107 protein-coding genes, 1 tRNA gene, 1 pseudogene and 1 riboswitch (2 of these 110 running past the window's edge) are annotated in these 111,550 nt (G+C 66.2%); of the genes and pseudogenes, 37 read left to right on the forward strand and 72 right to left on the reverse strand.

The window, feature by feature from the left end:
- Positions 1-423, forward strand: the 3' portion of a protein-coding gene (gene efp, locus AvAM_RS18560; RefSeq protein ID WP_108616691.1) for an elongation factor P. 132 nt of this gene lie to the left of the window's left edge; only the last 423 of its 555 coding nucleotides appear in the window; its start codon lies beyond the left edge, outside the window; its stop codon occupies positions 421-423.
- A 132-nt stretch (positions 424-555) separates the two neighbouring features.
- Here efp and rimO read toward each other — a convergent pair whose 3' ends face one another.
- The 5 genes from rimO to AvAM_RS18585 form a co-directional block, all read right to left on the reverse strand.
- On the reverse strand, positions 556-1,947 hold the full coding sequence (rimO, locus tag AvAM_RS18565; RefSeq protein WP_137748437.1) for a 30S ribosomal protein S12 methylthiotransferase RimO: 1,392 nt from the start codon (positions 1,945-1,947) through the stop codon (positions 556-558).
- Positions 1,948-2,142: 195 nt separating this feature from the next.
- Positions 2,143-2,703, reverse strand: coding sequence for a polyhydroxyalkanoate synthesis repressor PhaR (phaR, locus tag AvAM_RS18570; protein ID WP_063459464.1), 561 nt, complete (start codon positions 2,701-2,703; stop codon positions 2,143-2,145).
- 545 nt (positions 2,704-3,248) lie between these two features.
- Positions 3,249-3,325, reverse strand: a tRNA-Val gene (locus AvAM_RS18575).
- 120 nt (positions 3,326-3,445) lie between these two features.
- A complete protein-coding gene (locus AvAM_RS18580) occupies positions 3,446-5,659 on the reverse strand; it encodes a bifunctional (p)ppGpp synthetase/guanosine-3',5'-bis(diphosphate) 3'-pyrophosphohydrolase (protein ID WP_137748438.1) in 2,214 nt (737 codons plus the stop codon).
- On the reverse strand, positions 5,656-6,624 hold the full coding sequence (locus AvAM_RS18585) for an alpha/beta fold hydrolase (RefSeq protein ID WP_137748439.1): 969 nt from the start codon (positions 6,622-6,624) through the stop codon (positions 5,656-5,658). Before AvAM_RS18585 ends, AvAM_RS18580 begins: the two co-directional genes overlap by 4 nt.
- A 117-nt stretch (positions 6,625-6,741) precedes the next feature.
- Here AvAM_RS18585 and AvAM_RS18590 point away from each other — a divergent pair, with 117 nt between their 5' ends.
- Both AvAM_RS18590 and AvAM_RS18595 read left to right on the forward strand, forming a co-directional pair.
- Positions 6,742-7,524, forward strand: a complete 783-nt coding sequence (locus tag AvAM_RS18590; protein ID WP_137748440.1) for a 3-hydroxybutyrate dehydrogenase — start codon at positions 6,742-6,744, stop codon at positions 7,522-7,524.
- Between the two features lie 209 nt (positions 7,525-7,733).
- Positions 7,734-8,156: a hypothetical protein gene (locus AvAM_RS18595; protein ID WP_137748441.1), complete on the forward strand. Its 423-nt coding sequence runs from the start codon at positions 7,734-7,736 to the stop codon at positions 8,154-8,156.
- 34 nt (positions 8,157-8,190) lie between these two features.
- Here the strand turns inward: AvAM_RS18595 and AvAM_RS18600 are convergent, their stop codons facing one another.
- The gene (locus tag AvAM_RS18600; protein WP_137748442.1) at positions 8,191-9,084 is read right to left on the reverse strand and encodes an AraC family transcriptional regulator; all 894 of its coding nucleotides are present in this window, start codon (positions 9,082-9,084) and stop codon (positions 8,191-8,193) included.
- Positions 9,085-9,215: 131 nt separating this feature from the next.
- Here AvAM_RS18600 and AvAM_RS18605 point away from each other — a divergent pair, with 131 nt between their 5' ends.
- Positions 9,216-9,995 (forward strand): SDR family NAD(P)-dependent oxidoreductase, encoded by a 780-nt coding sequence (locus AvAM_RS18605; RefSeq protein ID WP_137748443.1) that lies wholly within the window; start codon positions 9,216-9,218, stop codon positions 9,993-9,995.
- Positions 9,996-10,081: 86 nt separating this feature from the next.
- On the opposite strand, the gene AvAM_RS18610 is transcribed toward AvAM_RS18605, so the two are convergent.
- On the reverse strand, positions 10,082-10,795 hold the full coding sequence (locus AvAM_RS18610) for an SIMPL domain-containing protein (RefSeq protein WP_137748444.1): 714 nt from the start codon (positions 10,793-10,795) through the stop codon (positions 10,082-10,084).
- A 216-nt stretch (positions 10,796-11,011) separates the two neighbouring features.
- Here AvAM_RS18610 and ompR point away from each other — a divergent pair, with 216 nt between their 5' ends.
- Both ompR and AvAM_RS18620 read left to right on the forward strand, forming a co-directional pair.
- A complete protein-coding gene (gene ompR / locus AvAM_RS18615; RefSeq protein ID WP_010460834.1) occupies positions 11,012-11,743 on the forward strand; it encodes a two-component system response regulator OmpR in 732 nt (243 codons plus the stop codon).
- Between the two features lie 7 nt (positions 11,744-11,750).
- The gene (locus tag AvAM_RS18620) at positions 11,751-13,274 is read left to right on the forward strand and encodes a sensor histidine kinase (RefSeq protein WP_137748445.1); all 1,524 of its coding nucleotides are present in this window, start codon (positions 11,751-11,753) and stop codon (positions 13,272-13,274) included.
- Positions 13,275-13,364: 90 nt separating this feature from the next.
- On the opposite strand, the gene AvAM_RS18625 is transcribed toward AvAM_RS18620, so the two are convergent.
- Both AvAM_RS18625 and AvAM_RS18630 read right to left on the reverse strand, forming a co-directional pair.
- Entirely contained in the window at positions 13,365-13,805 is a 441-nt protein-coding gene (locus tag AvAM_RS18625; RefSeq protein WP_137748446.1) for a nuclear transport factor 2 family protein, read from the reverse strand.
- Positions 13,806-13,838: 33 nt separating this feature from the next.
- Entirely contained in the window at positions 13,839-15,863 is a 2,025-nt protein-coding gene (locus tag AvAM_RS18630; protein WP_137748652.1) for an NADPH-dependent 2,4-dienoyl-CoA reductase, read from the reverse strand.
- Positions 15,864-16,052: 189 nt separating this feature from the next.
- Here AvAM_RS18630 and AvAM_RS18635 point away from each other — a divergent pair, with 189 nt between their 5' ends.
- Complete coding sequence (locus tag AvAM_RS18635; RefSeq protein WP_137748447.1) at positions 16,053-16,586, forward strand: PadR family transcriptional regulator; 534 nt, start codon at positions 16,053-16,055, stop codon at positions 16,584-16,586.
- 93 nt (positions 16,587-16,679) lie between these two features.
- Here AvAM_RS18635 and gudD read toward each other — a convergent pair whose 3' ends face one another.
- The 3 genes from gudD to kdgD all read right to left on the reverse strand — a co-directional run bounded on the left by gudD (position 16,680) and on the right by kdgD (position 20,064).
- The gene (gene gudD / locus AvAM_RS18640) at positions 16,680-18,032 is read right to left on the reverse strand and encodes a glucarate dehydratase (RefSeq protein ID WP_137748448.1); all 1,353 of its coding nucleotides are present in this window, start codon (positions 18,030-18,032) and stop codon (positions 16,680-16,682) included.
- 50 nt (positions 18,033-18,082) lie between these two features.
- Complete coding sequence (locus AvAM_RS18645; protein WP_375708163.1) at positions 18,083-19,063, reverse strand: tripartite tricarboxylate transporter substrate binding protein; 981 nt, start codon at positions 19,061-19,063, stop codon at positions 18,083-18,085.
- Between the two features lie 89 nt (positions 19,064-19,152).
- Positions 19,153-20,064 (reverse strand): 5-dehydro-4-deoxyglucarate dehydratase, encoded by a 912-nt coding sequence (gene kdgD / locus AvAM_RS18650; RefSeq protein WP_137748449.1) that lies wholly within the window; start codon positions 20,062-20,064, stop codon positions 19,153-19,155.
- A gap of 225 nt (positions 20,065-20,289) precedes the next feature.
- Between kdgD and AvAM_RS18655 the strand changes: the two genes are divergently transcribed.
- Positions 20,290-21,327 (forward strand): LacI family DNA-binding transcriptional regulator, encoded by a 1,038-nt coding sequence (locus tag AvAM_RS18655; protein WP_137748450.1) that lies wholly within the window; start codon positions 20,290-20,292, stop codon positions 21,325-21,327.
- On the opposite strand, the gene AvAM_RS18660 is transcribed toward AvAM_RS18655, so the two are convergent.
- Positions 21,324-22,793 (reverse strand): PLP-dependent aminotransferase family protein, encoded by a 1,470-nt coding sequence (locus AvAM_RS18660; RefSeq protein WP_137748451.1) that lies wholly within the window; start codon positions 22,791-22,793, stop codon positions 21,324-21,326. The two genes, AvAM_RS18655 and AvAM_RS18660, sit on opposite strands and share 4 nt — an antisense overlap.
- Positions 22,794-22,898: 105 nt before the next feature.
- Between AvAM_RS18660 and AvAM_RS18665 the strand changes: the two genes are divergently transcribed.
- Positions 22,899-23,555, forward strand: a complete 657-nt coding sequence (locus AvAM_RS18665) for a pyridoxamine 5'-phosphate oxidase family protein (protein WP_137748452.1) — start codon at positions 22,899-22,901, stop codon at positions 23,553-23,555.
- 4 nt (positions 23,556-23,559) lie between these two features.
- On the opposite strand, the gene ispF is transcribed toward AvAM_RS18665, so the two are convergent.
- Both ispF and AvAM_RS18675 read right to left on the reverse strand, forming a co-directional pair.
- Positions 23,560-24,039: a 2-C-methyl-D-erythritol 2,4-cyclodiphosphate synthase gene (gene ispF / locus AvAM_RS18670; protein WP_137748453.1), complete on the reverse strand. Its 480-nt coding sequence runs from the start codon at positions 24,037-24,039 to the stop codon at positions 23,560-23,562.
- A 152-nt stretch (positions 24,040-24,191) separates the two neighbouring features.
- Positions 24,192-25,097: a 2-C-methyl-D-erythritol 4-phosphate cytidylyltransferase gene (locus AvAM_RS18675; RefSeq protein ID WP_137748454.1), complete on the reverse strand. Its 906-nt coding sequence runs from the start codon at positions 25,095-25,097 to the stop codon at positions 24,192-24,194.
- A gap of 192 nt (positions 25,098-25,289) precedes the next feature.
- On the opposite strand from AvAM_RS18675, the gene mfd reads away from it, so the two are divergent.
- The 9 genes and pseudogenes from mfd to AvAM_RS18720 all read left to right on the forward strand — a co-directional run bounded on the left by mfd (position 25,290) and on the right by AvAM_RS18720 (position 36,049).
- Positions 25,290-28,766, forward strand: a complete 3,477-nt coding sequence (gene mfd / locus AvAM_RS18680; RefSeq protein ID WP_137748455.1) for a transcription-repair coupling factor — start codon at positions 25,290-25,292, stop codon at positions 28,764-28,766.
- Between the two features lie 82 nt (positions 28,767-28,848).
- Positions 28,849-29,529 carry a hypothetical protein gene (locus AvAM_RS18685; protein WP_137748456.1) on the forward strand — a complete coding sequence of 227 codons (681 nt, stop codon included), beginning with the start codon at positions 28,849-28,851 and terminating at the stop codon, positions 29,527-29,529.
- 28 nt (positions 29,530-29,557) lie between these two features.
- The gene (locus tag AvAM_RS18690; protein ID WP_249368226.1) at positions 29,558-30,283 is read left to right on the forward strand and encodes an alpha/beta hydrolase; all 726 of its coding nucleotides are present in this window, start codon (positions 29,558-29,560) and stop codon (positions 30,281-30,283) included.
- 278 nt (positions 30,284-30,561) lie between these two features.
- Positions 30,562-30,675: pseudogene (locus tag AvAM_RS26170) on the forward strand (DUF3149 domain-containing protein); the annotation flags it as partial.
- 225 nt (positions 30,676-30,900) lie between these two features.
- Entirely contained in the window at positions 30,901-31,614 is a 714-nt protein-coding gene (serB, locus tag AvAM_RS18700) for a phosphoserine phosphatase SerB (RefSeq protein ID WP_137748458.1), read from the forward strand.
- 22 nt (positions 31,615-31,636) lie between these two features.
- Positions 31,637-32,224 carry a redoxin domain-containing protein gene (locus tag AvAM_RS18705; RefSeq protein WP_137748459.1) on the forward strand — a complete coding sequence of 196 codons (588 nt, stop codon included), beginning with the start codon at positions 31,637-31,639 and terminating at the stop codon, positions 32,222-32,224.
- Positions 32,225-32,390: 166 nt separating this feature from the next.
- Positions 32,391-32,870 carry a (2Fe-2S)-binding protein gene (locus AvAM_RS18710; RefSeq protein ID WP_137748460.1) on the forward strand — a complete coding sequence of 160 codons (480 nt, stop codon included), beginning with the start codon at positions 32,391-32,393 and terminating at the stop codon, positions 32,868-32,870.
- Positions 32,867-34,978, forward strand: a complete 2,112-nt coding sequence (locus AvAM_RS18715) for a xanthine dehydrogenase family protein molybdopterin-binding subunit (RefSeq protein WP_137748461.1) — start codon at positions 32,867-32,869, stop codon at positions 34,976-34,978. The genes AvAM_RS18710 and AvAM_RS18715 overlap by 4 nt, the downstream gene beginning before the upstream one ends.
- 42 nt (positions 34,979-35,020) lie before the next feature.
- Positions 35,021-36,049 carry a helix-turn-helix transcriptional regulator gene (locus AvAM_RS18720; protein WP_171012326.1) on the forward strand — a complete coding sequence of 343 codons (1,029 nt, stop codon included), beginning with the start codon at positions 35,021-35,023 and terminating at the stop codon, positions 36,047-36,049.
- 55 nt (positions 36,050-36,104) lie between these two features.
- On the opposite strand, the gene AvAM_RS18725 is transcribed toward AvAM_RS18720, so the two are convergent.
- Positions 36,105-36,635 carry an Rrf2 family transcriptional regulator gene (locus AvAM_RS18725; protein ID WP_137748462.1) on the reverse strand — a complete coding sequence of 177 codons (531 nt, stop codon included), beginning with the start codon at positions 36,633-36,635 and terminating at the stop codon, positions 36,105-36,107.
- A 92-nt stretch (positions 36,636-36,727) separates the two neighbouring features.
- Between AvAM_RS18725 and ytfE the strand changes: the two genes are divergently transcribed.
- Entirely contained in the window at positions 36,728-37,498 is a 771-nt protein-coding gene (ytfE, locus tag AvAM_RS18730) for an iron-sulfur cluster repair protein YtfE (protein ID WP_171012328.1), read from the forward strand.
- Positions 37,495-37,944 (forward strand): group III truncated hemoglobin, encoded by a 450-nt coding sequence (locus tag AvAM_RS18735; protein WP_137748463.1) that lies wholly within the window; start codon positions 37,495-37,497, stop codon positions 37,942-37,944. The genes ytfE and AvAM_RS18735 overlap by 4 nt, the downstream gene beginning before the upstream one ends.
- A gap of 37 nt (positions 37,945-37,981) precedes the next feature.
- On the opposite strand, the gene AvAM_RS25745 is transcribed toward AvAM_RS18735, so the two are convergent.
- Positions 37,982-38,155 (reverse strand): LiaI-LiaF-like domain-containing protein, encoded by a 174-nt coding sequence (locus AvAM_RS25745; RefSeq protein WP_171012331.1) that lies wholly within the window; start codon positions 38,153-38,155, stop codon positions 37,982-37,984.
- Positions 38,156-38,407: 252 nt separating this feature from the next.
- On the opposite strand from AvAM_RS25745, the gene AvAM_RS18740 reads away from it, so the two are divergent.
- Positions 38,408-38,614, forward strand: a complete 207-nt coding sequence (locus AvAM_RS18740) for a hypothetical protein (protein ID WP_137748464.1) — start codon at positions 38,408-38,410, stop codon at positions 38,612-38,614.
- 85 nt (positions 38,615-38,699) lie between these two features.
- Here the strand turns inward: AvAM_RS18740 and AvAM_RS18745 are convergent, their stop codons facing one another.
- From AvAM_RS18745 to AvAM_RS18755, 3 genes are read right to left on the reverse strand one after another with little or no spacing between them, the layout of a single operon-like run.
- Positions 38,700-38,927 carry a DUF3820 family protein gene (locus tag AvAM_RS18745; protein ID WP_137748465.1) on the reverse strand — a complete coding sequence of 76 codons (228 nt, stop codon included), beginning with the start codon at positions 38,925-38,927 and terminating at the stop codon, positions 38,700-38,702.
- Between the two features lie 10 nt (positions 38,928-38,937).
- Positions 38,938-39,300, reverse strand: a complete 363-nt coding sequence (locus tag AvAM_RS18750; RefSeq protein WP_137748466.1) for a translation initiation factor Sui1 — start codon at positions 39,298-39,300, stop codon at positions 38,938-38,940.
- A complete protein-coding gene (locus tag AvAM_RS18755) occupies positions 39,297-39,758 on the reverse strand; it encodes a DUF2721 domain-containing protein (RefSeq protein WP_137748467.1) in 462 nt (153 codons plus the stop codon). Before AvAM_RS18755 ends, AvAM_RS18750 begins: the two co-directional genes overlap by 4 nt.
- A gap of 211 nt (positions 39,759-39,969) precedes the next feature.
- Between AvAM_RS18755 and AvAM_RS18760 the strand changes: the two genes are divergently transcribed.
- Positions 39,970-41,256: a DEAD/DEAH box helicase gene (locus tag AvAM_RS18760; RefSeq protein ID WP_137748468.1), complete on the forward strand. Its 1,287-nt coding sequence runs from the start codon at positions 39,970-39,972 to the stop codon at positions 41,254-41,256.
- Positions 41,257-41,288: 32 nt separating this feature from the next.
- On the opposite strand, the gene AvAM_RS18765 is transcribed toward AvAM_RS18760, so the two are convergent.
- On the reverse strand, positions 41,289-41,624 hold the full coding sequence (locus tag AvAM_RS18765; protein ID WP_137748469.1) for a DUF6172 family protein: 336 nt from the start codon (positions 41,622-41,624) through the stop codon (positions 41,289-41,291).
- Positions 41,625-41,715: 91 nt separating this feature from the next.
- On the opposite strand from AvAM_RS18765, the gene AvAM_RS18770 reads away from it, so the two are divergent.
- Entirely contained in the window at positions 41,716-42,978 is a 1,263-nt protein-coding gene (locus AvAM_RS18770) for a sensor domain-containing diguanylate cyclase (protein ID WP_137748470.1), read from the forward strand.
- Between the two features lie 55 nt (positions 42,979-43,033).
- Here AvAM_RS18770 and AvAM_RS18775 read toward each other — a convergent pair whose 3' ends face one another.
- Both AvAM_RS18775 and AvAM_RS18780 read right to left on the reverse strand, forming a co-directional pair.
- On the reverse strand, positions 43,034-43,237 hold the full coding sequence (locus AvAM_RS18775; RefSeq protein ID WP_137748471.1) for a hypothetical protein: 204 nt from the start codon (positions 43,235-43,237) through the stop codon (positions 43,034-43,036).
- Between the two features lie 68 nt (positions 43,238-43,305).
- Positions 43,306-44,961 carry a methyl-accepting chemotaxis protein gene (locus AvAM_RS18780; protein WP_137748472.1) on the reverse strand — a complete coding sequence of 552 codons (1,656 nt, stop codon included), beginning with the start codon at positions 44,959-44,961 and terminating at the stop codon, positions 43,306-43,308.
- Positions 44,962-45,267: 306 nt separating this feature from the next.
- Here AvAM_RS18780 and pstS point away from each other — a divergent pair, with 306 nt between their 5' ends.
- The 3 genes from pstS (at position 45,268) to AvAM_RS18795 (ending at position 48,706) form a co-directional block, all read left to right on the forward strand.
- Positions 45,268-46,338 carry a phosphate ABC transporter substrate-binding protein PstS gene (pstS, locus tag AvAM_RS18785; RefSeq protein ID WP_137748473.1) on the forward strand — a complete coding sequence of 357 codons (1,071 nt, stop codon included), beginning with the start codon at positions 45,268-45,270 and terminating at the stop codon, positions 46,336-46,338.
- An 89-nt stretch (positions 46,339-46,427) separates the two neighbouring features.
- On the forward strand, positions 46,428-47,981 hold the full coding sequence (locus AvAM_RS18790; protein ID WP_137748474.1) for a CYTH and CHAD domain-containing protein: 1,554 nt from the start codon (positions 46,428-46,430) through the stop codon (positions 47,979-47,981).
- 56 nt (positions 47,982-48,037) lie between these two features.
- Positions 48,038-48,706 carry a 3'-5' exonuclease gene (locus AvAM_RS18795; protein WP_137748475.1) on the forward strand — a complete coding sequence of 223 codons (669 nt, stop codon included), beginning with the start codon at positions 48,038-48,040 and terminating at the stop codon, positions 48,704-48,706.
- Positions 48,707-48,791: 85 nt separating this feature from the next.
- On the opposite strand, the gene AvAM_RS18800 is transcribed toward AvAM_RS18795, so the two are convergent.
- Positions 48,792-50,888: an NADPH-dependent 2,4-dienoyl-CoA reductase gene (locus AvAM_RS18800; RefSeq protein WP_171012332.1), complete on the reverse strand. Its 2,097-nt coding sequence runs from the start codon at positions 50,886-50,888 to the stop codon at positions 48,792-48,794.
- Positions 50,889-50,943: 55 nt separating this feature from the next.
- Here AvAM_RS18800 and AvAM_RS18805 point away from each other — a divergent pair, with 55 nt between their 5' ends.
- Entirely contained in the window at positions 50,944-51,576 is a 633-nt protein-coding gene (locus AvAM_RS18805) for a TetR/AcrR family transcriptional regulator (protein ID WP_137748476.1), read from the forward strand.
- 9 nt (positions 51,577-51,585) lie between these two features.
- Here AvAM_RS18805 and AvAM_RS18810 read toward each other — a convergent pair whose 3' ends face one another.
- Both AvAM_RS18810 and AvAM_RS18815 read right to left on the reverse strand, forming a co-directional pair.
- On the reverse strand, positions 51,586-51,807 hold the full coding sequence (locus AvAM_RS18810) for a SlyX family protein (RefSeq protein WP_137748477.1): 222 nt from the start codon (positions 51,805-51,807) through the stop codon (positions 51,586-51,588).
- Positions 51,807-52,997: a PLP-dependent aminotransferase family protein gene (locus tag AvAM_RS18815; RefSeq protein WP_137748478.1), complete on the reverse strand. Its 1,191-nt coding sequence runs from the start codon at positions 52,995-52,997 to the stop codon at positions 51,807-51,809. Before AvAM_RS18815 ends, AvAM_RS18810 begins: the two co-directional genes overlap by 1 nt.
- A gap of 127 nt (positions 52,998-53,124) precedes the next feature.
- Between AvAM_RS18815 and AvAM_RS18820 the strand changes: the two genes are divergently transcribed.
- Positions 53,125-53,604: a GyrI-like domain-containing protein gene (locus AvAM_RS18820; RefSeq protein ID WP_137748479.1), complete on the forward strand. Its 480-nt coding sequence runs from the start codon at positions 53,125-53,127 to the stop codon at positions 53,602-53,604.
- 52 nt (positions 53,605-53,656) lie between these two features.
- Here the strand turns inward: AvAM_RS18820 and AvAM_RS18825 are convergent, their stop codons facing one another.
- Both AvAM_RS18825 and AvAM_RS18830 read right to left on the reverse strand, forming a co-directional pair.
- A complete protein-coding gene (locus AvAM_RS18825) occupies positions 53,657-54,634 on the reverse strand; it encodes a tripartite tricarboxylate transporter substrate binding protein (RefSeq protein WP_137748480.1) in 978 nt (325 codons plus the stop codon).
- An 80-nt stretch (positions 54,635-54,714) separates the two neighbouring features.
- Positions 54,715-56,187: an amidase gene (locus AvAM_RS18830; RefSeq protein WP_137748481.1), complete on the reverse strand. Its 1,473-nt coding sequence runs from the start codon at positions 56,185-56,187 to the stop codon at positions 54,715-54,717.
- Between the two features lie 123 nt (positions 56,188-56,310).
- Between AvAM_RS18830 and AvAM_RS18835 the strand changes: the two genes are divergently transcribed.
- Positions 56,311-57,276: a LysR family transcriptional regulator gene (locus tag AvAM_RS18835; protein WP_137748482.1), complete on the forward strand. Its 966-nt coding sequence runs from the start codon at positions 56,311-56,313 to the stop codon at positions 57,274-57,276.
- 2 nt (positions 57,277-57,278) lie between these two features.
- Positions 57,279-57,926 (forward strand): endonuclease III, encoded by a 648-nt coding sequence (nth, locus tag AvAM_RS18840; RefSeq protein WP_137748658.1) that lies wholly within the window; start codon positions 57,279-57,281, stop codon positions 57,924-57,926.
- Between the two features lie 89 nt (positions 57,927-58,015).
- On the opposite strand, the gene AvAM_RS18845 is transcribed toward nth, so the two are convergent.
- From AvAM_RS18845 to AvAM_RS18880, 8 genes are all read right to left on the reverse strand, one after another.
- Complete coding sequence (locus AvAM_RS18845) at positions 58,016-58,408, reverse strand: type II toxin-antitoxin system death-on-curing family toxin (protein WP_137748483.1); 393 nt, start codon at positions 58,406-58,408, stop codon at positions 58,016-58,018.
- Positions 58,405-58,629, reverse strand: coding sequence for an AbrB/MazE/SpoVT family DNA-binding domain-containing protein (locus AvAM_RS18850; protein WP_056169497.1), 225 nt, complete (start codon positions 58,627-58,629; stop codon positions 58,405-58,407). Before AvAM_RS18850 ends, AvAM_RS18845 begins: the two co-directional genes overlap by 4 nt.
- A gap of 53 nt (positions 58,630-58,682) precedes the next feature.
- Positions 58,683-59,429, reverse strand: coding sequence for an aspartate/glutamate racemase family protein (locus AvAM_RS18855; protein WP_137748484.1), 747 nt, complete (start codon positions 59,427-59,429; stop codon positions 58,683-58,685).
- 23 nt (positions 59,430-59,452) lie between these two features.
- Positions 59,453-60,235 (reverse strand): GntR family transcriptional regulator, encoded by a 783-nt coding sequence (locus AvAM_RS18860; RefSeq protein WP_137748485.1) that lies wholly within the window; start codon positions 60,233-60,235, stop codon positions 59,453-59,455.
- 13 nt (positions 60,236-60,248) lie between these two features.
- Positions 60,249-61,142 carry an ABC transporter permease gene (locus AvAM_RS18865; RefSeq protein ID WP_137748486.1) on the reverse strand — a complete coding sequence of 298 codons (894 nt, stop codon included), beginning with the start codon at positions 61,140-61,142 and terminating at the stop codon, positions 60,249-60,251.
- A gap of 1 nt (position 61,143) precedes the next feature.
- A complete protein-coding gene (locus AvAM_RS18870) occupies positions 61,144-62,058 on the reverse strand; it encodes an ABC transporter permease (protein WP_137748487.1) in 915 nt (304 codons plus the stop codon).
- A 174-nt stretch (positions 62,059-62,232) separates the two neighbouring features.
- Positions 62,233-63,525, reverse strand: coding sequence for a PotD/PotF family extracellular solute-binding protein (locus AvAM_RS18875; RefSeq protein WP_137748488.1), 1,293 nt, complete (start codon positions 63,523-63,525; stop codon positions 62,233-62,235).
- 60 nt (positions 63,526-63,585) lie between these two features.
- The gene (locus AvAM_RS18880; protein WP_137748489.1) at positions 63,586-64,656 is read right to left on the reverse strand and encodes an ABC transporter ATP-binding protein; all 1,071 of its coding nucleotides are present in this window, start codon (positions 64,654-64,656) and stop codon (positions 63,586-63,588) included.
- A 249-nt stretch (positions 64,657-64,905) separates the two neighbouring features.
- On the opposite strand from AvAM_RS18880, the gene AvAM_RS18885 reads away from it, so the two are divergent.
- Complete coding sequence (locus tag AvAM_RS18885; RefSeq protein ID WP_249368229.1) at positions 64,906-66,048, forward strand: GGDEF domain-containing protein; 1,143 nt, start codon at positions 64,906-64,908, stop codon at positions 66,046-66,048.
- 17 nt (positions 66,049-66,065) lie between these two features.
- Here AvAM_RS18885 and cobT read toward each other — a convergent pair whose 3' ends face one another.
- A complete protein-coding gene (gene cobT, locus AvAM_RS18890; protein ID WP_137748490.1) occupies positions 66,066-67,130 on the reverse strand; it encodes a nicotinate-nucleotide--dimethylbenzimidazole phosphoribosyltransferase in 1,065 nt (354 codons plus the stop codon).
- Between cobT and AvAM_RS18895 the strand changes: the two genes are divergently transcribed.
- The gene (locus tag AvAM_RS18895; RefSeq protein WP_137748491.1) at positions 67,129-67,917 is read left to right on the forward strand and encodes a class I SAM-dependent methyltransferase; all 789 of its coding nucleotides are present in this window, start codon (positions 67,129-67,131) and stop codon (positions 67,915-67,917) included. The genes cobT and AvAM_RS18895 overlap by 2 nt on opposite strands.
- Positions 67,918-67,945: 28 nt before the next feature.
- Here the strand turns inward: AvAM_RS18895 and AvAM_RS18900 are convergent, their stop codons facing one another.
- The 17 genes from AvAM_RS18900 to AvAM_RS18980 form a co-directional block, all read right to left on the reverse strand.
- Complete coding sequence (locus tag AvAM_RS18900; RefSeq protein ID WP_137748660.1) at positions 67,946-69,400, reverse strand: cobyric acid synthase; 1,455 nt, start codon at positions 69,398-69,400, stop codon at positions 67,946-67,948.
- Positions 69,401-69,435: 35 nt separating this feature from the next.
- On the reverse strand, positions 69,436-69,828 hold the full coding sequence (locus AvAM_RS18905) for a DUF3037 domain-containing protein (protein ID WP_137748492.1): 393 nt from the start codon (positions 69,826-69,828) through the stop codon (positions 69,436-69,438).
- A complete protein-coding gene (locus tag AvAM_RS18910) occupies positions 69,815-70,609 on the reverse strand; it encodes a HipA family kinase (protein ID WP_137748493.1) in 795 nt (264 codons plus the stop codon). The genes AvAM_RS18905 and AvAM_RS18910 overlap by 14 nt, the downstream gene beginning before the upstream one ends.
- Positions 70,606-71,706: an aminotransferase class I/II-fold pyridoxal phosphate-dependent enzyme gene (locus tag AvAM_RS18915; RefSeq protein ID WP_171012333.1), complete on the reverse strand. Its 1,101-nt coding sequence runs from the start codon at positions 71,704-71,706 to the stop codon at positions 70,606-70,608. The genes AvAM_RS18910 and AvAM_RS18915 overlap by 4 nt, the downstream gene beginning before the upstream one ends.
- Entirely contained in the window at positions 71,703-72,707 is a 1,005-nt protein-coding gene (gene cbiB / locus AvAM_RS18920) for an adenosylcobinamide-phosphate synthase CbiB (protein WP_137748494.1), read from the reverse strand. Before cbiB ends, AvAM_RS18915 begins: the two co-directional genes overlap by 4 nt.
- The gene (locus tag AvAM_RS18925; protein WP_137748495.1) at positions 72,695-74,251 is read right to left on the reverse strand and encodes a PepSY domain-containing protein; all 1,557 of its coding nucleotides are present in this window, start codon (positions 74,249-74,251) and stop codon (positions 72,695-72,697) included. The genes cbiB and AvAM_RS18925 overlap by 13 nt, the downstream gene beginning before the upstream one ends.
- Positions 74,252-74,282: 31 nt before the next feature.
- Positions 74,283-76,400, reverse strand: coding sequence for a TonB-dependent siderophore receptor (locus AvAM_RS18930; RefSeq protein ID WP_137748496.1), 2,118 nt, complete (start codon positions 76,398-76,400; stop codon positions 74,283-74,285).
- A 72-nt stretch (positions 76,401-76,472) separates the two neighbouring features.
- Positions 76,473-77,042, reverse strand: coding sequence for a cob(I)yrinic acid a,c-diamide adenosyltransferase (gene cobO, locus AvAM_RS18935; RefSeq protein ID WP_137748497.1), 570 nt, complete (start codon positions 77,040-77,042; stop codon positions 76,473-76,475).
- A 30-nt stretch (positions 77,043-77,072) separates the two neighbouring features.
- The gene (gene cobN / locus AvAM_RS18940) at positions 77,073-81,260 is read right to left on the reverse strand and encodes a cobaltochelatase subunit CobN (RefSeq protein ID WP_137748498.1); all 4,188 of its coding nucleotides are present in this window, start codon (positions 81,258-81,260) and stop codon (positions 77,073-77,075) included.
- Entirely contained in the window at positions 81,257-81,619 is a 363-nt protein-coding gene (locus tag AvAM_RS18945; RefSeq protein WP_137748499.1) for a DUF2149 domain-containing protein, read from the reverse strand. The genes cobN and AvAM_RS18945 overlap by 4 nt, the downstream gene beginning before the upstream one ends.
- Positions 81,616-82,083 (reverse strand): hypothetical protein, encoded by a 468-nt coding sequence (locus AvAM_RS18950; protein ID WP_054256728.1) that lies wholly within the window; start codon positions 82,081-82,083, stop codon positions 81,616-81,618. The genes AvAM_RS18945 and AvAM_RS18950 overlap by 4 nt, the downstream gene beginning before the upstream one ends.
- Before the next feature lie 41 nt (positions 82,084-82,124).
- A complete protein-coding gene (locus tag AvAM_RS18955) occupies positions 82,125-82,919 on the reverse strand; it encodes an ABC transporter ATP-binding protein (protein ID WP_137748500.1) in 795 nt (264 codons plus the stop codon).
- Positions 82,916-83,935, reverse strand: a complete 1,020-nt coding sequence (locus AvAM_RS18960; RefSeq protein WP_137748662.1) for an iron ABC transporter permease — start codon at positions 83,933-83,935, stop codon at positions 82,916-82,918. The genes AvAM_RS18955 and AvAM_RS18960 overlap by 4 nt, the downstream gene beginning before the upstream one ends.
- An 11-nt stretch (positions 83,936-83,946) precedes the next feature.
- Entirely contained in the window at positions 83,947-84,849 is a 903-nt protein-coding gene (locus AvAM_RS18965; protein WP_137748501.1) for an ABC transporter substrate-binding protein, read from the reverse strand.
- Entirely contained in the window at positions 84,849-85,454 is a 606-nt protein-coding gene (locus tag AvAM_RS18970) for a bifunctional adenosylcobinamide kinase/adenosylcobinamide-phosphate guanylyltransferase (protein WP_137748502.1), read from the reverse strand. The genes AvAM_RS18965 and AvAM_RS18970 overlap by 1 nt, the downstream gene beginning before the upstream one ends.
- Positions 85,451-86,845 (reverse strand): cobyrinate a,c-diamide synthase, encoded by a 1,395-nt coding sequence (locus AvAM_RS18975; RefSeq protein WP_137748503.1) that lies wholly within the window; start codon positions 86,843-86,845, stop codon positions 85,451-85,453. Before AvAM_RS18975 ends, AvAM_RS18970 begins: the two co-directional genes overlap by 4 nt.
- A complete protein-coding gene (locus AvAM_RS18980) occupies positions 86,830-88,713 on the reverse strand; it encodes a TonB-dependent receptor domain-containing protein (protein ID WP_137748504.1) in 1,884 nt (627 codons plus the stop codon). Before AvAM_RS18980 ends, AvAM_RS18975 begins: the two co-directional genes overlap by 16 nt.
- An 82-nt stretch (positions 88,714-88,795) precedes the next feature.
- Positions 88,796-89,033: riboswitch (cobalamin riboswitch) on the reverse strand.
- Positions 89,034-89,069: 36 nt separating this feature from the next.
- On the opposite strand from AvAM_RS18980, the gene AvAM_RS18985 reads away from it, so the two are divergent.
- The 3 genes from AvAM_RS18985 (at position 89,070) to AvAM_RS18995 (ending at position 90,909) form a co-directional block, all read left to right on the forward strand.
- Positions 89,070-89,294 carry a DUF904 domain-containing protein gene (locus AvAM_RS18985; protein WP_137748505.1) on the forward strand — a complete coding sequence of 75 codons (225 nt, stop codon included), beginning with the start codon at positions 89,070-89,072 and terminating at the stop codon, positions 89,292-89,294.
- Positions 89,291-89,659, forward strand: coding sequence for a cell division protein ZapA (locus tag AvAM_RS18990; protein ID WP_137748506.1), 369 nt, complete (start codon positions 89,291-89,293; stop codon positions 89,657-89,659). The genes AvAM_RS18985 and AvAM_RS18990 overlap by 4 nt, the downstream gene beginning before the upstream one ends.
- Before the next feature lie 434 nt (positions 89,660-90,093).
- On the forward strand, positions 90,094-90,909 hold the full coding sequence (locus AvAM_RS18995) for a sulfite exporter TauE/SafE family protein (protein WP_137748507.1): 816 nt from the start codon (positions 90,094-90,096) through the stop codon (positions 90,907-90,909).
- 80 nt (positions 90,910-90,989) lie between these two features.
- Here AvAM_RS18995 and AvAM_RS19000 read toward each other — a convergent pair whose 3' ends face one another.
- The 4 genes from AvAM_RS19000 to hemN form a co-directional block, all read right to left on the reverse strand.
- Positions 90,990-93,434 (reverse strand): bifunctional diguanylate cyclase/phosphodiesterase, encoded by a 2,445-nt coding sequence (locus tag AvAM_RS19000; RefSeq protein ID WP_137748508.1) that lies wholly within the window; start codon positions 93,432-93,434, stop codon positions 90,990-90,992.
- Positions 93,431-94,732 carry an HD-GYP domain-containing protein gene (locus AvAM_RS19005; protein WP_137748509.1) on the reverse strand — a complete coding sequence of 434 codons (1,302 nt, stop codon included), beginning with the start codon at positions 94,730-94,732 and terminating at the stop codon, positions 93,431-93,433. Before AvAM_RS19005 ends, AvAM_RS19000 begins: the two co-directional genes overlap by 4 nt.
- Before the next feature lie 260 nt (positions 94,733-94,992).
- Entirely contained in the window at positions 94,993-95,748 is a 756-nt protein-coding gene (locus tag AvAM_RS19010) for a sulfite exporter TauE/SafE family protein (protein WP_137748510.1), read from the reverse strand.
- A gap of 5 nt (positions 95,749-95,753) precedes the next feature.
- A complete protein-coding gene (hemN, locus tag AvAM_RS19015) occupies positions 95,754-97,136 on the reverse strand; it encodes an oxygen-independent coproporphyrinogen III oxidase (protein WP_137748511.1) in 1,383 nt (460 codons plus the stop codon).
- Between the two features lie 193 nt (positions 97,137-97,329).
- Here hemN and fnr point away from each other — a divergent pair, with 193 nt between their 5' ends.
- A complete protein-coding gene (gene fnr, locus AvAM_RS19020) occupies positions 97,330-98,052 on the forward strand; it encodes a fumarate/nitrate reduction transcriptional regulator Fnr (RefSeq protein ID WP_063461830.1) in 723 nt (240 codons plus the stop codon).
- Between the two features lie 113 nt (positions 98,053-98,165).
- Here the strand turns inward: fnr and AvAM_RS19025 are convergent, their stop codons facing one another.
- The 9 genes from AvAM_RS19025 to AvAM_RS19065 all read right to left on the reverse strand — a co-directional run bounded on the left by AvAM_RS19025 (position 98,166) and on the right by AvAM_RS19065 (position 106,243).
- Positions 98,166-98,459 (reverse strand): hypothetical protein, encoded by a 294-nt coding sequence (locus tag AvAM_RS19025; protein WP_137748512.1) that lies wholly within the window; start codon positions 98,457-98,459, stop codon positions 98,166-98,168.
- Between the two features lie 78 nt (positions 98,460-98,537).
- Entirely contained in the window at positions 98,538-98,813 is a 276-nt protein-coding gene (locus AvAM_RS19030; RefSeq protein ID WP_137748513.1) for a FixH family protein, read from the reverse strand.
- A gap of 69 nt (positions 98,814-98,882) precedes the next feature.
- Positions 98,883-100,328: a cytochrome c oxidase accessory protein CcoG gene (gene ccoG, locus AvAM_RS19035; RefSeq protein WP_137748514.1), complete on the reverse strand. Its 1,446-nt coding sequence runs from the start codon at positions 100,326-100,328 to the stop codon at positions 98,883-98,885.
- 87 nt (positions 100,329-100,415) lie between these two features.
- On the reverse strand, positions 100,416-101,336 hold the full coding sequence (gene ccoP, locus AvAM_RS19040; RefSeq protein WP_137748515.1) for a cytochrome-c oxidase, cbb3-type subunit III: 921 nt from the start codon (positions 101,334-101,336) through the stop codon (positions 100,416-100,418).
- A gap of 24 nt (positions 101,337-101,360) precedes the next feature.
- Positions 101,361-101,498, reverse strand: coding sequence for a cbb3-type cytochrome c oxidase subunit 3 (locus AvAM_RS19045; RefSeq protein WP_063461825.1), 138 nt, complete (start codon positions 101,496-101,498; stop codon positions 101,361-101,363).
- Positions 101,499-101,510: 12 nt separating this feature from the next.
- Positions 101,511-102,143 (reverse strand): cytochrome-c oxidase, cbb3-type subunit II, encoded by a 633-nt coding sequence (ccoO, locus tag AvAM_RS19050; protein WP_137748516.1) that lies wholly within the window; start codon positions 102,141-102,143, stop codon positions 101,511-101,513.
- Between the two features lie 17 nt (positions 102,144-102,160).
- On the reverse strand, positions 102,161-103,600 hold the full coding sequence (gene ccoN, locus AvAM_RS19055; protein ID WP_137748517.1) for a cytochrome-c oxidase, cbb3-type subunit I: 1,440 nt from the start codon (positions 103,598-103,600) through the stop codon (positions 102,161-102,163).
- A gap of 64 nt (positions 103,601-103,664) precedes the next feature.
- Positions 103,665-103,802 (reverse strand): cbb3-type cytochrome oxidase assembly protein CcoS, encoded by a 138-nt coding sequence (gene ccoS / locus AvAM_RS19060; RefSeq protein ID WP_094287546.1) that lies wholly within the window; start codon positions 103,800-103,802, stop codon positions 103,665-103,667.
- Positions 103,802-106,243: a cation-translocating P-type ATPase gene (locus AvAM_RS19065; protein WP_137748663.1), complete on the reverse strand. Its 2,442-nt coding sequence runs from the start codon at positions 106,241-106,243 to the stop codon at positions 103,802-103,804. Before AvAM_RS19065 ends, ccoS begins: the two co-directional genes overlap by 1 nt.
- 158 nt (positions 106,244-106,401) lie before the next feature.
- Here AvAM_RS19065 and AvAM_RS19070 point away from each other — a divergent pair, with 158 nt between their 5' ends.
- Complete coding sequence (locus tag AvAM_RS19070) at positions 106,402-106,845, forward strand: universal stress protein (protein WP_137748518.1); 444 nt, start codon at positions 106,402-106,404, stop codon at positions 106,843-106,845.
- A 134-nt stretch (positions 106,846-106,979) separates the two neighbouring features.
- On the opposite strand, the gene AvAM_RS19075 is transcribed toward AvAM_RS19070, so the two are convergent.
- From AvAM_RS19075 to AvAM_RS19095, 5 genes are all read right to left on the reverse strand, one after another.
- On the reverse strand, positions 106,980-107,693 hold the full coding sequence (locus AvAM_RS19075; RefSeq protein WP_056064401.1) for an ABC transporter ATP-binding protein: 714 nt from the start codon (positions 107,691-107,693) through the stop codon (positions 106,980-106,982).
- On the reverse strand, positions 107,690-108,460 hold the full coding sequence (locus tag AvAM_RS19080; protein ID WP_137748519.1) for an ABC transporter ATP-binding protein: 771 nt from the start codon (positions 108,458-108,460) through the stop codon (positions 107,690-107,692). The genes AvAM_RS19075 and AvAM_RS19080 overlap by 4 nt, the downstream gene beginning before the upstream one ends.
- The gene (locus AvAM_RS19085; RefSeq protein ID WP_137748520.1) at positions 108,457-109,338 is read right to left on the reverse strand and encodes a branched-chain amino acid ABC transporter permease; all 882 of its coding nucleotides are present in this window, start codon (positions 109,336-109,338) and stop codon (positions 108,457-108,459) included. Before AvAM_RS19085 ends, AvAM_RS19080 begins: the two co-directional genes overlap by 4 nt.
- A 12-nt stretch (positions 109,339-109,350) precedes the next feature.
- Positions 109,351-110,226: a branched-chain amino acid ABC transporter permease gene (locus tag AvAM_RS19090; protein WP_137748521.1), complete on the reverse strand. Its 876-nt coding sequence runs from the start codon at positions 110,224-110,226 to the stop codon at positions 109,351-109,353.
- 213 nt (positions 110,227-110,439) lie between these two features.
- Positions 110,440-111,550 carry the 3' portion of an ABC transporter substrate-binding protein gene (locus tag AvAM_RS19095; protein ID WP_137748522.1) on the reverse strand. The gene runs 110 nt beyond the window's last position, so 1,111 of the gene's 1,221 nt are visible here — the last part of the coding sequence; the start codon falls outside the window, past its right edge — the gene reads right to left on this strand; the stop codon is at positions 110,440-110,442.

The raw sequence follows: 111,550 nt of genomic DNA on the forward strand, positions 1-111,550 counted from the left end.
ATCGGCAACTTCGGCACCGAAGTCGTGTTCAAAGCCGACGACAAGATCGACAACGTGATCCTGGACAAGAAGGAGTGCACCTACTCCTACTTCGCCGATCCCATGTATGTGTGCATGGACACCGAGTACAACCAGTACGAAGTCGAAGCCGAAAACATGGGCGACTCGCTGAACTACCTGGAAGACGGCATGGCCGTTGAAGTGGTGTTCTACGACGGCAAGGCCATCTCGGTCGAACTGCCCACCAGCGTCGAGCGCGAAATCACCTGGACGGAACCCGCTGTCAAGGGCGACACCTCCGGCAAGGTCATGAAGCCCGCCAAGATCGCCACCGGCTTCGAAGTGCCCGTGCCCCTGTTCGTGTCGCAAGGCGACAAGATCGAAATCGACACCCGCACCGGCGAATACCGCAAGCGCGTCTGAGGCAGCTTCTGCCCCGGTCCACAAAAAAGGCTTCCCTCGGGAAGCCTTTTTTATTGGTTTTTTTGGGGCTTGGCGCCTGATAGACAAGCGCTTAAAGCTATAAAAACAATAGCACCCGCCCCTCAGGCCTCATCACACCGGCACAGCCACCAGATCGTGTCCCTGCGTGCCCACGATGCGCGCCTTGGTGAACTCGCCCACCTTGAGCTGCTTGCTGATCTTCTCGGGCGGCAGCAGGTGCACCACGCCATCAATCTCGGGCGCATCGGCATAGCTGCGGCCCCGGCCACCCTTCTTACCCAAAGCGGGCGCATGGTCCACCAGCACCTGCATGGTCGCGCCCACGCGGCGCTGCAGCTTGGTGATGGAGACTTCCTCGGCCACCGCCATGAAGCGGGCGCGGCGCTCTTCGCGCACTTCCATGGGCAGCATGCCGGGCAGCTCGTTGGCGGCGGCGCCGTTCACGTCGCTGTAGGCAAAGCAGCCTGCACGGTCTATCTGCGCCTCACGCACAAAGTCGAGCAGGTGCTGGAACTCTTCCTCTGTCTCGCCCGGAAAGCCCGCTATGAAGGTGCTGCGGATGACCAGCTCGGGGCAGGCCTCGCGCCAGCGCTGGATGCGCTCCAGATTGCGCTCGCCGCTGGCGGGGCGCTTCATGCGCTTGAGCACGTCCGGGTGGCTGTGCTGGAAGGGCACATCCAGGTAAGGCAGTACCTTGCCTGTGGCCATGAGCGGGATCACTTCGTCCACGCTCGGGTAGGGGTACACATAGTGCAGGCGCACCCAGGCGCCGTAGGGTTCGGCAATCTCGCCCAGGGTCTGCACCAGCTCCAGCATGCGGGTCTTGACGGGCTTGCCGTCCCAGAAGCCTGTGCGGTACTTCACGTCCACGCCGTAGGCCGAAGTGTCCTGGCTGATGACCAGCAGCTCTTTCACGCCGCCTTCGAACAAGGCCTTGGCCTCGCTCAGCACATCGCCAATGGGCCGCGACACCAGGTCGCCGCGCATCGACGGGATGATACAGAAGGTGCAACGGTGGTTGCAGCCCTCGCTGATCTTGAGGTAGGCGTAGTGCTTGGGCGTGAGCTTGATGCCCGCGATGCCAAAACCGCCGGGCACCAGGTCGATGAACGGGTCGTGCGGCTTGGGCAGGTTCAGGTGAACGGCGTCCATCACCTCTTGCGTGGCATGCGGCCCGGTCACGGCCAGCACGCTGGGGTGCATCTCGCGCACCATGTTGCCGCCACCTTCGGACGCGCGTGCGCCCAGGCAGCCGGTAACGATGACCTTGCCGTTTTCGGCCAGGGCCTCACCAATGGTGTCCAGGCTTTCCTTGACGGCGTCATCAATGAAACCGCAGGTGTTGACGATGACCAGATCGGCGCCGTGGAAGGTCTTGGAGGTTTCGTAGCCCTCGGCGCTCAGTTGCGTGAGGATGAGTTCGGAATCCGTCAGCGCCTTGGGGCAACCCAGGCTGACAAATCCGACTTTGGGAGTTTTCGTGGGGGAGAGTGCTTCGCTCATAACCCCGTATTGTCCCAGTTCCGGCGCCTGGCCGGTGAGGGAGCCCCTCCAGTGCGGCCGGACCGGCGTTTTGCGGTGGCTGAACAGGGGTGGAGCAAAGCCCCCCGGTGCGCCGTGAATCCGGCTGCGCCAGGCTGCCGATAGCGCCCTCCCCCAGGCACCAAACGAACCGCAGCCCGGGCAGCCTCGCGAGCCTTACCGCTTCAAACCGAACGCTCCCAGCATCTGCTCGGTCTGTTTCTGCATCTGTTCCTGCATCTGCGTGAGCATAGATTGCGACTGCTCCACGTAGTTGCCCATCATGCCCTTGAGCATGGGCGACTGCAGGTTCATGAACTGCGCCCACATCTCCGGCGTCACACTCTGCGATTGTTCGGCCAGCTTGGTCTGCACATCCGTGAAGGCCTGCACGTTCTTTTCGAGGTAGGCCCCCATGAAGCCCTGCATGGCATGGCCATAGAACCGGATGATGTTGGCGAGCACTGCCTCGGTGAACATGGGCGCGCCACCGGCCTCTTCTTCCAGAATGATCTGCAGCAGGATGCTGCGCGTGAGGTCTTCGCCCGTCTTGGCATCGCGCACCACCACCTGCTGGTGGTCCATGACCAGTTGGCGCACTTCGGCCAGGGTGATGTAGGTGGAGGTGTCTGTGTCGTACAGACGGCGGTTGGGATACTTCTTGATGACACGCTGGGCCGACTTGGACGCGGCACTTTTCTGTTCGGACACGACGAACTCCTCGGGCTCGAAACCCATGTATTGCAGTGCAGCACATTCTAGGGAGAGTGCACCACCGCAGCGGCAAAGGAATACCCTGATGGGGTGCTGGCACCACCTGTCACGGCTGCGACACCCGGGATTCGCCCGGTCTGGCTGTGCTGTGGATCACGGGCGCATCACCCGTTCAGTTCGCTCCACTCTTCACGATATCGCCGCAGAAAAAAAGCAGCCCGCACGGGGCGGGCCGAACTCTTGCCAAAAGCAAGAGGGAGGGAGGTCGTCAACAACAAGAGCATGGCAGAAGTGCCTTATGAGCCCCTTAAGACGCACACCGAGCAAGAGGCGCGCGGCAGGCAATCCGAGGAAACTCGCGTCAGAAGCAAGGACGCAAGAGACACGAAGTGGAGAGGGAAGAAACGGGTGGCGCGGAGCCCCGTTGATGCAAGCACGCGTCGTGGAAACCTGCCTCGGCTGCAGCATTACGAGGCGGGCAAACAAACAAAAAAGCCGACCATGAGAGGTCGGCTTGATTTTCCAAGTTTTAAAATGTGCTGAAAGCTGGTTTCTTTCAGAAAAAAACTTGGTAGGCGCGATTGGACTCGAACCAACGACCCCCACCATGTCAAGGTGGTGCTCTAACCAGCTGAGCTACGCGCCTGTCGTTGTTAAGACTACGATTATAGCCATAAAAATCAACCGATCCAGAAAACCTGCGGAACAAATCGCGAAGGTCACCGCCAAGCCACCGCTTTGACCCAAGCGCTCCCGGGAGTCAGTCTCACCGTCTGCGTGCTGAACGGACGCCTTGCACGCTGGCCACAATGCCCAGCACCTTGTTCAGGCGCCCCGAATCGGCCACCTCCACCGTGAACGTCATCCAGGCAGTGCCTTTGACCGACTGGGTCTGCACGCCGATCACATTGGTTTTCTCGCGAGCAAAGACCTCCGAGATGTCGCGCAGCAGGCCTTGGCGGTCGGCCGCTTCCACAGCCACATCCACCGGGTACACGGCGGCAGTTGCAGCCTGCTTGGGAGCCCCCCACTCCACATCGATCACACGCTCGGCACTGCGGGCGGCCATCTCGCGGAAGTTGCTGCAGTCGGCGCGGTGCACGCTCACCCCCTTGCCCCGTGTGACAAAACCACGGATCGTGTCGGGCGGTGCGGGTTTGCAGCATTTGGCCAGCTGGGTCATGAGCGAATCGATGCCCACCACGAGCACCCCTCCCTTGGGGGCGGCGTCGTTGGTGCGCGTCTTCTTGAGCAGCAGGAAGTCATCAGGCTGCAGCACCGGCTCGGGCGGGCGCAGCACCGTTTCGATGTTGCGCAGCGAGAACTCGTCCTTGCCCACCACTTCAAACAAAGCATCGGCCGACTTGAAACCCAGCTGCACAGCCAGGTCGTCGAGCTTGACGGCGGTCTTGCCTTCGCGCTGCAAGAGTTTTTCGACCGATTCGCGGCCACGGGCCACGGTTTCGTGAGTCGCCTGGGCGTTGAACCAGGCACGCACCTTGGCTTTGGCGCGGTGGCTGGTGAGGTAGCCCAGTTCGGCGTTGAGCCAGTCGCGCGAAGGGCGCCCTTCCTTGACGGTGGAGATCTCCACCGTCTGTCCGTTCTGTAACTGCGTGTTCAGCGGCACCATGGCGCCATCGACCTTGGCCCCTCGGCACCGGTGGCCCAGGCTGGTGTGCACGGCATAGGCAAAGTCCACCGGCGTGGCGCCTTGCGGCAGCTCGACCACGGCCGCATCGGGCGTCAGCACATAGATGCGATCCTCGAACAGGCCCCGGTTGGGCAAGGCTCCGGCCAGATCGCGCTCCCAGGCCAGCAACTGGCGCAGCACCGCGATCTTGGCGTCGTACTCTCCCGTGGCAGACACACCCGCGTAGCCCTTGGATCCGGCCTCCTTGTAGGCCCAGTGCGCCGCCACGCCGTGCTCGGCGTGTTCGTGCATGGCCTGGGTGCGGATCTGGATCTCGATGGGCTTGCCGTTGTCGTCGCGCACGATGGTGTGCAGCGACTGGTAGCCGTTGGGCTTGGGCTTGGCGATGTAGTCGTCAAACTCTTCCACAATGGGTTTGAACTGCTCGTGCACCCAGCTCAGGGCGGCGTAGCAGTCCTTCACCGTGGGCACCACCACGCGCAGCGCGCGAATATCGAACACCTGGTCGAAGTTGAGCGACTTGCCGCGCATCTTCTTGACGATGCTGTAGATGTGCTTGGGACGCCCCTGCACGCTGGCACTGATGCTGCGCGCGCGCAGATCAGATTCGAGCCGGGCGCGCAGCTGCTCCATGTACACCTCACGCTCGCCCCGCTTCTCGTCGAGCAGGCGGGCGACTTCCTTGTAAGTGTCAGGCTCCAGGAAGCGGAAGGACAGGTCTTCCAGCTCCCACTTCACCTGCCAGATGCCCAGGCGGTTGGCCAGCGGCGCGAACACTTGCAATGACTCGCGCGCCAGGCTCGGCGACACGGGGCGCTTGCTGGCCGCATGAAAGCGCAAGGTCTGCAGCCGCGAGGCCAGGCGCAGCATCACCACCCGCAGGTCGCGTGAGAAAGCGAGCAGCATCTTGCGCACGTTCTCGGTCTGCACCGCAGGGTCTTCCAGGTGCTCTGCGGTGCGGGCCTGCTGCTGCACGCGCATGAGCTTGGTCGTTTCCACAGCCAGGGCTGCAAAGTTGTCGCCAAACGCCTTGGCAATGACCTCTTCTGGTTTGTTGAGGTGTACGCAGGCATAGACGAGGTAGCTAGCCGCCTGCATGGCCTCCGAGCCCCCGATGCCTTTGAGGATCGAGGCCACGGCATCTGCGTGGGCCAGCGTGTTCTCGCCTGAATCCAGGGTTTCGCCCGCCATCAGCGGCTCGGCAAAGGCACGGGCGCGCACCAGCGCATTCACCTGCTCGGGCAGCGTGTGCGCAGTGGCGGCAATGAGCTGCGGAACGGTGTCGGTCTGGAGGGGAAGGGACGCAAGTGCGGGAGGGTTGGTTTTCATCCGGCCACAACACCTTCTGCCGCCAGCAGGAACTCCGTGACGGCCACGACCTGATCGTCAGCCACCAAGGTGGGCGCATGCCCCACCCCATCAAATTCGATCACGCGCGCCCGGGGCCCGCGCTGCGCCATCGCCTGCGCGGTTGCGCGCGATAGCAGGTCTGACTGCGAGCCGCGCAACAACAGAGTGCGCGCCTGGATATGGTCGTACAGCTGCCACAACGCGGCCTCGCCAGCGGCAGCGGACTCCGGGGTCAGGGCCTTGAAAGGCACGGCAATGGCGGGGTCATAGTGCAGTGTGATGCCACCCCCTTCAGACTCGGGTAGCGCGCGCACCATGGCACGCGACAGCTCCAGCCACTGGGCGGGCGTGTGCGGACCAAAGCTGGTGGAAATAGCCCACATGGCATCGGCCGCCTGCTGCAGCGAGGCAAACCGCGCCAGCTGCCCCAGGTACTGGCCGATGCGCTGCAGGGCCTCCCACTGAATGATCGGCCCCACATCGTTGAGCACAAGCCGGCGCACTGGTGCCGGCAAGGGCAACCCTGGCTGACCCGCAATGCCCATGCCAATCAGCCCCCCCATGCTGGTGCCCACCCAGTCCAGCGTGGCAATAGGCCCCTGCTGGTGCAACTGCGCCAGCAAAGCCAGCATGTCAGCTGCGTACTGCGGAATCTGGTAGCCCATGGGGTCTGCCAGCCAGTCGCTCTGGCCGCGCCCCACCACATCGGGGCAGATCACCCGCGCATGGAGGCTCAGTGCGCGTGCCAGGGTGTCGAAGTCGCGCCCCTGGCGCGAGAGTCCATGCACACAAACCACCACGTGCGGATGCACCGGATTGCCTGTGGCATTCCACTCCCAGTAAGCCATGCGGTGCTGCTGCACCGGAGCTGGCACGCGGTCCGGGGCCACTGGCGGGGCCGCAGGGCCCGGGCACAGTACGTAGTTCAGCGTAGGTTCATTCATGGGTGCGAAATCCGGAATCGGCGCTCGATAATGCTTGCAGAAGTCGGCACACATCGCACACGCCATGGTTGCCGACTTTCCCTTGCGTGGCATCGTAATTCATTCGGAGAGACTCTCATGCTGAAAGGCAAAACTGCCCTCGTCACTGGCTCCACCAGTGGTATTGGCCTCGGAATCGCAAAAGCCCTGGCCCGCCAGGGTGCCAATATCGTGCTCAATGGTTTTGGCGACGTGGAAGCCCCCCGCGCCGAAGTGGAGGCCGCAGGCGCGGCAGCCGGTGCCCGGGTGGCATACCACGGTGCCGACATGAGCCGGGCGGCGGACATCGAAGACATGATGAAGTACAGCGCCGCGCAGTTCGGGCGCGTGGACATTCTGGTGAACAACGCTGGCATCCAGCATGTGGCCAATGTGGAGGATTTCCCCGTGGAACGCTGGGATTCCGTGATTGCCATCAACCTCACCAGCGCTTTTCACACCTCCCGCCTGGCGTTGCCTGCCATGAAAAGCGCCAACTGGGGCCGCATCATCAATGTGGCTTCGGTGCACGGCCTTGTGGGCTCTGCGCAGAAAGCCGCCTACGTAGCGGCGAAACATGGCATCGTAGGCCTGACCAAGGTCACCGCACTGGAAAACGCCACCACAGGCGTGACCTGCAACGCCATCTGCCCGGGATGGGTGCTGACGCCTCTGGTGCAAAAACAGGTGGATGCCAAGGCCGCCGAGCACGGTCTGTCGAATGAAGATGCCAAGAAGCTGCTGCTGGGCGAGAAAGAGCCTTCGATGCAGTTCACCACGCCCGAAGAGTTGGGCGAACTGGCTGTGTTCTTCTGCTCCCCTGCGGCCAACAACGTGCGGGGCGTGGCCTGGAACATGGACGGCGGCTGGGCTGCGCAGTAACTCCCTTGCAGGCAGCGATCTGGGGCTGCAGCCCCAGGACCCCTGCCCTGCTGATCCTCGCTACACCGCAGCCGCCGTTCTCGCATTCCCCTAGGCCGAGGGCGAGGCAGCTTCCTAGAATGGGGCCGTCTTCCAGGAAAACCGCTGGTGCACAAGGCGTCTCTCTTGCAAGCCCCTGGACGACACCCCACCACGGGAGGAAATCCACGATGTCTGCCGCACTGATTGCCGCCATGTTCTTCACGGTGGCGCTGCTCGTGACCACGGCGTACTTCATCATGGGCTCCATCCCGCTGCTGGTCCTCAAGCACGACACGCCGCTGGATGCCCGTTTTGTGCGCGGCTTCTTCCATACCTACTACGTCTGTGCCTTTGTGACAGCCTCCGCCACAGCGATCAGTTTTGCGCTGGCGGGCTATATAGGCATCGCCTGCGGCGCAGCCGTACTGGCAGCAATCGCTCTTGTATTGCGCAGCAGAATCATCCCGAAAATGGACGCACTCGGGGCGCAGATCCAGTCCAACTACATGGATGCCATCCCGGGGTTCCGCAGAACCCATACCATCGCCATCCTGATCAACCTGGCCCAGCTCGCTGTGATCGTGTGGGGACTGATCGACTACAGCAAATAGTTTTATCGGCCCGACAAGCACAAGCAAGGACTGTTCACGCTGCCGAACGCGTTCTGTCTTTTGCAGCTTGTGTATCGCGTACTGGCGGCAAACCAAACAGTCGGCCATATTCGCGGGTGAACTGGGGCACGCTTTCATAGCCCACGGCAAATGCAGCGCTGCTGGCGCTGGCTCCCTCAGCCAGCATCAGCCGCCGAGCCTCGATCAAACGCAGCTGTTTCTGGAACTGCAGCGGTGACAAAGAGGTGACAGCCCTGAAATGCTGATGAAAGGACGAGAGACTCATGCCTGCCAGCGCCGCCAGGCTTTCTACCGGCAGAGGCTGCGCAAAATCGGCACGCAGCACGGCAACGGCGCGCGCCACCCGCTGGGCATGGCTGCCAGGCCAGCCCAGGCGGCGGATGGCAGCGCCATGCCGCCCAGCCAGCAACCAGTAGTGCAACTCGCGCACCAGAGATGCGTGCAAAAGCGGCACGGCTTCTGGCCGCTCCAGAAGACGCATGAGACGCAGTGCCACATCGGCCACCTCAGCATCGGTGGGGTCCACATGGACGGGGACATGGTCGCCACCGGGCAACGCCTCCATCTGCGCCGACAGGTCGGCAATTACCGGCAGGCTCAGCTCGAGCGCGATCGAGAGATACGGCGCTGCGGCGCTGGCACGGGTAATCTGGCTCACCGTGGGCACATCCGCCGTGATCAGCAGTGACTCACCTGCCGAGAACCCATAGATCTGCGCCCCCATCGCCACCTGCTTGCTGCCCTGCAGAACCAGGCAGACAAGGGGCTGCGCAATCGCGTGCAACAACCCGCTGGGCTCGGTAGCGCGCACCGTGCTCAGTCCGGGGATAGGGGTCTGCACCACACCGCCTTGGCGGGCATGGGCTTCGGCATAGCGGTTCACCGCCTGGAACAAGGGCGTCGTCATGCCGCTAGCGTACCTGTTTACAAACCTCTCGCCACTGGATTTAGAGAATCAGGCAAGAACCAAATGAATTTCGGCAACAAGCACAAGCCATGGAACCGGACACTGGATGGCGTCACACACAGGAGTTCGCCATGACGCAAAGCACCACCTCACACACCCCCACTATCACTCTCGTTACCGGCGGCAGCCGGGGCCTGGGCCGCAATACTGCATTGAGCATCGCGAAAGGCGGTGGTGACGTGATCCTCACCTACCGCAGCCAGGCCGCAGAGGCGCAAGCCGTCGTGGCCGAAATCGAAGCCCTGGGTCGCCGGGCGGTGGCACTGCAGCTCGATACCGGAGACATCACCACCTTCGCCTCTTTTGGCCATAATCTTGGCGCCTTGTTGCAAGAGACTTGGCAACGCGACCGCTTCGACCACCTGGTCAACAACGCAGGCCATGGCGACTACGCTGCATTTGCAACCACGAGCGAGGCGCAGTTCGATCACCTCGTCAATGTGCACTTCAAAGGGGTGTTTTTTCTCACCCAGGCGCTGCTGCCACTGATCGTGGACGGCGGGCGTATCGTGAATTTCTCAACAGGCCTCACCCGCCTGTCGCTTCCTGGCTACTCCGCCTATGCAGCAGCCAAGGGAGCGGTAGAGGTGTTGACACGCTACCTGGCCAAAGAACTCGGCGCACGCGGCATCACCGTCAACACAGTGGCGCCGGGAGCCATCGAAACCGACTTCGGCGGCGGTGTGGTGCGCGACAACCCTGAACTCAACCAGCATCTGGCCCACATGACAGCCCTGGGCCGTGTGGGTCTGCCCGATGACATTGGCCCCATGGTGGCAGGCCTGCTGGCGCCTGCGAACCGCTGGGTGACGGCACAACGGATTGAGGTGTCGGGCGGACAGGCCCTGTGAGCCTACCGGCGAGGGCTGTGCCGCAAATGACTGGTTGGGGAGCGTTGGTGATCCAATGGCAACGGGCGGTTGACGGTACACCCACCTCAGCGCATTTGCACTGAGCCAGAGACGGTCACCACCACCTGTGCCTTGCCCGCTTCCACGGGCACTGCCGCATCAGAAAATGACGACGCCTTGGCTTCCATCGCCATCATGCGTGGGCGGGGGCCTGGCGCCATTTCGTTGCTGTTCACCGCCACTTCGCGCAAGCTGTAATTGGCAAAACCGAAGCCCTTGGCCAACTCAGCGGCTCGGGCCTTGAACTGCTCGATGGCCTGGGTTTGTGCCTCGGTTTCAACCTTGGCACGGGCCTCGCGCGAAAGCGCAAAAGCGACTTGGCTGATGGGCATGGACGGGATCTTGCCAGCCGTTGCAGTGATGCGCGCAAAGTCGCGCCCCTCCAGTACCAGCTCGGCCCGACCCTGCCAGCCATTGATCTTGCCGTCCTTGGCATAACGCGGGTAGAGACCAAAAGGGCCGGTGCGCACCTCCAGCTGGCCCGCCTGCGCATTGCGCTTGGCTTCAGCCAGGGCTGCGTCGAGCGCCTGCTTGAGCTGGGCCTGTACGGCAGCAGCGTCCGGGCCGTCTTTGCTGGCAGAGAGAGTAAGCACCAGCAGGTCCTGCTGCGCCTCAACCGTGCCGGAGGCCGCCAGTTGCACCACATTGCGCGGCTCCTGAGGGACTGTTGCCTGCGCCATGGCGGACCCAAAACAGGCCAGCAGAGCAGCGGTGGTGATCAGACGGGTCGTGATTTTCATGGAAAGTAACCTTCTGGAAAGAGCTCGCAACAGACAATCCGATTGCGCAGGCCGCCACCTTACCTGCCGTAAAGCACCGTCCCGTGAAACGGCGGTAGCGAGTGTGCGAAGCCGGGCAAAACTTGTAACAGTTGGTCAAACACACCCCAAAAAACCGAACTTCGGCGTTCCAAGTGGTCAGAATCGGCTCTGTTACAAATTGGACTTGGGATCAACATGGCCACAACAACCAATCGCACCGACAAAGTTCTGGTGGTAGATGACGACGCGCGAATCCGCGATCTGCTGCGCCGCTACCTCACACAAGAGGGCTTTGAAGTCATGGTCGCCGAAGACGGCAAGGCGCTGAACCGCTTGCTGTTGCGCGAAACGGTGGACATCATCGTGCTGGACCTGATGATGCCTGGCGAAGATGGTCTCTCCATCTGCCGCCGTCTGCGCGCCGCCAACGACCGCACGCCCATCATCATGCTCACCGCCAAGGGCGAAGACGTGGATCGCATCGTGGGCCTGGAAGTGGGCGCCGATGATTACCTGGGTAAGCCTTTCAACCCCCGCGAGTTGCTGGCCCGCATCCACGCCGTGCTGCGCCGCCGCCCGGCCCAGGAGGCGCCCGGCGCCCCATCGGGTGACAACGAGGTCGTAACCTTCGGCCCCTTCACCTTCGACCTGGGTACACGCGCCCTGCAGCGTAACGGCGAGGAACTGCCCCTGACCACCGGCGAGTTCGCCATGCTGAAGGCATTGGTACGCCACCCCCGCCAACCCCTGTCGCGCGAAAAGCTGGCCTTGCTGGCCCGTGGCCGTGAGTTTGAGCCCTTCGACCGCAGCCTGGACGTGCAGGTCTCACGCCTGCGCAAACTGGTCGAGGTGGATGCCGCAGCGCCGCGCTACATCCAGACCGTGTGGGGCGTGGGCTACGTGTTTGTGCCGGACGGCACGAGCTGATCCGCTCATGTACAAGACCGAGGGCAAGCCACGGCAGTCGCCCCGCAAATCGGTGACGGCCTCTGAGGCCACCAGTCCCGCGCCCCTGGAGGCCATCCGCCGGGCGCGCGAACAGCGCGCGCGTGTGGGCCTCAACCTGTTCTGGCGCACATTTTTTCTGCTGGCTTTGTTGTTGGTGGGCAGCATCCTGGCCTGGCTGCAGACCTTGCGCGCACTCGAATTCGAGCCACGCACATTGCAGACGGCCCAGCAAATTGCATCGCTCGTCAACCTGAGCCGTGCGGCCCTGGTGCACTCCGATGCCATTGCACGCGTGTCTCTCATCAAGACCATGGCTGACCAGGAGGGTGTGCGCATTTTGCCGAGGGAACCCAAGGACAAATACGCGCTGCTGGACCCGACCGCCTTGGGCAACCGGCTGACCGACGAGCTGACCATGCGCCTCGGTCCCGACACCATCGTGGCCCAGAGCGTGAATGGAGAAAACGGCCTGTGGGTGGGATTCAACATCAATGGAGACCCCAACTGGCTGCTGATGGACCGCTCGCGTTTCAGCCCGGCCGGTGGCCGCACCTGGTTGATCTGGCTCATCACGGCGGCAGCGCTCTCGCTGGCGGGCGCCGCCGCCATTGCGCGCCTGATCAACCGCCCGCTCAAGCAGTTGTCCTATGCCGCCAACCGTGTCAAGGACGGTGACTTCGCCGCCAGTCACCTGGATGAAGAAGTGGTGACCAGTGAAATCCGCGAGGTGAACATTGGCTTCAACCGCATGGCCCAGAAACTTGCCAAGCTTGAACAGGACCGTGCGGTGATGCTGGCTGGCATCTCCCATGACCTGCGTACGCCCTTGGCGCGCCTGCGGCTGGAAACCGAGATGAGCGTGAACGACGAAGTGGCCCGCGAGCACATGGTGGCCGACATCGTGCAGCTCGACGCCACCATCGACAAGTTCCTCGACTACGCGCGGCCCGACCATGTCACGCTCACGCCCATCAATCTGCATGCCGTGGTCTCATCCTGTGTGTATGCCGTGCAAGATCACCGAGAGCTGCAGATCACCATGAACGTTCCCGAGGACTTGAACGTGCTGGCTGACGAAGTGGAACTGGCCCGCGTGATTTCCAACCTGCTCGAAAACGCCCGGCGCTATGGCAAGACCGAGGAAACGGGCATCACCAGCGTGGACATCGTCGCCAAGAGCCGCGAGCGGTGGGTGCTGGTCAAGCTGCGCGACCATGGCGCAGGGGTCCCCCCCGAACAGCTGTCCAACCTGACCAAGCCGTTCTTCCGGGGCGATTCGGCACGCACGGCGGCTGCGGGCGCGGGCCTTGGTCTGTCCATCGTGGACAAGACGGTGCAGCGCATGGGCGGGATATTTGCCCTCGCCAACTCCAGCACCGGAGGACTGGTGGCCCACCTGCAGCTGCAGCGCGCTACAGACCTGCCAGATGGCGTGGACCCCAAGCAACGTTTGCAACGCCCCTCCGTCAAGCGGCAACTGCCGCGCCGACGAGCAGAAGACAAGCTGTAGCCATCGGCTGCGCCGCTTCGATAACGGCACCGTTCAACAAAAAACCAAGAATGAGGACCACACCGGACAAGTGTGGTCCTCATTCTGTTTTCAGGCCTTGGCTTTGAAAGCAAGCAATTTGTCACCGAGGCGGGCCCCCATCTCGGCACCCAGGGCCTGCAGTCCGCTCAATGGGCGCACCATGACCTCGAACTCTGTGATCTGACCCTGCTCATTGAAGCGCACCAGATCGATCCCCTTGAGCTGCTTGTCACCCACTCGGGCGCTGAACTCCAACACGATGTTCAGGCCGTCGTCGCTGGCCAGCTGGCGGTGGTAGGTGAAGTCTTCGAATACCTGGATCACGGTGGACAGGGCCAGCATCAGCGCCGGGGCCGAGGTGTAGGCCGTGTTGGCCATGGGCGAGCGAAACACCGCGTCGGGGTGCACGATGGACAGCAGGTTCGACAGGTCGCGGCTGGCCACCATGTGGTGCCAGGTCTCCAACGAGCGGGCGACGGCGGGATGGATGTTCTTCGGGGCTTCGGTCATGGGGTGTCTCCTTGGGGTGTTATCGAAAATCAATCAGATGGATGCAGCGAGCGTTGTGCCCTGCAGGATGGCGCGCTTGGCATCGAGTTCGGCGGCCACGTCGGCACCGCCGATGAGGTGGGCGCTCTGGCCCGCGGCCACCAGCGCGTCGTACAGCGCGCGCAGCGGCTCCTGGCCGGCGCAGACCACGATGTGGTCAACCTCCAGCACCTGGGGCGCGCCGCTGTCGATGGTGATATGCAGGCCCGCGTCGTCCACCCGCTCATAGGCCACGCCCGAGCTCATGCCCACGTTGCGCGCCTTCAGGGACGTGCGGTGGATCCAGCCCGTGGTCTTGCCCAGCTGGTCGCCCACCTTGCTGGTCTTGCGCTGCAGCAGGTGCACCTGGCGCGTGGGCGCCTCCACCTGCGCGGCACGCAGACCGCCGGCCTGGGCGTAGGCAGTGTCGATGCCCCACTCCTCATTGAACTTGGCGGGCGCCAGCGCGCCACTCTCACCCTCGTGCGTGAGGTACTCGCCCACGTCGAAGCCGATGCCGCCCGCGCCGATGATGGCCACGCGCCGGCCCACGGGCTGCTTGTCGCGCAGCACATCCAGGTAGCTCAGCACCTTGGGGTGAGTGATGCCTTCGATGTCCGGCGTGCGCGGCTGTATGCCGGTGGCCACCACCACCTCGTCAAAGCCCTGGCCCGCCAGGTCGCCCGCTTCCACGCGGGTGTTCAGGCGCACGTCCACGCCATGCAGCTCCAGCTGGCGGCGGTAGTAGCGCAAGGTTTCATAGAACTCCTCCTTGCCCGGCACCTGCTTGGCGATGTTGAGCTGGCCGCCGATCTCGCTGCCGGCATCGAACAGCACCACCGCATGGCCGCGCTGCGCCGCAGTGACGGCAAAGCTCAGGCCCGCGGGGCCGGCGCCGACCACGGCGATGCGCTTCCTGGCGGCGGTGGGGGCGATTACCAGTTCCGTCTCGTGGCAGGCACGGGGATTGACCAGGCAGCTCGTGATCTTGCCGCCGAAGGTATGGTCCAGGCAGGCCTGATTGCAGGCGATACAGGTGTTGATCTCATCGGCCCGGCCCTGGCGCGCCTTGCGCACAAAGTCGGCATCGGCCAGCAGCGGGCGCGCCATCGACACCATGTCGGCCACGCCCTCGGCCAGCAGGCGCTCGGCCACCTCGGGCGTGTTGATGCGGTTGGAGGTGATGAGCGGTATGCCCACCTGCCCCATCACTTGCTTCGTCACCCAGGCATAGGCCGCGCGCGGCACCTTGGTGGCGATGGTGGGAATGCGCGCCTCGTGCCAGCCAATGCCGGTGTTAAGGAGGGTGGCGCCCGCCGCCTCGATGGCCTGGGCCAGCTCGATCACCTCGGCCAGCGTGGAGCCGCCCTCCACCAGGTCGAGCATGGACAGGCGGTACATGATGATGAAGTTCGGACCCACCCGCTCGCGCGTGCGCCGCACGATCTCGACCGGAAAGCGCATGCGATTGGCATAGCTGCCGCCCCAGGCGTCGTCGCGGTGGTTGCTGCGCGCGGCGATGAACTCGTTGATCAAATAGCCCTCGGAGCCCATGACCTCCACGCCGTCGTAGCCCGCGTGCTGGGCCAGCGCCGCGCAGCGCGCGAAGTCTTCGATGGTCTGCTCCACCTCGTCGGCCGTGAGCGCATGCGGCACATGGGGGTTGATGGGCGCGCGCAGGGCACTGGGCGCAACCAGGTCGCGGTGGTAGGCATAGCGGCCGAAGTGCAGGATCTGCATCGCGATCTTGCCGCCCTCGGCATGCACGGCCTCGGTCACCTTGCGGTGCTGCTCGGCCTCGTGCTCGTTGACCAGCATGGCCCCGCCCTGCATGGGCCGGCCGCGCTCGTTGGGCGCAATGCCGCCGGTCACGATCAGCCCCACCTCGCCGCGCGCGCGTTCGGCATAGAAGGCCGCCATGCGCTCGAAGCCGCGCTCCACCTCCTCCAGCCCCACGTGCATGGAGCCCATGAGCACGCGGTTCTTGAGCGTAGTGAAGCCCAGGTCCAGCGGTGCGTGCAGGTGCGGGTACGGGCTGATGCCTTTGGCCAGGGATGCCTGGGCGGGCTTGAGGATGGCGTTCATCGATGGGGTCCTTATCTTTTATGCAACCAGTTGCACAAATATAGCCCTGCACACTTTTTTATGCAACTGGTTGCATAAAATGAAAAGCATCTGCGATTCAGGCAAGATGGCGCACTTCCAGTCTGCTGCCACGCCTTTCCTCCGATGTCGCTGCCCCACGCCCTTCTCACCGCTTTGGTCGAACACCCCTGTTCGGGCTCGGAACTCGCCGAGCGGTTCGACCGGTCCATCGGCTATTTCTGGCACGCCACCCACCAACAGATCTACCGCGAACTGGCCAGGCTCGAAGCAGCGGGGTGGATTGAGGCACTGCCTGCCGAGACGGGCCGAGGCCGCAAGCGCCAGTTCCGCCTGCTGCCCGCAGGCCGCAAGGAGTTGCGCCGCTGGATCTCCGAGCAGCAAGACCCCACGCCCCTGCGCGACGAACTCATGGTGCGCCTACGGGCTGAGGCTGCGGTCGGCCCCACCGGGCTGGGCAAAGAAATCGCCCGCCTGCAGGCCATGCACCAGGACAAGCTGGCCGTCTACCAACGCATCGAGCAGCGCGACTTCATCGGCAAGGAGCCCAGTCGCGAACGCCGCCTGCAGCACCTGGTGCTCAAGGCCGGCATCCTGCAGGAAGAGCTCTCGCTGGCGATATCCAAGGAGGCGCTGGAAATACTGGGTGACGCCGCCTGACCTCGGCAAGCCCCCCCAAAAAAAAGAAAAAGGGCACCCGCCTTGCGTGCGGATGCCCCAACGAATGCCGGTGCAGGTGAGCGTGCCAGCCGCTCAGCGCACCATACACGGCGACTTGTTGTTGAACTTCCAGCCCGGGATCAGGTACTGCATGGCGATCGCGTCGTCGCGCGCGCCCAGGCCGTGCTGCAGGTACAGGCGGTGGGCCCGCTCCACCTCCTCCATATCCAACTCCACGCCCAGGCCGGGCTTTTGGGGCAAGCCGATGAAGCCGTTCTTGATCTGGAACGGTTCCTTGGTCAGGCGCTCGCCGTCCTGCCAGATCCAGTGCGTGTCGATGGCCGTGACGCGGCCCGGCGCGGCAGCGCCCACATGGGTGAACATGGCCAGCGACACGTCGAAGTGGTTGTTGGAATGCGACCCCCAGGTCAGGTCGAAGGCCTGGCACATCTGCGCCACGCGCACCGAGCCGGCCATGGTCCAGAAATGCGGGTCGGCCAGCGGAATGTCCACCGACTGCAGCGCCAGGCTGTGCGCCATCTCGCGCCAGTCGGTGGCCACCATGTTGGTGGCGGTGGGCAAGCCGGTAGCGCGGCGGAACTCGGCCATCACTTCGCGGCCGGAGAACACGCCTTCGGCGCCGCAAGGGTCTTCGGCGTACGCCATCACGCCATGCAGGTCGCGCGTGATGCGGACCGCGTCCTTGAGCAGCCAGCCGCCGTTGGGGTCCAGCGTCACACGCGCTTCGGGAAAGCGCTCGTGCAGCGCGCGGATGGCCTCGACCTCTTCCTCGCCGCGCAGCACGCCGCCCTTGAGCTTGAAGTCGGCGAAACCATAGCGCTCATACGCAGCCTCGGCCAGGCGCACGATGCCCTTGGCATCCATGGCCTTCTCGTTGCGCAGGCGGAACCAGTCGTTGTCGGCACCGGGCTCGGTGCGGTAGACCAGGTCGGTCTTCTCGCGGTCGCCCACGTAGAACAGGTAGCCCAGCATCTGCACCGATTCACGCTGCACGCCGTCGCCCAGCAGGGCAGCCACGGGCACGTTGAGGTGCTGGCCCAGCAGATCGAGGAAGGCCGACTCCACTGCCGTCACTGCGTGGATGGTGATGCGCAGGTCGAAGGTCTGCAGGCCGCGCCCGCCCGCATCGCGGTCGGCGAACTGGGCACGCATGGCGTTGAGCACGGCGTTGTGGCTGCCGATGGGCTGGCCCACGATCAACGGACGCGCATCCTCGATGGTCTGACGGATCTTCTCACCGCCGGGCACCTCGCCCACCCCGGTGTTGCCCGCGCTGTCGCGCAGGATGATCAGGTTGCGCGTGAAGAAGGGACCGTGCGCGCCGCTCAGGTTCATGAGCATGCTGTCATGGCCCGCCACGGGCACCACGCGCAGCTCGGTGACGACGGGGGTGCTGGTGGCGGAGGGGATGGATGGAGTAGTCATGGTGGTCCGGAAGCGAAGATGAGGCGCGCGCAGGCGCCTCGGGGTAAGTCTCAATCAGCGGTGATCTTGCGGGTTTCGATGACTGTCTTCCAACGCGCGAACTCGCGCGCCTGGTAGGCGGTGAAGGCCTCGGGCGTGCTCGCCACAATCTCCAGGCCCTGATCGAGCATGCGCTTCTTCACGGCAGGGTCATTCATGGCGGCGATGGCGGCGTCCGAGAGCTTCTTCCTGAGTGCAGGCGGCAGACCCTTGGGCGCGGCCATGCCCTGCCACGAGTACACCTCGGCACCTGCCACGCCAGCCTCGGCCAGGGTGGGCACGTCGGGCAGAACGGGGCTGCGCTTGTCGCCCGTCACGGCAATCGCATGCAGCTTGCCGGCGCGGATGTGTTGCAGCACGGCGTTCACGTTCTGGAACGAGAACTCCACTTGGCCGCCCAGCAGGTCGTTGATGGCTGGAGCACCTCCCTTGTAGGGGATGTGCAGGCCTTCGGTGCCGCTCTGCTGCCAGAACACTTCGGCCGAAAGGTGATCCGACGAACCGTTGCCCGAACTCGCGAAGCTCACCTTGCCGGGGTTGGCCTTGAGCTGGGCGATCACCTCCTTCACGGTGCGCGCCTTCTGGCCAGGGGCGGCCACCAGCACGTTGGGCGCCTGCACCGGCACGGTGATGTAGTCGAAATCCTTGAGCGCGTCATACGGCACGCTCTTGAGCAGGTGCGGCGCCACCACAAAGGCACCGAGCGAGGACACCAGCAGCGTGTAGCCATCGGGCGCAGCGCGCTTGACCGCGCCGGCGCCCAACGTGCCTGTGGCGCCGGGGCGGTTGTCCACGACAAAGCTCTGGCCCAGCTTGTCTCCCATGTGCAGGGCCATGGCACGGGCCACCATATCGGTGGAGCCCCCGGCAGGGAACGGCACAACAATGGTCACGGGCTTCTCAGGCCACGCGGCAGACGTGCCCGTCTGGGCAGATGCGGTAAAAGCCAGGCTGCAGGCGCTGGCAACCATCAGCAATTTCTTGAGGATCATGGTGAATGTCTCCGGAGTGGGTGGTGTCGGTGGCCCTCTGCGGGGCCTCTTTCGAAAATCTTCGTGGAGCAGGCGTTGGTCTCTGCGGTTTACTGCGGGCCGAGCTTCTTGATGAGCGCAGCCAGCTCTTCCACCTCATGGGGCTTGAGATCCGTCAGCGGCGCGCGCACCGGCCCGCCGTCATGGCCCACGATGCGTGCTCCCGCCTTGATGATGGACACGCCATAGCCCTCCACCCGGTTGCGGATGGCCAGGTAAGGCATGAAGAACTCCTTGAGCAGCCGGTGCTGCGTGGCCGTGTCGTCCGCTGCCACTGCCTTGTAGAACTCCATGGCCGTCTTCGGGATGAAGTTGAACACCGCCGACGAATACACCGGCGTACCGAGTGCCTTGTACGCCGCCGCATACACCTCGGCTGTGGGCAGGCCACCCAGGTACGAGAAACGGTCACCCATCTTCATGTAGATGGAAGACATGGTCTCGATATTGCCCACGCCGTCCTTGAAACCGATCAGGTTGGGGCAGCGCTCGGCCAGGATGGCCAAAGAGTCGGCCGTGAGCTTGGTGCGGTCGCGGTTGTAGACGATCACACCGAACTTCACGCTGTTGCACACCTGGGCCACATGCTCGATCAGGCCCTCCTGCCCGGCCTCGGTCAGGTAGTGGGGCAAGAGCAGGATGCCGTGGGCGCCCAGGCGCTCGGCCTCTTGCGCATGGGCAATCGCTGTGCGGGTGGGGCCACCGGCACCGGCAATGATGGGCACCTTGCCCCGGCAGGTGTCCACGGCCGTCTTGATGACTTCGCTGTACTCGGGGCCCGACAGGGAGAAGTATTCACCCGTGCCACCGGCTGCAAACAGGGCGCTGGCACCGTAGGGGGCGAGCCACTCCAGGCGCTCGATGTAGGACTTGGGGCGGAAGTTGCCCTGCTCGTCGAAGTCCGTGATGGGGAAGGACAGCAGGCCGGAGCCCATGATGGTTTTGAGGTCTTGGGGGGTCATGGTGAATAGCGCGCAGTGAATGGTGAAAAACAAATCACAAGGTCGTACAAGCTGGTTGATTTCGCGGCCAACAGCGACTAAATTTCTTGAATGTGCGAATGTTAACGTTAACATTGTCAGACAACATAGGATAAACCCTTGGTTTTTAATTCCGTGGCTAGACAATGCGCCGCGAGGGCACCTGTGGCACCGAGCCAATGACTTCCCGCTTTAGACTCCGCCACCATGCACGCCCCCGACCCGGCACAGCCCGTCCCCCTCCCCGGCCGCGACCGCCCCGCAGTCACGTTGCGTGAAGTGGCCGAGCGCGCTGGCGTGTCGATGATCACTGTCTCGCGCGCCATCAACACCCCGCAGCAGGTGTCCGAGCGCACGCGAGAACGCGTGCATGAGGCCGTGTCTGCGCTGGGCTATGTGCCCAACCTGGTGGCGGGCGGCTTGCGCTCTGCGCGCAGCCATGTGGTCACAGCACTGGTGCCCACGCTCACAGGCCCCTTGTTTGGCGAAATGGTGCAGGCGCTCACCGAAGCGCTGGAGCAGCGCGGCTTTCAGGTGATGTTGGGTCAGGTGGGCTACGCGCGTTCGCGCGAGGACGCGTTGCTGCGGGCCATTGTCGGGCGGCGGCCCGACGGCATCGTGGTCACGGGTGTGATGCATTCACCAGAAGGGCGGCGCCTGCTCACCGCCTCGGGCATCCCCATCGTCGAAACCTGGGACTTCACCGACACCCCCATCGACATGCTGGTGGGTCTGCGGCATGAAGCACTGGGCGCGGCCGTGTGCGAGCACCTGTTTGCCAAAGTGCGGCGGCACCTAGCGCTGCTCAGTGGTGGTGACGAGCGTGCCGCCCGCCGCGCGAGCGGCTTCACTGCAGCGGCCCAGCGCCTGGGCCTGCGCCCGCCCACGGTGCGCCTGGGCAAGTCGCCCACCACCCATGCCGATGGCCGCGAGGGGCTGGCAGCCCTGCTGGCTGAGGCGCCCGACCTGGACGCCGTGTTCTGCAGTTCCGACATGCTGGCACTGGGTGTGCTGACCGAGGCGCGCGTGCGCGGCATCGCCGTGCCCGATCAGCTCGCGGTGATGGGCTTTGGCGACATCGACTTTGCGCAGACCGTGAGCCCCAGCCTCTCCACCGTGCGCATTGATGGCACCCGCATGGGCCAGACGGCAGCGCAGCTGATCGCCGACCGCGCCGAGGGCAAGCCCGTGACGGAGCGCGTGGTGGACATCGGCTTTTCCATCATCGAGCGCAACAGCGCCTAGGCACCACCGCGCACCACGTTAGCAAGCTTCTTTACTAACGGCTCCATCGCCTCCACCGGCACCTGCGCATAGCCCAGCAAAAAGCCGCGCCAAGGCTGCGCGCGCAAGCCCACGGCATGCAGGCTCAACGCGGGCGCCATGATGCCGTGACGCGCCATGAGGCGCGCGCTCAGCGCCACATCATCTGCCGCACCGTCGTGCAGGCGCAGGGCCAGGTGCATGCCCGCCGTGCCGCCGTGCACGCTGGCCACATCGCCCAGGTGCTGCGCAAGTGCGGCCACCAGCGCATCACGCCGCTGGCGGTAAAGGCGGCGCATGCGCCGCAGGTGCAGCGCGAACTGGCCGCTCACGATGAATTCCGCCAGCGCGCGCTGCTCGGCCGTGCGCCCGCGCGGTGCCGCGCGGTCCAGCAGCAGGGCCAATGCGGGGGCCAAGGCCGCTGGCACCACCATGAAACCGATGCGCAGCCCCGGGAACAGCGTCTTGCTGAAAGTCCCCAGATAGACCACGGGCGCATCGGGCGCCAGGCCCTGCATGCAGGCCAGAGGCGGGCCATCGTGGCGGAACTCGCTGTCGTAGTCGTCCTCGATCACCAGCGCGCCCGCCTGGCGCGCGCCCTCGATCAACGCCAGGCGCCGCGCGAGGCTCATCACGCTGCCCACGGGGTAATGGTGTGACGGCGTGGTGTAAATCAGCCGTGGCCGCTGGCGCAGCCAGTCGCTCGCCACAGGGGCCATGCCCTCATCGTCCACCACAATGCCCACGGCCTTGAGCTGCGCGGCACGAAAAGCCGCCACCGCGCCCTGGTAGCCGGGGTTCTCCATCCACACCTTGTCGCCCGCATCGGCAAATGCGCGGGCGCACAGGTCCAGGCTGCTTTGCGTGCCGTCGGTGATGAAAACCTGCGAGGCGTCCACCAGCGCGCCGCGCGCCACGCGCAGGTGGCCCGCGATGGCCTCGCGCAGCGCAGGGTCACCCGCCGGATCAGCGTAGTTGAGCTGCGCGGGCGTGAGCGTGGCCCAGGCCCGCTCCAGCATGCGCCGCCAGCGCAGCACCGGGAAGTCGGCGAGCGCGGGCACGCCGGGGGCGAACGCGGCCGCAGTCTCCGCCCCCGGCAGCAGCGGCATGTTCTGTGCGCGCCGCGACAGCACTGTGCGCGCCACAGCCACAGGCTGCGCTGGCGCGGCCCCAGCCACCAGCCGCCCGGCCAGCGTCGCCACCACACTGCCGCGCCGGGTGGCCACGATAAAGCCCTCCGTGGCAAGCTGCTCGTAGGCATACAGCACGCTGTTGCGCGCCACGCCCAGCTCGGCCGCCAGCGTGCGGCTGGCGGGCAGGCGCATGCCACCGGCCAGCGTGCCGCTGCGGATGCCATGGCGCAGGCATTCGTGCAGCTGACGCTGCTGCGGCCAGCGTGCGTGCGCAGGCTGAGCCTGGAAGGTGCTGAACAGGAGTTGAAAATCCATCGCGATCTGTGGCCTTAAAAAACAGTTGCTTTGTGGGTCTTATTCTGGCGCCATAGAAGACCTACATTGCGCCCCTTCTTCCACTTTTTATCGGAACCTCACCCCGTGACCGACACCGTCGCCCCCCTGCCCGCCACCGACCGCACCCGCGTACGCCGCGTAGCCGAGAACGCCCGCTACGACCGCGCCACGGTGCACGCCATCATCGACGCCGCCTACCTGTGCCACGTGGCTTTTGCCGACGACAAGGGCACGCACAACATCCCTACGGCGTGTTGGCGCGAGGGTGAGCACCTGTACATCCACGGCTCCAACGGCGGGCGCATGGTCAAGTGGCTGGGCCAGGGTGCGCAGGCCTGCGTCACCATCACCCACCTCGACGGCCTGGTGCTGGCGCGCTCGGCCTTCAACCATTCGATGAACTACCGCTCGGCCATGATTTATGGCCGCTTCGAGGCCGTGGCCAACAAACACGCGGCCCTGGCCGCGCTCATGGACCATCTGGCCGTAGGCCGGCAGGCCGAGATCCGCGCGGGCAACGACAAGGAGTTCGCGGCTACCACGGTGCTGCGCATATCCCTCGATGAAGCCGCGTGCAAAGTGCGCAGCGGCGCACCGGTGGACGACGAAGAAGACATGCAGCACCCTGCATGGGCGGGCGTGTTGCCGCTGGCGCAGGTGCGCGGTGCTCCCGTGGCCGACCCACTGAACACGGCGGCCACGCCGGGCTATGTGGCGGCCTGGGCTGCGCGGACCGCCTGAAGGCTCAGGCCTTGTAGATCAGCGCCACTGCGCGCGCTTCCATGGCCAGGCCCTGGCCCACAGGCCCCAGGCGCTCGGCCGTCTTGGCCTTGACGTTGACCTGGTCGGGTTCCACCGCCAGCGCCTTGGCAATGCACTCGCGCATGCCCGGAATGTGCGCAGCCAGGCGCGGTGCCTGGGCCACCACGGTGCTGTCCACGTTGCCGATGCTGTAGCCCGCAGCGCGCACCCGGCGCGCCGCCTCTGCCAGCAGCACGGCCGAATCGGCGCCACGGAACTGCGCATCCGTATCAGGGAAGTGGCGGCCAATGTCACCCAGGCCCGCCGCGCCCAGAATGGCGTCGGTGATGGCATGCAGCAGCACATCGGCATCCGAATGGCCGAGCAGGCCCATGGTGTGGGGAATGTGAACGCCACCAATCACCAAGGCACGGCCGGGCACCAGCGCATGCACATCCCAACCCTCACCAATCCTGAAACTCATCTCTGTCCTTTTCTGAGCGATTCACAAAGTCGTTGTGTCGAGGCAGCCCCGCCTTGCCAAAGCCGCTGCGCTGAGCTTCGTGAACCTCTACGGGTCTATTGATCCATCACTTTCCTGCGCCCACGCCAACCACCAAGCGCGCAGGAAGTGCTTCAAAAAATCGTCTTGCGCCCTGTTTCGCTGGCGCCCAGCCCACGCTCGCCGCCAAAACGGGCCAGCGTGGTGCCATGGCCGCGCTGGGCCAGCACGGCCTCGGCCAGCGCGAAGTCGTCGGGGTAGGTCACCTTGAAATTCTGCGCACCACCAGGCACCAGGCGCGGGTGCAGGCCCATGGCCTCCATGGCGCTGGCCTCGTCGGTCACATTGGTGCCCACCTTGGCCAGCGCATCGAGCAGCGGGCCGATGCGAAACATCTGCGGCGTTTGCGCCAGCCACTTGTTGCTGCGGTCCACGGTGGATGCGACGCGCACGCCGCCCGGTCCGTCGATGGAGGTCTTGAGCGTATCCGCCAGCTGGTGCGCCAGCAGGCCGCCCACGGAATCATGGATGCAGGCGTCGATGAGCCGGTCGATCTGCTCGGCAGTGACCAGGCAGCGCGCGGCATCGTGCACCAGCACCCAGTCATCGCGGTCCGCGCCACGCTCCAGCAGGGTGGTGATCCCACCCTGCACCGTGGCGGCGCGTGTGGGCCCGCCGCAGTGGGCTACAAAAAACGAGGGGTGGGCATGGGCGCCCAGGAAGTGGTCCCCTGCCGCCACCGCCACCAGCGTGCCCGCCAGCCGCGCCACGCCCGCAAAGGCGGCCAGCGTGTGCATGACCATGGGATGGCCCGCCACCAGGTGGTACTGCTTGGGCAACAACGGCAGCGCGGCCTCACCCGCCGCACCAGCCAGCGCTCCAAAGGCCGACATCGTGCTGCTTGCGGGCGCCGCCGGTGGGTGCGCCACGGCCCGCGATCCCACCCCGGCGCAGGGCACCAGCGCCCACAGGCGCCCCGGTGCCGACGTGGGGGTATGGGAAGCGGCGAGCGAAGGTTGCAGCAACGGGTCGATGGTCATGAGACGCGCATTCTAGGAGGATGCCCCACGGCGCCTGTGCTGCAGCCCACCGCCCCATGGGGCACCGGCATCCGAAGCGGCATGCAGCACATCAGGCCATGCATCACTAAAATGCCCCGTTGCCCCCGATCCAGCCCGTGCGCGCTTCGCGCCCCAGGGGATGCGGCGGGCCAGACGACCGACTCCGTCCGCATGGAACTGCCCAAACTCTCCCCCGGAAAACGCTTCACCCTGCCCCGCCCCGTGGGCAGCGCCGATTCGCTGCTGCTGGCCCGCCTGGCCGAACGTGACAAGGCAGCGGGCCGCACCACCGCCATCGTCACGGCCGACGCCACCGATGCGCAGCGCCTCATCGAGGAAATGGCGTTCTTCGCGCCCACGCTGCGCTGCGCGCTGTTCCCTGACTGGGAGACGCTGCCGTATGACACCTTCTCTCCGCACCAGGACCTGATCAGCGAGCGCCTGGCCACGCTCTGGCGCATCAGCCAGAAGGACAGGGACACCGGCGCCGACGTGGTGCTGGTGCCCGCCACCACGGCGCTGTACCGCCTCGCACCGCCCTCCTTCCTTGCGGGTTACACCTTCCACTTCAAGGTCAAGCAAAAGCTCGACGAGGCGAAGTTCAAGGCCCAGCTCACGCTGGCCGGCTACAGCCACGTCTCGCAGGTGGTGAGTCCGGGCGAGTACGCGGTGCGCGGCGGGTTGATCGACCTGTTCCCCATGGGCTCGCTGGTGCCCTACCGTGTGGATTTGTTCGACGACGAGATCGACAGCATCCGCACGTTCGATCCCGACAGCCAGCGCAGCCTGTACCCCGTGCCCGAGGTGCGCCTCTTGCCCGGCCGCGAGTTCCCCATGGACGACGAGGCGCGCGCCAAGTTCAGGAGCCGCTGGCGCGAAATGCTGGAGGGCGACCCGACCAAGAGCCGCATCTACAAGGACATGGGCGCGGGCGTGGCCACCGCCGGCATCGAGTACTACCTGCCGCTGTTCTTCGACGAGACCGCCACCGTGTTCGACTACCTGGGCGGCGAAGCCACGGTGGTTCTGCACGGCGACCTGGAGCCCGCCTTCCAGCGCTTCTGGCAGGACACCAAGGACCGCTTCCGCCTGGTGCAGGGCGACCCCGAACGCCCTGCGCTGCCACCGGAAGCGCTGTTCCTGTCGGCCGACCAGTTCTACACGCGCGCCAAGGAACACGCGCAGCTGTCCATCCGCCCCGGCGTGGAGGACGTGGATGACAACCCCCACTTCCACAAGCTCGGCGACCTGTCGGTGGTGCGCGGCGCCGAGGACCCGCTGGCCCGCCTGCACGCCCACATCCGCAACACGCAGCACCGCGTGCTGCTGCTGGCCGAGAGCGATGGCCGGCGCGAGAGCCTGCTCGACTTCCTGCGCGCCAGCGGCGTGAACCCGCCGGCCTTCGATTCACTGGCCGAGTTCCAGGGAACGGCCGAGGAGAAGGTGGGCATTGCCACCGCCGGACTCACCGTGGGCTTTAGCTGGATCGAGGACGGCATCGACTTCGTCACCGAGACCGAGCTCTTCGCCGCCGGCCCCACCACGCGCCGGCGCAAGAAGCAGGAGCAGGTGAGCGACGTCGAGGCGCTGATCAAGGACCTGGCCGAACTCAACGTGGGCGACCCCGTGGTGCACAGCGCCCATGGCATCGGCCGCTACCGGGGCCTCGTCAACATGGACGTGGGCAACAAGAACCCCGACGGCACGCCCGCCATGCAAGAGTTCCTGCACCTGGAATACGCCGACAAGGCCGTGCTCTACGTGCCCGTGAGCCAGCTGCAGCTGATCAGCCGCTACACCGGTGTGAGCGCCGACGAGGCGCCGCTGCACAAACTTGGCAGTGGCCAGTGGGAAAAGGCCAAGCGCAAGGCCGCCGAGCAGGTGCGCGACAGCGCGGCCGAGTTGCTCAACATCTACGCCCGCCGTGCCGCGCGCGAAGGCCACGCCTTCCGCTACAGCCCGCAGGACTACGAGACCTTCGCCAACGATTTCGGCTTCGAGGAGACGGCCGACCAGAACGCCGCCATCCACGCGGTGATCCAGGACATGATCAGCGCCCGCCCCATGGACCGCCTGGTCTGCGGCGACGTGGGCTTCGGCAAGACCGAGGTCGCCCTGCGCGCGGCCTTCGTGGCGGTCACGGGCGGCAAGCAGGTGGCCTTTTTGGCGCCCACCACGCTGCTGGCCGAGCAGCACTACCAGACGCTGGTGGACCGTTTCAGCAAGTGGCCGGTGAAGGTGGCCGAAGTCTCGCGCTTCCGTTCGGGCAAGGAGATCACCGCCGCCATCAAGGGCATCGGCGACGGCACCGTGGACATCGTGGTGGGCACGCACAAGCTGCTCTCCGAATCCACCAAGTTCCACAACCTGGGCCTGCTCATCATCGACGAGGAGCACCGCTTCGGCGTGCGCCACAAGGAGCAGATGAAGGCCCTGCGCGCCGAGGTGGACGTGCTCACCCTCACCGCCACGCCCATCCCGCGCACGCTGGGCATGGCGCTCGAAGGGCTGCGCGACCTGTCGGTCATCGCCACCGCGCCGCAGCGGCGCCTGGCGATCAAGACCTTTGTGCGCAACGAGGGCACGGGCGTGATCCGCGAGGCGGTGCTGCGCGAATTGAAGCGCGGCGGCCAGGTCTACTTCCTGCACAACGAAGTGGAGACCATCGAGAACCGCCGCCAGAAGCTCGAAGAGATATTGCCCGAGGCCCGCATCGCCGTGGCCCACGGCCAGATGCCCGAGCGCGAGCTGGAGCGCGTGATGCGCGACTTCGTGGCCCAGCGCTTCAACATCCTCTTGTGCTCGACCATCATCGAGACCGGCATCGATGTGCCCACGGCCAACACCATCATCATGAGCCGCGCCGACAAGTTCGGCCTGGCGCAGCTGCACCAGCTGCGCGGGCGCGTGGGCCGCAGCCACCACCAGGCGTACGCCTACCTCATGGTGCCCGACACCGAGGGCCTGACCAAACACGCCGCGCAGCGCCTCGATGCCATCCAGCAGATGGAAGAACTGGGCAGCGGCTTCTACCTGGCCATGCACGACCTGGAGATTCGCGGTGCGGGCGAGGTGCTGGGCGAGAACCAGAGCGGCAACATGCTCGAAGTGGGCTTCCAGCTCTACAACGAGATGCTGAACGAGGCCGTCAAGGCACTCAAGGCCGGCAAGGAGCCCGACCTGCTCTCGCCCCTGTCCGTCACCACCGACATCAACCTGCACGCGCCCGCCCTGCTGCCCGACGACTACTGCGGCGACGTGCACCTGCGCCTGTCGTTCTACAAGAAGCTGGCCACCGCCAAGAACCTCGACCAGATCGACGGCCTGCTCGAAGAGATCGTGGACCGCTTTGGCAAGCTGCCGCCGCAGGCCCAGACCCTGATCGACGTGCACCGCCTGCGCGTTCTGAGCCAGCCTTACGGCGTGGTGAAGGTGGATGCCGCCCCGGGCGTCATCAACATCACCTTCAAGCCCCAGCCGCCCATCGACCCGATGCGCATCATCGAGCTGATCCAGAAGAACAAGCACATCAAGCTCGCGGGCAACGAGAAACTGCGCATCGAACGCGAGCTCAAGGACCCCAAGGACCGCGCGCAGATGGTGCGGGATGTGCTGCGCTCGCTGGGGCAGCCGCAGGTGGCTGCGTGAGGGTTCAATTTTGAGAAAAATTGGCCTCCCCCGCGCGTCCATCATGCCGCAATAGCTATCAATAGCATAGCAAAAAGCAACCATGTGGCTTGAAGCCGCCCTCCTCCCTGTGGCCCTGGTGGCCGCCCTGGCCGCGCGGCCCTGGCGCCTGCTGGCCAGCCGCAAGCCGCTGGCGCACGAAAGCCACGGCGCGCCGTCTGCACTGTGGACGCCGCTGCTCGCCACACTGGTCTTTCTGCCCTGGCTGTGGGCCCTGCCCACACTGCACGCCATGCCGCTGCAGCTGCAGTGGTCGGGTGCCTGCCTGGTGGTGCTGATGCTGGGCTGGCCGCTGGCAGTGCCCACACTGCTGGCGGTGGGTGCCACCGCTGCGTTGCTTTCGCCCAGCCTGGGGTGGCAGGACGCCATGGGCGTGGCCGTGTGGCAAGGCGTGGTGCCTGCCACGCTGGCGCTGCTGCTGGGCGTGGTGCTGCGCCGCTTGGCGGGGACACGCTCGCTGGTCGGCGTGCGCGCCTTTGTCTACGTGCTGGGGCGGGGCTTTTTGGGCACGGCGCTGTGCCTGTTTGTGGCGGGCAGCTTGGCGCAATGGGCCGGCCACACGCTGCCGGGCGTCAGCGATCAGCTCTCGCTGGTCGCCCGCTGGCTGATGGCCTGGGGCGACGCGGTGGTCACCGGCATGTTGTGTGCGGTGTTCGTGGCCTTCAAACCTGGGTGGCTGGCCACCTGGTCGGATGCGGTGTACCTCGATGGCAAAAATAGCTGACGCCGGGACGGAACCGAGGCAGGAAGCCTTGCGCAGGCCCTTTACCGTGGCCCACGGCCCCCACCGGCTGCACGGCAGCACCTGGAGCACCACGACCGCTGCAGTGCCGCGCCTGTTGTCCCTGCACGGCGGCGGCGCGGCCACCGACCACCGGCGCATGGACTACCTGCTGCAGCCTCTGGCCAGCCAGGGCTGGGCGGGCGCCGCCTTCGACTGTTTGGGCCATGGCGCAACGGGTGGCAGCCTGCTGGGCTCCAGCCTGGCCGATCGCCAAGCGCAGGCGCAGGCCGTGGCCGCCCACCTGGGGCTGCACCCGGCCCATCCACCCCTGGCGTTGATGGCTTCGAGCATGGGCGGCCACACGGCTTGCCAGCTGCTGGACACCCTGCAGCCGCGCGCCCTGGTGCTGTTTTGCCCTGCGGCCTACACGCCAGCAGCCGAGCACCAGCCCTTCGGCCCGGCCTTCCAGCAGGCACTGCGCGCCACCACGGACTTTGCCAGCGCACCGGCCTGGTCGGCGCTGGGGCGCTATCGCGGCCGACTGCTGCTGGTCTGGGGCACGGAGGATGCGGTGATTCCACCCGCCGTCATCCAGGGCTACGGTCAGGCCGCCGTGGCTGCACGCAGCGTGGAGGTGGTGAAGTTGCCCGGCGTGGGCCACGCCCTGCACGCGTGGCTGCAGGCCCAGCCTGCGGCGGCACAAGCGCTGCAGCAGCGCATCGCCTCCCTGCTAGTGGCGGCAGAGCGCGATTGAGTCACACGACGCCAAACACGCACCCACCGCCGGAGATGCCAAGCGTGAGGCGCGGCCCTGTGGGGTGCACAACCAGGTTGGCAGACTGAAGCCGATCGGCAGGCCTCCGCCATCCCGCGCCATGCCAGATGGCAACACGCGCATCGCCTCGCGCCCAGGCTTTCGCAGCGCGGACGCCTGCTGCACCAGCCTGCAGCCGATGCTTGACACAGCGCAAGGGGCTTGGCACTGCGCCGCGCGATAGTGGATGCCACACCCACCACAAGGAGTGCTCCACCATGAAGCTGCTGAACGATCTTTTCTCTACCGACTACGGACTGATGAGCATCATTGGCATCGGGTTCATGCTGTGCATGGCCGCGTTCTTTCTGCGCATGTTCCTGGTCAAGATGAACGAGCCACCCGCGCCCAACCCTGCGGGCCGCGCAAGGGCTGGCAGCGGCAGCGCCAAGGGCCAGCCGCCGTCGCGCTGACACGGTAGCAGCTCGGCGGCGCCCGCCTCCACTGCGGCGGGCCAGCATGTCAAGAGACCCAATTGCGCAGGCTGAAGGGGCATGGAGCGGGGCGATACCATTGCGGGTTGTTTCTCCCCCTCACCAAACACCCCCGTCTGCGCCATGACCCACGCTACCGAATTCGCCCCCGGACTTGTCATCCAGGGCATCACGCCCCCGCTGTCCCTGTCGGCCTACAAGCTCATCGCGTTTGACATGGACTCCACCCTCATCAACATCGAGTGTGTGGACGAAATAGCCGACGCCGCAGGCCGCAAGGCCGAGGTGGCCGCCATCACCGAAGCGGCGATGCAAGGCGTGATCACCGACTACAAAGAGAGCCTGCGCCAGCGCGTGGCCCTGCTCAAGGGCGTAACGGTGCAGCACATGGAGCAGGTGTTCACCGAGCGCCTGCGCTTCAACCCCGGCGCCCAGGAACTCATCACTGCCGCCAAGGGCGCAGGCCTGACCACGCTGCTGGTCTCCGGTGGCTTCACCTTCTTTGCCGACCGCGTGAAGGCAGGCCTGGGTATCGACTTTGCCCGCTCCAACATGCTGGAAGTGCAAGACGGCCAACTCACCGGCCGCATGGTGGACCAGGCCTGGGGCGACATCTGCGACGGCGCCGAGAAGCGCCGCACGCTGCTGGAAGTGGCCTCGCTCATGGGCATCTCGCCGCAGCAAGCGATCGCCGTGGGCGACGGCGCCAACGACCTGCCCATGATGGGCGCGGCGGGCCTGTCCGTGGCCTACCACGCCAAGCCCACCGTGCGCGCACAGGCCAAGGTCGCCATCAACCAGGGCGGGCTGGACAGGCTGCTGGAAGTGCTGCGCTGATTCGCAACGCCGCAGCCCCAGCATGCTGAAGGCACTCGCCACCCGCGCTGCGCAGTCCCTGCGCCAAGGCTGGAAGCAGCACTTGGCCACCCTCGCGCTGGCCTGGATGGCCGTCGTGGCGGTGGACACCTGGCGCACACGCGACCTGCCCCAGGGCCCCGCGCCCGATGTGGCGCTGGTGATGGCCCCCAACGCTGGTGCCACTGGTGTCACCACCACCCTGGCCGCATGGCGCGCCCAGCACCCCGGTCAGGCCGTGGCGGTGCACTTCTGGGCCGAGTGGTGTTCCATCTGCAAGCTGGAAGAGCCCAGCATCGCAAGCCTGTCCAACGACTGGCCCGTGCTGGGCGTGGCCATGCAGTCCGGCAACGCGGAGAAGGTGGCCCAGGTGCAGCGCCAGCGCAGCATGCCCTGGCAGACGGCGGTGGACCCACAGGGCACCCTGTCGCGCAGCTGGGGCGTGCGCGCCGTGCCTGCGCTGGTGGTGATCGACGCGCACGGCCAGGTGCGGTTTGCCACCTCGGGCTACACGCCCGAATGGGCCATGCGCCTGCGGCTGTGGTGGGCGCAAGCCATGCCGCAGTGGAATGCTTTGCTTCAAAAAAAATAGCTATTTGCGCTGGATGGACGTGCGCAAACGGCCATTTTGACCACCATTTTCCGCCCCACCCACCGCGCAGCCGGCTGAAACAGCCCGGCAGCGTTTGGCGCAAATCTTCAAGACCCGCCGCGCCCGGCTTTGCACACTGGCCTCCGTTCCACCCACGGAGGCTTGTATGCACATCACCCTGAACCAACAACCCCGGCCCGTGCCCCCAGGCTGGGAGGACGAACCCCTGCTCTGGCTGCTGCGCGAGCCGCTGGGCCTGGCGGGCACCCGCTTTGGCTGCGGCATGGGCCAGTGCGGCGCCTGCACCGTGCTGGTGGACGGCGTGGCGCAGCGCGCCTGCCTGCAGACCGCGCGCGGGCTGCAGGGGCGCAGCATCACCACCATTGAGGGGCTGGCCGCAGCCGATGGCACCCTGCACCCGGTGCAACAAGCCTGGCTGGACCTGCGCGTGCCCCAATGCGGCTACTGCCAAAGCGGCCAGATCATGGGCGCCGTGGCCCTGCTGCGCGCCACGCCCCGCCCCAGCGATGCGCAGATCGATGCCGCCATGTCGGGCCACCTGTGCCGCTGCGGCACCCAGCACCGCGTGCGTGCAGCCATCCACCAGGCGGCTGGGCACCCAGCGGCTGGGGGCACCACGCCATGAAGCGCCGCCAGTTTTTTGCAGCAGCGGCGGCAGGTGCACTCACCGTCACGCTCGCAGGCTGCGGCCTGGTGCCGGTGATCCCCAAGCGCCCCACCTCCACCGCCGACGACGCGCTGGGCTGGATACGGCACGAAAATGGCCGCTTCACCCTGTGGCTGCCCAGCGCCGAAATGGGCCAGCAAATCAGCGCCGCACTGCAGGGCCTGGCCGCCGCCGAGCTGGGCGTGCCACCCGCGCAGGTGCATCTGCAACTGCCCGGCACCCGCCACATTGCCCGCGTACGCGCCACCGTGGGCAGCGCCAGCGTGCAGGACTTTGCCCTGCCCCTGGCCCGCGCCTGCGCCACCCTGCGCGAGGCCCTGGCGCAGGGCCAGACCACGGGCACGCTGGCTGCGCGCGACATTGCACCCAGCGCGCTGCGCAGCCTGCAGCCGCGCGCGGGGGCAGCCCAAGAAGCGGCGGCAGCGCCCGGCCAGTTGCACGCCCTCGTCACCGGCCAGCCGCTGTTTGCGGGCGATACGCGCCTGCCCGGCCTGCTCTATGGCCGCGTGCTGCGCGCACCGGTGTCGGCTGAACTGGCCTCGCGCCCCCAGGCGTGGGACGAGGCGACCGCCCGCGCCGACCCGGCCTGCGTGGCCGTGGTGCAGCACCCGCGCCTGATGCAGATGGGCAGCCTGGGCCTGGGCATCGTGGCGCGCACGCCTGCCGCGCTCGACCGCATCGCCGCTTCGCTGGCCGTGCAATGGCAGGTGGAAGATGGCAGCGCGTTCGAGCAGGCCGCCATCGATAAGCGCATCGACATCGACACCCACCTGCGCCGGGGAGCGCTGCAGCACTGCCTGCGCAAAGACGACATGCCCACAGACACAGCATGGACGCTGGACCTGCGCATGGACGTGCCCCTGGCAGCCCACGCACCCATCGAGCCCCGCAGCGCCACGGCGCACTGGCTGGCCGACCCAGACAAAAAAGACATCGCCCTGAAGGTATGGGCGGGCACCCAAGACCTGTTCTACATGCGCGATGTGCTGGCTCGCCAATTCAGCCTGGATGCAGAACGCATCGAGGTGCAGGCCTGCCGCATCGGCGGCGGATTTGGGGGGCGCACGCTGTGCACGGTGGAGCTGGAAGCCGCCGTGCTCGCCCAGGCCGTGGGCGCGCCCGTCAAGGTGCAATGGAGCCGCACGCAGGAGTTTGCCCAGGGCTTCCAGCGCCCGCCCTCCAGCCACCGTGTGCGGGCGCGCGTGCAGGGTGGGCGCATCACCCACTGGTGGCATGCGCTGGCCAGCAGCCACATCCTGTTCACGCCCGCCGCCATGCCGGTGTGGATGCAAACCCTGGCCGACCTCGCAGGCGACAGCGGCGTGGCGCGCGGCGCACAAATGCCATACGACGTGCCCCAACAGCGCATCGAGTTCACCGCCCAGCGCCTGCCCGTGCACACCGGTCCATGGCGCGGCCTGGGCGCGGGGCCCAACACCCTGGTGGTGGAAAGCGCCATGGACGAATGCGCGCGCCTGGCCGGGGCCGACCCACTGGCCTGGCGCCTGCAGCACACCACCGACGAACGCCTGGCCCAGGTGCTGCGCCGCGCCGCCGCCGAAGCCCGCTGGCCCGAGCACCCCGCCAGCGACGCCACCACCTTGCGCGGGCGCGGCATCGCAGGCGGCATCTACAAGGGCGTGAGCTACGCCGCCGCCGTGGCCGACGTGGAGGTGCACCGCGCCACCGGCCAGGTGCGCGTGACAGCGCTGTGGTGCGCGCACGACTGCGGCCTGGTGCTGCAGCCCGACGGCGTACGCGCGCAGACCGAAGGCAACCTCGTGTGGTGCCTGGGCATGGTGCTGCACGAGCAACTGCCCGTGGCACGCTCGGGCGTGGCCGCTGCCAGCTTTGCCGACTACCCGCTGCCACGCATGGGCGATGTGCCACCGCTGCATGTGCACCTGATCGACAGCAATGCGCCACCTACAGGTGCGGGCGAGACCGCGATGGTGGCAGGGGCAGGCGCCGTTGCGAATGCGCTGCGCGACGCCACCGGGGTGCGCTTTGCCCGCCTGCCAGTGCGCAGCGCAGATGTGCTGCAGGCCCTGGGCGCGCGGGGCTGAGCGATCCTGCACCAGCCACAGCGCCAACGGCACAATCCGCCCATGCAAGACTTTGCCAGCGCCGCCATGGTCCGCCTGCTGGTGCGCGCCATGGACGCGCACGGGCTGGCCCCGCCACCGCCCCCACCGGCTGCTGACGGGCTGGCCGCCAGCCATGTGCCGCTGGCCTACAAACGCAGCGTGGTCCAGGCTGTGCTGCAACAGGGGGGCCTGGGCACCTTGCTGCAACTGGCCCAGCGGGTGGACCTGCTCGCGGGCGATCCGGTGCACCGTGCGCTGCTGGGCGCGACCGATGTGCCTGAACTGCTGGCGCGCTGGCAGCGGCTGGAGCGGTATGTGCATTCACGCCACCAGGTCAGCATCCAGACCGGCGCCCCTGGTGCCCTGGCGTTGCACCACCACGCGCGCCCCGGTGTGCCAGAAGAACCCCACCCCACCGAAAGCCTGGCCGTGCTGGGCGTGCTGCTGGGCGCCAGCCAGGCTCTGGGCGTGCACGGCTTGCAGGTGGAGATCGGAGCGCCCAGGGCCACAAGCCAGCCTGTGAACCTGGAGATAGGCACACCTGCCGCCACCCCAGCCCATCTGGACGCCGCGCTGGCCGCCCAAGGGCAAATGGGCCAATGGACCTTGCGCTGGCACACATACGCCAACGCAAGCCCACCCCACGCCATCACACTCCAACCCCAGCCCGCCACCCACCTGTGTGATGCCCTGCCCTGGCCGCCGTTGGCGCACCGGCTGGCGCGTCATGTGCTGCACGACCCGGCGGCGCAGCACACGGTGGACGCTCTGGCCCACCACACGGGCCTGGCCCGCCGCAGCCTGCAACGGGCGTTGACCGAGGGTGGCCTGAGCTGCCGCCACATCGTCACCGAGGCCCGCGCACGTTTGGCAGCGCAGTGGCTGCTGGAGAGCACGCACGGTCTGGCAGAAATCGGGTTTGCCTGCGGTTTCGCCGACCAGCCTCACTTCACGCGCGAGTTTGCCCGCCACGTGGGCCTGACCCCGGCGCGCTACCGGCAGGCGTTTGCGCGGGCTGGCACTCCCACGCCTGATCCGCACTTCATTTGATTGCTACATATTTAATAGCAAAAAATCAATGCCCATTGCGCGGAGACGGCCTTTTTCACTCAATGTCCTGGTCTTTGGAAGGCAACCCGGACACGGGCGCGCGCCTGCGGGGCGCGTTGCCGTTCTGCGGCAGTGCCACGGTGGGCAACAGGGCACGTGCAGCCGCCCCCCCCTCGGCGGCTGGTGCCATCAGATCAGCCAGCGTCACGCTGTCCAGCACCGCCAGATAGGCCTGCATGGCCTGCCACAGCACGCCCTTGAGGCGGCAATGGCTGCTCAGGCGGCACTGGTTGGTGCCGGGGTCAAAACATTCGACGAGGTTGAAGTCCGTCTCGGTGGCGCGCACCACGGCGCCAATGTTGATGGCCGACGCAGGCACCATCAGCCGCATGCCGCCGCCCCGCCCGCGCGTGGTTTCCAGCAGCCCCTGGGCCGCCAACTGCTGCACGATCTTCATCAGGTGGCTGCGCGAGATGCCGTAGCCCTCGGCCACCTCGGTGATGGTCACCGGCTGCTCGCGGCCTTCGGTGGCTGCGCAGTACATGAGCACGCGCAGGGTGTAGTCGGTCCATTGGGTCAGGCGCATGGGTTTTGCCGCAGGTCAATTTAAAGAGGTATGCAGGACGAATTTTATTGAATAAAATATTCACATCAAATGAATCTTTAAAAGGACCCGCCATGAACGCCCGCGTTGACCACCTGGATGCTGCTCCCGCCCACCCCACCCCCCTCAGCGCCGACCAGCAGATCGGCCAGATCGCGGTGCAACTGCCCGGCGCCACCGCGGTGTTCCGGCGTCTCAAGCTCGACTTTTGCTGCGGCGGCCAGGTGAGCCTGGCCAAGGCGGCGGCCGACAAGGGGCTGGATGCCAACGCCGTGCTGGCCGAGCTGGCCGCCCTGCAGCGCAGCGACGCCGTGCCCGAAGCCGCATCGCCCAGCGCGCTCATCGACCACATCCTGGCGCGCTACCACGAGGTGCACCGCCAGCAGCTGCCCGAGCTGATCCGCATGGCCCGCCGCGTCGAAGCCGTGCACCGCGACAACCCCCATGTGCCCGCCGGGCTGGCCGACCACCTCGAAACCATGCACGAGGAACTGCTCTCGCACATGCTCAAGGAAGAGCAGGTGCTGTTCCCCATGCTCAAGAGCGGCGGCAACCCGTTTGTGGGCCAGCCCATCGGCATGATGCGCGCCGAACACGTGGACCACGGCGAGGCGCTGGACAAGCTCAACGCCCTGACGAACGACGCCACACCGCCCCAAGGCGCCTGCAACACCTGGCGCGCGCTGTACGCAGGCATTGCCCAACTGGGCGACGACCTCATCAACCACATCCACCTGGAGAACAACGTGCTGTTCCCCGCGTTCGAGGCCAGCGCAGCACCATCGTCGCAAGGTTGTGGCCCGTCAGGCTGCGCCTGCAGCGGCGGAGGCACACTGCAGGCATGACCCTGCAAACGCCTTTATCCGACAGCCCCGGGGGCCACGCGCCACCCAGCGTGGAAAGCATCACGCGGCTGGTGCATGGTTTTTACGGCGATGTGCGCCAGGACCCGATGCTAGGGCCCGTGTTTGAGAAGGTCCTGCACGGCCAATGGGACACCCACCTACAGCGGCTGGTGGACTTCTGGAGCACGGTGGCCCTGGGCACGCGCAGCTTCAAGGGCGATGTGTTTGGCAAGCACATGGCGCTGGAGGGAGTCACACCCGCCCACTTTGCGGCCTGGGTGGGGCTGTGGCAGCAGCACACCAGCCGCCTGTTCGCCCCCGAGGTGGCGCGCGACCTGCAGGTGGCAGCGCACGGCATTGCGCGCAATCTGTTCCGGGGCTACTTTGGCAGCGACCCGGCGTTTGCGCCGCAGCGCAACGAACACACTGGGCACGGCGGGCATTGAGCCAAGGCCCTGGTCGGGGCCTTCGCGCCCGGGCCTGTTACTTCTTCTTGTCGCCAGGCGTAAAGAACAGCGCCAGGCCCACTGCAATCAGCGCCACCGGCCACCACACCCGCAGCAGCTCGCGCAGGCTGATGCTGATCAGCCCCAGATTGGTCAGCAGAAAAAACACGCCCAGTACGACCAGAACGATCGCTGCGATATGGCCCTTCATGTGCATTCCCTCGGGTTGGTTGTCGGTATGGGCGCGATTATGGCGGCACACCAACGACCCTGGAGGCCCACAAGCTCAAGACCGAGAAGCGAGCAGTTGCGCACCAGCGGTGATTCCTTGTGTCCATTCGTCGGTTTGAGCCGCCACGCGCCCACAAGAGCCCCTCACCAGCAGCGCCAATGGCACGCCCCAAGCCCATGGATCGGAGGCACAAACGTTCATACTAGGGCTCTCAAAAATCAGGAGAACCATATGAGTCAGAACGCAGACATCGTTCTTGCACGCGAACTCTACCGGGCCAGCGAACTCGCATCGAAACAGGTGATAGAAGCCCAGAGCTTGGTGAAGGATCTGTTTCCGGGCGCCGAGCACTCGCGCGCGGACATTCTCGCCATCGCACAACTCATTGCGATCAACTACGCGGGCTTGCACAACAGCACTGGCCAGCACAAGGGCTGACAGGCGAACAGAGGCGCCCCGCGGGGACAGACCTGGCGACGGGACCGGCAGGTGGCTTGGCAGCCCCCTCCCACGCGCCCAAAGTTCAAGCGTTCGAGTCGCGCGCCCCACGCAAAGGCTTGAGCAGGTCCGACAGGCCGTTGTGATCGATCTCATGCATCAGCGCCAGCAACCGCCCCAGCTCGCCTTTGGGGAAACCCTCGCGCGCAAACCAGTTCAGGTAGTTGCCGGGCAGGTCGGCCAGCAGCGTGCCCTTATGCTTGCCGTAAGGCATCTCGGTGGTGACCAGGCGCTGCAGCTTGTCGGCATCCATCACCAAGCCCTCAGCCGCCCGCGCGCTTGACCTTGTGGCCAAGCTTTTGCAGTGCGGCCATGACACGCTCCACATGGTCGCCCTGCACTTCGATGACGCCATCCTTCACCGTGCCGCCGCTGCCGCAGGCCGCCTTGAGCTGCTTGCCCAACTGGGTGAGCGCCGCTTCGTCCTGCAGCACGCCCTTGACCAAGGTCACGGCCTTGCCGCCACGGCCCTTGGTTTCGCGCGACACGCGCACGATGCCGTCACCGGTGGGCAAAGGCTTGTTCTGCTTGCAGGTGCACTGCGCCACGGGCTGGCGGCAGTCGGGGCACATGCGGCCCGATTCGGTCGAATAGACCAGACCGCCGAGGTCGGCCAACGACTTCATGGGGTTTTCTCCCGGTCTTGTTCCAGCAGGTGGAAGTTGAGCAGGCGGGTTGCCAGCAACGTTTCGGTCAAAAAACACACCAGCGCCAGCAGGAACGAGGCCACCCCCGCCAGAAACCCCGCCACGGCCAGGCGGCTGGACTGGAAGTCGGTGGTTTCGCCCAAAAACAGCAGGATGATGGTGATGCCGATCAGCACCGCACAGAAGGTGAGCAGGCCAATGCAGCCATTGGCCAGCCGCCCGCGCAGGCGCAAATCGGCCAGCTCCTTGTAGGCCCGGGGCAGAAACTCGGGCTCGGCGCTGGCACGGTCTTCCACAACGCGGGCGCGGTCGATGATGCGGGCCAGCCGCCCAGCCACGGCGCCAATCATGCCGGACACAGCCGTGAGCAGGAACACAGGGGCCACCGCCAGCTGGATGCCGTGGGTGATGGCAGAGGAGTCAAGGGTGAGGGCCATGGTGCTGCGAAACAAAGGAAAAACCGGCGAGCCGCCGGTGGCCCGATTATCAGCGCGATGCCCCCCGCCCGGAGGCCACGGCCGGGCCAGGCGCGCCATGGCAGCGACTCCGGCACAGGCCAGGACAGCAACTGCGGCGACAATCGCCCATCTCCCTCCCCGTTTCGCGCTGTGGTGCGCCCTCTTTCAACGCCGCTCCAGCGCTGCCCCCATGCCCTTTGCCTCCCTCGGTCTGTCCCCTGCCCTTGTCCACGCTGCAGAAAAAGCGGGTTTTGTAGCGCCCACGCCCATCCAGGCGGGCGCCATCCCCGCCATCCTGCAAGGGGCTGACCTGCTGGGGGCGGCCCAGACCGGCTCGGGAAAAACAGCGGCTTTTGCCCTGCCCTTGCTGCAACAGCTGCAGCTCAGCGCGACGCAAGGGCCTGGCGGCCCGCGCCGGGTGCGCGCCCTGGTACTGGTGCCTACGCGCGAGCTGGCTGCCCAGGTGGGCGAGGTGCTGCGCAGTCTGGCCCAGCACCTGCAGCAGCCGCTCAAGGTAGCCATTGTGTTCGGCGGTGTGTCGATCAACCCGCAGATGCTAGGTCTGCGCGGCGGGGCTGATGTGGTGGTGGCCACACCGGGCCGCCTGCTCGACCTGGTAGACCACAACGCGCTGCGCCTGTCGGCCGTGGCGCACCTTGTGCTGGACGAGGCCGACCGCCTGCTGGACCTGGGCTTTGCCGAAGAACTGCAGCGTGTGCTGGCGCTGCTGCCTGCGAAGCGGCAGAACCTGTTCTTCTCGGCCACCTTCCCTGCTGCCGTGCAGGCGCTGGCCGATGGCCTGTTGCACCAACCGGTACGCGTGGAAGTGCCCCACACGCCAGGCAACGAGCCCGCTATCGAGCAGCGCGCGATTGCCGTGGACGCCAGCCGCCGCACCCAGCTGCTGCGCTACCTGATCAAGGAGCACAACTGGTCGCGCGTGCTGGTGTTTGTGGCCACGCAATACGCTGCCGAGCATGTGGCAGAGAAGCTCTACAAGGCGGGCATCTTTGCATCGCCCTTCCATGGCGGCCTGAGCCAGGGCGCGCGCAACCAGGTGCTGCAGGAGTTCAAGGACGAGCGCTGGCAAGTGGTGGTGACCACCGACCTGGCCGCACGCGGCATCGACATTGCTCAGCTGCCCGCCGTGGTCAATTACGACTTGCCCCGCTCGGCCGTGGACTATGTGCACCGCATCGGCCGCACGGGCCGCGCGGGCGAGACTGGCGTGGCCGTGAGTTTTGTGACGGCCGATGCTGAAGCGCATTTCCGGTTGATTGAAAAGCGCCAGCACCTCACCATCCCGCGCGAGCAGATTGCGGGCTTTGAGCCCACAGAAACAGCCGCCCCGGCATCGGTGACCGATCCCCAGGGCACCGGTGGCATCAAGGGCAAGCGACCGAGCAAAAAAGACAAGCTGCGTGCGGCCGCTGCCGCTGCGGGCTCTGCACCCGACGCCCACAAAAAAGGCCCCTGAACGGGGCCTAGGACGGGAGCCATCGGGCCAGTTCAGGCCTCTTCATCTCCGTCATCTGTGCCGCCATGGCCCGCCTCACCGGCAGGCCGGGGCTGGCGCTTGCCGGGTTTGGCGAGGATTTCCACATAGAACTGGGCGCCGCCTTCGGCCGCCACCTCGTTGATGAGGCCTGTCAGGGCGGAAAGATGCACCACGGCAGCATCCTCTTTGGTGCGGCCAAACTGGCAATCGAAGTCCCAGAAATCAGCGCCCTCGGGCACATCGCGGCGCCGCTCGCGCTTGATGTATTTGCGGATTTCGTGCTTGACGGCATCCAGAACGCGGTCGCGGTTCTTGCCTTCAACGTGGAGTTGGAAAGTTTTTCTCATGGGCGATGGTAGCGCGTGTGACAGATATGGATTCCCAGTCGCACACCCTGGTGCCACAATGGTGCATTACTTTTGGTTACCGCCGAGCCCGATGTTCCACGACCTGCGTCTGCTGCAAATGCTGCCAGCGGCTGTGCTCATCACGCAGGATGGAGCGATCCGCTTCGCCAATGCGGCCAGCATGGAGCTGCTGGAAGCGCCCAGCACTGAAAGCCTGATCGGCCGTCTCTCGGGCGATTTTGTGCACCCCATGGACCAGGTGCGCTCCAGCAACCGCATCCAGCAGGTGGCCGTGCCCGAACAGGCGGGGCGACCCAACAAATCCTCCGAGTTCCGCATCCGCACGGCGCGCGGCAACCTGCGCATGGTGCTGATCAGCAGCGTGGCGATGGAGTGGGAAGGCGCACCCGCCGTGCTCATGTGTGGCTTGGACATGACGCACCAGAGCGAAATCGAGGCCCAGCTGCGCGAGAGCGAGCAGAACTTCCGCCGCCTGTTCGACAGCCTGCAGGACGTGTACTACCGCACCAATGCCCAGGGCGTGGTGCAGCATGTGGGCCCTGGCGTGCGGCGCGTGCTGGGCTACGAGCCCCACGAGATCGAGGGCCGCACGGCCGAGTCGTACTACCCCCAGAGCACCGACCGCGACGCGTTCAAGGCCGCTGTCATGGAACATGGCGAGGTGTCGGACTTTCCTGGCCAGATGGTGCGGCGCGACGGCACCGTGATCGACATCTCCATCAGCAGCCACGCGCTGTACGACCACGCGGGCAACTTCGCGGGGGTGGAAGGCATTTACCGCGACGTGACGCAGCGCAAGAACCTGGAGCGCGAACTGCAGCGCCTAGCCACCACCGACATGCTCACCGGCATTGCCAACCGGCGCGCGTTTCTTGAAACGGCGGAGTCCGCGTATGCCCACTCGCGCCGCAGCGGCGAGCCACTCACGCTGCTGATGCTGGACCTGGACCACTTCAAATCCATCAACGACCGCTTTGGCCATCTGGAGGGCGACCGGGCCCTTGTGGCGTTCGCCCAGGCCGTCAAAAGCCAGCTGCGCGCCAGCGATGCCGTGGGACGCCTGGGCGGCGAAGAGTTTGGTGTACTGCTGCCGCTGACCACCCTGACCGAAGGCCTGGAGGCCGCCGCCCGCATCCTGCACAGCGTGCGTGCACTGGAGCTGACCGACGACACGGGCCAGGCCTACCGCATCACCACCAGCCTGGGCGTGGGGGCGTTCCGCCAGAGCGACCGCAGCCTGCGCGACATGCTGGACCGCGCCGACCAGGCGCTGTACCTAGCCAAGCGCCGGGGGCGCGACCAGATCGCCTCGCTCGACACCGTGGGCGATTAACGCAGGCTGCCCCGCGCCTGCCAGCCCCGGGCTGGTGGGGCCTGCGCATGTACCGTCACAGGCGCATGCGCTCCTGCTGCAGGTTCCACAGGCAGGCGGCAATCCCCAGCAGCATCTCCATCACCTGCTCGGCACCCTGGTGCGACAGCTCCAGGCCGTCGATGATCATGGCCAGCTGGGCAATCGCATCCTCGGGCGCCGACGCCCCCCCCGTGTGGGCCACTTCGGCAATGGCAATCAGGACATCGGTGTGATTCATGGCAACGGTGCCAGGGCGCCGCAGGCCCGGCAGGGCAATGCCACAGAGGCTGTAGGCACAGCGACGGCCTAGCGCGGCGCCATGGACAGCCGCTGCTGGTGGGGTACGGCCCCTGCAGGCAGTGGCAACCCACCCTGGCGGGGGCCCTCCAGGGCATCCATGGCCGGGCCCGTGCCATCAGGCGCCAGGCGGAACTGATGGATCACCTCCAGCAGGCGCCGGACCTGGTTCCTCACGCCGGTGGAGGCGGACGAACTGTCGTCCACCAGCGCTGCGTTCTGCTGCGTGGCGGCATCGAGCTGGCGCACCGCCTCGCCAATCTGCGCAATGCCCCGGGCCTGTTCCTGGCCCGCGTCCTGGATCTCGTTGATGAGAGCAACCACCTGGTTCACATGCCGCACGGTGTTGGCCACCCGCTCACCCGCCTGGCCCACCAGGGCCGAGCCCCGCCCCACGCCCTGCACGCTGGCCGCAATCAGCCCGCGGATCTCGCGGGCCGCCGTGCTGCTGCGCTGGGACAGCCCCCGCACCTCACCCGCCACCACGGCAAAGCCCCGGCCCTGCTCGCCCGCACGGGCGGCCTCCACGGCGGCATTGAGGGCCAGCAGGTTGGTCTGGAAGGCGATGTCGTCGATCACCTTGATGATGTCGGTGATCTTCTGCGACTGCAGGTTGATCTCCTGCATGGTGGCGACCACGTCGCGCATCACGCTGCCGCCCTCGTTGGCCACCTTGCTGGCCTCTTGCGCCAGTTGCGTGGCGCGGTGGGCGTTGTCGGTGTTGTGCTGCACGGTGATGGTGAGCTGCTCCATCGAAGCAGCCGTCTCCTGCAGGTTGGAGGCCTGCACTTCCGTGCGGCGGGCCAGGTCTTCGGCGCCACCGGCCATGAGCACGGCATCCCGCGCCACGGTCTCGGTGCTGTCGCGCACCTCGGTGATCACGCGCACCAATTGCTGGTTCATCTCGCGTAGCGCGCCCAGCAGCTCGGCGGTTTCGTCGGTTCCGCGCACGACGATCTGCGCACTCAGGTCGCCGCCCGCCACGGTGCGGGCCAGCGCCACGGCCTGCTGCAGGGGGCGCGAGATGGAGCGTGTGATGACCAGGGCCATCGCCGCCCCCACCAGCAGTGCCAACGCGGTGGCGGCCAGCATCCACACATGGATGGTTTCGCTCATCGCCTTGGCCGCGCCAAACTCTTCCGCGCCCACCTCGATCTGCAGGCCCACCAGTTGCTCGACCGCCGCTTGCACCTTGGCGGCATGGGGGCGGATCTGGGTGATGTACAGCTCCGACCCATCGTCGTACTTGCCCGACACCAGCGCCTGCGCGGCGGGCAACAGGCCTTTTTCCAGGTACTGGGTGTTGGCGTCAGCAAACGCCTGGGCCAGGGTTTGTTCTTGTGCGGCCAGCGGTTTGGCCGTGTAGCTGGCCCACAGGCTGCGGATGCGCTCAACATTCGCCGTCAGCTCGGTGTGGCTGGCCTGCAGGTTGCTGGTGCCGGGGTCCATCAGCATGTCCATCACCAGCACCCGGTTGCGCTGCGTGAGGTGGCTGATCTCGGCCAGCACACCCAAAGGCACCGTGCGGTCACCATACAGCGCAGCGCTGCGTTCGGTCAGGCGCTTGGCACCGCTGATGCCACCCGCCGCCAGCGCCGAGATCAACAGCAGCAGCACGGCAAACGCCAGGGCCAGTCGGGTGCCAATTTTGATTTTTTGAAGCATCTGAAAGTCTCGTCAATGACCCGAAGGGGGCCCCAAGGCACCGCCATCGGCGTTCGGTCTACAGGGCAAAACGGGCGTGGTTGTGCCACTCCTTGATTCAGCCGCCATTTCCGGCCACGGTATGGCCATCGGAGAAAGATACTATTTGTTTCAAATGACAAAACCATGACGCGGCGACAAGACCTTTTTTGCCGGCAACACCTTCTGGAAAGATATTATTTTTTGATAAGCTCCCCGCCTCTCAGGCTAGGCACTGCAGAGCTTCGATAAAGACAAACACATTCAAAACAAATAACAGAAAAATCCATGAAATATATTTACACCCTTCTGGCACTCTCATGGTGCCTGTTGCTGGCGGGCCCGGCGGGCGCACAGGCCGTGACCGGTGCGGGCTCCTCCGCCGCAGCACCCATCTACCGCAGCTGGGCCAAGGCCTACACCAAGGCCACGGGCGCCAGCGTGGCCTACGACTCGGTGGGCTCCAGTGCGGGCATGAAAAAGATTCAGCAGCAGGCGGTGGGCTTTGGGGCCACCGATGTGCATCCGTCCGACAAGGACCTGATCGAGCACGGCCTGATTGCCCTGCCCGTGGCCATCACCGGCATCAGCCCCGTGGTCAACCTGCCCAAGGTCCAGAACGCCCAGCTGCGCCTGACGGGCGAAGTGCTGAGCCGCATCTTCATGGGCGAAATCACCCGCTGGAACGCCCCCGACCTCACCGCCCTGAACCCGGACACGCCACTGCCCGATCTGCCCATCAAGGTGGTGGTGCGCGCCGATGGCTCAGGCACCACCTATAACTTTGCGGATTACCTGGCCAAGATCAGCCCGGCATGGAAGGCGTCGTTTGGCGTGAAAACCAGCATCAAGTGGCCAGATGGCCATCTGGCCTTCAAGGGCAGCGAGGGCGTGGCCAAGGGCGTACGCGACACCGTGGGTGCCATTGGCTACGTGGATTTTGGCTATGTGGCCGAATATGGTCTGACCTCGGTGCAGATGAAAAATGCAGACGGTGTTTTCGTCAAACCCTCGATCGATACCTTCAAGGCCGCACTGGCCAACAGCGAATGGGCCGCCACCGGGGCCTTCAACAACACGCTGACGCAGAAACCCGGCAAGTCCGTGTGGCCCATCACCATGGGCACATTTGTGGTGTTCCCCAAGGTTACCCAGCAACCCGAGCAAACCAGTCAGGCACTCAAATTTATTATCTGGTCGTTTGTGAATGGTGACACCCTGGTCAATGAAAACAATTTTGTGCGCCTGCCCGACCGGGTGCAGGCTGCGGCTTTCAAGGTGATTACCTCCGTCCGCGATCAAAAAGGCACGCCCTTGGGGCTGAGTTTGATTTCTTCTTCTGCGCCTTTTTACCAATAAATCAACCCATTATCAAATTGCTGATGGTTATTTTGAAAATCCTATTTTCATTGCCCAAACATAATCCAGCCTGAGCACCGCAGCCATCCATGGAAATCGAGTTCAAGTTCTGCATTCCTCCCGAGCGGCTGGCCGCCGTGCAGGCGGCCGTGCGCCGGGGCCGGTGGACACCGGTCCGCATGGAGGCGCGCTATTTCGACACGCCCGATGCGGCCCTGTCGTCCCGGGGCATTGCCTTGCGGCTGCGCCGCGAGGGCACGCAGTGGGTGCAGACCGTCAAAGCCCTGGGCCAGGGCCCGCTGGATCGGGAAGAACACAACGTGGTTCTGGGCGACACCCCACCGAGCCTCGCGCCCCGCCCCGAGCTGCATGCGGGCTCAATCGCCGGTGCGCGGCTGGTGGCGGCGCTGCAAGCGGCCCAGGGCCCTTTGGCAGAAACCTATGGCACCGAGATGGACCGCGTGACGCGGGACATCGCTTTCAAAGGGGGTGTGGTGGAACTGGCGCTGGACACCGGGCGGGTGGTGGCCCACCGGGGCACCCCACAGCAAAAAGAAGCCCGCATCTGCGAGCTGGAGCTGGAACTCACCTCCGGGCCCTTGGCGGGGCTCGCCGCCCTGGCGACCCGCTGGGCCACGCGGCATGGGCTGTATCTGAGCACGGTGTCCAAGGCCGAACGTGGCGAGCGGCTGCTGGCAGCGCAATGGACCCGGCCTGCCACCAAGGCCAAGGCCATGGTCGCCCATGCTGCGGGCCCCGCGTTTTGGCAGGGCCCAGCCCTGCAGCGGGCCGTGGTGGCCCATTGCCTGCAACAGGTGCTGGGCAACAGCAGCGAGATCGCAGAAGGCACGGGCACCGAAGAGCATGTGCACCAGCTGCGCATTGGCCTTCGCCGCCTGCGCACGGCCCTGCGCGAGCTGGCGCCGCTGGCCCCGGGCCGCTTCGACCCCGCATGGGAGAAGCCCCTGGTGGACGTGTTCCGGCGTCTGGGCGCGCTGCGCGACCGGAGCCAGGTGCTGCAGTCCATCCATGCCCGCTTGCGGGCCGCCGGTGCGCCGCCCCTGGCCGAACCCGACACGGCCACGGCCGACGCCGCGAGCACGTGCACTGGTGCAGCCGACATCGTGCGCACCGCCGCATTCCAGACCGCCCTGATCGGCCTCATGGCCTTCACGGCCCAAGGGCATGCGCCCGTTGCCGAAGCGCCAGACGCGGGCGAAGCGGAAGCCCTGGGCCCCCAAGACACCCGCCGCCTGCTGCAAAAGCGCCTGCGGCGACTGCACACACAGGTGCGCCAGGGCGCGCAGGGGTTTGCGGCACTGACGGTACAGAAGCAACACCGCCTGCGCAAACGCCTCAAGCGCCTGCGCTACCTCGCTGAATTTGTGGCGCCCACGCTGGATGCCGACAGCGCCGCGTTTGTGGACAGCCTGCAGCCCGCACTGTCGGCCCTGGGCCAGCTCAACGACGAGCGCGTGGTCCAGGGGCTGTATGGCGACCTGGCAACCACCTCCAATGCACCAGGAGCCTGGTTTGGCCTGGGCTGGCTGGCGGCGCACCAGGCCCCGGCGGTGGCAGCCTGCGAACAGGCCCTGTTGCACCTGGCCGACGCGCCCCGCCTGCGCAAAAATGGCGTGCGCTGAGCGCTGGCGCGCAGCCGCACGGCAGTGCGCAGACAGGAGCACGGCACAATGCCTGCATGACGGCCACTCCCCCCGCTCGGCGCCAGCACTCGGCAACGCGCCCATCCCACCACCCCACGCCTGACAAAGACCAGATCGCCCTGCTGGAACCCTTTGAACGCCTGGGCACGGACCGCATTGCACTCGTTTCCACCCCCACGCAGGCCGACAAGGCCTGCCATGCCCTGGCCGCTGCCCGCGCCTGGGGGTTTGACACCGAATCCAAACCCACCTTCGTGCAGGGCGAGCAGTCGGACGGGCCCCACATCGTGCAGCTGGCCACGCTCGACCACGCCTGGGTCTTCCAGCTGCACGACCCCGGCTGCCGCGCGCGTGTGGCCGAGCTGCTGGCGCTGCGCGGCGTGACCAAGGCGGGTTTTGGACTGGGCGACGACACCAAACGCATACAGGCCAAGCTGGGGGTGCAGCCCAGCGATGTGCTGGAGCTGAACACCGTGTTCCGCCAACGCGGCTACCGCAAGGACATGGGCGTGAAGGGGGCGGTGGCCGTGCTGTTCAACCGGCGCTTCATCAAGTCCAAGAAAGCCGCCACCTCCAACTGGGCCAACGAAAAACTCACCGAGGCCCAGCTGGTCTACGCCGCCAACGACGCGTGGGCGGCACTGCGGGTGTTCCACGCGCTGCAGGCCCCTGTGGGGTCCTCAGTGGCCTCAAGCAACATCTGATTGCTATAAATTAAATAGCTTAAAAGGCTTACCCATTGCGCGCAGGGGGCATTTTTTAATCATAAGAAAGCCCCCGCCAAGCGCCCTACAGGCGCGCCGCCAGCCGCGCCGCCTGGTCGATGGCGCGTTTGGCGTCCAGCTCACCCGCCTCCAGCGCACCGCCGATGAGGTGGGGCTTGCGGCCCTGGGCCTCCAGGTCCTGCGCCAGGCTGCGCAAGGGCACCTGGCCCGCGCACAGCACCACGGTGTCACACGGGATCCAGGTCGGGTCTTCGCGCTTCTCGCCGTACGACACCAGCAGCCCTTCGTCGGCAATGCGCTCGTAGTTCACGCCGCCCACCATCTCCACCGATTTCATCTTCAGCACCGTGCGGTGGATCCAGCCCGTGGTCTTGCCCAGGCCGCCGCCCAGCTTGCCCTTCTTGCGCTGCAGCAGCGTCACCTGCCGTGCAGGGGGCGTCACGCGCGGGCCGCTGGCGGCCAGGCCACCGCGCGCCTCGGCCGGGTCGGTGATGCCCCACTCGGCCTTCCAGGCAGGCAGATCGAGCGTGGTGGAAGGGTGCTCGCCGTGCGTGAGGAACTCGGCCACATCAAAGCCAATGCCGCCCGCGCCGACGATGGCCACGCGCTCGCCCACCGGCTTGCCGTGGCGCAGCACGTCGATGTAGCTCAGCACCTTGGGGTGGTCCTGGCCGGGGATCTGCGGATCGCGCGGCAGCACGCCCGTGGCAATCACCACCTCGTCATAGCCCACCAGGTCGGCGGCTTGGACCTTGCGGTTCAGGTGCAGCAACACGCCCGTGTCCTCCACCCGCGTGGCCAGGTAGCGCAGCATTTCGTGGAACTCCTCCTTGCCCGGAATCACCTTGGCCATGTTGAGTTGGCCGCCGATGGCGGGCGCGGCGTCGAACAGATGCACCTCATGCCCGCGCCCGGCGGCCACCGTGGCGGCCGTGAGGCCTGCGGGCCCGGCGCCGACCACGGCCACGCGCTTGCGCGACGACACAGGGCGGTACACCAGCTCGGTCTCGTGGCAGGCGCGCGGGTTGACCAGGCAACTGCTGGTCTTGTTCTGGAACACATGGTCCAGGCAGGCCTGGTTGCAGGCGATGCAGGTGTTGATGCGATCGGCCCGGCCCTGCGCAGCCTTCTTCACAAACGCCGCATCGGCCAGCAGCGGCCGCGCCATGGACACCATGTCGGCGCAGCCATCGGCCAGCACCTGCTCGGCCACCTCGGGCGTGTTGATGCGGTTGGACGTGACCAGCGGCGTGGCAATGCCTGCCGCCGCAAACTCGGCCTTCATCTTCTGCGTGACCCAGGCAAACGCTGCGCGCGGCACGCTGGTGGCAATGGTGGGCACGCGCGCCTCGTGCCAGCCGATGCCGGTGTTCACGATGTTGGCGCCGCCCGTGGCCACGGCCTTGCCCAAAGTCACGATCTCGTCCCACGCGCTGCCGCCAGGCACCAGGTCGATCATCGACAGGCGGTAAATGATGATGAAGTCCGGCCCCACGGCCTCGCGCATGCGGGCCAGGATCTCCACCGGCAGACGCATGCGCTGGCTGTAGTCGCCGCCCCAGGCATCGCGCCGCAGGTTGGTGGCCTGCGACAGAAACTGGTTGATGAAATAACCCTCGGAGCCCATCACCTCCACCCCGTCATACCCTGCCTCGCGCGCCTTCACGGCGCAATTGACGAAGGCACGGATCTGGCGCTCCACCCCGCGCGCTGACAGCGCAAACGGCGTGAACGGCGAGATGGGCGACTGCAGGCGCGAGGGCGCCACGGCCAGCGGGTGGTAGGCGTAGCGCCCGGTGTGCAGGATCTGCAGTGCAATCTTGCCGCCCGCTTGATGCACGGCCTCGGTCACCACCCGGTGACGTTTGGCCGCGCCCGAGGTGGACAAGGTGCCTGCAAACGGCTTGGCCCAACCCGCGATGTTGGGCGCAAAGCCGCCCGTCACGATCAAGCCCACATCCCCCTCGGCCCGCTCGCGGAAGTACGCCGCCATGCGCGAGAGGTCGCGCCCATCCTCCAGCCCCGTGTGCATGGAGCCCATCAGCACGCGGTTCTTGAGGGTGGTGAAGCCCAGGTCGAGGGGGGCAAGCAGGTGCGGGTACAAGGCGGCGCCGGGCACGGAGGCAGCGCCTGCAGAGGTGGCAATGGGGGAAGAAAACATGGGAGGATCGTGGACTAGAAATATTTTCTAGAACTTTATTCTAGAATCCCGTTCCATGGCAAGCCGCAATTCCCCGCCCCCCACCGCATCCCCTGCCGAGGCAACCACCGACCGCCGCCAGGACATCCTGAACGCCGCCCTGGCCTGCGCGGCCGAAGGCGGTGTGGACGCGGTCACCATCGACGGCGTGCGTGCGCGCTGCGGGGCCAGCGTGGGCAGCATTTATCACCACTTTGGCAACCGCGACGGTATCGTCGCAGCGCTGTTCTTCGACATCTTTCATGACCAGTCGCGCAGCGTGCAGGCGCAACTGGATGCCGCAGAGGGGGTGGAGGCGGGCGTGCATGCCCTCGTCACGGGCTATCTGGACTGGGTGGTGGCGCAGCCCGAGCGGGCGCGTTTTCTGTTTCAGGCCCGCGGCGCGGTGGCTGCTGGCCCCCGCACGCCCGACCTGGCCGAGGCCGCGCGGCGCCGCAACCAGGCGCTGGTGGCGTGGTTTGAGCCCCACCGCCGGTCCGGCGCGCTGCGCGACCTGCCTTGCGAGCTGATGCCGTCGCTGGTGATGGGGCCGGTGCAGAGCTATTGCAGGGCCTGGCTGTCAGGCAACGCGGCCCAGGGCGGTTTGCCCTCGCCCACCACCTACCGCGCAGAGCTGGCAGACGCGGCGTGGCGGTCTGTAAAAGCCTAGTTCGAGAAATCAGTAATGCGGCGGCAGCTCGTCGCGCAGGTTGCGCGGCGCCACGCCGCCGCCTTCGGGCACTTGCCGGCGCAACTGAATGACCTCCTGCGTGAGCCGGTCGATCAGCTCCTGCTGGCGATAGATGGTCATGTTCAGCTGGTCCAGCAGGTCTTCGGTAAAGCTGGCCTTGATCTCCAGGCTTTCCAGCCGCTCGATGATCTGCTGCTGGGCGTCGTCCATCACACAGCCTGTCCAAGGCGCGCCACGCCTTCGCGGATCTTGTCCACGTCGGCCGTGGCAAACGACAGGCGGAAGGTGGCGTGGTCGGGGTTGGCGCAGAAGAACGGCGTGCCGGGTACAAAGGCCACGCCCTTCTCGATGGCGCGCTTGGCCAGCACGTTGCCGTCGGCCACCTTGCCGCCCGCCCCCGTCAGGCGCGCCCACACAAACAGACCGCCCTGGGGCTGCACAAATTCAATGGCATCGCCCAGCTCCTTGCGCAGTGCGTCGCCCATGGCCTGGGCGCGCTCGGCATACACCTTGCGCACATGGGCCAGTGTGGCGGGCATGCGGCCCGCCTTGAGGTACTGCGCAGCCGTGGCCTGGGCAAAGGTGCTGGTGTGTGCGTCACTGAACTGCTTGCACATGGTGGCCTTGCCCAGCAGCTCGGCCGGTGCAATCATCCAGCCCACGCGCAGGCCGGGCGAGAGCACCTTGCTCAGGCTGCCGCAGTGCACCAGCAGCTCGCGGCTGCCCGGCACGGTGGCCGACAGGTTGAGGAGGCTGGGCGGTGGCGCATCGCCAAAGTACAGGTCGCCGTAGGGGTCATCCTCAACAATCAGGGTGTTGTGCTTCACCGCCATCTCCAGCACGGCCTTGCGGCGCTCCAGGCTCAGCATGGCGCCGCTGGGGTTGCCAAAGGTGGGGATCAGGTACACAAACTTGGGCTTGTGCTCGGCGATGAGCTTTTCCAGCTCGTCGGTCTTCACGCCGTTGCCGTCGATGGGCGCGCTGATGAGTTCAGCGCCGTACAGGCGGAAACACTGGATGGTGGCCAGGAAGGTCGGGCCTTCTACAATCACTTTGTCGCCGGGGCTGATCAGTGTCTTGCCCAGCAGGTCCAGCGCCTGCTGGCTGCCGGTGGTCACGATGAGGTTGTCGGCCGCCACATCCTTGGCGCCCTTGCTCGTCATGAAGGCCGCCAGTTGCTCGCGCAGCGGGTTGTAGCCCTCGGTGGCACCGTACTGCAGCGCGGCGCCGGGTTCTTCGGCCAGGGCGGCGTTGCTGGCGGCGCGGATGCCTTCCACATCGAACATCGCGCTGTCGGGGAAGCCGCCTGCAAAGCTGATGATGCCGGGCTTGCCCAGCAGCTTGAAAAGCTCGCGAATGGCGGAGGTTTCTACGTTGTTCAGGCGGTCGGCAAATTGCATGGCGTGGACAGAAGTGGTTGGCAACAAACCGTGCATTGTCGCCAATTGCCGCGCAGGATTCATGCGGTGTCCGTCCGAGATGGCTCTAAACTGGGTTTTCCCTCCACCGCCATAGCCCCCGCCCGCCATGACCCTGACCATCCGCACCCTGCCCCGCATGCGCCTTGCCACCATGCGCCACACCGGCGCTTACGGCCACCCGGGCCTGACCGAGCTGTGGGAACGCTTTGGCAGCTGGTGTGCCGCCAATCGGCTAAATGACCCGCGCCCCAAGTTCTACGGCTTCAGCCACGACGACCCGGCCTGCACGCCGCCCGAGCAGTGCCGCTATGACGCAGCGGTGCAGATTGGCGTGGGCCTGCGCACCGGGCCCGATGTGCAGGTGATGGACTACGAAGGCGGCGACTACGCCTGCATGCACTTTGTGGGCACAGGGCCCGAGATCGCCGCCGCCTGGGCGCAGATGGGCGCGCCGGGCCAGATCCCCGACGGCTGGGAGTGGGAGCCCCGCGCCGCGCTGGAGATTTACGACGAGGACTTTGCGGTGGACCCAGCCACCGGGCGCTTTCCGTGCTGGCTGTGCATCCCAGTCAAGCGGGCGCGCTGAAACCTGTCGGACGGCGCTGAAAGGCTGATCAGCCAGGTTCCGGCGCCGACCGTCAATCCACCCGGATATCCGCCCGTGCCGCCACGGCGCGCATCAGCGGCAGCTCGCGTTCAATGCGTGCGCGCAGCGCATCGCCATTGCCGCCCAAGGGCGTGAGGCCGATGTCCACCATCTTCTTCTTGAAGTCCGCCGAGGCCAGGGTCTCGGCCAGGGCCTTTTCCAGTTTCTTCTGCACGGGTGCGGGCAGGCCTGCCGGGCCTACAAAGGCAAACCACGATCCCATGTCAAAGCCGGGGTAGCCGCTCTCGGCCACGGTGGGCACATTGGGCAGCAGGGCCAGGCGCTGCGGGCTGAGCGCTGCAATCGCCTTGATCTTGCCGGACTTGATGAGCGGCGTGGACGCCACCACCGTATCCACCGCCAGTTGCACCTGCCCGCCCATCAGCGCCGTGAGGCTGGGTGAGCTGCCGTTGAAAGGCACGTGCATCATCGGAAACCCTGCAGTGGTCTTGAGCATCTCGGCGCCAAAGTGCACCGACGAGCCTGTGCCATAGGAGCCATACGAAAACTTGTCCGGCGCGGCCTTTGCCTGGGCCACGATGTCCTTGAGCGACTGGCCCGGTGTGTCGTTGTGGGCCACCAGCAGCAACCCCATGTCGGCCACCAGGGCCAGGGGCGTGAAGCTCTTGAGGGGGTCGTACGGCAGGTTCGTGCGGATGGCCGGGTTCATCGTGAGCGTGGTGTTGGACCCGAGCAGCAGCGTGTAGCCATCAGCCGGCGCCTTGGCCACCATGGAAGCCGCCACCACCGTGCCCGCGCCGGGTCGGTTCTCGACCACCATGGGCTGCCCCAGACGCTCCCCCAGCGCGGTGGCCAGCAACCGCCCCAGGATATCGGTGGCGCCACCTGCTGCGAAAGGCACGACCAGCTTGATGGGCCGGTCAGGGTAAGTCTGTGCTTGCGCCAGGCCGGGCGCGGCCAGCACCAGGGCACTGAGGAAAAGGCTCGATACGAAGCGGGAACGCAGCATGGTGAAGCTCTCCAGAAAGCACGTTGACAAAAGCGAGGGGGTAACGGTGTGAGACGGAACGGCGAGCGGCCAGGCCCCCATCAATCCAGCAAGGGGCTGCGCTGGCGCGCGTACCCGCTGGCCTGGTCGTAGGCGTGGCCTATCTGCAGCACCGCGGCGTCGGACTGCGCCGGGCCGATGATCTGCAGACCTGCAGGCAGCCCGCTGGGGCCGAAGCCTGCGGGGGCTGCCAGCGCGGGCAGCCCAGCCATGGTGGCGGGCACCACGGCCTCCATCCAGCGGTGGTAGGTGTCCATGGTGCGGCCGCCGACTTCGTGGGGCCAGTCCATAGCGGCATCGAACGGGAAGACCTGCGCAGCGGGCAGCACCAGAAAATCGAACTGCTCGAACAGGCCGCGCAGCACCTGGTACCACGCGCTGCGCACACGGGCTGCGTCGTACACCTGCAAGGCAGTCAGGCGCATGCCGCGCTCGATCTCCCACCGCGCCTCGGGCTTGAGCAGCGCATGCGTGGCCGGGTTGCGATACAAGGCCGCATTGGCACCTGCCACGCTGAAGCTGCGCAGGTCGATCCAGGCGTTCCACAGCTGCTTCAGGTCGAACGCGGGCACCACGGACTCCACCGTGCAGCCAACGGTGCGAAAGTGCTCCAGCGCCTGCTCGCAGGTGGCCAGCACGCCGGGTTCGGTCGGCAAGTGGCCACCCAGGTCGCCCAGCCAGCCGATGCGGGCGCCGCGCCAGTCGCGCTCCAGCGGCTGGCCCAGCAGGGCAACATCCTCGTGGCGGCGCGTGAGCGGCAGGCGCGCATCAAAACCCGCCTGCACCGACAGCAGCAGCGCCAGGTCGGGGATGTTGCGGGCCATGGGCCCGGCCACGCTGAACTGCTGGAAGAACACTTCCTCTGTCGGCCCATGCGGCACCAGGCCGAACGAGGTGCGCAGCCCATACACGTTGTTGAAGGCCGCTGGCGTGCGCAACGATCCCATCATGTCCGAGCCATCGGCCACGGGCAGCATGTGCAGTGCGACGGCCACCGCCGCCCCACCGCTGCTGCCGCCCGCCGATACGGCCGGGTTGTGGGCATTGCGCGTGGTGCCGTACACCGGGTTGTAGGTGTGGCCGCCCAGGCCAAACTCGGGCGAATTGCTGCGGCCGATGAACAGCGCACCGCCTGCGCGCATGCGCTCAAACACCACCGCATCCGTGGCCGAGACCTGCCCGGCAAAGATGGGCGACCCGCGCGTGGTGACCATGCCCGCAGCGGGCATGATGTCCTTGGGCGCCTGCGGAAAGCCGTGCAGCGGGCCCAGGCTCTCGCCGCGCGCCAGTTGCGCATCGCGCTCCGCCGCCTGCGCGTGCAAGACGTCGCGGTCCACCATCGCCACCAGTGCGTTCACCACCGGGTTGAGCCGGTCCACCTGGGCCAGGTAGGCGTCCAGCACCTCGGTGCAGGAGACCTCCCGCGCGTGGATGGCGCGCGACAGGCTGGTGGCCGTAAGGTCCACGATGTGGCTGGGGGTGTCGCCCGAGTTGGTACTGCTTGCAGAAGGCATGGGGGCTGGGGCTGGTGAATGTGTCATTTGCAAGTCAGCATAAGCAGCCCGCTGCGTTTCGACAACCAACGATTTCTGGGGTTATCTTTGCGTTTTTTGCAATCCACACCCCGAAAGGCTCCCATGCTTTCCAGCCGCTTGCAGGACACCGCGCTGCGCTACTTTCTGGAGGTGGTGCGCAGCGGCTCGGTCAGCGAAGCCGCCACGCGCCTCAATGTGTCGCCCTCGGCCGTCAGCCGCCAAGTCGCCGCCCTCGAAGACCTGCTGGGCGTGCCGCTGTTTGACCGGCGCCCGCGCGGCATGGCGCCCAGCGCTGCAGGCGAGCTGCTCGCCGCCCATGCACGGCGCGGCGCGCTGGAGGCCGACCGCGTGGTCTCCGACATCCAGGCGCTGCAGGGCCTGCGCACGGGGCTGGTGCGCATCTGCAGTTCCGCCGGGTTTGCCATCGAATTTTTGCCACGTGTGATGGCGCAGTTCCGCCTGCAGTACCCCGGCATCCAGTTCCACCTGCGCGTGGCCAGCCCGGCGGCCGTGACTGTGGCGGTGCTCAACGGCGATGCGGACATTGGCCTGACCTACAGCCGCTCGGCCGAGAGGGACATCGTGGTGCAGCACCGCCAGGCCGCACCCGTCATTGCCATCATGCGACCCGACCACGCGCTGGCACGCGCCCACTCCGTCACGCTGGCGCAGATGCACGCCTACCCCATCGCCCTGCCCGAGCGCGATAACACCGTGCGCCAGCTGTTCGACATTGGCTGCAGCCAGCGCGGCTTGGTCTTCGAGCCCGCGCTGGTGTGCAACCACTTCGAGACGCTGATGCACTTTGTGCTGCATGGCGGCGGAATCTCCATCTCGGGCGAGGTGACGGTGCGCGACCGGGTGCAGCGCGGCGAGCTGCACGCCGCCCAGATCCGAGAGCCCGGCATGAGCGCCCGCGCCGCCGAGCTGCAGACCCTGAGCGGCCGCACCCTGCCCGCTGCGGTGCGCATGTTCCTGGAGTTTCTGCAGGCACAGCTGCGGGACAATGCGGCACCGGCCACGCCCGCCAAAAAAAGCAAGCCCCCCGCCCCACCCCGCCAACGATGATGATGAAAACCGCCCAGATCGAGCCCTTCTTCGCCACCCTCAAGGCGGCCAACCCTATGCCCAACACGGAGCTGGAATACACCACCCCGTTCGAGCTACTGGCCGCCGTGCTGCTGTCGGCCCAGGCCACCGACGTGGGCGTGAACAAGGCCACGCGCAAGCTGTTCCCCGTGGCGGGCACGCCGCAGACCATCCTGGACCTGGGGCTGGAGGGGCTGGAGGGGCTGGAGGGTTACATCAAGACCATCGGCCTGTACCGCACCAAGGCCAAGAACCTGATGGAGACCTGCCGCATCCTGGTGGAGCAGCACGGCAGCCAGGTGCCCCGCACGCGCGAAGCGCTGGAGGCCCTGCCCGGCGTGGGCCGCAAGACGGCCAATGTGGTGCTGAACGTGGCCTTTGGCCAGCCCACGATGGCGGTGGACACGCACATCTTTCGGGTGAGCAACCGCACAGGCCTGGCACCGGGCAAGAACCCACTGGCTGTGGAACTGCAGCTGATGAAGCGCGTGCCTGCGGAATACGCCGTGGATTCACACCACTGGCTGATCCTGCTGGGCCGCTATGTGTGCCAGGCGCGCAAGCCGCGCTGCTGGGAATGTGTGGTGAGCGAGTATTGCGACTACCGGCCGAAGACGCCTGCGCCCTGAGTCAGCAAATGCGGCATTTAGCTATTATTTTTATAGCTTATAGCGCTTGCTGGATAGGCGGTAGAGCCAAAAAAAACGTTAAGTTTCACTCAACGGACTACGGCATGCTCCCGCAGCCAGGCGGCAAACGACTCTTCGGTGATGTCGCCTGCGGCGACGGCGAGCATGGTCAGCACACACGATGCGTCGTCGGCAGTAAGCGCCCAACCATTCAGGCGCAAAAAAAGCTCTGCTGCTACAAAGCCCGTGCGCTTGTTGCCATCGACGAACGGATGGTTGCGCGAAATGCCGTATCCATAAGAGGCTGCTAGCGCCGCAACATCTGGCGGAGGCTCGCCGTAGTGGCTCAGATGCAGTGGTTTGCCCGAGGCTGAATCGAGCAAACCAGCGTCCCGCACACCCGCACCGCCACCGTGCTCAGCCAATTGCATTTCATGGATAGCGACGATAACGGCACGGTCCAGCCAGACCCACTGACTCATTTGGCCAGCTCGTGCAAGACAGCGCGGCGCTCTTTCATGATCTCGCGCGCCACGCGCATCTGGGCTTCAAATTCAGGGTTATGCGTCGTGATGCGCAAGCCATCGGGCGACTCCGTCACATACAGCTCATCGCCTTTCTCCAACTGCAATCGCGCCAACAGTTCCTTCGGAAAAATAGCGCCGACGGAATTACCGACCTGGGTGAGTTTGAGGGTGTGCATGGCATGCATTCAAGTAATTACAACCGTAATACTAAACTTCCCCCTGGGCACAGTCAAACCGCCCCCGCCCGTCCTAAAGCCGCCATCTCCTGTGACACCCCCACCCAGGCCACATCAAACCCCGCCACCTTGCGCTCCGGTGGCACGGGGTGCGCGCGCAGCGCCCAGGCGGCGCCGGCCACCACGCTGTCGATCACGGGCACCGACACCTGTGACTGCACCGCAGCGGCCATGCCCGCCAGCCCGGCCCCGCCCAGGATGACGGCCTGCACGCCCATCTGGCGCACCACATCTCGGCATGCCTGGGCCAGCAAGGCACGGGCCGCTTCGGGGTCAGCCGCCAGTTGTGCGCCGGTGGGGGCCACGGTGTGAATACCTGCCAGTGCGTGGGCGTGGCCCAGCGCCTGGGCCAGGCGCTGCAGCATGGGGCCCCAGCGCTCGCCGCCGGTGACGATGGCAAAGCGGCCGTGGCGCGCAGCCTCGATGAATGACGCTTCGGCCAGGCCGGTGACGGGCACGGGGCTGCTCTCGCGCAGCGCCATCAGGCCAGGATCGCCAAAGCAGCCGATCAGCACCGCGTCGGGCGGGGTCTGGGGTTGTGCGATCTCATGCGCCCACACATCGAGCGCGGCGTGGGCTGCCACAGCGTAGCTCGCCTCGCACGCGATGTACGGCGCGCCAAAGCGGGCTGTGGCCGTGCGCACCGCCACATGCGAGCCCGCAGCCCCTTGCACATGCCGCTGCAGCAAGGCACTGACATGGGCCGACATGTTGGGGTTGATGACGAGCAGTTGGCGCATGGAGGAAGGATGTGAAAAGCGAGTCAGGCCCCGCCCAGCAACTGCGCCAGATCGGGCGCCTCCGCCGCAGGCGGCGTGAACTCCAGCTGCGATTCGATGCGCGCCAGGTGGGCCAGCATCAGCCGGGGCGCTTCGCGCGCATCGCGCAGGCGGATGGCATCGATCAGCGCCCGGTGCTCGCGGCAGCCGCAGGCGGTGGCCTCTTCGCGGGTTTGGGCGTGGCTGGGGCTGTAGGTCATCAGGATGAGCGAGGTGCGCGAGACCAGCTCGCGCAGGATGCGCCCCAGCGTCTGGTGGCCTGCGGCCTGCGCAATGTGCAGGTGAAAGTCGCCCGACAGGCGGATGGCGCGGCGCATGTCGCCACTGGCACGCGCGGCCTCTTCGTCGTCAATGCAGGTGCGCAGCGCGGCGATGTCGGCATCGGTGGCGTTGGCGATGAACAGCTCCACCAGGCGTGGCTCCAGCAGGCGGCGGGCCTCGAACACTTCCAGCGCCTCTTGCGGTGTGGGCTGGGCGATGGAGGCGCCCCGGTTGGGCGTGAGCGTGACCACCTGTTCATTGGCCAGCCGCACCAGCACGGGACGCACGCGGGTGCGCGAGACACCAAATGCAGCCGCAAGCTTGTCCTCCACAAGCTTGGTGCCGGGCGGCAGCCGGTGGTCGAGGATGGCCGACACCATGCGGTCGTACATGTCGTTGTCGCTGAGCTGGCCTGGGGCCTCGGGCTGAACAGCAGGCTGAGCGGTGGGCTCAGAGGCTGCAACACGCACGCGCCGAGTGCGGGGCTTGGGGAGGGTGGTCGTCATAAGGGTGCCGTTTTTAACCCGAACGGCCCTTGCGCCTGCGGCCCAGTGCCCACACCAGCAACAGCGTCACGCCCATCACTGCGAACGACACCACGGTGGTGACGGTGCCCAGCGCGTAGATGGACGGCGTGGTCACCGTGCTGGTCAGCCCCTGCAACTCCAGCGGCAAGGTGTTCACATCGCCAATGGCCTGCGAGGTGCGGGCGATCTCGTCCCAGCTGAGCGTGAAGCCGAACATGCCAATGCCCACGACCGAGGGCGCAATCAATGGCAGCACCACATGGGCAAAGCCCTGCCACGGCGTGGCGCCCAGGTCGCGCGCGGCTTCTTCGTACGCAGGGTTGAAGCGGTTGAACACCGCAAACATGATGAGCAGGCCAAACGGCAACGTCCAAGTCAGGTGCGCGCCCAGGGCCGAGGTGAACAGGCCGAGCGATGTGCCATAGCCCTCCAGCGCGCTTTCCATGCCCAACCATTCCAGCGCCGCCTTGATGCCGTTGTCGATCAGCCGGAACTCCAGCCCAATGCCCAGCGACACGATGATGGACGGCATGATGAGGCTGGCCACCACGATGAAAAACAGCGTGTTGCCGCCCGCCAGCCGCTTGCGGAACGCCAGCCCGGCCAGCACCGACAGCACCACCGTGCACAGCATCACCGCCACGCCCAGACCGAGGGACCGCCACAGCGCCGCACCAATGTCCACCACGCCCAGCCCCTCGGCCAGCTTGGCGAACCAGTGCAGCGACACGCCCCGCATCGGAAAGGTGAGCCCCCCTTCCGGCCCCTGAAAACTCAGGATGAAGATGACGAACATCGGCCCGTACATGAACAGCACGAACAGCGCAAAGACTATGGCCAAGGGCCAGAAGCTGGCCGGGCGGGTTTCGCGGATGCGGGTGGTCATCTCACAGCTCCTTGCGAATATCGACGAGGCGCGTGAGGCCCCAGATGATCATCAGCACCACGGCCAGCAAGATCACGGCATTGGCTGCCGCCAGCGGGAACTGCAGGTAGGACGTCTGCACCTGGATGATCTTGCCGATGGAGGCGATCTGCTGCCCGCCCATCACGCCGATGGTCACGAAGTCACCCATGACGATGGTGATCACGAAGATGGAGCCGATGATGATGCCGGTGCGCGACAGCGGCACGATCACGTTCCACAGCGTCTGCCAACCACTCGCGCCGCTGTCGCTGGCAGCTTCGATCAGGCTGCGGTCGATACGCATCATGCTGTTGAAGATGGGCACGATCATGAACATGGTGTAGAGGTGCACGAAGGCCAGCACCACAGAGAAGTCGGAGAACAGCAGCCACTCAATCGGCGTTTCGATGAGTTTCATGCCCATCAAGGTTTGGTTGACCAACCCATTGCGGCCCAGCAGCGGCACCCACGAGATCATGCGGATCACGTTCGATGTCCAGAACGGGATGGTGCACAGCACGAACAGCAGCGTCTGCATGCCCGATGAGCGCACATGGAAGGCCAAAAAGTAAGCCACGGTAAAGCCAATCACCAGCGTGATCAGCCACACCAGAAAACTGAACTTGAGCGTGGAGTAATACGTCTTGAGCGTGACGCACAGGCCGTCTGACGCATCGCCACAGCCCGCAAAGATCGACACGTAGTTTTTGAGCGTGAAGCCGGGCAACAGCTCGTACTCATTGAAGTCCCAGAAGCTGACCATCACGATCAGCGCCAGCGGAATCAGGAAAAACAGCGCGAACACTAGCGTGAACGGCGCAGCCTGCCACCAAGCAGCTATGGTGCGGCCAGGAACGGCTGCAGCGAGTAAGGACGGTGTGGTGGTCGTGCTCATGGTGTTTGCATTCAGAAATCAACAGCGCCGCACGCTGCCTTCGAAACCGGCGCGGCCAAAGGCCAGTGCCCCCGTGCAAGGGCCGCCCCGCCGCACCGGGGGCGTCCCCCTCCCGAACCGCGCAGCGGTTCGGGAGAGGGGTGAAGGCGCAAAGCGCCTCAGGGGGTGCACTCCCTACGCCGCAACGAACTCGTTCCACTTCTGCACCATGTAGTTGTTCTCGTCCATCAGCGCATTCCAGCAGGCAATGCCGCCCATGCGTGACTCGTAGCTGCCGCCGTCGCGCACCGCACCGGCCTTGGCCAGCACGTCGCCGTTCGGGCTCTTGATGTCTTGCGTGGCGGGCTTGCCTTCCATCCAGTAGGCCCACTCGTAGGCTTCCATCTTGGACTTGGCGGTCTCCAGCACGGCGCTGTAGTAGCCCTGGCGGTTCAGGTACGCACCTGCCCAGCCGTCCAGGAACCAGTTGATGAACTCGTACGCGCCATCGAGCTTTCGGCCGCTCAGCGTGGCAGGCAGGCCAAAGCCCGCAGCCCATGCGCGGTAGCCTTCTTTGAGCGGCTGAAAGTTGCAGGCAATGCCCTTGGTGCGCACCGCCGTCACCGCCGGGCTCCACATCGACTGGATCACAACTTCGCCCGATGCCATCAGGTTCACCGACTCGTTGAAATCCTTCCACAGCGCGCGGAACTGGCCCTGCTTCTTGGCTTCGATCAGGGTCTTGATCGTGAGATCAATCTCCTTCTTGGTCATGTTGCCCTTGTCGGGGTATTTGTACAGGCCCATGGCCTCAACCACCATGGCGGCGTCCATGATGCCGATCGAAGGAATGTTCAGGATAGCGGTCTTGCCCTTGAACTCAGGGTTGAGCAGTTCGGCCCACGAGTTGATGGGGCGCTTGATCAAGTCGGGGCGGATGCCCAGCGTGTCGGCGTTGTACACGGTGGGGATCAGGCTCATGAACTGCGTGGGCGCAGTTGCGAACTTCTTGGACTTCTCGCCTTCCAGGTAGATCACCTTCTTGGGTGCCGTGCCCTGGTCGCCCACGGCCTTGCCCGCCACCATGCCGGTGGTGAACAGCGTGGTGATCTTGTCGGCATTCTTGATGCGCTTGGTGTCAATGCCTTTCAGGTTGCCGGTGGGCACAATCTTTTTCAGCGAGAAGTATTCGGTGTCGATCAAGTCAAAGCTGTTGGGTGCGGTGACGGCGCGCTTGGTCACGTCGTCGGTGGTCACGGCCACGTACTGGATTTCGATGCCGGTGTCGGCCTTGAACTTTTCGGCAATCGCCTTGTCCTGGTTCACGGCCGTGCCCAGGTAGCGCAGCACGATCTTCTCTTGCGCATGCACGGCCGGGAACACGCCAGCGGCCAGGATGCCCGCCGTGCCAGTGAGCAGCGAGCGGCGCTTTACGCCAGAGGCATCGGAGACAACGACAGGGGAATCAGCACGGGAAGCATCGGACATGGGAAAACTCCTTGGGTTGCGGAAGGGGACGGGTGAAAAAGAGGAGGCGTGGCGAAGTGGTCAGGCAGCCACGGCCATTGCGGGAGCAGGCACGGACAACGGATGCGCCTGATCAGGCGTCCAGTGCAGTTGCACGCCCTGCCCCACCTGGTAGGGCTGCGCGGCAAAGGCGGCTTCTGACACCATCACTGAATAGGCCGCCGTGGCGTTGGCCGACAAGGCCACGCCCTGCTTTTGCAGGCCGACCAGCACGTAGGTGCCTTGGTATTCCACATCGGTCACCACGGCCTGCATGCGCTGGGCACCCCAGGGCAGCTCGGCCTGGGCGGGGGCGATCTGCAGGTGATCGGTGCGCACACCCACCTTGCCTTCGGGCGTGTCGATCACGTTGTGCCCGCCCATAAAGCGCGCCACAAACTCGCTGGCGGGCCGGTTGTAGACCTCGTGCGGGCTGCCCACCTGTTCGATCACGCCGTGGTTCATCACCACCATGGTGTCGGCCAGGGCCATGGCCTCTTCCTGGCTGTGGGTGACATGGATAAAGGTCAGGCCCAGCTCCTTTTGCCAGCGGCGCAGCTCGGCACGCATCTGGATGCGCAGGAACGGGTCGAGCGCCGACAGCGGCTCGTCGAGCAGCAGCACGCGCGGCTGGGTGATGAGGGCACGTGCCAGTGCCACGCGCTGCTGCTGCCCGCCCGAGAGTTCAGCGGGTTTGCGCTCCGCCAGATGACCCAGCGCCACGCGCTCCAGCAGGTCGCGCGCCTTGGCCTGGCGCTCGGCCTTGGCCACGCCTTTCATCTTGAGGCTGAAGGCCACGTTGTCCAGGGCCGAGAGGTGCGGAAACAGCGCAAAGCTCTGGAACATCATGGCCGTGCCGCGCGCGGCGGCGGGCAGGTCGGTGATGTTGCGGTTCTCCAGCAGGATGTCGCCGCTGGTCACTGACTCGTGCCCGGCAATCATGCGCAGCGTGGTGCTCTTGCCGCAACCCGAGGGCCCCAGCAAACAGCAGTAGCTGCCGCTGGCAATGCGCAGGTTGATGGCATCCACGGCGGGCTTGCCGCTGGCATAGCGCTTGGTGAGCGCAATGATTTCGATGGCGGCGGGGGTGGGCGCTGGGTGGGTGCTTTGCATGGGTAATGCCCTACGCAAAGCCCATGCCAACTTTGTACACAATGTTTTATGCACTTTGCATACAAAATGCACCAACACGGCGCAGATTGCTGCCCCATACCGGTCCACAGCCGCGCTGCCCCCTGCCCCACCCCGGGCAAACCATGCACCGAAACAGCGCTGTGCCTTCCAGGTGCGTGGCTATACTGGCTTTGAATCTGAAACAATTTCTTACGTCAGCGCGTTCCTCCCCCTTCTCCTGCCTGCCGCATGACGAACCTCGACCCGCGCTCCATGATCGCCCTGGCGGGCTTCATGTCTGCCGTCATGGCCATGGTGCTGCTGTTCATGCGGCGGCACTACCCGCCCAGCATCCGGGGCGTGGGGGGCTGGGCGGCGGCGCCGCTGCTGTGGCTGCTGTCCACCGTGCTGTTTGGCGCGCGCGGCGCCATCCCTGACTGGCTGGGCTTGGTGCTGGCCAACCAGCTGCTGGTGCTGGGCTCGGTCACCTACTACATGGGCACGCGACAGTTCATGGGCCAGCCCGCCACCTGGCGCACCTGGAACTGGGTGATGGCGGGCACCACGGTCGTATTCGCCTGGCTGACCTACGGGTGGCCCAACTATGCGGTGCGGGTGGGGTTTTTCACCGTGGTGATGGGCGCGTTGTACGCCGCGCAACTGCGCTTCATGCTGCGCCACGGCGGGCGCAACTTCCCGGTACGGCTGGTGGAGGTGATGCTGGGCCTGCACATGCTGGTGCTGGGGATGCGGCTGGGATCTATTCTGGCTGGGCATGCAGGCAACGACCTGATGGAGCCATCGCTGTTCCAGACCCTGTACATCGGTGCCTATGCACTCACCGTGCTCATGCTGTCCATTGGCGCGGTGCTGATGGCCACCGACCGCCTGCGCACCGAGCTGGAACACCTGGCCACCTACGACTCGCTGACCCAGGCCCTCAACCGCCGTGCCTTGCTGCAACGTTGCGAGGACGAGCTGGAGCGCGCGCAGCGCTACGGTAACGGGCTGTCCATCATGATGGTGGACCTGGACAACTTCAAGGCGGTGAACGACACACGCGGTCACCAGCACGGCGATGCGGTGCTTGTGCACTTTGCCGAGCGCACCCGCCAGGTGCTGCGCCGCGCCGACCGCCTGGGCCGCTATGGGGGTGAGGAATTCCTGGTACTGCTGCCGGGAGCCGACGCCCAGGCCGCCCTGGGCGTGGCCCAGCGCATCCACGCCACGCTGGCCACGGGCCACCCGCTGGACTGCGAGGTGAGCATCGGGTTGACCAGCTGGACCGGGCCCCAGGAGACGCTGGACGCCATGCTCTCCCGCGCCGACGCCGCGCTGTACCGCGCCAAGGAAGAAGGCCGCAACCGCACCGTCGTGTGGGCTGAAGCCTGAAAGCAGCGAGCTGCTGTTCAGGCCGTCTGCGTGGCCACACCGGCCGATTCAAAACTCGCCATCTCGCGCAGCACGGCACAGGCCGATTGCAGCAAAGGCCAGGCCAGCGCCGCGCCCGAGCCCTCGCCCAGGCGCAGGCCCAGGTCCAGCAGAGGCTCGGCCTGCATCTGTTCCAGCATCAGGCTGTGGCCCCGCTCGCCCGAGCGGTGCGCAAACACACAGCGCTGCAGCACCTGCGGCGCGATGCGGCTGGCCACCAGCACGGCAGCGCTGGTGATGAAGCCATCCACAACAATCACGCGCCGCTCGGCCGCTGCCTGCAGCACTGCGCCCACCAACGTGGCCACTTCATAGCCGCCCAGGGCGGCCAGAGCATCCAGCGGGCTGGTGGCGCCGGCATTGGCGTCCAGCGCCTGCTGCAGCACCGCGCGCTTGCGTTCGATGCCCGCAGCGTCCAGCCCGGTGCCCGCACCCGTCACCTCGGCCAGCGGCAGCCCTGCCAGACGCGCCAGCAGCAGCGATGCCACCGAGGTGTTGGCAATGCCCATCTCGCCCAGCAGCAAGGCGTTGCCCGGCAGCCCACGCACCACCTCCACCCCGTTAGCCAGCGCCTGGGCGCATTGCTCGGCACTCATGGCCGGGCCGACAGAGGCATCCTGCGTACCCGGTGCCACCTTGCGCAGCAACAGGCGCGGCTGGCCGGGTGCTGCATCGCGCGCAGCAATGGGCTTGGCCACGCCACAGTCCACCACCGTGAGGCCCAGGCCGTGCTGGCGGGCCAGCACGCTGACTGCCGCGCCACCCGCCAGAAAGTTCTCCACCATCTGCCAGGTCACATCGCTTGGGAACGCCGACACCCCCCGCGCGGCCAGGCCATGGTCGCCCGCGCACACCAGCATCTGGGGAGCATGCAGCACGGGGGATTCGGTGCCCAGAATCACACCCAGGCGCAGCGCCAGGCGCTCCAGCAGGCCCAGCGAGCCCAAGGGCTTGGTCTTGTGGTCAATGACGTGCTGCAGGCGGTTGGCCAACGCGGCATCATGCAGGTCAGCAACGGATGGAAGTACGAAAGGTGAGGTCATGGTGATGGAAAACACAAGGAACGCCGTGCACATAGCGGCACAGCAGGGTTTTGAAAAAGAGGCTCAGGCCTATGCGCGCGGCAGGCCGGACTACCCGGCGGCGCTGTCGGCGTGGCTGGCACAGGCCTTGGGCCTGGGCCCCGGCCGCGAGGTGGCCGATGTGGGTGCGGGTACTGGCAAGTTCACCGCTCTGCTCGCAACCACCAGGGCCACGGTGGTGGGCGTGGAGCCCGTGGACGCCATGCGCGCCAAGATCGATGCCCTGCAACTGCCCACGGTGCGCGCCGTGGCGGGCACGGCGCAGGCCATTCCGCTGCCATCCGGCACGCTCGATGCCGTGGTCTGTGCGCAGGCCTTCCACTGGTTTGCCACCCGCGACGCCCTGGACGAATTCCACCGCGTGCTGCGCCCGGGCGGCAAGCTCGGCCTGGTGTGGAACGTGCGCGATGAATCGGTGGACTGGGTGGCCGAGCTCACCTCCATCATCACGCCCTACGAGGGCGATGCCCCGCGCTTCTACAAGGGCGACTGGCGCAAGCCCTTTCCGCACCCCGGCTTCAGCCCATTGGTCGAGACCCGGCTGACCCACGAGCATGTGGGGCCGCCCCAGCAGGTCATCGTGGACCGCTTCATGTCGATCAGCTTCATCGCGGCACTGCCCGACGCCGAGCGCGCCGCAGTGCGCGCGCAGATCGAGGCATTGATACAGCGGCACCCGGCGCTGCGCGGGCAAGACACCGTGCGCTTTCCGTACACCACCCTCGCCTGCCATTGCGAAAGACTGTGAGGCGTTGAGACACACGGTGGCCGGGTCCCTACCGCGCCACCAGCGCATCCAGCACGCCCGGTGTGAAGCTGCTATTCAGGAAGCCTGCAAGGCCGTCAAACACACTGTCCAGCGTGGGCACCTGCGCGCCAAACAGCGCGTGCAGCACCGCCGCGTCCTCGAACAGGCCGTGCAGGTACACCCCCAGCACATTGCCCGCCGGGTTCTGCCAGGCGATGCCGGGGACGACCTCGCGCGCCACATCGCCCTTGGCAGCCATGGCCGGGTGCTGGGCCGTCTGGCCATGGTGGATTTCGTAGCCGGTGGCGGCCACACCGGCCAGCGCAGCCCAGGCGCCCTGCATGGCACCAAACTGCGCCTGTGTGCGTTGCACGGTCTTGGCGACCTCGAAGGTGGTGACCAGCGGCAGCAGGCCCAGACCCGGTGCATTGCCGTCGATGCCTGCGGTGTCGATCAGCGCCTCGCCCAGCATCTGCAGGCCGCCACACACGCCCAGCACGGTGCCGCCTTGCCCGGCGTGCTGGGCAATGGCCTGGTCCAGCCCTTGCGCGCGCAGCCAGGCCAGGTCAGCGGCGGTGGACTTGGAGCCGGGCAGCACCACCCAGTCGGTAGGCTTGAGCCCCGCCAGATCGGCCGGACTGCGCACCCAGAGCAGGCGCACGCCGGGCACGTTCTTGAGCGGCTGGAACTCGTCCAGATTGCTGATGCGTGGGTAGGCCACCACGGCCACGGTGGTGTGCACGGCGCCTGCGGACAAGGTGCGGTCGTCAAACACGCCGTCTTCTTCGGGCAGGCCGTGGCGCCATTGCATGGGGATGGTGGCCACGGTGGGCACACCAGTGAGGTCTTGCAGCATCTGCGGCGCCGGGGCCAGCAGGCTGGCGTCACCGCGAAACTTGTTGAGCACAAAGCCGTGGATCAGCGCGCGCTCGTCCTCGGGCAGCAGCGCCCACGTGCCATACAGGTGGGCAAACGCGCCGCCCCGGTCGATGTCCGTCACCAGCAGGCAGCGTGCATCGGCATGGCGGGCCACACGCATGTTGACGATGTCGCTCGCGTGCAGGTTGATCTCGGCGGGCGAGCCTGCGCCCTCGATCACGACCACGTCGTTCTCGGCACGCAGTGCATCGAGGGCTGCAGCGATCTGCGGCCACACCTTTTCGCTGCGGCCGCGCCAGGGCATGGCCGTGAGTTCGGCACTCACCTGCCCCATCAACACGACCTGGCTGTGCGTGTCGGCCTCAGGCTTGAGCAGCAGCGGGTTCATGCGCACCTCAGGCCCGGCGCGGGCTGCCAGCGCCTGGAAATACTGCGCGCTGCCGATTTCGCCCATCACACCCGCAGGGCCCGGCACCACACGCGCGTTGTTGCTCATGTTCTGCGCCTTGAACGGCGCCACCTTGAGGCCCAGGTTGCTGTAGTAGCGGCACAGCGCGGTGGTGAGCCAGCTTTTGCCGGCGCCGCTGGTGGTGCCCAGCACCATCACGCAGCGGGCCCGTTGGGAAGAGGTGGTGGAAGTCACGGCAATGGGCGGACCATGCGGTCCATGATGTGTTCAAGCGCTGCCGCCGCATCGGTGCAGCGGCCGGTGTGCACGGGCGAGGTCTGGATGATGGCGCTGCGTTTGGCGGTGAGCCAGTGAAAGCGCTGGCGGTACGGCAGGCGGGCAATCGGGCCACAGCCTTCATCGCCCGCGCAGATGGCCACGATGGCGGCCAAGTGGCGGCGCACGGTGTCGATGTCGGCGTGCGGGTCCATGGCCAGCAGGCGCGGTTCGTCCAGCGCAATCGACGCCTGCAAAAAGCCGGTGCGCTGGCACGACAGGATCACACCCGCGTTGATGAATTCCTCGCGCTCCACGCGCGGCACCACGCGCACGATGGCGTAGTCATACACCTCAGGCGCGTGCATCGGCGGCCTCCTTCAACGCATTCACCCAGGTGGCGCGCCCGGCCAGGCGGGCGCAGAAATAGTCCACATAGGCCTGGCGGTGGGCGGCGGCGGCGGTCAGCAGACCTTCTTCGTGGTCTGCACCGGCCAGCAACAAAAACTCGTCGGGCACCTCCGCCAGGATGCCTGCCACCACCTCGGGCGTGAGGCGCGCGGCCAGCTCCGCATCCGCTTGCACGAGCAGCGTGGCCCGGGCCAGCAGCACATGGTCGGCAATCGGCGCGAAGGGCTTGGCGGGCTGGGCCACCGTGCCGTTCCACGCATGGTGAAAGGTCAGCGCCGCGCCATGGTCGATGAGCCAGGGCTGGCGGTGCCACATCAGCAGATTGGTGTTGCGCGCGGTGCGGTCTACATTGCCCACCAGGGCGTCGAACCACACCAGGCGCGAGGCAAAGTCATCCGACACCACATCCACCGCAGGGTCGAAGTTGAGCGCGCCCGAGAGGTAGTCCAGCCCCACGTTCAGTCCACCGCTGGCGCGCACCAGGTCCTGGATCTCGGGGTCGGGCTCGGTCTGCGCGAGGGCGGGGTCGAGCTGGGCCAGCACGATCTCGGGCACGGGCAGGCCCAGCGCACGGGCGATGCCGCCCGCGATCATCTCGGCCAGCAGTGCGCGCACGCCCTGCCCTGCGCCACGGAACTTGAGCACGTAAGTGCCCAGGTCGTCGCCCTCGACGATGGCGGGCATGGAGCCACCTTCACGCAGCGGCGTGACGTAGCGATTGACGGTGATGGTTCTCACAAGGCATCCCCTGAATCAGCTGGTGAATCCTGGTCCGCGATGGTACGGCCGCTGGCAACGGCCTTCCAGGCAAGCCGCAGCGCATCTTGCGCCGCCGGTGCCAGCACCCCCAGGCGCACGGTGCCCGGCAGCCCGAACGAGGTGGCGTCGCGCAGCTTGATGCCTGCTGCGCGCAAGGCCACCAGGTCGTTCTGTAGCGCGGTGCTGGCCGGTTGCGCACAGAAGTAGTTGGCCAGGCTGCCCGCATGCACCGCCCACCCCAGGTCCAGGCACAGCGCCTGCTGGCGCGATTTCCACTCGCGCAGCGTGGACAGGCTGTACACCAGCCACTGCTGCACTGCGGGTTGCACCCATGCCTGCAGCAAGGCCACGCCATGGGCCCCCACCGGCCAGGAAGGCGCCAGCGCCACCAGCGTGCGCACCTGCTCCTCGCTGCCTGCTGGTGCAATGGCATAGGCTGCACGCACACCCGTCAGCCCCAAGGCCTTGTTAGGGGTCCACAGTTGCCAGCAGGCCGATGGAAGCTGTGCGGGCGGCGCGCCGGTCCACGCGCCCTCAGGGTCGAGCCGCAGAGGGGCGTACGCGCAGTCCAGCACACGCAGCACATCGGGCAGGCCGCCGTCGCGCGCCACACCGTCAAGCTGCCAGGCCCGCACAGCCGGATCGGCCAGGCCCAGCGGGCTGGAGGGCTCGCACGCCCATTGCAAGCCTGCCGCAACACCAGTGCCGCGCACAACATCCAGCCCGCGCACCTGGGCAGCCTGGGCATAGTCGCCATAACTGTGCAAGGGCAGCGCCGCCTGCACCGCGCCCTGCAGCGCGGCCAGGGTGGTGATGCGGTGCATGAACTCGCTGGCGCTGGCCGCCAGCACGACGCGGCCTGGCGCCACACCATGGAATGCGCCCAGGCTCTCGCGCAGGGCGGTGTAGGCCGGGTCGGGGTAGCGTGTGGCTTCGGCCCCTTGCACGGCCTCGCGCGCTTCAGAGCAGGGGCCGCAGGCATTGCTGTTGGTCGAAAAGTCCCACAGCGGCACGCCCGCAGTGTCCGGGCCACCGTGCACCGACGCACATGCGGGCTGGAGGTCATGAAGCGTCATGTAGACATCCATGCAGAAAAAGCCACGGCCACCAGCAACTGGATGGCCACCACCACAGGCACCAGTGCCAGCACCACCCGGGTGCCGACGTGTGCTGCGCGCCACGTATCCAGCGGCCCTGCCCTGCGCCCCTTGCGGTGCAGCGTGTACACACCGGGTTTGGCCAGGCGCACATCCAGCACCAGCGCCATGGCTGCCATCGGCCAGCCGCTGTTGGGCGACGGCGTCTTGCGCGCCTGCCGCGCCAAGGTGCGCAGCGGAAGCCCTTTGGCCCCCAGCACCAGCAGCAGGGCCGTGATGCGTGCGGGCAGCCACGACAGCACATCGTCCGCCCGCGCAGCCCACTTGCCTGCCCATTGCCAGTAGCGCCCGCCCCGCATGCCGGGGTAGCCCCACATGGCATCGGCCGTGTTGGCCAGGCGGTACAACGCCGCCCCCGGCAAGCCCAGCAGGGCAAACCAGAACAGCGGAGCCACCACCGAGTCGTTGAGGTTCTCGGCCAGCGACTCGATCGCAGACTCGCGCACCTGCACCGCGCTCAGGGCGCTCACGTCGCGGCTCACCAGCCGCGCCAACTGTGCGCGGCCTGCAGGCAGCGACTGCCCCAGCGCCACCTCTACCGCCAGCACCTCGTCGTGCAACATGCGCCAGGCCAACAAGGGCTTGAGCAACAGCGCCAGCACCACCAGCGCCAGCAGGTGGGGAAACCACAGCGCCACCTGCTGAAGCAGCCCGAATACTATAAAAACAATAGCTGCAAGCGCACACCAGACAAGCGCAGAGCACCAAAAAACCTTGAAATCCCGGGCCACCGGGCTGGCTGGTGCCAACCGGTCACCCCACCACTGCAGCGCCCGGCCCATCCACACCACCGGGTGCCAGGCCACGGGCGGTTCACCCAGCCACCAGTCCACAGCCAGCGCCAACAAGGGGCACCACAAAAGCAGGTAGAACAGCGCCCCGCCCATGCCGGGGAACAACCAGGCCATCAGGCTGTCCATGCGGCCTCCGTCACTTGCCCTGAGGTCGCTTGCCGTGCCACCTGCCGCCGACGCGGCACCAGCACACGCCAGGCCACCACACACGAGGTGATGCACAGCGCCACGCCCAGCAGCGACAAGCCCACGACCAGCGCTGTGCGCAACGCCGGCCGTGCCAGCAGCGGCGCAAAGTCCAGGCTGTGCAGCCCGTTGTACAGCACACGCTGCCAGGGCGTGGTGGCGTCGGCACGCATCACGATGCGGGCCGATGCGGGGTCAGCGTACACCGTCACCCCATCGCCCGCCCAGCGGGCGCGCCATACGGGCAACGGGCGGAAGAAGGCTGTGGATGCGTCATGGTGGCGCGCATAGTACAGGTCGTCGTACTCGTAGAGTTGCTCGATGGCCGGGGGCGGCAGGCCGGGGCGCAGGCCCCGCAGCGCAGCGACCACCGTGGCATCGGGCACGGCACTGGCCACCGTGGCATCCGGTCCGTCGGCCCGCACCAGGCGCTGCACTGCACCCTGCCCTGCCTCGCCTTGGCCCCGCACCCGGTACCAGGCCTGGCTAGCAATGCGCAGGCTGTCCAGTTCCAGCGGCACCAGACCCTGGGCCGCCGCCAGCGCCACGGCCTCGGCCGGGCCGCGTGTGGTGTGCGGCGCCTCGCCCGCCCAGTGCACGCGCGCCTGCGGGTCGGCCGCACGGCCGGTGAATACGCCGAAGGGGTTCATCGACATCAGGCCCGAAAACATCCAGGTGAGCGTGAACACCGCCGCCACCAGGCCCAGGATATGGTGCCAGCGCATCCAGAATTTGCGGTACGGAATCCAGCGGTGGCGATTGAGGAACAGCTGCCAGATGCCCAGCGCCACGCCCGTGGCAGCCAGCAGCACACCAGGGATGGACAACCACACCACCACGTGGTGCCAGGCCTTGGGAAACTGCCGCAGCACCGTGGGATAGATCCAGTGCGGCACGGCGCCCAGCCAGTTCCAGAAGCGCTCGGCGCGGCGCGTGTCGCGCACCACCTCGGCGGCGCCGGGCGACACATACAGCTCCAGCCCATCCTTGCCATCCATCTGCACTTTGACCAGGGGCCGGTGCACATCCAGCCCCTGGGGCACGGTCCATTGGTCACGCTCAACCCATTCCGTGCCGGTGGCACGGCGTCCACTGAAGGCCTCGGCCACGGCGGCTGCCTGTGCGTCGCCCAGCGGCGACACCAAAGCGCCAGTGCGGGCGTCCACCGTGTGCCAGCGCATTGCTGCGGCGCCCTCGCCAGCGGCTGCCAACATGCGCCACACAGGCGCATCGCCCAGCATGCCCAGCCGTGCCTCGCTGCTGCCTGTCGGGCGCAAACCCGCACGCTGCGCGGCATCGGGCGCGGCCAGACAGCAATCGGCAGGCAACTGAAGCGGCGGCAAAGCCGCCAGCCGCTCGGCCTGGCTCAGGCTGGGGAAAGGCACAAAGTACAGCACCACCCCACTTGCAAACCACATGAGGAAGAACAGCGCCAGCACCACACCCAGCCACTTGTGCACGAAGATGACGAGCTGCTTCACCATGTGTGGTTGTTTCTCTCGACGTGCGCCGGGGTCAGAACGTGGCGCGGGCCGTGAGCTGCACGGTGCGCGGTGCACCCAGCAGCCAGCGCGTGTTGGCCGTGCCGGCCACCGCGTAGTCGCGGTCGGCCAGGTTCTTCACCGACAGGCCCAGTTTCAGGTGGCGCGAGTAGTCGTAGGCCAGCGAGGCGTCCAGCACCACATACGAAGGCAGCTTGGTGGTGTTGGCCGTGTTGCCCTGGCGCTCACCCACATAGCGCGCGCCGAAGCCCGCCTGCCACTGGGGCAGGAAGCGGTAGGCAGTCCACACGCTGGCAGTGCGCTCGGGCACGCCAGTGGGCGTCATGCCGTCGCGCGAGACGAGGGCGCCCGACACCAGCTCCTTGAAGTCGTCATACCGCGCTCGCAACAGGGCGGCGTTGGCATCGATGGTCCAGCCATGCACGGGCTCGGCAGCAAAGGCCAGCTCGATGCCGGTGGACGACTGCTGCCCCACCTGCTGCGTGATGTTGGGGTTGCTGGCATCGCGCGAGAGCAGATTGCGCTTCTTGATCTGGTACAGCGCCACGGTCCACTCGCCACGCACCGCAGACACAGCGCCCTTGGCGCCAACTTCGATCTGGCGGCCCCGGGTCAGGTCGAGGGTGTTGCCCCCACCGGGCAGCGACAGCGCGCCGCTGAGCGGATCGGTGCCGGTGCCAATCTGGCCGTAGAGCGACAGCGCCTCGCTGGGCGACCACACGGCGCCCAGGCGGCCGGTAACGGGTGAATATTTCTTGACCAGGTTCACGCCGGTGCGCAGGTCGGTGTTGTCCAGCTCCATGTGGTCGCTGCGCAGGCCCGCCACCAGCTTCCACTCGCGCGCAAGGTCGAGGGCGTTTTCTGCAAACAGCGCCGTGGTCTGCAACTTGGATCTCCGCCCCGGCAGCGTGGGCACCGGGCTGATGAAGTTGCCGGGCGCAAAGTTGAAAGGATCCACCGTGCTGGCACCGCCGTAGGGCGCGTTGTTGGTGTGCACAAGCTGGGTGCGGTACCAGTCCAGGCCCACGATGAAGCGGTTCTTCATGCCGCCCAGGTGGCCGTCGAAGGTGGCGTCGAAGCGGTTACCCGTCTGCTCCTGGTCGTGCAGGATCTCCAGGTAGTCGCTGCGGTTCACGGCCGTGCCTGCGGCGTTGAAGGCATATGCCTCGGCATTGCGCCAGTGGCGGTCGGTCGTCAGGTGGTAGGTTTCGTTGCGCAGGTGCACGCCGGGAGCAGCCTGCCAATCGACCTTGGCGCGCAGGGTGCGGTCGTCGTACTTGACCACCGAATCGGACACGTTGAAGTTGGTGCGGCGCAGGCGCTGGTCGAGCACGCCATTGCGCAGCGGAGTACCGAAGTAGCGCGCGTCGTCGTTCACCCCGCCATCGGCCGACAAGGTGATGTTCAAGTCGCGGCTGGCGCGCAGGGTCAGAGCCAGCGCGTAGTTGTGGCGCTGGGTGTCCATCAGCGCGCGGTAGCCGTCGCTCTTTTCCGCATCCAGGTACACCGAGTAGGCCAGCATGTCGTTGATGGGGCCGCGCAGGCCCACACCGCCCTGCACCGAGCCGAACGAGCCCACGCTGAAAAAGGCCTCGCGCTGCGGGGTTCCAAAGCTGGGGCGCTTGCTCACGTAGTTCACGGCCGCGCCGATGGCGCCGTCGCCATAGAGCACCGAGGCCGGGCCGCGCAGCACTTCGACCGACTCCATGGGCCAGGCCGAGAACGGGTAGGTGATGGTGCCCGAGGCGACGATCAGGCGCGTGCCGTCCACCATCTGCGCCACCGAGTTGTGGCCCGCAAAGCCGCGTGCCACCAGGCTGGTGCCGCCGTTGCCGGGGGCCGGCGCCTCGGTGATGCCGGGCATGCGCACGGCCACGTCCTGCGCGCGACTCAGGCTGCGCTCGGCGATATCGCCCGCGCCCAGGCTGCTCACGCTGGCCGGGGTTTCACGCGCCGTGAGGCCCAGGCGCGAGCCGGTGGCGCTGGGCGCGTCGAGCGACAGCGTGCTGCCGGGGGCGGATTGTGTGTCGGTGACCTGGACGGTCGGCATTTCGGCGGTGGCCTGGGCCATGGCCGTCTGCGAAGCGCAGGCGAGCACGGCCAGCGACAGAGGGGTGAGGTGTTTGCGCATGAAAAGAGCGAAGAAAAGAAAAAGCAGAAACAGAACAACGGCCCACCAGGGGCCGCCTAGGCAGCGCGCAAGTCAGTCTTCGATGCCACGCTGGGCAGGAATGCCCGCCTTGAAAGCGTGTTTGATGAGCTGCATTTCCGTCACCGTGTCCGCCAGCTCGATGATCTCGGGCGGGCAGCGGCGACCGGTGAGGCACACATGCACGTCACGGGGCCGCTCGCGCAGGGTCTGCAGCACGCCATCGAGCGGCAGCCAGCCGTAGATCAGCGGGTAGGTGATCTCGTCCAGCACCACCAGAAAGTGCTCGCCCGACAGGATGGCGGCACGTGCCTTTTCCCAGCCGTCGCGCGCGAGCTGGGCCGAGTGCTCCAGGTCCTTGCTCTTCCAGCTAAAGCCGTCGCCCAGGCCCTCGATGGGCAGGCCGATCTGCTCGAACATGCGGTGCTCGCCAAAGCGCGCGGTGGGCACTTTCATGAACTGGAAAATCTTCACCGCCTTGCCCCGGCCATGCGCGCGCAGCGCCAGGCCAAAGGCCGCCGTGCTCTTGCCCTTGCCGTCGCCGGTGTTGACGATGACGATGCCCCGGCGTTCGCCTTCGGGCTTTTCGTAGCGTTTTTCGGTGGGTGGGGTTTCGATCTGCATGGTGTGGTGAACTTCCAAAAAAGGTTCAGGTCATGCCCGGGCCAGGCCAGGCGCAGCGGACGGCAAAAACGGACGGCGCGCCTGCCAGGCAGCACCCGCGAACACCACCAGGGCCATGACCAGCAGGGCCACGATGCCAGCCATGCGCTCCACCGGGCTGGGCTCTTGGGCGGTGGCGGGCGCTTCGCGCTCAGGCTGGCGCTCCAGCAATACGCCCATGGCGGGCACGGGGGGCGCAGCGGGCTGGGCCTGCGCCTGGAGCGGCGGCGCAGGCAGGTCCGCTGCAGGCGGTGCAACCTGTGGTGCAGGGGCTGCGGGCGACTGGGGCGTGGCCACCGCCATACCGACCGGCGCTGGCGCAGCACCTTGCGCCGCCTGCTCCACCCAGCGGCGCACGCTGGGCAGCTCGGCCGCCAGCGGTGCAGCGCGGGTCAGCTCCTGGTACATCTGCGCAAGTTGCTTTTGCGTGTCGGCATCGGCCTGCCAGTAGCCCTGGCGCTGCGCCTGCACCAGGCGCTCCAGCGACTGGGCGTAGGCCTGCGGGTGTTCCTTGAGCCATTCGGGCAGGCCCAGCTGGTGCTTGTCGCGCACCAGCACGTCATAGAAGCTTTGCCAATGGTCGCTGCGCACGGTGTCCGGCGCGACGGCCTGCCAGCCCCAGGCGAACTGCACGGCCTTGAGCACCTGCAGCGTGCCCGAGTAGCCCTCGGCCTTCTGGGCCTGCAGCCAACCGGGGTGCAGGTAGCGCGACTGCATCTCCAGCGCAATGGCGCGCTGCGCGGTCTCGGTGGTGGGCTCGCTCACGTCCTGCAACTGGGCCACATGCAGCTCCAGCCCCTGCGGGCGGCCTGCCACGCGGGCTGCAGCCGACAACCCGCCGAGGTACTGGAACGGGTCGTCCGAACTGACCATCGCGTAGAGGTGCGAGCTGCGCGAGAGAATCGCCGCATCGGTGCGACGCAGGTGGGCACCCAGCGCCTTGGCGGCCGTGCCTCCCGCCACGCCCGTCACCGGCTCGCCGTCCAGATAGGGCTGGCTCATGCGCTCCAAAAACATCTGGCCCAGGCGTGCATCGTTGGTCTGCAGGCCGTCGCTCTGCACCGCGTCCGACAGGCCGGTGCCGTAGTCGCCCACCGCATTGCCAAAGGCCCGCACCCGCGCCAGTTGCTCGGCCTGCGCGCGGGGCACGCCCTGCTTGCGCAACTCCTGGCCAATCTGCGCGGTGTTGCGTGCGATCACGTTGCCGGGCTCGGCCGTGGCGGCCTGGGCTACGGCGCGGTCGAGTAATGCCATGAGGGCGGGGAACTGGTCGCGGTACGAGCCGGTAATGCTCATGAGCACATCGACGCGCGGGCGCTTCAGCTCGTCGGCGGGAATGGTCTCGACCCGCGCCGGGCGGCCCGCGTCGTCCCACACCGGGCGCATACCCAGGGCCACCAGCGCCTGCGCTTCCATGATGCCCTGGTGGCGCAGCGTCTCGCCCGCCCACAGCGACAGTGCCATGCGCGCTGGCGCCTGACCGCCGTGGCGTGCCTGGTAGTCCTTGAACCAGTCGTTGAACAGCGTCTGCGCCACGGCGTAGGCCTGGCGCGTGGGCAGTCGGCTCGGGTCCAGCCCCGTGAGGTTGCGGCCCGTGGGCAGGCTGTCGGGGTTACGGATGGGGTCGCCACCGTAGGCGGCACTCAGGTAGCGGCCTTCCAGCGCGGCCAGCAGGCCGGGCAATTCGCCCTCCGTGGCGAGCAGGCGCTCCAGCTCCTGGGCTCTCTGCGCGAGTTGCAGCAACGCGGGCGTGTCGATGGGCTGGCGCGCGGCGCGGTTGGGCACATGGTCTTCGGCGCGCACCACGTCGGATGCCCCCGCCGTGCCCGGCGTTGCTGCCTGCGCGGGCAGCGCGGGGCGCAGGTCCAACACGCTCGCGGCCTGTGCATCCTTCAAGGCCACCTCCAGCCAACGCGCGGGGCGTGCGGCCAACACCGCATCGTGCTTGATCAAAAAGGCTTCGTCGATGTCCTCGCCCAGCGCTTCGATCAGCGGCTTGCGCAGCGCCTGCAGGATGGTCTCGCGCCGCTGCTCAGGCGCGGGCACACGGCCGAACACGGCCAGGCCCTTGGGCTGCGAGCTTTGCGCGAGCTGGTCCAGGTAGGGGTGCAGGATTTCGAGGAAGCCGCTGAAGTCGGCCGCGATGCGCTCGGCCGTCCAGCCCAGGTCGCGGTGCAGCTGGTGCTCCACAAACTGCGCGACCAATTGCTTTTCGAGCGCACGGCGCGTGGGGCCTTCGTCCACGGTTTCCCACTCGTGCATCACCTCGTGCATGTGGGCCATGCGGGCCTCGAAGCCTGCGGGGGCGAACACGGGCGTGCGGTGGCTCACCAGCACGGCACGGCCCCGGCGCTTGGCCGTGAGGGCTTCGCCCAGGTTGTCCACGATGTAGGGGTACACCACGGGCAGATCACCCAGCGGCAGCAGCGCGTCATCGTGCACGTCCAGTGCACGCGCCTTGCCACCGGCCCATTCCTGCGTGCCGTGGGTGCCGAAGTGGATCAACGCATCCGCTTCCAGCTGCGCCCACAGGTACACGGCCAGGTAGTGGTGCGACAGCGGCGCCTTGCTCTTGTGCATGAAGGGGTTCTGGCCCAGGCGCAGGGTTTCCTCACGCGGGGGCTGGGGCAGCACCGACAGTTGGCCCACCTGCAGGCGTGGGATGGCGAACACCTTTTCGCCCTGCCAATCGACGACGTAGCGGCTTTTTTCGGGGGTGCCCCAGTAGGCGTTCATGCGCCCCTGCACGGCCTTGGGCAGCGTGGCCAGGTGCTGCTCGTAGCGTGCCAGCGGCAGCGCGGCTGCCTGGCCCGACTCCAGCAACTTGCGCACATCGGCGCCGGGGTAGTAGGCGGCAAGCAAGGGCTTGAGGCCGTCGATCCAGCCCTGCTCGGGCACCTGGCGCGTGCGGTAGCCCGCCTGGGCGAGCCCACCGGACACCTGCTCCAGGCTGCGCGGCACATTGAGGAACGAGGCACCGAAGTTGGTGCCGCCCGGCGGGTAGTTGTAGACCATGGCCACCAGGCGCTTGTCGGCGGCGGGTTTCGTTTGCAGCGCAATCAGCCGCCGCGCCTTGGCCGCCACGGCCTGGGCCTGGCGCTCGATGAGGCGAAAGTCCTTGCCCTCGGCGCCGTGGGCGGCGACCAGCACCGGATCGATGGCACCCGCCGCCTCGGGCTGCGCCAGGTAGAACGGCACATCGGACAGCGACAGGCCGGTGTCGCTGGCCTCCCAGGTGGCCACATCGCCTGCACGGAAAGGCTGCGTGCCCAGCAGTGGCACACCCCAGCGCGCCAGCAGCGGCTGAAGCGCAGCGGCCTGGGGCACCAGCTGGTGCAGCACCAGGGCCGAGGCATGCAGGCGGCCGGGGCTGGAGCCCCCTTCGGCAGGCAACTCCAGCACCTCGGCCAGCGTCTGTGCCGTGACCTGCTGGCCAAAGGCGGCATAGGCGAACAGGCCCTGCTCGCGGAAGGTGCGCAGCCAGGCATCGAGCCATTCAGTGCTGCCATCGACAAAGTGGTGGCGGTGCACCAGCACGGCCACGGCGGGCAGGCTGCGCAACGCGGGCTGGCCCTGGCGCCAGGCCTCCAGCGCTGCGGCGTGGGGCAGCAGGCGGGGCGCATCGGGGTGGTAGATGCCCCGAGGGGGAAGAATGTCAGGTCCAGGCAAGGTCGGCATCGCAACACCCGCCACCGTGGCGCGCGCCAGGGCGAGGGCGCTCTGGAGGTTGCGCGGGCCGCCCGCCTGCAGGTAAGCCACCACGCGTGCGGGAGCGTCCAGTGCCGCCAGATCGGCTGCAGGCGTGCCCGCAGGCACCCAGACCACGCGGCCGGGGGAACGCGCGGCACGGGCATCCAGTTGCGGCCCCACCATGCGGCGCAGGCGCGCCTCCACGCTGGCGTGGGGCGCGTCCACCCACACCATGGCAGCGCCCGCCAGCGCGCGCTCCAGTTTCTGCATGCCTGCGGCGTCCAGCACTGCGGGGCCGCCCAAGGGGTAGTCGATGTGCGCAAAGCCCAGGCCCGCCTCGGCGGCCAGGCGCTGCACCATGGCCGTGCGCGGGGCGGTGGTGATGTCGGACGTGAGCCAGAGCAGCACCGGCGCAGACTGCGCGGCCTGCACCAGCGGCGCAGCCAGCAACAGGCACCACAGTGCCGCACGCAGAATGAAGGCCTTCATGGCTTGGCGGAGTCGGCCGCGCCCGCTTCTGCAGGCGCCGCTCCGGTTTCAGGGATGTAGACGATGTTTCCGTCTTCCAGCTTGTAGGCCACGCCCGCGCGCACGCCCTGCCCCTGTGCCGCGCTGCCCGCGCCCTTGAAGCGCACTTCCTTGCCCTGCTCGCGTACCACCACCTCCATGTCGGGCTGGCCCGGATTGCGGATGATGGTGACGCTCTCGTTGGCACTGGTCTGGCTCTGCACGGCCACGGCCGTGAGCAGCGCCACCACCAGCACAAGGAACACATCCACCAGGTTCACGGCAGACAGCATCGGGTCGTCATCGTCCTCGGCCAGGACGCTCAGGTGCTTCAAGGTCATTGCGCCACCCCGCGCTCCTTGCGCACCACCAGCAGCTCGGCCAGCAGCCAGCGGCGGCGCACCGAGTACACCACCAGCCCCACCGACGCTGCGGCCAGCGCCAGCACCACGCCCGCAAACGCGCCGCTGAACACGGCCAGCGCCTGCTGGCCATTGCCCGCCGCCACGCTCTGCAGCGCAGGGCCCAGAGGGATCATGGTGGCGATCAGCCCCAGCATGGGCGACAGGCGGCTGAGCAGGCGCACGGGCTCTACCTGGCGCACCAGCTGCAGCTCCAGCTCTTCCATCGACAGGCCCGGCGCCACGCGCAGCGAGCGGTACTGCGGCTGGCGCCAGCGCTGCCAGGCTTCCATCAGCGTGGCGCCCCCCGTCCACAGTGCGTAAACGAATGCCAGACCCACCAGCACCAGCACCGGCCAGAGCAGCGACTGCGCGACCTGCGCAAAACCCGATTCAATGTTCATGCTTTCACTCCCTCAATTCATGTGTTGGTTTATTGGTTGGTTCATGGGCTGTTCCGGCGCTGCAGCGAGGGCAGCGCCATCCACAAGCCATCGAGGTGCCGCACCTGGATGCGGTGGTCAAACACCTCTTCCAGCGCCGCGTGCGTGGCCGGTGCATCACACGCGCCCTGGTGCAGCACGCGGCCATTCGCCATCACCACCATGTCGTCGGCCTGCAGCGCCAGCGACACCTCGTGCAGCACGCTGACCACCGTGCCCCCCGCATCGACCAGTGCGCGCATGGTGTGCAGCCAGTCGGTCTGGTGCGGTGGGTCGAGGTTGGCCAGTGGTTCGTCCATCAGCAGCACCTGTGCCTGCACGGCCAGCGCGCGGGCCAGCAGCACGCGCTGGCGCTCGCCGCCCGACAGTTGCGACAGCGGGCGGTGGCGCCAGTCCCAGGCCTGGGTGGTGCGCAGTGCCTGCTCCACCGCCGCGTGGTCGGCCGCACCGGGCGGGGCCAGCCAGGCCTGGTGCGGCAGGCGGCCCAGCATGGCCACGTCGTAGCTGGTGAGGTCGTCCGCCGAGCCTTCGTTCTGGCCCAGCCAGGCGAGCTGGCGGGCGCGTTCGCGCGCCGGGATCTGCGCCAGCGGTCGGCCCTGCAGCAACACCTCGCCCTGTACCGCAGTGCGCGGCAACAGCCCCGCCAGCACCTTGAGCAAGGTGGACTTGCCCGCACCGTTGGGGCCGACGATGCTGGTCCAGCGCCCGGCGGGCAGTTGCAGGTTGATGCCCTGCAAAATCAGACGATTTCCGATGCTTGCGCCTATCTGGTGTGCGTTGATAGCTACTGAATTCATAGCACGCCGCCTTGCGCTGTGCGCCGGTGCATGAGCCACAGCAGATAGGTTCCGCCCAGCGCCGCCGTGAGCACGCCCACGGGCAGTTCCTGCGGCGCCAGCACCCAGCGCGCCAGGATGTCGGCCGCCATCAGCAGCACGGCCCCCATCAGGCTGGAAAGCACGATGTGCCGCTCGTGCGTCACGCGCACGATGGAACGCACCAGGTGCGGCGCGGCCAGCCCCACAAAGGCGATGAGCCCCGTCTGCGCCACGGCCGTGCCCGTGGCCAGCGCCATGGCGGCCACCAGCCCCACGCGCATGGGCATGAGCGGCAGGCCCAGGCTGGCGGCAGTGGCCTCGCCCAGCGTGAGGCCGTCGAGCGCACGCGCCAGCATCCAGGCCACCACCGAACACAGCGCCCACACCGCCGCCATCAGCACGCAGGCCGTCCACCCCACAAAGGCCGTGCTGCCCAGCGTGAAGGCCTGCATGGCCTGCAGGATGTCGGGCGAGGCCAGTTCCACCAGGTCGCGCACGGCGCCCAGCACCACGCCCACAATCACGCCCGCCAGCAGCAGGCGCAGCGTGTGCTGCACTCCGCGCGCCAGAATCAGCGTGAGCACCACCGCCCCCGCCGCGCCCAAAAACGCCATGCCCGTGATGCCGATGCGCGCCATCCACTGCGCCGCCACTGGCGACACGCCGAACATCGCCATCGCCACGGCCCCGCCCAGCGCGGCGCCCGAGGCGCTGCCCAGCAGGTACGGGTCGGCCAGCGGGTTGCGGAACAGGCCCTGCGCCACCGCACCCGACATGCCCAGCAGAGCGCCCGCCAGCCACGCGCCCAGCGTGCGCGGCAGGCGGATGTCCCACACGATCTGCCAGGCCACGGGGTCGCCATGCATGCGCAGCACGCTGTCAAAACCGGTGCTGCCCACGCTGGCGCCACACAGGGCCAGCAACACGCTGGCGAGCAGCAGCCAGGCGGTGCACCAGGCCGCGCGGCGTCTGGCGGAGCCGGTGGGCAAGTCCATGGCAGCGTAGGTCACGAGGCTTTGTCCACCAAGCAGCGCGCCATGATGCGGGCGGCTTCGGCCATGCGCGGGCCGGGGCGCACCACCACGTCGGAATCGCCAGGGCCGAACACACACAGCCGGTTCTCGCGGATGGCGCGCATGGTGGCCCAGCCGGGGTACGGCACCATGGCCTGCATGCTGCGGTTGCCGATCATGATGATGTCGGGGTTGGCACGCACCACAAACTCAGGGTTCAGGCGCGGAAACGGGCCCAGCGATGCGGGCACCACATTGCGCACACCCAGCCGGGTGAGGGATTCGCCGATGAACGACGCTTCGCCCGCTCCGTACGGCCCCCGGCTCACCTCGAAGTACACACGTGCATTCCGGGCCTTGGGCGGCAGGGACTGCGCGGCCGCCTCCACCCCCGCGTCGATCACACGCCAGAGGCGGTCGGCCCCCTGCGCACGGGGCACGCCCAGCAGGTCGCTCACGGTGCCCAGCACGCGGCGCACGTCGGCATGGGTCTTGGGCTCCAGCTGCACCACCGTGAGGCCCAGCGCCTCCAGCCGGTCGCTGGCGCGCGAGCTGACAGACATAAGCACCACATCGGGCTTGAGCGCCACGATGGCCTCGATGCTCGGATCCAGGCCGCCGCCCACCTTGGGCAGTTTGGCGATCACGGCTTCGGGCCAGTTGGAGTAGCGGTCCACCCCCACCAGGCGGTGGCAATGCTCCAGCTCGCACACGCTTTCGGTCAGCGAGGGCAGCAGGCTCACGATGCGCTGCGGAGGCCGGGGCAGCGAGACCTCGCGGCCCTTGTCGTCCTTGATGTGCACAGGCTGCGCGCGCGCCAGGCCCGCCATGAGCAGGCCCAGCAGCAACAGGATCGCAATCACCCAGAGGATGCGGCGCACGGGGGTGGGTTTCATCAGCAAGGTTCTTTCAAAGTGAGGGGCAGCCCGGCGGCCATGAGCGTGACGCGGGGGCAGACCTGCGCCACCTGCTGGTTGAGGATGCCCAGCGCATCCACAAAGGCGCGCACCTCGCGCCCCATCGGGATGACCCCCAGGCCAATTTCGTTGCCCACCAGAACAACGGGGCCGGGGGATTTCCGAACCGCTACCAAAAACATAGCTGCTTGCGCTTTCCAGTCGCGCGCAAGGGCCTGTTTTTGCTCAAAATTCATGGCCTCCACACCCAGTGGCATGGTCCATTGGGTGAGCCACAGCGTGAGGCAGTCCACCACCACCAGGGTCTGCGGCGTACTGAGCTGCGTAAGGGCCCCCGCCACGTCGCGCGGCTCTTCCACCGTCTGCAGACCGGGCACGCGCTCGGCGCGGTCGCGCTGGTGGCGGGCGATGCGCTCGCGCATTTCGTCGTCCCAGGCCTGGCCGGTGGCGATCAGCACGGCGCGGTGGTCGGCAGACTGCGCCAGCCAGTCGCGTGCCAGCAGTTCGGCGCGGCGGGATTTGCCGCTCTTCTGGCCGCCCAGGATCAACTCGGTGGTGATGGGCAAAGGCAGGGCGGAAGTCATGCGTGGCCCTCGCCGCCCAGCAGGTGCGCCACCGCCTCGGGGCTGGACGGGAACCATGCGTGGAAGTAGCTGGCGTGGATGCTGCCTTGCTGGTACAGCGCTTCGCCCGCATCGGGCGCCACGGCCTCGTGGGGGCGCGCCGTGCGGGCCACCACGGGGGCGCTGCTGTCGCTGGTCGAATAGTGAAAGGTGTGGCCGCGCAGCGTGTGCCCTGCCACCGTCAGGTGCTGCGGGCCAAGGGCCGCCAGGCGCTTTTGCATGGTCACGCGGCCGGGCAGCAGGCCCCACAGCGGGACCGCGCTGCCGTCCGCGAGGGTGATGGATTCAAACAATGCCATCATGCCGCCGCATTCGGCCCACAGCGGCTTGCCCGCCTCCGCATGGGCGCGCAGGCTGGCCTGCATGCCGGTGTTGGCCGCGATCTGCGCAGTGTGCAGCTCGGGGTAGCCGCCGGGCAGCCACACGGCATCGCAATCGGGCAATGCGGCATCGTGCAGCGGCGAGAAGAACACCACGCGCGCGCCCATCTGTTCCAGGCACTGCACGTTGGCGGCATAAATGAAGCAGAACGCCGCATCGCGCCCCACAGCCACCGTGTGGCCTGCGAGCAGCGCAGGCACTGCAATCTTCGACGCGGGCGCCGGGAAGTCCACGGCCCAGCCCTGCAGTTCTTCCACCGTCATCTGGCCCAGCGGCGTGGCCGCCAGCGCGTCGGCCGCTGCATCCAGCCGCTGCAGGCTGTCGTCCAGCTCGTGTGCGGCCACGAGGCCCAGGTGGCGCTCGGGCAGCAACGCCGCACCAGCCTTGGCGGCTGCTGGTGCATTGCCGGGCTGCACCCGCATCAGCGCGCCCATCCAGTCGTCGGCATCGTGCAGGCCGTCCCGCAGCATGTCGGCATGGCGCGCGCTGCCCACGCGGTTGGCCAACACACCGGCCCAGGGCAGGCCCGGCCGGTAGTGGCGCAGGCCATAGGCCAGCGCGCCAAAGGTGCCCGCCATGGCCGAGGCATCGACCACCGCCAGCACCGGCACGCCAAAGTGCCGGGCCAGGTCGGCCGCGCTGGGGCTGCCGTCAAACAGGCCCATCACGCCTTCGATGAGGATCAGGTCCGACTCCCGCGCAGCATCGTGAAGGCGCTGCGCGCAGTCGGCCTCGCCGTTCATCCACAGGTCGAGCTGGTGCACGGGTGCACCGCTGGCCAGCTGGTGCCAGTGGGGGTCCAGAAAGTCCGGCCCACACTTGAACACCCGCACGCGCCGCCCCTGGCGTGTGTGCAGACGGGCCAGGGCGGCAGTGACGGTGGTCTTGCCCTGCCCGGAGGCCGGGGCCGCAATCAGCAGCGCCGGGCAGCGGGCGGAAGCGGTCGTCACCAGGGTCACTGCGGTGCCCATTTGAAGCCGACGTAGACCGTGCGGCCTGCGGTGGCGTAGGTGCGGGCCAGTTGGTAATCCTTGTCAGCCAGGTTGTCGATGCGTGCGAGCAGCGTGTAGTCGCGCGCAATGCGGGTGCTGGCGTACAGGTTGACCAGGGTGTAGCCGCCCAGCACGTTGGTGTTGGCCACGGTGTCAAAGCGGCGGCCCGAAGCCTGCACTTCGGCACCCACGGTCCAGCCCGCCAGGCGGGTGTCGGCGCCGAAGGTGGCGTGCTGCTTGGCGCGGCGTGCCAGCTGCTTGCCGGTGTCCAGGTCACGCGGGCGTTGCAGGTCGATGGAACCGTGCAACTGCACGTCGCCCACACGGTGCGAACCGGCGAACGTCACACCCTTGTATTCGGCCCGGGCGGTGTTGGCATAGCAACCAAAGCTGGAAGCACAGGTGCCCGCGCCACCAAAGGAGATCAGGTTGCTCACCCGGTTGCGAAACAGCGTGGCCGAGAACGTGCTGTTGCCTTGGGCATAGCGCAGCGCCACTTCGGCATTGCGGCTGCTCTCGGGGCGCAGCGTGGCCACGCCGTACTCGCTGAAGCGGTGGTAGAGCGTGGGCGCCCGGAAGGCCGTGCCCACCGAGGCCGTAGCGCGCCACTGCGGGGTGATGGCGTAGCCATAGGCCGCGCTGCCGGTGCTCTTGCCGCCAAACTCGCTGTCGGAATCGTGGCGCAGGTTGAGCTGCACGGTTTGGCCTGCGGCGTTGTAGCCGTAGCCCAAGGCCAGCGCGTCTTGCGAACGCTTGGCGTCAATAGGCTTGTTTTCCAGGCGGTCTTCGCGGCGCTCCAGGGCAGCGGTGACCAGGTGCGCGCCCTGGCGCCATTCGTTCTGGAAGTAGTAGCCGCGCAGGCGCGTGTCGCTCAGGTAGGGCGAGGGACGGGTTTCGTATTCATCGCGCGAATCGGTGATGGAAAAGCGCGTCTTGTAGGCGGTGCTCCACTGCGCGTTCCAGTTCAGGCCCAGCGCATGCATGGTGTGCAGGTTGCGGTCGTCCTTGTCCAGGCCGTTGTCATACCCGGCGTTGGCGTCGTTGACCATCAGCGTGCCCTCCAGCCGGTGCACAGCATCCAGCTGCAGGCCCACGCGGGCGTGGCCCGACGTGTTGCGGTAGCCGTCGCGGTCAGGGTTCTGGGTGGTGACAGTGCGGGCGTTGAAGCCCTTGCTGTTTTCGCGGGACAGGCCAAGCGCGTAGTCCAAGGTGCCGCTGGCGCCGCTGATGCCAGCCTCCAGCTTGGAGGTGCCATGGTTGCCCACACCCACGCCCACATAAGGCGCCGTGCCGTTCTCACCGCGCTTGGTGAAAATCTGCACCACGCCCCCCATGGCGTCCGAGCCATACACGGCGCCCGCCGGGCCACGCAGCACTTCGATGCGGTCGATGAGGGAGAGCGGGATGCTCTCCCAGGGCGCGCCGCCCGTGGATTGCGAATCGATGCGCACGCCATCGATGTACACCGCCGTGAAGCGCGACTCTGCGCCACGCAGAAACACGCCGGTGGTCGTGCCGGGGCCGCCGTTACGCGAAAACTCCACACCCGGCAGGCGGGCGAGCAGGTCGGCCAGGCCGGTGGCGCCGCTGGTTTCGATGGTCTCGCGGTCCACGATGGAGACATCGGCAATCAGGTCGGTGAGCGGCTGCGGCGTGCGCGTGGCAGCCACCACGGTTTCGCCGAGCTGGGGCGCGCGCAGGTTCTGGGCCAGCAACTCGCCTGCGCCGGGCACGGTCTGGGCCAGGGCACTGCAGGCACTGCCAACCGCCAGGGCCACCAGCGCAAGACGTTGGGCGGGCACGCGCAGCGACGCCACAGGGCGCGCACGAAGGGTACGGATTTTCATGGGGATCAAGGTCAACAAACAACCCGGGGCCGGCCTCCCGCCAGCATGTGGGTGATACAGCCGCGCAGCGCTCCAAACGGGCGCACGCAGCCACCATGTTGGCCGGTATCCGGGCTGGCGGAGCACCCCCCAATGCCTTCCCAGACGCTTGTTCAAGGCGCCCAGTGGCTTATGGATGGAGAGAGAATCAGGTGATTCGTCCGCTGACCGTTGCGGGGGCAGCGCAGGCTGGGCGCGCCATGTGTGGCGGCACCTCCCTGCTTCCCGTTGAACTGCGGCATGTGAACCACACCGCGAGCACCAACAGTGGGATTTTACGACCGTTTACAACGCGCAACCCTACAATCGCTGGCTGTATGGCAACACCGTCCCCCACCGACCAGATCGCCGACCGCGTTGAACGCCTGCTGCTGCGCCACGCAGAACTGCAGCGCACCAACGCCTTGCTGGCGGATCAGGTGGCCGCCCTCACCCAGGAGCGGGATTCGCTCAAGTCGCGCCTGAGTGCAGCACGCGCCCGTGTGGATGCCCTGCTCGAACGCCTTCCCGCCGCCACTCCGCTCACGAAAGAAGCCGAATGAAGCAAATCGAGGTGCAGATCCTGCAGCAAAGCTACCTGCTGACCTGCCCCGAGGGCCGAGAAAGCCGCCTTCTGGATGCTGTGGAGCGTGTGGATACCGCGATGACACGCATCCGCGACGCCGGCAAGGTGCGCGCCCGTGAACGCATCGCCGTGCTGGCAGCCCTCAACCTGGCTTTCGAGATCGCAGACCGCGAAGCGGCCGACCTGGCGGCGGGTTCTGCAGCCAAAGCAGCACCCTCTGCACCGCCCGCATCAGGGTCGGGTCACCAGGAATCCCTGTTGCCCGACGACGAAAACCAACGCCTGCAGACGCTGGTGCAGCGCCTGGACCAGGCCCTGGGCGACGACGGCCGCCTGCTCTGAGGTCACCCTCCACCACCCCGGCAGACATACTTCACGCGAAGTACAGGCCGCGCCCGAGGTAGTCGGCCATGCTCCAGCAGACCTGCGGGCTTTTACTTCGCGGCGCCCTCTGCGCCTGCGGCAAGCGCCTACAATGGTGAGGTCTGCGAAGCCGCCGGGCTTTATATTTCCTTGAACCAATGCTCAACGAGCTCGGGCTTGGTACATCGCCCGGTGAGCGTGATCATCTCGCGTCAGATGAACCCAACGCTTGGCTGCCCTCGCCCACCTGAACCCCCGGTTCAGGATGAGAGTCCGGTGGTATTCGCAGACACCCTCTTCTTCATGCCCCAGCCCATGCACACCGTCGCCGCCCCTCTGCGGGCAGGGCATTGCATCCCGGTCGCCGGACTCTGCTCCGCCCCCGTTCCTTTTTCCTTTCTTTTCATCGCGCCATGCTGGACCCCCTCCTGATCATTGAACTCGGTGTGCTGGGCCTGGCCACCGGATTTCTGGCCGGCCTGCTCGGCATTGGTGGCGGCATGCTGCTGGTGCCGTTCCTGACCTACATCCTGGGCGCACAAAAGGTGGCGCCCGACCTGGCGGTCAAGATGGCGATTGCCACATCGATGGCGACCATCATGTTCACATCGATCTCCAGCGTGCGAGCCCACCACAAGCGCGGCGCTGTGCGCTGGGACATCGTCAAGCGCCTGGCCCCCGGCATCGTGCTGGGTGGCTTTTTGGCAAGCCTCGGGGTGTTCGCGCTGCTCAAGGGGTCCTTCCTCGCCATCTTCTTCGCGCTGTTCGTGAGCTTCTCTGCCACGCAAATGTTCCTGGACAAGAAGCCCGCCCCTTCGCGCCAGATGCCCGGCGGCGCAGGCCAGGTGGCGGCCGGTGGCGTGATCGGATTTTTGTCAGGGCTGGTCGGCGCTGGCGGCGGTTTTGTGAGCGTGCCCTTCATGACCTGGTGCAACGTGCCTATCCACAACGCGGTGGCCACCAGTGCAGCACTGGGCTTTCCGATCGCGCTGGCCAATGTGGTCGGCTACGTGGTGGGCGGGCAGAACGTGGAGGGCCTGCCTGCTGCGTCCCTGGGTTATGTCTGGCTGCCTGCGCTTGCAGTGATCGCCACCTGCAGCGTGCTGACGGCCCCGCTGGGTGCCAAGGCCGCGCACAGCCTGCCCGTGAAACAGCTCAAGCGCGTTTTTGCCTCCCTGCTGTTTGGCCTCGCGGCCTACATGCTGTGGAAGGGCGTCGCAGCCCTCTGAGGCTGACACGCTGACAGACTGAAAGAAGCCGCCGCCCTCTCTGGGCGCAGGCTCTACCGCACCGGTTGGGCGCCGGGGCCCTACGAAATGATGGGCCGGTGTTTGCCCTGCGCTTTTAGCGGCAGGGGCTCGCGCAGCATGGCGCGGAACTTCTCTGCCGGCAGCCCGGGCGCGCACAGAAAGCCCTGGTAGTGTTCGCACAGCATCTGCTGCAACACGGCCTGCTGGGTTTCAGTCTCCACCCCCTCGGCCACCACCTCGATGTGCATGGCGCGGCCCATACTGATGATGGCACTCACGATGGCACGGTCGCCATCGTCATCGGGCAGGCCACGCACGAAGGACTGGTCGATCTTGAGCTTGTGGATGGGCAGTTTCTTGAGGTAGGCCAGGCTTGAGTAGCCCGTGCCGAAGTCATCGATGGCGAGGCCAATGCCTAGGTCAGCAAGCACCCGCAGCCGCTGCTCCATTTCCTGCGCATCTTGCAGCAGGATGGTTTCGGTCAATTCCAGTTCCAGCAAGGTCGGTGGGAGCTGGTGCACCGCGAGCAGGCGCGTGATCCGGTCCACAAAGTCAGGCTGGCGGAACTCCAGGGCCGACACGTTCACAGAAATCATGATCGGCATGCCGCTGTGCATCCACACCGACGCTTCCCGCACGGCCTGCTCCATCACCCAGGCGCCCAGGGTCACGATGTAGCCCGACTCTTCGGCCAGTGGGATGAACACGCCAGGCGAGACCGCACCGAACTCGGGGTCGGTCCAGCGGATCAACGCCTCGGCCCCGGTGATGCGCCCCGTGGCCATGTTGACCTGCGGCTGGTAGTGCACAGCCATGCGCTGCAGGCCCAGCGCCTGGCGCATGGCGTGCTCCATCTGCATGCGCGCGAGCAGGTTGGCGTTCATCTGCGGCTGGTAGAAGCCGTAGCTGCCGCGCCCCCGTTCCTTGACGCGATACATCGCGGTATCAGACTGCTTGATCAGGTCGTCCAGTGTCGCCCCGTCCTGCGGATACAGCGCAATGCCAATGCTGCACTGGATGGAAAAACCCATGCTGTCGAGCATGAAGGGTTTGAGCATGTCGTCCAGGATGCGGCGCGCCACGCTCTCGGCCACCGGCGCATCACCGCCATGCAGGTAGATGACAAACTCATCGCCCCCAAGCCGGCACAGCATGTCGGTTTGCCGCAAACAGGTCTGCAGACGCTCGGCCACCAGCTGCAACACGCGGTCGCCAAAGGGATGGCCCAGAGAGTCGTTGATGATCTTGAAACGGTCCAGATCCAGGAAGAGGATCGCAAAACCGGTGTCGCTCTGGCGCGCCCCCTGGATGGCGGTATCCACCCGCTGGGACAACAGCAGCCGGTTGGGCAGGCCGGTGAGCACGTCGCTGTAGGCCAGCTCCTCGATGCGCTTCTGCGCTGCATGCTGCAGCGTGAGGTCGCGCATGAAACCGATGCTCTGCACCAGCCGCCCTTCATCGTCGCGCAGCGCCACCCAGGACAGTTGCACAGCGCAATAGGCCCCGTTGTCGCGGGGCAGCCAAAGCTCTCCCTCCCAGAAACCGTCACGCGACCAGCCCTGCTGTACCCGCTCCATGAAGCCAGCGTCCGAGCCGCCACCAAACAGCGAGGCGGCCATGCAGCCCTCGAAGGCCTTGGCGGCAGGCCCCACCAGGCGCTCACAGCCCGGGTTCATGCGCATGATGCGGTGCTGGCTGTCGGCAATAAAAATGGCATCCAGGCTGGACTCGAACACGCGGGCCGCCAGGCGCAGGCTGGCCTGGATTTCAGTCTGCCGGGTAATGTCGCGGTAAGAATAGACGCGCCCCACCGCCCGTCCCTGACGGAACTGCGGCACCGTGCGCATTTCCAGCACCATGCCGCTGCGCAATTGCAGGATGTCGGTGCTCTCCTGCATGGGCTCACGCTCAATGGCCGCCATGCGTTCGGCGTAGGCGCGGGCATCTGCCACCTGGCTGGCCATGAAAGCATAGACGGCCGCATCGTCGCGCTCCACCAGCAGGTGTCGCGGCAAGCCCCAGAGCTGCGCCAGCCTCTGGTTAAAAGCACGCACACTGCGGTCCAACCCGCAGACCAGCATGCCGTCGGCGGCGGAATCCAGCGTGGCGCGCAATTCGGACAACAAGGTTTCCAGCTCGTGCTCCGTCGCCTCCTGAGCACTGCGGTCCAGCATGGTCAGCATGAAGGCCGTGCGCCCGTCCTGCCCCCAAGGCACCCGCGTCACATGCCGATCCACAGGCACCAGCAGGCCATTGGCACGCACCAGGCTGGTGTAGGAATGAATCCCCGCCGCAATCACTTCGGGAGGCTCTGCCCAGAAAGCCTGGTCCTGGGGAGTGGCAGCCAGTCCCAGCACGGGCTTGCCGACCATGTCGGCCACAGGCATGCCCACCAGCCGTTCTGCAGCAGCATTGGCATGCAGGATGAGATGGTGCGCCTCATCGACCAGCCAGACGGCTTCCTGCAGCCCGTCTAGCCAGCCATGCGATTGCGAGTCGGTCACGTACCCGCCTCTTCGGGGCCGGGGCTGACCGCTCGCTCAAAAAAGTAACAAATGCGCTGCCGTGGCGAAAGATAGTCCAGGGCATCGCGAGGCAGCTGCGCTGGCTTGAGACTGCGGCGGATACCCAGCTCCGGCACGGTTTCCAGGTCCAGGATAGGGGCCTCATCCTTGGGCACCCGGGAATCATGGACGATGACCTTGGGCCGCAAGGGACGTGACGAATTCACCGAGGCCACAATCGCATAGCGGTCGTTGACCAGCTGGACGATGGAGCCGGGCGGATACACCCCCATCATGCGGATAAACGCGCCAAGCACCACGGAATCAAACTTCGCCTTGAGTTGGGCAAAGATGACGGACAGCGCCTCGTGGGGCGTGAGGGCATCCACACCGATGGCAGGATTGCACATGCGGTCATACCGGTTTACAAGAGCGAGCACCTGGCTCGCCCGCCCCAGATCCACTCCAGTGAGCCGCTGCGGAAACCCGCTGCCATCGGCCATTTCGTGGTGACGGGCCACAGCCACCACCACAGCCTCAGGAAACCCCATGCGTTTGGCCATTGCCACAGACTCCGCCACATGGGTCTCATACCGTGAGCGCTCCATCAGGGGCATGGAAGGGGTAGGTTGCCGCAGGTTCGGCGGAAGTTTAAGCTTACCCAGGTCGTGGATCAGTGCAGCCCCCCCCAGGTCGTGCAACTCCTCGCTCTTCATGCCCAGCGCACGGCCCAGCAGGAGCGAAATGACCATCACGTTGATAGGGTGGAGGGCATTGCGCTCACCCACCCCCTCTGACAGCAAGCGGATCACCGAGTCTCCGTTTTCCAGCAACTCGGAAACGCAGCCGGACACCAGCACCACGCCCTTGTCGCGGGCTTGATCGGGGTGTTCGGACACCGCCCGCTCCATCGCCTGGTACTGCCGGGTGGCTTCGGCGAATCGCTGGTTGCAGGCAGCCAGCGCCTTGTTCTGGGCCTCCAGCAGCTGCCGCCGCCGCAAGGCCTCGGTATCCACCGCCGCCGGGACACCCGGGGCAGCATCCAGGCCGTTCGCTGGGGGTGCCACCATCTCCGGCACGCTCCAGGCTGCGGGCACCAGCTCCTTGAGCGCGGGATCACTCTTTTTGGGGAGATACCGCACCTCGGTCAACCCCAGTCCGCGCAAGGTCGCAATCTGCTCTGCCGACGCCACCCGGAAACTGCTGGTCGGAAAAGGATGATGCATCCAGCCCACATCGAGCTGGATGTACATGCCGACCCGCAGTTGGCTGATGTCGATGAGGATGGAAGAGTTCACTTCAGGCGCACGCGAAACATGGAGACATCAATGCCACCAATAGTTACGCAGATTATCACCAGTTACGGAGGCTTGTCTAAGGAGCAGAACCCCATCGCTGCGATACGGCAACACTTGGTAGGCATGTGTCCCCAAAGTGCGCAGAACCTGGCAGTTGTGCCCGAAAACAAGGCCAAGCATGTGTAGTGCTGGCCCACTCACGGCCATGCGACCACCCCACCCCCAACCGCCCTCCTACAGTTGTCAGCCGACGGCAAGCATCAGCGGCACCAGAGTGAAGGCTTGTAGATCAGGTCCATCCAGAGCGCCCAGGCTGCAACGGCACAGAGCAAGCCCCCCGCGATCCGGGTGCCCCATTCGGCGCGGGCCAGATTCAGGCGGCGCCGGAGGCGGGTCCATGCCCACGGGCCGCCGACAAGCCAGACACCGCTGCCCACGCCAAAAAGCGCCATGCACAGCGCCCCTTCCAGGGGCCCGCCGCTCAACGCGGCCACCAGCAGCGCCGAGTACAGCAACCCGCAAGGCATCAATGCCCAGAGCACACCCGCCACCAGCACACCACCCGGCGCACTCACCCAAGGTCGAACACGCCCCCAGACGGCCCGCCCGGCCTGTTCCACCCAGGCTGGCTGGCGCGACTGCACCATCATCATCAGGCCCCAGGCCATGACGGCCACATGCATCAGGGTCCACGCAGGACGCAAGGCCGTGGTCTGCTGCGTGAGCCAGGCCAGGCTGTCCATGGCCAGAGCAGCCAGGGCCCCGGCAGCGGCGTACCCCACCAGCCGCCCCCCATGAAATGCGACACCACGCAGGGCCACACCACCACGCGGCGCCCAGTGCACGGCCTGCCCTACTGCAGCCTCTTGCTGCGTGCCGTCCCGTCCACCCGCTGCGGCGGCATGCTCCGCTCCCTGCCCGACCAGTGCACCACAGGGTGCGGCGCACATGGCCAAGCAATGGGACCCGCCTGCGAGCCCCATGAGCAAAGCCGTCCAGGCGACCGTTGCAAGCATAGGACTCAGATGATGCGCGAAAACCGGGCGCGGTTGCGGTCTGCCTGCAGATAGCGGTCGAACACCATGGCAATGCCGCGCACAAAGAACCACCCCATGGCAGTCACCTCAATCCCTTCAGGCCCTACCCGCACCAACCCCTGCTCCGCCATGTCTTCGAGCTGGGCGATTTCGGCTGCAAAGTACTGCCGCACGTCGATCAACCAGGCCTGCTCCATGGATTCATAGAGCAACTCACCCTGGCACATCAGGGCCATGATGGCGGCGCGCCGCACGAGGTCGTCGCGCGTCAGCGCCAGTCCGCGCACCACCGGCAGGCGCCCCTGGTCAAGAAAGTCGTAGTACTCGTCCAGCGTCTTGGAGTTCTGGCTGTAGGTGGCGCCCACCCGGCCAATGGCAGACACGCCCAGGCCGATCAGGTCACAGTCGGGCTGCGTACTGTAGCCCTGGAAGTTGCGGTGCAAGCGCCCTTGCCGCTTGGCCACGGCCAGGGCATCCGAGGGCAGTGCAAAGTGGTCCATGCCCACATAGACATACCCCGCCTCCATGAATGCATCCAGCGAACGCGAGAGCATGGACAGCTTGCTCGACGCGGTAGGCAGCTCGGCCGACACAATGCGACGCTGGGGCTTGAAACGCTCGGGCAGGTGCGCGTAGGCATACAGCGCGATGCGGTCGGGACGAAGCTGTGCCACCTGCGCCAAGGTGCGGTCAAACGACTCGGGCGTCTGGCGTGGAAGGCCGTAGATCAGGTCCACATTCACAGAATCAAAACCCAGCGAACGCGCAGACTCCACCAGCGCAAACACCTGCTCGGCAGGCTGGATGCGGTGCACGGCCTTTTGCACTTCCGCGTCGAAATCCTGCACACCAAAACTCAGACGGTTGAACCCCAGCTCGGCCAGCAAGGCCAGCCGATCGGCATTGACGGTACGTGGATCCACCTCGATGGAATATTCGCCGCCCGGCGCGAGCGTGAAGCTGCGCTTGAGCATGGCCATGAGTTCGCGCAGGCCTGCATCAGACAGGAACGTGGGCGTGCCGCCCCCCAGGTGCAACTGGCTCACGACCTGCCCCACGCCGCAATGGGCGGTGTGCAGATCAATCTCGCGGCTCAGGTAGCGCAGATAAACCTCCGCGCGATCGTGGTGCTTGGTGATGATCTTGTTGCAGGCGCAGTAGTAGCACAACGATTCGCAGAACGGAATGTGCACATACAGGGACAGGGGCAGGGCCTTGGCCACCGAGCCCGTCCGGCGTTGCTCCAACGCGAGGATGTAGTCCTCCTGCCCAAACGCCTCGACAAAACGATCAGCTGTCGGATAGGAGGTATAGCGGGGTCCCGGCACGTCAAAACGGCGCAGGAGATCGGGCGAAACAGCAGTCATGGGGGAATATCCTTGCGTACACCCTGACTGTGCCGTACCCTTAGGAACATGTCCTTGACCTGCATCAAGTGAACAATCAGGCCGACCAGCGACAATTTGATGCATGTCAGTCGCTCAGATGCCCCCGAAGGCCTTCCCAGCTTTTCGCATCGGGCGCGATATGCTCGACGCTCAACCCCTAGCTCATGTGCCTATGAACCCGCTCACCATCAAAGTCGCCTGCTCCAACTGCAACCTGCGCGAGCTGTGCATGCCCGTGGGCCTGAACGAAGAGCAACTGCAGCGCATCGACGAGGTTGTTGCCGTTCGCCGCAAGGTCAAACGCGGTGGCACGCTGTTCCGCAACGGCGAATCCTTCACCTCACTCTACGCCATCCGCACCGGCTTTTTCAAGACCTGCGTGGCCACAGAAGACGGCCGCGATCAGGTCACGGGTTTCCAGATGGCGGGCGAAATCATCGGCCTTGACGGCATCGTGAACGACCACCACACCTGCGACGCAGTGGCCCTGGAGGATGCAGAGGTCTGCGTCATGCCCTTCGACCGCATCGAAGAGCTGTCTCGCGAGGTCACGGCCCTGCAGCACCATGTGCACAAGATCATGAGCCGCGAGATCGTGCGCGAACACGGAGTGATGCTGCTTTTGGGCAGCATGCGCGCCGAAGAGCGCCTGGCCGCCTTCTTGCTGAACCTGGTACAGCGCCTGCATGCTCGGGGCTTCTCGCAGTCCGAACTGGTGCTGCGCATGACCCGCGAAGAAATCGGCAGCTACCTGGGCCTGAAACTCGAAACCGTGAGCCGCACCTTCTCCAAGTTTGTGGAAGAAGGCATTGTGGAAGTCAAACAGCGCCATGTCCGCATCCTGGACACGGACGCCCTCAAGCGCATCGTGAATAGCCAGCAGGCCTGCCACTGACTTTGTAAGAGCCCATCGCCGGGCGATCAACTGCTGACTGCCACATTCGGGGCCGATTTCAGGGCTCAGGCAAACTGGCTATCCAGCAGCCAGCAGCGTACTCCGCACCACACTCAAGAGCAGGACGACGTCTTGCGGCAGTCATCCGGCCGCTCGCCCTCTGGCACCGGGCAACGGTTCAGCTCAAAAGGTGACATGGCCAGCAGCGTAGTCAGCGCACTGCTGGCCATGGTGACAACCCAGAACGCAAAAAAGGCCAGGGTGTAGACCCCTTGCCGTGACAGCGCCAGCGGCTGGCCGAACCAGTGCAGGTCCTGCGGGTCCACCATCGCAAAAACAAGCATCTCCAGCACACCCGCCATCAAGAAGGCGGGCCATGCAATCCACATCAGGCGTTGCGTCCACATATCGTTCCTGTCTCCTGGGGTGGCTCAGTGGTAGCAAGGCGGCACCCTATCCCTGGGCTGCCATGGCCTCGCACAGTTTCAACGTGGCTGGTCCTGCACCGGTGTGGCTGCATGGTTGCGGCCCTTCATGGCCGGTGCCAGGCTCTTCTCGGGGGCTTCCAGCGTCTGGTTGATCTCAATTCCCTTGCGGTAATAGTCTTCCGCCACCACAGGGTCTGGCCGAGACACTGCCAGCCACAGGGTCACAAAACCCGCGACGATCACGATGGCCGGGCCGGCAATCACCAGCCAGACATGGCCAAACTTCCACCAGGGGGCTGCTTCAGCCTGGGCAATGGCTGGGTTTGAAGACATGGCGATTTACTCCTTCACATTCATCTCGATCAACACAAGGCCAGGTCGGGCCTTGCACCAGGGCGCCACTCAGCGTGGCACCAGGAACACAGATTTTTCAGACACATGGGCAGCAGCGCCCACCGCCTGCACATCAAACTGCACGGCATGGGAACCCGGGCTTGCAGAACCATACGGTATCTGCAAGCGCACCGCCACCCAGCGCGACTCGGCCGCACCGATGTCCACTTCGGCGTCGGAGGACACCTCCAGGCCTTCCAGCCCCCGCGCACTGATGCGATAGCGTTGTTCGCCCTCCGTCGCATTCATGATCTGCAGACGGTAAATGTTCTCCAGCTTGCCTCCGGCCACGATGCGCGACAGCGCTGCGCGGTCCCGCACCACATCGACCTTGAGCGGGGTCCGCACGACCAGGCTGGCCAACATGGCGACACACAATGCCACCAGCACGGCGCTGTAGATCAGCACACGGGGCCGCAGCACACGCCGCAGCATCTGCGACTGGGTCCACCGCTGGGCCACACCGTTCTGGGTGGAATAGCGGATCAGCCCCCGGGGGTACTGCATCTTGTCCATGACCGTGTTGCACGCATCCACGCACAGGCCACAGCCAATACATTCGTACTGCAGACCCTTGCGGATGTCTATGCCCACCGGACAGACCTGCACACACAACGAGCAGTCAATGCAGTCGCCCAGGCCCTGGGCCTTGTAGTCGATGTTCTTCTTGCGCGGGCCGCGCTGCTCGCCGCGTTCGGGGTCGTAGGTCACGATCAGCGTGTCCTTGTCGAACATCGCACTCTGGAACCGCGCATACGGACACATGTACTTGCAGACCTGCTCGCGCATGTAGCCGGCATTGCCGTAGGTGGCAAAGCCATAGAACAGCACCCAGAAAATCTGCCAGCCGCCCTGCAGTGCCAGCAACTCGCTGCCCAGCTCGCGGATGGGCACGAAGTACCCCACGAACGTGAATCCGGTCCACAAAGCCACAGCGATCCACACTACCTGCTTGAAGAACTTCTTGCGGATCTTCTCGAAGGTCCAGGGGCCGTTGTCCAGCCGCAGCCGCGCACTGCGATCACCTTCGATCTTGTGCTCGATCCACATGAACATTTCGGTGTAGACCGTCTGCGGGCATGCAAAACCACACCACAGCCGCCCCGCCACTGCCGTGAAGAGAAACAGCGACAGCGCCGAGATGATCAAAAGCCCCGTGAGGTAGATGAAATCCTGCGGGTACAGCACCAACCCAAAGATGTAGAACCTGCGTGCGCCCAGATCGAACAGCACCATCTGGCGCTGCCCCCATTCAAACCAGGGCAAACAGTAAAACACGATCTGCGTGAGCAGCACCATGCCCCAGCGCCAGCGCGCGAACAGGCCACTGATGGAGCGCGGATAGATCTTTTTCTGCGCTTCATACAAAGAGACGATCTCGCCCTGGGCAGACGGCTCGGACGCCACGGGCGCGATGGGAATGACCTTGCGAGCAGGCTCGCTGGGGGGCTTCATGGTGTCAATTTACTCACAGGGAGTTAAACAGCCTAACAACAAAGGAGCCAGGCAACCACCGCCGGTGCGGTCGCCTGGCAACATCGGTCAACGCGCGGCAGCCGCCTGCTTGCCGTTCGACAAACTCCAGACATAGGCCGACAGGACCCCGATCTGGGCCTCCGTCAGCTTGTCGGCCTGCGCGGGCATCTGGTTGACTTTGCCGTTGTTGATCATGGCGGTGATCGCCGCCTCGCCCCAGCCATGCAACCAGATATCGTCCGTGAGGTTGGGTGCGCCCAGGGCCTGGTTGCCCTTGCCGTCCATGCCGTGGCACGCAGCGCATGCCGTGAACTTGGACTTGCCCAGCGAAGCGCGCAGCGAGTCATGCGGGCTGCCCGACAGGCTCAGCACATAGTGCGACAGATTGCGCACATCTTCTGGCGAGCCCACGGCCGCTGCCATGGGGGGCATGTTGCCGATACGACCCTTTTCAAGGGTCTCACGAATCTTCTCGGGCGTGCCGCCGTGCAGCCAGTCGCCATCGGCCAGGTTGGGGAAGCCCTTGCTGCCGCGTGCATCCGAGCCGTGGCACTGTGCGCAGTTGTTCATGAACAGGCGCTCGCCAATGGCGTGGGCCTGCGGGTCCACCGCCACTTCTTCGGGCTTCATGGAGGCAAAACGTGCGTACAGCGGCTCCAGCTCAGCTTTGGCCTTGGCCATTTCAGCCTCGTACTCACCCTTTTGCGTCCAGTTCAGCTTGCCAGTGAAGCTCCCGAGACCAGGATAGGCAGCCAGGTAGCCCAGGCCGAAGATGATGGTGATGACGAACAGCCACACCCACCAGCGTGGCAGGGGGTTGTTCATCTCGACCAGGTCTTCGTCCCAGACATGGCCCGTGGTGTTGTCGGCCGTGGCCATCACCTTCTTGCGCCCCGCCATCCAAAGCAGGATGCCGCAGGCGATGATGCCGACCAGTGTCAGCGCGGTCACAAAGACCGACCAGAAATTGCTGGTGAAGTCACTCATGGGATGTTCTCGTTCTGGTGAGGGTCAATCTTGTTCGAAGGGCAGCTGCGCCGCCTCGTCAAACCGGGACTTGTTGCGGCCCCGGTAGGCCCAGACCCAAATGCCAATGAAGCAGGCCATCGAAGCCAGGGTGGCGACGATGCGCATGGTCGTGATGTCCATGGCCAATCTCCTTTACTTGAGCGCGCGGCCCATGACTTGCAGGTAGGCGACAAGGGCGTCCATTTCGGTCTTGCCCTTCACCTCGGCTGCGGCGGCTGCGATCTGTTCGTCGGTGTAAGGCACACCCACCGTGCGCAGCGCCTTCATGCGGGGCGCCACGCTGGCGGGGTCCACCACACTCTTCTCCAGCCAGGGATAGGCGGGCATGTTGGACTCGGGCACCACGTCGCGGGGGTTGTTCAGGTGGATGCGATGCCATTCGTCGCTGTACTTGCCGCCCACGCGGTGCAGGTCGGGACCGGTGCGCTTGCTGCCCCACTGGAAGGGGTGGTCGTAAACGAACTCACCCGCCACCGAATAGTGGCCGTAGCGCAGCGTCTCGGCGCGGAAGGGTCGGATCATCTGCGAGTGGCAGTTGTAGCAGCCCTCGCGGATGTACACGTCGCGCCCCACCAGTTGCGTTGCGGTATAGGGCTCGACGCCCTTCACGGCCTCGGTGGTGGACTTCTGGAAGAACAGGGGCACGATCTCCACCAGGCCGCCAATGGCGATCACCAGCAGGATCAGCACGATCATCAGGAAGTTGTTGGTCTCGACCTTCTCGTGCGAGAAGCCGGTGGAGGAAGATGAATTGTTGTTGGACATGAATTGACTCCTTCGGCTCAGGCGTGGGCAGCATTCACGGCAGGAATGGCCACCTTGACCGAACGGCCAGAGATCGCGGTCATCCACACGTTCCAGGCCATGATGACCATGCCTCCCAGGTACAGCAGGCCACCGGCCACACGGATCACGTAGAACGGATAGGTCGCCTTCACGCTCTCGACAAAGGTGTAGGTGAGCGTGCCATCGGGGTTGATGGCGCGCCACATCAGGCCCTGCATCACACCGGCAATCCACATGGCGGCGATGTACAGAACGATGCCGATGGTGGCCATCCAGAAGTGCAGCTCGATCGCCTTGATGGAGTGCATCTTGTCGCGGCCGAACAGGCGCGGCACCAGGTAGTACAGCGAACCCATGGAGATCAGGCCCACCCAGCCCAGCGCGCCAGAGTGCACGTGGCCCACGGTCCAATCGGTGTAGTGGCTCAGCGCGTTGACGGTCTTGATGGACATCATCGGACCTTCGAACGTGGACATGCCGTAGAACGATAGCGACACGATCAGGAAGCGCAGGATGGGGTCGTCACGCAGCTTGTGCCATGCGCCCGACAAGGTCATGATGCCGTTGATCATGCCGCCCCAACTGGGGGCCAGCAGGATGAGCGAGAACACCATGCCCACAGATTGCGTCCAGTCAGGCAGCGCGGTGTAGTGCAGGTGGTGGGGGCCGGCCCACATGTAGGTGAAGATCAGCGCCCAGAAGTGCACGATCGACAGGCGATACGAGTACACAGGGCGGCCTGCCTGCTTGGGGATGAAGTAGTACATCATCCCCAGGAAGCCTGCGGTGAGGAAAAAGCCCACGGCGTTGTGGCCATACCACCACTGCACCATGGCGTCCTGCACGCCAGCGTAGGCGGAGTAGCTCTTCATGAAGCCGGCAGGAATCGCTGCGCTGTTCACCAGATGCAGCAAGGCTACGGCCAGGATGAACGCACCGAAGAACCAGTTGGCCACATAGATGTGCTTGACCTTGCGGGTACCCACCGTGCCGAAGAACACGATGGCGTAGGACACCCAGACCAGCGTGATCAGGATATCGATGGGCCATTCGAGTTCGGCGTATTCCTTGCCCTGGGTGTAGCCCATCGGCAAGCTGACCACGGCGGCAGCGATGACCAGCACCCAGCCCCAGAAGGTGAATGCGGCCAACGGCCCGGCAAACAGGCGAACCTGGCAGGTGCGCTGCACCACGTAGTAGCTGGTGGCAAACAGTGCGCTACCGCCAAACCCGAAGATCACCGCATTGGTGTGCAAGGGGCGCAGGCGGCCGTAACTGAGCCAGGGAATGCCAAAGTTGAGTTCTGGCCAGGCCAGCTGGGCGGCGATGACAACGCCCACCAGCATGCCAACCACCCCCACAACCACGGCCAAGATAGAAAACTGTCGCACCACCGTATCGTTGTAGTGTGCAGTCATAGTTTTTGGAGAATCCATCGGGCACCTCTTTGTATTGCAGTAAGAGTTTGTTGCAGGGCATCATTTCTGACATTGACACAAGTCAACCGTCTCGGAGAATGCGCTCCCCCTCTTGCTCCACGCTCTCGAACTGGCCGTGGTAGACCGCCCACCACAGCCCGCCCAGGATCAAGAGCACCAGCAGCACGGACAGCGGAATCAGCAGATAAAGGATGTCCATCAGACGGGCTCCAGGGTGGTCTTCGCAAGGTTCAGGGGCGACTGCGGGGCCTTGCCCGCAAAAGATGTTTCGGCATCGGCCAACGCGGGCAGTGCAGGCAGCGCTGGCAGGCCACGCGCCAGCCGTGCCGCGTTGAGAACCACCAGCAGTGAACTCAGCGCCATGCCCAGCCCGGCCAGCCATGCGGGCATCCAGCCCACTACGGCCAGCGGCACACACAGCGCGTTGTAGCCCGCGGCCCACCACAGGTTCTGGCGCACCACGCGCAAGGTGCGGCGGGCCAGCAACACGGTCTGCGGCACCAGCGCCAGGCTGTCGCCCAGCACCACAAAATCTGCCTGCGACTGGGCCAGCGGCACAGCGCGGCCAAACGCAAACGACACATGGGCACCGGCGAGCACCGGGCCATCGTTGAGGCCGTCCCCCACCATGGCCACCTGGTGCCCACCTGCCTGCAGCGCTTGCAGGGCATCCAGCTTGCCCTGGGGCGAACATTCACCCTGCACCTGCGCAATGCCCGCCTGCGCAGCCACACGCTGCACGGCCTGCACGCGGTCGCCCGACAGCAACTGCACCGCCACACCCTCCTGCTGCAGTGCTGCGACCACGGCAGGTGCCTCGCTGCGCAGGTCTTCCACCAGATCGAACCGGGCCAGCTCCAGCAACACACCGTCGGGCCCTTGCGCCGACAGGACCACCTGCAACGCGGAGCTGCCCTGCTCCGGCACTACCCCTGCATGGCGGGCTGAACCCAGCCAGACCTTGCACTCGGGCTCAAGGCCGGTGTTGTCCGACACGGTAGCGCTCAGGCCCAGGCCCGCGTCCTCTTGCAGGCTGGCAACGCACCAGCGCGCCTGCTGTGCAGGCGCCGACGTCGATGCCGCAGCCACCACCGCACGCGATGCGGGGTGCATGGAGTGGTGCGCCAGCGCAGCCGCCAGGCTCAGCGCGTCATCGGCCGCCCACCCCTGCGCGGTGTGCACGGCCCGCAGCGCCATGCCGTCGCGGGTCAGGGTGCCTGTCTTGTCAAACACCAGGGTGTCCACCTGGGCCAGGGCCTCCAGCCCCTGCAGGTTGCGCACCAGCACCCCATGGCGCGCCAGCGTGCCCGCCGCCGTGAGCATGGCTACCGGCGTGGCCAGCGACAGCGCGCAGGGGCAGGTCACGATAAGCACAGCCACGGCCACCATGAGCGCATGCCCAGGGTCCGACGGCCACCACCAGGCGGCCGCCAGCCCTGCAGCCAACAGCACCGCCACCAAAAAGGGCCGCGCAATGCGGTCGGCCAGCAAGGCCAGTCGGGGCTTTTGCAGCGATGCGCTTTCCATCAGCGCCACGATCTGAGCAAACCGGGTCTGCCCGCCCGCGCCTTCCACCCGCACCTCCACGGGCGACTGCAGGTTGTAGCTGCCCGCAGTGACGTGGCTGCCCACCGGGCGCGCCACCGGCGTGGACTCCCCTGTCAGCAGCGCCTCGTCGGCATGTGTATTGCCCGCGGTGATGCAGCCATCGGCCGGGAAAGCCTCGCCCGGCAGCACGCGGATGGTGTCGCCCTCCACCAGGCGGCGGGTGGCCACGCGGGCAAAAGTGCCCGTGGCGTCGTCGCGCCGCTCCACGCTGTCGGGCAGGCGGTTCATCACGGCCTCCAGCGCACCGGCGGTGCGGTCGCGCAGGCGCAGCTCCAGCCAGCGGCCGGTGAGCAGGAAGAACACAAACATGGTCAGGGAGTCGTAGTACACCTCCTTGCCAAAAATGCCGCTCGGGTCAAACGTGCCCGCCGTGCTGACCACAAAGGTGATCGCCATGCCCAGCGCCACCGGCAGATCCATGCTCACGCGGCGCAGCCGCACATCGCGCAGCGCACTGGCAAAGAAGGGGCCACACGAGAACACCACCATGGGCAGCGTGATGACCCAGGACGCCCAGCGCAGCAGCTGCTCCATCTCGCCCGACAGGTCGCCGGGCTGCGCCACATAGGCGGGCCACGCGTACATCATCACCTGCATCATGCAAAAGCCCGCCACCAGCCAGCGCCACAGGGCACGGCGGCTTTCGCGCTGGCGCTGCCCGCGTGCAAAGGCATCCATGGCCGGCATGGCGCGGTAGCCCGCGTTCAGCACGGCTTTCATCCACTGCGAAGGCAGCACCCTGCCGGGCTGCCACACCACGCGCGCACGGTGCGTGGCCGCGCTCACATCGGCCTGCAACACGCCGGGCACGGCGCGCAGTGCGTCTTCGATGGTGAGGGCGCAGGCGGCGCAGTGCATGCCTTCCAGCACCACATGCGAGTCCCAGGTGGAAGATTCGGGGTGGCCCCGCCCGGCCTCGGCAGCATCGGCGGGCAAGGGGCTGCCTGCGGGTGTGCAGGGGCGGCCAAACGCCAGCCATTCCTGCGGGTCGTCCAGCAACTGGGGGGGCGCAGCGGGCGATGCCCCCGCCATGCCATCAGGTAGATGCGCCGGGGAAGCCACCGACGCATCGGGTCGAAACATTGACATGGTTCAAGCCTATCGTTGGGCCATGACAGGTACATTGACCTGCATCAAGTCCCGGAACATGATTCATCCTAAGCTTGATCCATCGTTTTGAGGAGACCTTTATGTACAAACGCATCCTGATCGCAACGGACGGCTCCCCCCTTTCGGACAAGGCCGTGGAACATGGGCTGTCCCTGGCCGCCCTCACCGGCGCCTCGGCTGTAGCCCTCAAGGTGGTGCCCCGCTACCCCCGCAGCTACTTTGAAGGCGGCATGCCCGTCGATACGAACGATGTGAAACGCATCGAAACCCAGTGGGGCGATGCGGCCCAGGCCATGGTCGATGGCGTCAAGGCCAAGGGCGAAGCCCAGGGGGTGTCGGTCAAGCCCGTCATCGCCAAGTCCGACCTCGTGGCCGAGGCCATCATCTCCGCCGCCAAGAAGCACAAGTGCGATGTGATCGTCATGGCCTCGCACGGCCGCAAGGGCCTCAAGCGCCTGCTGCTGGGTAGCGAGACGCAGCATGTGCTCACCCACTCGCACATCCCGGTACTGGTGCTGCGCTAAGCGCCAAAATTTGCATCAAAACAGGTTCTTCCGCCTATCCAGCAAGCGGAAGCAGCTATCCAATCAATAGCAAAACACCGAGAGGTTTCAACGCCTGCTCGGTGTTTTTCATTCCCAGCCGGATCGTCGGCGGGTCAATGGTTGCCCAGGTAGAGCTGCGCCATGCGCTCATCGGCCAGCAGCCCTTGCGCCGGGCCCTGCAACACACAGCGCCCCTGGTCCAGGATGTAGCCCTGCTGGCTGATCTGCAGCGCCTGCCTTGCGCGTTGCTCCACCATCAACACCGCCACGCCTGCGGCGGGCAGCTTCTGCACCATGTCGAACACCTTACCCACCAATGACGGCGCCAGCGCCGCCGTGGGCTCATCGAGCACCATGATGCGCGGCGACGGCATGAGCGCCCGCGCAAAAGCCAGTTGCTGGCGCTCGCCGCCCGAGAGGTTGCTGGCAGGCTGCGGCAGGCGCTCCACCAACGCCGGGAAGTCGGCCAGCACCTCGTCCATGCGGCGCTTGATGTTTGCCACGCCCCGCACCACCAGCAGGTTCTCGCGCACGGTGAGCGAAGGGAACACATTGGCCACCTGCGGCACATAGGCCAGCCCCGCGTCAAAACGGTCTTCGGCCGACAAGGCCGTGATGTCGCGCCCACCCAGGTGGATGGTGCCCGCCACACGCGGCAGCAAGCCCAGCAGCGCCTTCACAAGCGTGGATTTGCCCGCGCCGTTGGTGCCCGCAATGGTCACGATCTCGCCCGGTGCCACAGCCAGGTCAATGCCGTGGATGATGTCCACCTCGGAATACCCGCCGCGCAATTGCGCGATCTGCAGCAAGTTGTCTGCGCCGCTCATACCACCCCTCCCATATAGGCTTCCTGCACGCGCGGGTCGTCCAGCACGGTGTGCGGGTCGCCCTCGGCCAGGATGGCGCCCCGGTCCATCACGATCATGCGGTTCGACAGCGACTTGAGCGCCTGCAGGTGATGCTCGATCACGATGAACGCGATGCCCTGCCCGTTCAGCTCGCGCACGCGGTCGCAAATCTCTTCAATCAGCACCGGGTTCACCCCGGCAAACGGCTCGTCCAGCAAGATGCAGCGCGGATCCAGCATCAGCACCCGGCCCAGCTCCACCAACTTCTTCTGCCCGCCCGACAAACCGCCCGCCTTCACGTCGCGCACCCGCGCCAGGTTCAAAAACTGCAGGATGCGGTCTGCCTTGGCAGACAGCTCCGCCTCGTGCTCGCGCAGGCTGCGCGTCTGGAAGAAGGCATTCACCAGCCGCTCCCCTTGAGGGTTGGCCGCAGCCGCCATCAGGTTCTCATGCACCGTGAGGCTCTTGAACTCTCGCGGAATCTGGAACGTGCGCACCAGCCCCAACCGGGCTCGGCGGTACGGGGGGATGCGGGTGATGTCCTGCCCCTCAAAGTGGATCTGCCCCGCATCCGCTGGCTGCTGTCCGGCAATGGCCGCGAACAGCGTGCTCTTGCCCGCACCGTTGGTGCCTGCAATGCCCAGAATCTCGCCCGCCTTCAATTGCAGCGAGACTCCGTCCACTGCCTTGAAGCCCCCAAACTGCCGCGTGACGGCGCTCACCTTCAGCATCGTTGTTGCAGTCATTGGGATTTACCTCCAAACAGGCCGTTGGGCTTGTACAAGGTGATCAGGATCAACGCCAGGCCCACCGCCGCCAGGCGCAGGCTGGCCATTCCCACCTCGGACACGCCCGGCACCCAGTCCTTGGCAAAACGCGAGCCTTCCAGAAACACCATGAGCAGCAACGAGCCAAACACCGCACCGCGCACGGTGCCCGAGCCGCCCATCACGAGGCCCATCCACACATAAAACGTGATGAGCGGAATGAACTGCTCGGGCGTAATGAAGGTGATGAAGTGCGCATAGAACGCGCCAGCTACACCGGCCAACGCTGCCCCCAGCATGAACACCTGCACCTTGAACCAGGCCGGGTCCTTGCCCAGGGCCGACAGTGCGGGCTCATCGTCGCCAATCGCCTTGAGCAGGCGCCCAAACGGGCTGGCCGCCAGGCGCACTGTGCCCCAGGCCACCACAGCGACCACCGCCAGCAGCGTGGCAAAAATTGCCATGTCAGACACACCACTGCCCCAGGACGCAAACAGCTTGGGCAAGCCGGGCAAGCCCTGCACGCCTTTGGTGAGCCAGCTTTCTTGCTGGATGGAGATGCGCACCGCCTCCGAAAAACCCAGCGTGACGATGGCCAGGTAGTCATCCCGCAGCCGCAGCGACAGCAAGCCGATGGGCAGCGCCAGCAAGCCCGAGAGCACGGCCGCCGCCACAAAACACAGCACCAGCGGCACGCCTTGCAGCGCCAGCAGGCCGGACGTGTAGGCGCCCACGGCAAAGAACGCCACGACGCCAAAGTTGACCAGTCGGGTCAGGCCGAACTGCAGGTTCAGGCCCAGCGCGAGCAAGCAATAGATAAGGGCAACAATGCCAATGGCACACAGGTAAGCAATCATGAATCAGGCTCCTTACCGCACCAGTTGCACGCGGCCCATGATGCCCGCCGGGCGAACCAGCAGCACCAGCGCCAGCACCACAAACGACAGCACCAGCTTGTACGACGGCCCCATCAGCGGTACCGCCAGCTCTTGCGCCACACACAGCAGCAGCGCGCCCAGCACGGCACCGACCGGGCTGCCAATGCCGCCCAGCACCATGGCCGCAAACGCAGGGATCAAACTCTCCCACCCCATCTCGGGGCTGACCACGGCCTTCATTCCCAGCAGCACGCCGCCCAGCGATGACAACGCCCCCACCAGCAACCACAGGCTCAGCATCAGCCCGTTCGCGCGGATGCCGCTGGCACGTGCCAGGTCGGCACTGTCCGCCACGGCGCGCAACTGGCGGCCAAAGCTGGTGCGGTAGATCAGCACAAACACCACCAGCAGACACGCTGCCGCCACCGCAGCAATCGCCAGATCGGTAGGCAAGATGCGGATGCCGCCAAAGTTCCAGGCGCGCACCAGGGGCAGGTCAAACGTGCGCTGGTCGTGCCCGGCAAAAAAACCGATCAGGCTGCGCAGCAAGAAACCCAGGCCAATGGCTGCAAGCATGGACGACACCATGGGCCGCCCGGCCAGCTTGCGAAAGATCAGCGTGTACGAGCCCGCAGACACCAGGGCCGTGACCCCCATGCTGATGAGCGCCGCAGCCCACAGCGGCCAGCCGCCCAACAGCTGCACCGCCACGGCGGCGTAGGCGCCAGTGGTCAGCATGTCGCCAGTGGCCGCGTTGGGAAAGCGGTTGACGCCCATCACCAGGGTCATGGCCAGGGCGGGCAATGCCACTACAAGGCCTTCGATCAATCCGTTGATCAGCAGGTTTACAAAATCGATCCAGGTCATTGCGTCATTCCGTCATCCCGTGCACATAGCGCGTCCGGAGCACCCATTGGGTCTGCATGTTCAAACTTGAAAAAACCCGTTCGGGCTGAGCTTGTCGAAGCCCTGCGCGGCGCTTCGACGGAGCTCAGCGTGAACGGTTTAAGTGGGTTGATACCGACTCACTCACCAAACCAAAGCCCGGCACCCGCCCCTGCGGCACGCCGGGCACAGTGGTCACATCGTGATGGACACCACGTCGCGCCGCACCAGCTGGCCCTTTTCGATGATGAACACACCAAAGTCCGGCGTCACATCGCCCGCCTTGTCAAAGTCCAGCTTGCTGGAGGCGCCTTCGTAGTTCACCTTGGCCTTCTTGGCCAGTTGGGCCTTGCCTTCGGCAAAGGTAAAGACTGCTGTGCCGGGTGCGTTGGAGACATCGCGCATCTTGGCGTTGATCTGCTCGACCGTGGCCTTGGGGCCTGCTGCTTCCATGGCCAGTGCCAGCGAGATCACCATGTCATACGCCATGGCGGCGTAGATGTTGGTGGAAGCGGCCTTGCCCGTGGCCTTGGTGAAGGCGGCGTCAAACTGGGCATACGAAGCGCTCTTTTCGTTGGACACGGTGTCCACCGAGATGATGCCCTCGCACACCTCGGCGCCCAGGGCCTTCACCAGGTCGGGGTTGGCTGCCCAGCCCGGGATGATCCACTTGGTGTCTGCGCCAGACTGGAACCATTCGCGCAGGATGATGGTGGTGTCGGGCAGGTACGAGCCCATCACGATCACATCGGGCTTGGTCGCCAGGATCTTTTGCAGCTCGCTGCGGTAGCTGGGGCGGTTGGGTTCGTAGGTGACATGCGCCGCCACCTTGCCGCCACGCTTTTCCCAGGCGCGGGTAAAGCCTTCCACATTGCCCAGGCCCGATGCGTTGTTAAACGCCATGGTGGCCGGGCGCTTGAAGCCACGCTTGGTGCAAATCTCGGCAAACGCCGCGCCAAAGCGGTCGTTGGTGGCTTGAAAACGCCACACCAGGTCCTTGGTGTCCAGCGTGGAGATGGCGGGCGCGCCCGACACGTTCATCTGGATGATGCCGGCCGCATCGGTCAGCGGCATCACCGCCAGCGTCACGCCCGAGGCCCAGGTGCCCAGCACCGCCTGCACCTTGTTCACTTCGATCAGCTTCTTGGCGGCCAGCACGGCGGCGTCGGGCTTGGTCTGGTCGTCTTCTGTGAAGAGTTCGAGCTTGCGGCCACCCGCACCGCCTGCGGCGTTGATCTCGTCCACCGCTAGGCGGATGGCTTGCTGCATGCCGGGGCCGTAAGGGCTGCCCGCGCCTGTGATGGGC

Source organism: Acidovorax sp. NB1 (assembly GCF_005405905.1).
Classification (GTDB): Bacteria; Pseudomonadota; Gammaproteobacteria; order Burkholderiales; family Burkholderiaceae_C; genus Acidovorax.

Bases quoted from the DNA above. Each gene is read 5' to 3' on its own strand.
- kdgD (WP_137748449.1), bottom strand. From the start codon at position 20,064: ATGACCCCCCAAGACCTCAAAACCATCATGGGCTCCGGCCTGCTGTCC.
- AvAM_RS18770 (WP_137748470.1), top strand. From the start codon at position 41,716: ATGTTCCACGACCTGCGTCTGCTGCAAATGCTGCCAGCGGCTGTGCTC.
- AvAM_RS18625 (WP_137748446.1), bottom strand. From the start codon at position 13,805: ATGACCGAAGCCCCGAAGAACATCCATCCCGCCGTCGCCCGCTCGTTG.
- ccoG (WP_137748514.1), bottom strand. From the start codon at position 100,328: ATGAAGCCCCCCAGCGAGCCTGCTCGCAAGGTCATTCCCATCGCGCCC.
- AvAM_RS18735 (WP_137748463.1), top strand. From the start codon at position 37,495: ATGACCCTGCAAACGCCTTTATCCGACAGCCCCGGGGGCCACGCGCCA.
- AvAM_RS18875 (WP_137748488.1), bottom strand. From the start codon at position 63,525: ATGTCCGATGCTTCCCGTGCTGATTCCCCTGTCGTTGTCTCCGATGCC.
- AvAM_RS18880 (WP_137748489.1), bottom strand. From the start codon at position 64,656: ATGCAAAGCACCCACCCAGCGCCCACCCCCGCCGCCATCGAAATCATT.
- AvAM_RS18685 (WP_137748456.1), top strand. From the start codon at position 28,849: ATGTGGCTTGAAGCCGCCCTCCTCCCTGTGGCCCTGGTGGCCGCCCTG.
- ompR (WP_010460834.1), top strand. From the start codon at position 11,012: ATGGCCACAACAACCAATCGCACCGACAAAGTTCTGGTGGTAGATGAC.
- ispF (WP_137748453.1), bottom strand. From the start codon at position 24,039: ATGAGTTTCAGGATTGGTGAGGGTTGGGATGTGCATGCGCTGGTGCCC.
- AvAM_RS18985 (WP_137748505.1), top strand. From the start codon at position 89,070: ATGGCAACACCGTCCCCCACCGACCAGATCGCCGACCGCGTTGAACGC.
- AvAM_RS19075 (WP_056064401.1), bottom strand. From the start codon at position 107,693: ATGAGCGGCGCAGACAACTTGCTGCAGATCGCGCAATTGCGCGGCGGG.
- AvAM_RS18590 (WP_137748440.1), top strand. From the start codon at position 6,742: ATGCTGAAAGGCAAAACTGCCCTCGTCACTGGCTCCACCAGTGGTATT.
- AvAM_RS18915 (WP_171012333.1), bottom strand. From the start codon at position 71,706: ATGACGCTTCATGACCTCCAGCCCGCATGTGCGTCGGTGCACGGTGGC.
- AvAM_RS18810 (WP_137748477.1), bottom strand. From the start codon at position 51,807: ATGGACGACGCCCAGCAGCAGATCATCGAGCGGCTGGAAAGCCTGGAG.
- AvAM_RS18955 (WP_137748500.1), bottom strand. From the start codon at position 82,919: ATGAATTCAGTAGCTATCAACGCACACCAGATAGGCGCAAGCATCGGA.
- AvAM_RS18780 (WP_137748472.1), bottom strand. From the start codon at position 44,961: ATGCTTCAAAAAATCAAAATTGGCACCCGACTGGCCCTGGCGTTTGCC.
- AvAM_RS18755 (WP_137748467.1), bottom strand. From the start codon at position 39,758: ATGGCCCTCACCCTTGACTCCTCTGCCATCACCCACGGCATCCAGCTG.
- AvAM_RS18905 (WP_137748492.1), bottom strand. From the start codon at position 69,828: ATGCACGCGCCTGAGGTGTATGACTACGCCATCGTGCGCGTGGTGCCG.
- AvAM_RS19045 (WP_063461825.1), bottom strand. From the start codon at position 101,498: ATGGACATCACGACCATGCGCATCGTCGCCACCCTGGCTTCGATGGCC.
- pstS (WP_137748473.1), top strand. From the start codon at position 45,268: ATGAAATATATTTACACCCTTCTGGCACTCTCATGGTGCCTGTTGCTG.
- AvAM_RS18835 (WP_137748482.1), top strand. From the start codon at position 56,311: ATGCTTTCCAGCCGCTTGCAGGACACCGCGCTGCGCTACTTTCTGGAG.
- AvAM_RS18815 (WP_137748478.1), bottom strand. From the start codon at position 52,997: ATGCAATTTGCCGACCGCCTGAACAACGTAGAAACCTCCGCCATTCGC.
- serB (WP_137748458.1), top strand. From the start codon at position 30,901: ATGACCCACGCTACCGAATTCGCCCCCGGACTTGTCATCCAGGGCATC.
- mfd (WP_137748455.1), top strand. From the start codon at position 25,290: ATGGAACTGCCCAAACTCTCCCCCGGAAAACGCTTCACCCTGCCCCGC.
- AvAM_RS18800 (WP_171012332.1), bottom strand. From the start codon at position 50,888: ATGTTTTCTTCCCCCATTGCCACCTCTGCAGGCGCTGCCTCCGTGCCC.
- AvAM_RS18895 (WP_137748491.1), top strand. From the start codon at position 67,129: ATGGTGATGGAAAACACAAGGAACGCCGTGCACATAGCGGCACAGCAG.
- cobN (WP_137748498.1), bottom strand. From the start codon at position 81,260: ATGAAGGCCTTCATTCTGCGTGCGGCACTGTGGTGCCTGTTGCTGGCT.
- AvAM_RS18740 (WP_137748464.1), top strand. From the start codon at position 38,408: ATGAGTCAGAACGCAGACATCGTTCTTGCACGCGAACTCTACCGGGCC.
- ccoP (WP_137748515.1), bottom strand. From the start codon at position 101,336: ATGAGTGACTTCACCAGCAATTTCTGGTCGGTCTTTGTGACCGCGCTG.
- AvAM_RS18805 (WP_137748476.1), top strand. From the start codon at position 50,944: ATGGCAAGCCGCAATTCCCCGCCCCCCACCGCATCCCCTGCCGAGGCA.
- AvAM_RS18930 (WP_137748496.1), bottom strand. From the start codon at position 76,400: ATGCGCAAACACCTCACCCCTCTGTCGCTGGCCGTGCTCGCCTGCGCT.
- AvAM_RS18820 (WP_137748479.1), top strand. From the start codon at position 53,125: ATGACCCTGACCATCCGCACCCTGCCCCGCATGCGCCTTGCCACCATG.
- AvAM_RS18975 (WP_137748503.1), bottom strand. From the start codon at position 86,845: ATGGGCACCGCAGTGACCCTGGTGACGACCGCTTCCGCCCGCTGCCCG.
- AvAM_RS18595 (WP_137748441.1), top strand. From the start codon at position 7,734: ATGTCTGCCGCACTGATTGCCGCCATGTTCTTCACGGTGGCGCTGCTC.
- AvAM_RS19030 (WP_137748513.1), bottom strand. From the start codon at position 98,813: ATGTCTTCAAACCCAGCCATTGCCCAGGCTGAAGCAGCCCCCTGGTGG.
- hemN (WP_137748511.1), bottom strand. From the start codon at position 97,136: ATGACTGCTGTTTCGCCCGATCTCCTGCGCCGTTTTGACGTGCCGGGA.
- AvAM_RS18765 (WP_137748469.1), bottom strand. From the start codon at position 41,624: ATGAGAAAAACTTTCCAACTCCACGTTGAAGGCAAGAACCGCGACCGC.
- AvAM_RS19080 (WP_137748519.1), bottom strand. From the start codon at position 108,460: ATGACTGCAACAACGATGCTGAAGGTGAGCGCCGTCACGCGGCAGTTT.
- ccoO (WP_137748516.1), bottom strand. From the start codon at position 102,143: ATGTCCAACAACAATTCATCTTCCTCCACCGGCTTCTCGCACGAGAAG.
- AvAM_RS19090 (WP_137748521.1), bottom strand. From the start codon at position 110,226: ATGACCTGGATCGATTTTGTAAACCTGCTGATCAACGGATTGATCGAA.
- AvAM_RS18925 (WP_137748495.1), bottom strand. From the start codon at position 74,251: ATGGTGAAGCAGCTCGTCATCTTCGTGCACAAGTGGCTGGGTGTGGTG.
- AvAM_RS18945 (WP_137748499.1), bottom strand. From the start codon at position 81,619: ATGACCTTGAAGCACCTGAGCGTCCTGGCCGAGGACGATGACGACCCG.
- AvAM_RS18610 (WP_137748444.1), bottom strand. From the start codon at position 10,795: ATGAAAATCACGACCCGTCTGATCACCACCGCTGCTCTGCTGGCCTGT.
- AvAM_RS18855 (WP_137748484.1), bottom strand. From the start codon at position 59,429: ATGCGCCAACTGCTCGTCATCAACCCCAACATGTCGGCCCATGTCAGT.
- AvAM_RS18635 (WP_137748447.1), top strand. From the start codon at position 16,053: ATGTCGCTGCCCCACGCCCTTCTCACCGCTTTGGTCGAACACCCCTGT.
- cbiB (WP_137748494.1), bottom strand. From the start codon at position 72,707: ATGGACAGCCTGATGGCCTGGTTGTTCCCCGGCATGGGCGGGGCGCTG.
- AvAM_RS18725 (WP_137748462.1), bottom strand. From the start codon at position 36,635: ATGCGCCTGACCCAATGGACCGACTACACCCTGCGCGTGCTCATGTAC.
- AvAM_RS19085 (WP_137748520.1), bottom strand. From the start codon at position 109,338: ATGATTGCTTACCTGTGTGCCATTGGCATTGTTGCCCTTATCTATTGC.
- AvAM_RS18775 (WP_137748471.1), bottom strand. From the start codon at position 43,237: ATGAATCACACCGATGTCCTGATTGCCATTGCCGAAGTGGCCCACACG.
- AvAM_RS18580 (WP_137748438.1), bottom strand. From the start codon at position 5,659: ATGAAAACCAACCCTCCCGCACTTGCGTCCCTTCCCCTCCAGACCGAC.
- AvAM_RS18845 (WP_137748483.1), bottom strand. From the start codon at position 58,408: ATGAGTCAGTGGGTCTGGCTGGACCGTGCCGTTATCGTCGCTATCCAT.
- nth (WP_137748658.1), top strand. From the start codon at position 57,279: ATGAAAACCGCCCAGATCGAGCCCTTCTTCGCCACCCTCAAGGCGGCC.
- AvAM_RS18645 (WP_375708163.1), bottom strand. From the start codon at position 19,063: ATGATCCTCAAGAAATTGCTGATGGTTGCCAGCGCCTGCAGCCTGGCT.
- AvAM_RS18705 (WP_137748459.1), top strand. From the start codon at position 31,637: ATGCTGAAGGCACTCGCCACCCGCGCTGCGCAGTCCCTGCGCCAAGGC.
- ccoN (WP_137748517.1), bottom strand. From the start codon at position 103,600: ATGGATTCTCCAAAAACTATGACTGCACACTACAACGATACGGTGGTG.
- AvAM_RS18865 (WP_137748486.1), bottom strand. From the start codon at position 61,142: ATGACCACCCGCATCCGCGAAACCCGCCCGGCCAGCTTCTGGCCCTTG.
- AvAM_RS18585 (WP_137748439.1), bottom strand. From the start codon at position 6,624: ATGAATGAACCTACGCTGAACTACGTACTGTGCCCGGGCCCTGCGGCC.
- rimO (WP_137748437.1), bottom strand. From the start codon at position 1,947: ATGAGCGAAGCACTCTCCCCCACGAAAACTCCCAAAGTCGGATTTGTC.
- AvAM_RS18960 (WP_137748662.1), bottom strand. From the start codon at position 83,935: ATGGACTTGCCCACCGGCTCCGCCAGACGCCGCGCGGCCTGGTGCACC.
- AvAM_RS18990 (WP_137748506.1), top strand. From the start codon at position 89,291: ATGAAGCAAATCGAGGTGCAGATCCTGCAGCAAAGCTACCTGCTGACC.
- cobT (WP_137748490.1), bottom strand. From the start codon at position 67,130: ATGACCTCACCTTTCGTACTTCCATCCGTTGCTGACCTGCATGATGCC.
- AvAM_RS18750 (WP_137748466.1), bottom strand. From the start codon at position 39,300: ATGAAGTCGTTGGCCGACCTCGGCGGTCTGGTCTATTCGACCGAATCG.
- AvAM_RS18995 (WP_137748507.1), top strand. From the start codon at position 90,094: ATGCTGGACCCCCTCCTGATCATTGAACTCGGTGTGCTGGGCCTGGCC.
- AvAM_RS18790 (WP_137748474.1), top strand. From the start codon at position 46,428: ATGGAAATCGAGTTCAAGTTCTGCATTCCTCCCGAGCGGCTGGCCGCC.
- AvAM_RS19025 (WP_137748512.1), bottom strand. From the start codon at position 98,459: ATGTGGACGCAACGCCTGATGTGGATTGCATGGCCCGCCTTCTTGATG.
- AvAM_RS18860 (WP_137748485.1), bottom strand. From the start codon at position 60,235: ATGACGACCACCCTCCCCAAGCCCCGCACTCGGCGCGTGCGTGTTGCA.
- AvAM_RS19070 (WP_137748518.1), top strand. From the start codon at position 106,402: ATGTACAAACGCATCCTGATCGCAACGGACGGCTCCCCCCTTTCGGAC.
- fnr (WP_063461830.1), top strand. From the start codon at position 97,330: ATGAACCCGCTCACCATCAAAGTCGCCTGCTCCAACTGCAACCTGCGC.
- AvAM_RS18710 (WP_137748460.1), top strand. From the start codon at position 32,391: ATGCACATCACCCTGAACCAACAACCCCGGCCCGTGCCCCCAGGCTGG.
- AvAM_RS18900 (WP_137748660.1), bottom strand. From the start codon at position 69,400: ATGGTGCTGGGCACCACCAGCGGCGCCGGCAAAAGCTGGCTCACCACC.
- AvAM_RS18830 (WP_137748481.1), bottom strand. From the start codon at position 56,187: ATGCCTTCTGCAAGCAGTACCAACTCGGGCGACACCCCCAGCCACATC.
- gudD (WP_137748448.1), bottom strand. From the start codon at position 18,032: ATGACTACTCCATCCATCCCCTCCGCCACCAGCACCCCCGTCGTCACC.
- AvAM_RS19010 (WP_137748510.1), bottom strand. From the start codon at position 95,748: ATGCTTGCAACGGTCGCCTGGACGGCTTTGCTCATGGGGCTCGCAGGC.
- AvAM_RS18970 (WP_137748502.1), bottom strand. From the start codon at position 85,454: ATGACTTCCGCCCTGCCTTTGCCCATCACCACCGAGTTGATCCTGGGC.
- AvAM_RS18950 (WP_054256728.1), bottom strand. From the start codon at position 82,083: ATGAACATTGAATCGGGTTTTGCGCAGGTCGCGCAGTCGCTGCTCTGG.
- ytfE (WP_171012328.1), top strand. From the start codon at position 36,728: ATGAACGCCCGCGTTGACCACCTGGATGCTGCTCCCGCCCACCCCACC.
- AvAM_RS18965 (WP_137748501.1), bottom strand. From the start codon at position 84,849: ATGAAACCCACCCCCGTGCGCCGCATCCTCTGGGTGATTGCGATCCTG.
- AvAM_RS18870 (WP_137748487.1), bottom strand. From the start codon at position 62,058: ATGAGCACGACCACCACACCGTCCTTACTCGCTGCAGCCGTTCCTGGC.
- AvAM_RS18600 (WP_137748442.1), bottom strand. From the start codon at position 9,084: ATGACGACGCCCTTGTTCCAGGCGGTGAACCGCTATGCCGAAGCCCAT.
- phaR (WP_063459464.1), bottom strand. From the start codon at position 2,703: ATGGGTTTCGAGCCCGAGGAGTTCGTCGTGTCCGAACAGAAAAGTGCC.
- AvAM_RS18715 (WP_137748461.1), top strand. From the start codon at position 32,867: ATGAAGCGCCGCCAGTTTTTTGCAGCAGCGGCGGCAGGTGCACTCACC.
- AvAM_RS19065 (WP_137748663.1), bottom strand. From the start codon at position 106,243: ATGGCGGGGGCATCGCCCGCTGCGCCCCCCCAGTTGCTGGACGACCCG.
- AvAM_RS18660 (WP_137748451.1), bottom strand. From the start codon at position 22,793: ATGGATTTTCAACTCCTGTTCAGCACCTTCCAGGCTCAGCCTGCGCAC.
- AvAM_RS18605 (WP_137748443.1), top strand. From the start codon at position 9,216: ATGACGCAAAGCACCACCTCACACACCCCCACTATCACTCTCGTTACC.
- AvAM_RS18980 (WP_137748504.1), bottom strand. From the start codon at position 88,713: ATGAAAATCCGTACCCTTCGTGCGCGCCCTGTGGCGTCGCTGCGCGTG.
- AvAM_RS18620 (WP_137748445.1), top strand. From the start codon at position 11,751: ATGTACAAGACCGAGGGCAAGCCACGGCAGTCGCCCCGCAAATCGGTG.
- cobO (WP_137748497.1), bottom strand. From the start codon at position 77,042: ATGCAGATCGAAACCCCACCCACCGAAAAACGCTACGAAAAGCCCGAA.
- AvAM_RS18825 (WP_137748480.1), bottom strand. From the start codon at position 54,634: ATGCTGCGTTCCCGCTTCGTATCGAGCCTTTTCCTCAGTGCCCTGGTG.
- AvAM_RS18675 (WP_137748454.1), bottom strand. From the start codon at position 25,097: ATGACCATCGACCCGTTGCTGCAACCTTCGCTCGCCGCTTCCCATACC.
- AvAM_RS18795 (WP_137748475.1), top strand. From the start codon at position 48,038: ATGACGGCCACTCCCCCCGCTCGGCGCCAGCACTCGGCAACGCGCCCA.
- AvAM_RS18885 (WP_249368229.1), top strand. From the start codon at position 64,906: ATGACGAACCTCGACCCGCGCTCCATGATCGCCCTGGCGGGCTTCATG.
- AvAM_RS18655 (WP_137748450.1), top strand. From the start codon at position 20,290: ATGCACGCCCCCGACCCGGCACAGCCCGTCCCCCTCCCCGGCCGCGAC.
- AvAM_RS18745 (WP_137748465.1), bottom strand. From the start codon at position 38,927: ATGGATGCCGACAAGCTGCAGCGCCTGGTCACCACCGAGATGCCTTAC.
- AvAM_RS18850 (WP_056169497.1), bottom strand. From the start codon at position 58,629: ATGCACACCCTCAAACTCACCCAGGTCGGTAATTCCGTCGGCGCTATT.
- AvAM_RS25745 (WP_171012331.1), bottom strand. From the start codon at position 38,155: ATGAAGGGCCATATCGCAGCGATCGTTCTGGTCGTACTGGGCGTGTTT.
- ccoS (WP_094287546.1), bottom strand. From the start codon at position 103,802: ATGGACATCCTTTATCTGCTGATTCCGCTGTCCGTGCTGCTGGTGCTC.
- AvAM_RS18720 (WP_171012326.1), top strand. From the start codon at position 35,021: ATGCAAGACTTTGCCAGCGCCGCCATGGTCCGCCTGCTGGTGCGCGCC.
- AvAM_RS18760 (WP_137748468.1), top strand. From the start codon at position 39,970: ATGCCCTTTGCCTCCCTCGGTCTGTCCCCTGCCCTTGTCCACGCTGCA.